Here is a 115,238-nt window from a genome sequence, read left to right on the forward strand (position 1 = left end):
TTTTGAGCAGAACGCCATAAAACTCCAAGATTTTCAGGAGTTTTTCCATTCTGAATTCCTATTCCAAAAAATCCCTGTTCAAGGTTATCTATCTTCATGCTTCAAAAATAAGCATCATCCAGGAATATAGGTAAATCACCTTTATTTTCTTAACATTCAACGAATAATACCCTAAATATCAAAAACTTATGATATTTTAGAAAGACTAATCAACCTATTAATTATGAATAAAATTCTATCAAACATCAATTTTCAGAGCCTGGGATTTTCCAGAAGGACAATGTATCTCCTCATAGCAGGAGTACTTCCACTTTTAATATCCTGTAATGATGGAAAATATGAGGATAAACCGGAAGAGAAGAAAATGAGCCTCAATGACAGTATTAAAAGAGGTGAATACCTGGTGAAAACCATTGGCTGCCACGATTGTCATTCCCCAAAAAGAATGGGACAAAGAGGGCCTGAGGAAATTCCGGAGCTTGCATTATCCGGCTTTAGTGCAGGAGACAGTCTTCCTCCTGTAAATACAGAAGCTCTTGGAAAAGGGTGGATGCTCATGAACGGGCAGTTAACCGCCTTCGTTGGCCCATGGGGTGTTTCCTATTCGGCAAACCTTACCTCTGATGATACTGGAATAGGAAACTGGACCGTTGCCCAATTTAAAACCGCAATGCGCGAAGGTAAACTGAAAGGCCAGAAAGACGGTAGAATGATCCTGCCTCCAATGCCATGGCAAAACTTTGCGAATCTTACAGATGAAGATCTGGAGTCCATGTTCAAATATTTGCAAAGTACCGAACCTGTGAATAATCCCGTACCGGCTCCAATACCTCCTACAAAACTTGACAGTTTAAAAGCAGCATAAAAAAGGCTGTCTAAAAAGTCAATCCAGGCGTCATTACGAACGAAGTGAAGTAATCTCAGCTTTGATTACCAATTATGTAAAGATTGCTTCGTTCCTCGCAATGACAGATAATAGACTTTTTAGACAGCCTTTATATTTATTTTACTTCAAATTCCTTGAGGAGATCTTTCTCCTGCTGATTAGGAACCTCAGATATAAGCACGTAATTGCCAGGTTGCAAATTAGCTTTAAAGTAACCGGAATTGCCACCAGGCATTTCCTGCATTCCCCCCACAAATTTGTAACCCTGAGGAGCAGGAGTCATAAATCCTTCTGGATTGGTCCATACCATCCACTCAGATAATACACTTAAATCTGATCCCGGTTCAACTCTTACCAGGTGCACATCATGACCGGCAAAATTCTCGTGCTGTTTTTGATCTGCATAATTTACCTTAAAAACATGCTCCCCGGCAGAAGGAGTTGCATCCATTTCAATTCCACTTTCACCACTAATGGAAATAGTGTAATCAGCAGCCGGCTCCTTTAACTCACTCTTTTCCTCTTTTACATAAAGTTCCTCTACCATACCTTCTGTAGAATGAAATCTACCGCCTGGCATTTTTATATAGCATTCTATAATGTATGTGCCTGGTTCGAGTTTTATGGTAGATTCAGTTGTAGTATTAGGAGACACCAAACCGGTTCCGCCTGAAAATACCACCTGGCTAAACCATTCGGGCATCTTTCCAAACTCCTCCATCGCAGCATCCATCTTGTCCTCTATTATCAGGTCCATTCCATTCTGAAACACAGGGACCAGGGAGTCTTCGGCATCTTCTAAACCTTTACCCTCCGGATATTTTTCAAAAACCACAAAGTGGGTCATATTGGAGTTATTCTTATATCTGATTGTATTCCACCCTGAGAGCAGGGTGTCTTTAGGGATGCTAAATTCCATAGATTTTGTGGTAATAGTAAAGACCCCACTATTAGATGAAGATTTTTTATCAGCTTCAGCTGTTTCCTCCATTACTTCCTCTTCACTTTTATCCTTATCATTTTTACATCCTGCAATAAGACTTAATCCCATCAGGCCCATAAAGAACAACCTGAAAAATTTCAATTTTAGAATAGACATAGTTTTTAATTTTTGATTGGTTATTAAAATGTGTTGATTATCAAAAGAGTAGGGCAAGAACTAAATTTCTTAAAATTTATTCAAAACACCAAAATAAAAAGATAAGCGCATTAAGAAGTACTGGTAGAAACCTTAATTAATTGTCAAAAAAACAAACAAGTTTGCTAATACGTACGATTTTCAGAATCAGTTTATTAAATTTAAGATTCAGCACATTTTTTAAAATATAAAAAACCAACCATTGCCATGCCGGAGAAGAGCAGAATTGTCATTGAAAATATTAAGCCTGCAGTAAATTGTGGTGAGTATGCCATTAAAAGAGTCACCGATGAATTAGTACATGTTCAGGCAGATATTTTTGGTGATGGTCATGATATAATTCAGGCCTCGGTATTCTATAAACATTCAAAACAGCGGAACTGGGATGAATCGCGAATGCATCCCACAATAAATGACAGCTGGGAAGGATTCTTTAAAGTAGAAAAACAGGGAGACTACGAATATTATATCCAGGGCTGGGAAGATCATGGATTAAACTGGCGACACGGGATCGTAAAAAAAATTGAAGATGGCCAGAAGGTAACTTCAGAATTACTGGAAGGTGCGGAGATCCTGAAACCGATCCTGAAAAAATGTACAAAACCAGAGGCCGTTCTTTTAAAAAGAGCTATTGCCGACTTCACAAATAAGGATCAGTATGAAGAATCAGTAAACATCTGTTTGGATAAAGGTCTGGAAAACATACTTTTAAAATATCCACACAAGGCAGTTCCTTATCAATCAAAGAAATTGCCGGTATATGTGGACAGGAAAAAAGCACGCTTCAGCACCTGGTATGAATTCTTTCCCCGCTCTGCTTCAAGAGAAGAAGGAAAACATGGAACTTTCAAGGATTGTGAAAACATCTTACCCCGAATTGCCGAAATGGGATTCGACACCCTATACTTTCCACCTATACACCCTATTGGAGAAGTAAACAGGAAGGGAAAGAACAATGCTACTAATGCAGGGGCAGATGATGTAGGTTCTCCATGGGGAATTGGTTCTGAAAAAGGCGGACATAAGGATATTCATCCGGATCTGGGAAATCTTGATGATTTTAAATCGCTGGTAAAAAAAGCCAGGGACCTGGGAATTGAAGTGGCCATGGATTTCGCATTGCAGGCCGCTCCTGATCATCCCTATGTAAATGAACATCCCAACTGGTTTAGGTGGAGGCCAGACGGAACCATTCAATATGCAGAAAATCCACCGAAGAAATACCAGGATATCCTGCCTATTTATTTTGAATCGGAAGAATGGAAGAAAATGTGGCAGGAATTCCTCGAAATAGTGCTATACTGGATAGAAGAAGCAGGGATAAGTATATTCAGGGTGGATAATCCGCATACCAAACCCTTCTATTTCTGGGGATGGCTTATTTCTGAAGTAAGGAAGAAACATCCTGATACATTGTTCCTTTCTGAAGCATTTACACGCCCAAAGATCATGGAACAGCTTGCGAAACAGGGATTCACCCAATCTTATACTTACTTCACCTGGCGAACCAGTAAACATGAGTTAACTGAGTATATGAACGAACTTACCAAAACTGACCTGAAAGAATATTTCAGACCGAATTTCTGGCCTAATACACCAGATATCAATCCATATCATCTTCAGGGCGCCAATGAAGCCATGTTCATGATACGCTATTTCCTGGCAGCCACATTAAGTTCAAATACGGGAATTTACGGGCCGGTATTCGAGTTCATGGTCTCAGATGCAGTTCCGGGAAGAGAAGAATATCTTGATTCAGAAAAATATCAGATAAGGCACTGGGACTGGAGTGCAGAGAATAAAATAATGAGGGTGATCGCCAAGATCAACGAGGCAAGACAAACCAACCCCTCATTACAGCAAACAAACAATATTCAGTTTTGTGACATCCATGATGACGGTCTTATGGCCTATTATAAATTTGACCAGGAAAGGGAAAACCACACTTTAATGGTGGTAAGCCTGGACCCATATTATCAAAAGAATGGCTCTGTAAAAGTACCCCGATACGAACTGGGACTACACGAGGGACAATCTATTAGGGTAGAAGACCTTATTACGGGTAATTCCTATAACTGGGACGAGGAATGGTGCTACGTCGAATTGCATCCTGCAATGCCATTCCACTTATTTCGAATTCATAAACATTAAAATAATGACTAAGAAGGCACCATCTGCTGTAAATACATCAGATTTTCAGTTCAAATGCAGCTGGGAAGAAGCATTTGAAGATTCAGAATTCATTAAAACCTTCAGTACTGAGATACTGGAAGATTATATTCTGAAAAAGCGATGGTATGCCGGAAAATCAAGTACCTTGAAATATATTGAGGTTGTAGACCACTGTAAGATTGCACCAGAAAAAAACATCTATTATGGGGTTCTCATAGAGATCAATTTTAGTGAGGCATTCTTTCAGGATTACTTTATTCCGTTAAGCTTTATTCCCGGCAGCAAGGAGAAGTTAGAGACAGGCACCATCATTGCTCCTGTAAGTTTTAAAGGCCATGAAGGCTACCTTATAGATGCAATTCATATTGAGGATTTCAGGAAACTGGTCTTTAATAAGATAATGGAGTCTTCAGCTGATCCACCTGAAAACAAGATTCTTTTTCACCGGTCAGAGACCGTTCAACCTACAAAGTATAAATCTTCGCGATTTATGGGTGGAGAACAAAGTAACACTTCCATTATTTACAATGACTGCTACGTCATGAAATTCTTCCGAAGGATCTATACCAGTAAAAATCCGGATTATGAGATCATCAGGTTCCTTACAGAAAAAAGTAAATTCCAGAATATCCCCGCCTATGTAGGAAGTATCAATCTGGCGCTGGATGGCGGCGACACCGTAACTCTGGGACTTATGCAGGATTTAATCGAAAATGAAGGAGATGCCTGGAAATATATGCTAAAGGAATTAAAACTGGTATTTGCTAATCTTGAAAAGAAAAGGATAAAAGTAAACCGGTTTCCTGATATCAAACTTTATCAAAGACAGCCAATAAATACGATCCCCCCTGAAATTATCGATTTTGCGGGGCTCAATCTATTCCTGAAAGTATCAAAACTGGCATTAAGAACCGCCGAAATGCATATTGCCCTGGGCAGCGATATGCAGGATACATCCTTTACACCAGCAAAATACAATGGAGATTACGCGGTCTGGTTAAAGAACAGGCTTATTTACATGTTCCAGAACCGGCTGAATACCATAGAAAACAATATGCATAAACTCGAGGGTGAAGCCCTGGACCTTGCCAAGGAGTTTCTGGACAGAAAAAAAGAGATCCGGGAACACTTCCTTAATTTCAACTGGACAAGGATGAAAAGCGAACGGATAAGGATACATGGAGATTATCACCTGGGGCAGGTACTGGTTCATGAAGATGATTTCTACTTACTTGATTTTGAAGGGGAACCCGAAAGCACTATTCAGGACAGGAAGGTCAAGCAACCCCCGCTTAAGGATGTTGCCGGTATGTTCAGATCCTTTCATTATGCGATCTATTCTACCATTTTCAATAGCGATGAAAGCTTCTCCACTTCCCAGGAAGAACTGTTCAAGGCGGGAGAAATACTTTATAAATACATGATAGGTGTCTTTATGGAAACTTACGTTCATAAAGTTCAGGAAGAGAATCTTAACATAGGTTATAAGCAGGAAATCGAATTTTTACTCGATTATTGCCTGTTGGAAAAGGCCGTTTATGAACTGGGCTACGAACTCAATTCCAGGCCACGCTGGACGATCATTCCTCTAAGGGGGATAGCCAGTATTTTAAAACACAAGAAAAACTAGCATTCAATTATGAAAAAAGAAGTACAGGTACACTCTTTATTTTCAGATTTCGATATTTCACTCTTCAGAGCAGGCAAGCATTTTCGGCTTTATGAAAAATTTGGCGCACACCTGATGGAAGTAAATGGCGAAAAAGGAGTCTATTTCGCAGTTTGGGCACCATCGGCAAAATCAATTTCTGTAATAGGAGATTTTAATTACTGGCTCGAAGGCGAACATCAGTTGAATGTGAGATGGGATGGCAGCGGAATCTGGGAAGGTTTTATTCCCGGAGTTGAAAAAGGAACGAAATACAAATACAAGATACAATCCCATCATAATGACATGGTGATCGAAAAGGCCGATCCCTATGCCCTGAGTTGTGAACACCCTCCTAATACGGCTTCCATCGTTTGGGACCTGGACTATAAATGGAAAGACAAAAAATATATGTCTACCAGAAAAGATAAAAATTCCCTGGATCAGCCATTTTCCATTTATGAGGTTCACCTGGGTTCATGGAGAAAGAACATGGACGAAAACCGTTCTCTTACTTATACCGAGATGGCCGATGAACTTGTAGGCTACGTCAAGGAAATGGGCTTTACTCATGTAGAGTTCATGCCTATTATGGAATATCCATATGATCCTTCATGGGGCTATCAGCTTACCGGATATTTTGCTCCGACTTCCCGCTTTGGTAATCCTCAGGAATTCATGCAGCTCATGGATGCATTTCATAAGGAAGGGATTGGAGTTATTCTTGACTGGGTGCCTTCTCATTTTCCCGAAGATAAACATGGTCTGGGACAGTTTGACGGTTCTCACCTTTATGAACATCCAGACCCAAGAAAGGGATATCATCCGGACTGGAAAAGTCTCATCTTTAACTATGGCAGAAATGAAGTAAGGTCTTTTTTAATAAGCAATGCTGTATTCTGGCTGGATAAATATCATGTGGACGGTTTGAGAGTAGATGCTGTTGCTTCTATGCTATACCTGGATTATTCCAGGGAAGATCACGAATGGGAACCTAATGAGCATGGAGGAAGAGAAAATCTTGATGCAATCAGTTTTCTTAGAGAGCTCAACAAGGAGGTGTATGGCAGCTTTGAAGGAGTGCAGACGATCGCTGAAGAATCCACCTCTTTTCCAATGGTCTCACGACCTGTAGACCTGGGAGGCTTAGGCTTCGGGATGAAATGGATGATGGGCTGGATGCATGATACACTGGAATATTTCAAAAAAGATCCCATTTACAGGCAATATCATCAAAACGACATCACCTTTAGTATGACCTATACCTTTACAGAGAATTTTGCTCTACCGTTAAGCCATGATGAAGTGGTTTATGGCAAGCATTCACTTCTGGGAAGGATGCCGGGTGATGAATGGCAGAGATTTGCCAATCTTCGTCTTTTATATTCTTATATGTTCACTCATCCTGGTGCAAAGCTTTTATTCATGGGAGCTGAAATTGGCCAGTACGAAGAATGGAACTATAATACAAGTCTCGACTGGCATCTATTGCAAGATGATTACCACAAAGGAGTAAAGGAGCTGCTTACCGATCTAAACAAATTATATAAGAAACAACCCGCTTTACATGAAAAACAGTTTAGTGCTGAAGGCTTTGAATGGATAGCATATGACGATAGTAAAAATTCGGTTTTAAGTTTTATCCGAAAAGGAAAAGACCCGAAAGATTCTCTTATCATTGTCTGCAATTTCACACCCAGTGTCCTTACAGACTATAGTGTAGGACTTCCTGCTTCAGGAAAACTTAAGGAGATATTCAATTCTGATGAAAAGAAATATGGAGGCTCCGGTACCAAAAATAAGAGTCTGAAAATTGAAAAGGAAGAGTTTCATGGCAGGGACCATTCAGCAGAAATAACCATACCTCCACTGGGTACGGTTGTTTTTAAAATTTTATGAACAAGCCTGTAATAATTCATCGGAAAAAGCTTCTTTTGTAGCTTTCATAAAAAGTTTGTAAGACTATGATTACCAATACAGAACTAGAACATAAGGGGAATCTATACCCCTCCGGCTTAATATCATTCGAACACGATCAGGACACCATAAATTTTATCACCAAAAACGGGGTACGCCTTCAAATAACTGTACTTCGCGATAATATGCTCAGGTTCCGTTATTCTACTAACGGGATCTTTGAAAATGATTTTTCATATGCGGTAGATGAGGAACATCCACATGGTTTTAACCAGCTAAAAATTGAAGATACAGAAACTCATGTATTAATTACTACTGAAAAATTCAAGTGTAAGATTGCAAAAGATGATCTTCGGGTAGGAATGTATGAACTTGATGGCCGGCCAATCCTTGAAGATGAACTTGGTTTCCACTGGGAGGAGAGTTTTGAATTCGGAGGAAACTTCGTAAAGATGAGCAAGACTTCCCGGGAGCAGGAAAACTTCTTCGGACTTGGAGATAAACCTACCAATTTTAACCTTAAGGGAAAAAGGATGAGCCTGTGGAATACTGATCAGTATGCCTACGGAAAGGACACCGTGGAATTATATAAAGCGGTGCCTTTTTATATGGGACTTCACAGCAACCTTTCCTACGGAATATTCTTTGATAACACTTTCAAGACCCATTTTGATTTTTGTCACGAAAGAAGAAACGTTACCAGTTTCTGGGCAGATGGCGGTGAAATGAACTATTATTTTATTTATGGCCCCCAAATGGCCGATGTACTGACTACTTACACCGACCTCACCGGAAAGCCGGAATTACCACCAATGTGGGCCCTCGGCTTTCACCAGTGTAAATGGAGCTATTACCCGGAAAGTAAAGTAAAGGAGATCACTTCTAAATTCAGGGAACTTGATTTTCCCTGCGATGCTATCTATCTTGATATTGACTATATGGATGGTTTTCGCTGTTTTACCTGGAACAAGGAATATTTTCCCGATCCAAAAAGAATGGTAAAAGAGCTGGAAAATGATGGTTTTAAAACAGTTGCCATTATAGATCCCGGTATAAAAATAGACCTGAATTACAGCATATTTAAAGAAGGACTGGAAAACGACTATTTCTGTCGAAGGGCAGACGGACCATACATGCGTGGAAAAGTCTGGCCTGGAGAATGCTATTTTCCCGATTTCACCAATCCCGAGGTTAGAGAATGGTGGAGCGGATTATACCGCGAACTCATTGGAGAAATTGGAGTAAAAGGTGTTTGGAACGATATGAACGAGCCGGCAGTGATGGAGGTTCCGGGAAAAACCTTCCCTTTTGATGTTCGCCATGATTATGACGGGCATCCCTGCAGCCATCGAAAAGCCCATAATGTCTATGGGATGCAAATGGCCAAAGCCACTTATGAAGGGGTTAAAAGATTCAATTTCCCAAAACGACCCTTTATCATCACCCGGGCCAATTATTCCGGTGGGCAACGTTATACCTCAACCTGGACCGGAGATAATATAGCAAGCTGGGAACACCTATGGCTGGCCAATGTACAGATCCAAAGACTTTGTATGAGCGGTATGAGCTTTGCCGGATCAGATATTGGTGGATTTGCCGAACAGCCTTCCGGCGAATTATATACCCGATGGTTACAACTAGGAGTGTTCCATCCTTTCTGCAGGGTCCATTCCTCTGGAGATCATGGAGAGCAGGAACCCTGGTTTTTTGGCGAGGAGGTGCTCGATATTTCCAGAAAATATGTAGAATTAAGGTATCAACTACTGCCTTACCTGTATACCACTTTCTATAAATATGTAGCTGAAGGAGTCCCAATTCTTAAGCCACTGGTATACCATGATCAGGAAGATGTGCAAACCCACTATAGGGCAGATGAGTTTATCTTTGGAAACCATATCCTGGTATGTCCCATACAGGAGCCAAATGTACAGGGCAGAAGAATGTATATTCCAAGAGGTAAGTGGTACAACTTCTGGAATGACAAACCGGTCTCTGGCGGACGTGAAATGTGGGTGGATGCTCCTCTGGATACGATTCCCGTTTTTATCAAGGAAGGGGCGATTATCCCTAAGTATCCGGTACAGCAATATGTTGATGAAAAAAAATTAGAGCAGATCAGTCTCGATATCTACTATAAATTAGGAAAAGAGAACTCTGAATTCTATGAAGATTCTCATGACGGCTATGAATACCGCCAGGGGATATTCAGCCTGAGGACTTTCAAATTAACCGGAAAGACAGATGAAATCATTCTGCAACAGCATAAAAGCGGAAAATACTCTGCTCCCTACACCACTTTCAAACTGAAGTTCCACGGACTTCCTTTTCAGATCAAAAAAGCATTCTTTGAAAATGAAGAAGTTCCGCTTAAAGAACTTCAATTTGATAAGGATGAAAATACGATGATCGTGAATAAGGATTTTAGTGAGATACACCTGGTAGGTTAAACACTCACCATGTTAAAACAATTAGCCTGGCTGAAAATACTCAACCAGGCTAATTTTCTTTAGGGCAAAAGATTATAGGGGTTTCTCAATAGAATCACTTAGATTATATCCATAGAACTTTTTGAAGGAGCTGTAAAAAAGTTTGGGGCTGGAAAAGCCTGATTTGTAGGCGACTTCCATGGGATTATACTCACCACTCTCCAGCATTTCTCTAGCATAATTAAGCCTTGTGAACTCCATGAAATCCTGAGGAGATAGATTGACCAGACTTTTTAGTTTCATAAAAAGGGCATTACTGCTTATCCCAATTTTTCCACTTAGATCATGCACACTAAAATTCTCATTATTTATATTCCCGATCACGATATCCGTAAGATTTGAAATAAATCTCTCATCGCTTCCATTCCTGAATTCAACTTTAGAATTATCAATATGCGACTGAATATAGGAGTTTCTTATTTCCTGCTGCCAGATAAGGATTTTGGTTAATTTGGATAACAACAGGTTTATTTCGAGTGGCTTTCTAATGATTTCAGTCATTTCATCCAGCTGCTCCCCGGCAAATTTCTGGCCTGCATCGGCGATAAGAATCAAGTTAATATGGTTCAGACCAATATTCCTTTTAAGCATCTTAGTCAGTTGAAAGAAATTCATATCTGCCAGCACCGTTGCCGAAATAATGATATCCGGAAATATCATACCCGCCTTTTCCAAGCCTTCTTCGGCAGTAGCCGCCTGATAAATCTGGCAGTATTTTCCAATATTGTTCACGAGTAAGTGCCGGGTATTGCTGTCCCCTTCTATGATCAGGATCTTAATTTCACTAAGATTCTTAAGTTCTGACGGAACACTGGTAGCAGGTTGATTTTTTGATTTTTCAGCCTTGAAGATCGCAGCAGCCCTTTCAGGCACTTTACGATAATCTTCTCTCCTGTTCTTAAGTATAGCTGTAAATGTTGAGCCTTCATTTTTTTCGGTCTCATAACTGAAGCTACCTCCAGATTTAGAGATCAGGTCTTTCGCCTTCAGAATATACCTAAGCCCGCTCCTGTCTCTTAATTTCATTTTTTGGTTTGGATATTTATTCTTCTCCAACACCTTGATATCATGGGTAGGCATTCCCCGCCCATTATCGGTAATCTGTAGTTTGAGGTCTCCCACACTGGTTTCAATAAGATTGATTATGATCTTGCCTCCTTTAAAGGAATAACCTGCACTCCCGGAAATAAGACTAAAGAAGATCTTATCCAGCATTTCCATATTATAATAGAATTCGGCATCGCCCCACTGATCATTCACGATCATTTCCAGATTTTTACTTTTATACACAGGCTCAATATCTTTTACCACCTGCGGAAAGTGCCTGTTAAGGTTGATCTTAGAGATCTCATATACAGATTCCTGATAATTGAAATTAAGTATCTGGTGGAAAAGATCATCAAACCTCGCTGCAAATCGCTGAAGTTCTTCAACACTTTCGGAATCGGCTGATGCTGAGATCTTGCTTAAAGACTGCACCGCGCTTTCAACCGGTTTTCTGAATTCTTTTTGAAGCCGGTTACGGAGTTCTACCTTAGCCAGCTGATCGGCGTTTTTTGACCTTCTGCTAAAGACAAAAATGAATATTGCCACCATCGCCAGAACACTAATCCCCATAAAGACGTAGACCGTACTTATGGTTGCCGGTGCCGCCTGAACATTAATACTTAACCGTTTTGGTTCTGTCCAGCCGGAATCCCTGAGCCTGGAACGCACCTTAAAGACAAAATTACCGGGGGGCAAATTTGAGTAACTTGCTTTATTTAATGTTGTAGGCCTGCTCCAGTCATCTTCCAGCCCCTCCATTTTCCAGGAATAGAGTATGCCCTCAGGATCCAAATGAGAAATTCCTTGAAAGTTTATATAAAACCCGGAACCTTCTTCTATCTCAAGATCATTTATTCCGGCAAGCTGAACCTCGTCCGTTTTTCCATTCTCATCAGGACTTACAAAATTTCTAAACTGCAAACGGGGTTTGAATTCCTGCTGTGCCAGCATAACTTTTGGCTTGAATATATTCACTCCTTTTGAACTTCCCAGGACAAAACTACCGTTATCCAATTTCATAAAATCAGTGGTAAGTTCATTTGTACTAAGTCCGTTGAGTTCTGAGAAAACCTTAATTTCATTTTCCACGCCATTATAATATGCCATGCCCTTGTCAGTCGCCAACCATATCTTTTCATCTGACAGCCATTCAATACCGGTGACGTTACTGGAAGGCAGTCCTTCCTCTGCTCCTAATCTCTGCAAGGTATCATCTTCAAAATCATAGATAAGTAATCCGGCTCCCTCTGTAGCAAAAAGGCCACGTCCCCCATGGGTAATCTTTAGATCCTTAACTGAATAATATAAAAGATCTTTCCCGGCATTAAGAGCTTCCAGATCGCTAATTCTTCCTGTAATGGGATTAAGAGAGTGAACCCTTGTGCGGGTCGCCACAATAAGTTGCTTTGGCCCCAGTTCGGCTATTGCCTGAACTTCCTTAACAGGATAATCCTTTATCTCATTATCGGGCCGTATAACGGTAAGATAGCCCTCCTCACCCCCGATCCAGACATTCCCGCCTGCATCTATAAAAAGTGTGTTGGCGGACTGTATCTTCGTTTTGTAAAGTGCATCTACCGAATAATGAGCTCTCAAAAGCGTGTTTATATTAATCTTATAAACACCGTCCTTTGCAGTAGCCACCCACATATGCTCATCTATAGCAGCCAGATCTGTGATATTATCTGGTGCATTCATACGCCGGTTGTAATTCAGGTTTTCAATATGTCTCCAGCGATTGGTTTCAGGATTCCAGATACTTAAGCCCTTACCTGTTCCAAACCAAAGATTCCCTTGTGAGTCCACTTCTCCAGTTGTGACAAAATCATTTGCCAGACTGGAATATCTTAACGGGTCGTTTTTAAGTTTTTCCACCGCAAATCCGGAATAATTCTGAATAAAAAGTCCCTCTTTAGCAACGACCCAAAGAAGGTTCTGATCGTTAAGCAGGACTGAATATATATTTTGAGGGTATATTTTATCTGGTCCCTGTATCATTTCCAGCTTTTTATTCAGACGAATTACACCGGCACCGTTTGTAGATATTATTATTTCATCGTTAAATTCCTGGAGTGCTGTTATCTCCTTTTGGGCCACGATATAAGGAAGTGAATATACCTTCTGAATATTCATAAAATCCCTGTCGGTTTTATATAATCCCTGATCTTTTGTTCCAAAAAGTATAAGATCGTCCATGGGCAGAACGCTGGTTATATGCAGATTCTGGTAATACCCCATATCTATCTTATTGAATTTTCCTGACCTGCGGTCTATAGTGAGTATCCCATTTGGCCCCGCAAAAATGACCGAATTCTCAAAGAGGGTCACATCGGCAGCTAGTGTATTTTCTGAAAGAAAGCGTGAGATGCCATAATCGGCTTTTGAGGAATCCACCTTTAGTTTAAAAATACCATTCTCGGCAGCTATCCAAAGTTGTTTACCAGAATCCTCCCGCAGAGCATAGATCCTTCCCGTAACATCACTTATAAATTCAAAGCTATCCTTTTCAGGATTGTAAATTGCAAGCCCCTGGTTACCGGCCAGCCAGGTTTGATCTTCAGAATCGGTATAGGTTGCAATGAATTCATCGCCAATATCCCGTGGAACACCTCGAAATTTATTATAATCTAATGCCCTGACTGAATTGTACTTTAAGACCTTAACGGGAGTAGTGATCCAAAGATTATCTTCAGAATCCTGTTGAATGTGTACTTCATCGGCCCTAATAAAAGGATCGATGGATTTTACTCTCTGAACTGAACCTGCATCCTGCCCGATAAGCCTACCGGTAATTCCCAAAACCAATAAAAGGGAATACAGAATTTTAAATTTAAAATGCCCCAAATCTCAAATTTTAAATAATGTAAACTGGGATAATTTAGGAAATATCGGCTTTATAAATCACTGTTTTTTAAAGTTTTGGAGGGTATTTATTAATAGGATATTAACAATTTTGTTATATTTAGGTCAATCCATCTAGTAAGCATTATGAAAAAAATATTCAGTGTTTTATCCATCCTTATATTATTCCCTTTAATTTCACCAGCCCAGAAAATTAATTCTGGTGTTATTACCGGATCAGGAGACCACAACAATAGATATCTTGATATGTTTCAAGATTTAAAAAAGAATATTAATACCGCAATACCCATAAGCGAACTCGAAGGAAGCCCTTATCTGAAAGAAGAATTTGTTCAGGGTCAGATTTTTGAAGCCGGTAATAGCTTAGGAAGTTTCTATATTCGCTATAATATTTATAATGAGGTTATGGAAATCCTTACCGAAAACGATAAGGTTATGGAACTTCGAAAATCCCCATCCCTAAATGTGTATTTAAATAATAGAAGATTCAGGGTTTTACCTTATTTAAACCCGGACAACAAAGTTGAACAGGTATATTTTGAAATTCTTGAAGATGGCAACAGAGTTAACTTTTTGAGAAAACATTATCGTAATTTCCATCCCGGTCAAAGAGCAAAAACAAGTTTTCACGTTGAAAAGAAACCAGAGTTAGAGGCATCAACATCTTATTATTTTCATTTTAATAATGAGAACCTACCAGTGGAGATTAAGAAACTGAATGAACGGAATATAATTAATTCCCTGAATATTAATAAAAAGGAAATTGTGGGTTTGATAGAAAAGAATGATCTGAACCTAAAAAGAATCGAAGATGTAAACAAATTAATAGCGCTTCTCAATCAGAGAGATTTAACTAATAAAAAAGGCTAATCGTTATACAAACGCATAGCCGACTAGCCTTCTGAGTTATCCTTTTACAGATAACAACCCTTAAATTTACGAAGTAAAATTTTTATATCCTATCCGTAGGTTTTTATTGACGAAAAATACGGGATTTCCCCTATTCCTGTCATTTATCTTTATCACTTTTACCGTTGTTAGTATTCTTTCCACTGTTAATCATATGATGCACTGTAAGCATAAGGCCAATACAAACCAGGCCGAAAAACATGATTATACCTGTGCCCAGATTCCAGTTTACGAGGGGTATTAGTAAATTTAATAGCATAATCTTCAACTTTAGTGTTTTATAATTTGATTTGACGCATGACATTCGTAGTTAGCAGAAATCTTTCCCCCCTTTTGTTTGGGAGAGAGATATGGTATTCCAAGACCTAGCCCTCTTATTATAAATAGTACCGCAATTACTCCAAGAAATACAGGTATCATGCGGCGGATGTATTTTCTCACATTTACCGATATGAAATTCCCGATCCAGATTGCCCCGGTCATTAAAGGGATCGTCCCAATGCCGAACAGCATCATGTAAATACTTCCATTAAAAGCATTTCCGCTCGCTATGGCTCCAAAAACAGCCATATAAACCAATCCGCAGGGTAGAAATCCATTCAAAAACCCAACAGTATAGAATGTATCAAGACGTTTCTTCTTTAATTCCTGACCCAGGGAATTTTTAAGTCTCCCTATCCATTTCATCCAGATCCCTGATATTTTATTTCCTGTTAATCTGCGGGAGGGAAGAAAAAGGACTATCAGCATAACCACCCCGATGATTATTGAAAGCTGTTGCTGAAGTCCAAAAAGTGAAAGGCTCTTACCTACCAGGCCAAAAGCCAATCCAGTTATAGCATAAGAAGTGATCCTGCCAAGATGATAAAGAAAGATCTGCAAATATTTACGGACATCATTTTTCCGGTCTACCGGTAACAGGAAAGCTATCGGGCCACACATGCCCACGCAATGAAAGCTTCCCAGTAATCCGAATATTAATGCAGATAAAAACATTTAAAAAACGATTTCTTTTTTGAATAAATATTCCTTGCCCTTAGTGTTCCAGTTCACACTCACATTCCATCTCCCATCAACCAGCTTTTCCCCTGGAATTAAAAACTCCCTGGTCTTAACCTCAGAAAGCGGGATTTGAAAATCAAGATTTTTATTGGAAGGACGGTACAGATAAATAGCCCCTTCCATCTCTTCAATTTTCATACTTTCCGGAAATACCAACACCAGTTTTCCGTTTTTTATTTCCAGGCGGATATTTTCTTCCAGGCTAAGCGCATTCTTTTCAGCATCAATATCCTCCTGATAGTGAAGTTCCGCCTTATAGTAATCTTCTACTACCAGGTCATGATCATATTCCGTACTACTCAGCATGGTCACCACGAAATACATGATAAAAGAAATAAAAGCCAGCATTCCTATAACCAGTCCTGTTCCCCAATTGATTTTCATATGATTATTTTTTTAATTCAACTTATTTTGTTGCCACGAAAGCACGAATAATCTTTTAAACTGATCTTCATTATTTTTAAAAGCAAATCAGTTCACTTCTAATTATAGCTTCTTGGTCCTAAAAATGTGGTGGTTGTGGTTTCGATCAGTTGTTCGCCGCTGTAGACGCCAATTTCTACCTTATCCTTTTCATTTTCCAGTCCCGATCTGTCTATTTCTATAAAAAGTGTTCCCTCAGCCAGTCCATTTCCCGGCACCAAAATCCCGTGATCTTTTACGGTACGTATCTTACCCTTATGAGATATCAGCTTAAAACTTACATCCTCAAAATCCCGGGTTGTTTTATTGATCAGCTTATAGGTATATACATTACTGATCATATTATTTTCCTTATGTTCATATAACTGCCCGGGCAACCTTAGTATATTAGCTTCCACATCGCTTCTTAAGAACAGCATTCCGGTTAATACAGATATCAGAATAAAAAGTACTGCTGAATAACCTTTTAAGCGAGGGGTGAATTTAAACTTCGCCTTCTTTTCAATATTCTCTTCACTTGCATACCGAATCAGGCCCTTAGGCAGGTCTACCGCTTCCATCATCTGGTTACAGGCATCAATACAAGCTGTACAGTTTACACATTCAAGCTGTGTACCATTACGAATATCAATACCTGTAGGACAAACCTGAACACATTGAAAACAGTCTATACAGTCACCTTTACCACTGGCTTCACGATCTTCATTCTTTTTGAATTTGGCCCGCCCTTTTTCCTTCTCTCCACGTTTGTGATCATAAGCCACTACAATGGATTTATTATCCAGAAGTACTCCCTGAAGCCGGCCATAGGGGCAGGCAATGATACAAACCTGTTCCCGAAACCATGCGAACACAAAATAGAATACCCCGGTAAAAATCAATAATGATATAAGCGTACTTAAATGAGCTTCAGGACCTTCCTGTATATAAAGCAACAACCTGTCACTACCAATAAGATAGGCCAGGAATATGTTTGCTATAAGGAAGGAAATGATAAAGAAAACAGTCCATTTAAATCCTTTTTTTCGAATCTTTTCAGCGTTCCATGGCTGCTTATTAAGTCTTATTTGTTTTCCTCTATCTCCTTCTATCCAGTATTCAATTCTGCGAAAGACCATTTCCATAAAAATGGTCTGCGGGCATACCCACCCACAAAAGATCCTTCCAAAGGCAACAGTGAACAGCAAAATGAACACCACGCCTATAAGCATTATGATCACAAAGAGATAGAAGTCCTGGGGCCAGAAAGTCGCTCCAAAAATATTGAACCTTCTTTCCAGAACATTAAACATGAGGAACTGGTTACCGTCAATTTTTATAAAGGGGGAGACGAACAGAAAGGCCAGCAGGATATAGCTTACATATTTACGGTATTCATAAAGTTTACCGGAAGGCTTCTTAGGATAGACCCAGGAGCGTTTCCCTTCATTGGTTACCGTACCTATGCTGTCTCTAAATCTTTCGTTCTCCACCTTTTTCTATTTATCTATTCTACCTTATTAATAGCCCGTCAACGAAAATCTCCTTTCAGGAAGATTGGAACTGATAAAATCAGTTCCGAAAGTGTTTATTCTTCCTCGTTATCCATTTCAATTTCTACCGAAGTAGAATCGGGCCTTGTAACCTCAACTTCTTCAACTCTGGCGTCGGGATCTACCCATAATTCACCTTCAGGTTCTTTAGCATCTGCAGGAGTGGTTCCGTGAAGACTCAGGACATAACTTGCTACCTGAGCGATCTCATCTGGTTTAAGATCGGTTTTCCAAGCAACCATTCCCTTACCGGCCCGGCCTCCTTCAGATATTGAATTGAATACGTTTTTGATTCCACCTCCCAGTATCCAGTATGAGTCGGTAAGATTAGGACCTATGCCCCCGCCACCATCTATCTTATGGCAGGCAGCACAATTCCCTTCAAAAATTGCCTTCCCGGCGTTGATATCCTCTTCACCAGTTAATAATTCAACCGTATTGGCATCAATAAGACCTTTTGCATTCTTCTTATATTCCTCCACTGCCGCTTTGGCTTCGGCCACTTCGATCAAATATTCCTCTCTTTGGGTTGTTCCGTCAAAAATGTGATACCTGGCGAGATATATCCCGGCAAAGATGATACTTGCGTAAAAACCGTAAAGCCACCATGGCGGAAGGTTATTATCAAGCTCCTTTATTCCATCATAATTATGATCCAGAATGATCTCATCCTCCTTTTCAATAGGCTTTTTATCCACTAGCTTTTCATAGGTTCTTCTCCACCAGGATTTCTCTGCCTTTTTACTTGCCATTGCAGCATCGTATTTTTCCCTGGCTTCAGGCTTAAGGGAATTATATAAGGTTCTTTCAAGTGCCGCAATTGAAACTTCTATGGCAAAAGCAATGATTACTACCACTGCCAGAATCAGCCATAAAACAGGATAGACTTCGAAACTGGTTTTATCTCCTGTTTCCAGAGTTACTTCGGCAATGACTACAGCAAGAATGGTCAGGCCCAGAATTCTTAATGCTGAAAAAACTTTTTTCATGATAAGTCTGTTTTTTGGTTGTTATGGCTTTCCTCATCGGTATCAAAATCAAGCGGCATCCTACTCACATATTTTATATAGTCTTTTTTCGCCGTAATCACCCACCAGAAAAGTGCAGTGAAAAAGATGAAAAAAATGAGCAGGGAGATGATGGGGTAGATCTCCACCCCATCTATACTTTCCAATGGACCTTTTACGAATTTCAACATGGTCTCTGGTTTTAATTATTAGTTACTTGTTCTTCTAAATCTTCAGCTTTGATATCTGTACCCAGCCTTTGCAGGTAGGCTATAAGTGCCACGATCTCACGATCCCGCATCTCGGTAAATTCCAGTCCGTTCTCTTCCGCATATTTCTTATCGGCTTCATAGCTCGTCACAAAATCGGGATCCGAATACAGGTTCTGCTCAATTTGAGTCCCCTGCTCATCCATCCACTCCTGAGCTCTGGCAATCTCTTCTTCGGTATAAGGAACTCCAAGTGTTTGCATGGCGCGCATCTTATCTTCAGTCTGGGATTTATCCAGTTCATCGGTTACTAACCATTTATAGGATGGCATTATGGAACCTGAAGAAGTACTTTGCGGATCGTACATGTGGTTAAGGTGCCAGTTATCTGAATATTTCTGGCCTATCCTGTGCAGATCGGGCCCGGTTCTCTTACTTCCCCATAGGAAAGGATAATCATACCGATATTCCCCTGCTTTCGAATACTCTCCATAGCGTTCCACTTCACTTCGGAAAGGCCTAATCATTTGTGAATGACAGGAAACACAGCCTTCACGTATATAAATATCCCGTCCTTCAAGTTCCAGAGGGGTATATGGTTTTACGCTTGAAATTACCGGAACATACTCATCTACCATCAACGATGGAATGATCTGCACCATTCCACCAATTAGAATGGCGATAGTAGCGAAAATGGTTAATTTGACAGGTCTTCTTTCCAGCCAGCTGTGATAAGCCTCCCCGGTAGTTCTCTTTTTGGTTACAGGTTGAAGGGCAGCTGCTTCAGCAAGCTCATCCTCTACTTTGCTACCCTGGCGAACAGTTTTTACAATGTTGTAGAGCATTACAAAGGCTCCAAGAATATAAAGACTTCCTCCAATTGCGCGCATCCAGTACATTGGGATGATCTCTGTAACCGTTTCAAGGAAGTTACCGTAAGTCAAAGTTCCATCAGGATTGAATTGCTTCCACATTGAAGCCTGAACGAATCCGGCAACATACATTGGTAACGCATAAATAATGATACCAAGAGTTCCAATCCAGAAATGGGTATTGGCAAGTTTTACAGACCAAAGTTTTGTCTTAAAAAGTCTGGGAACAAGCCAGTAAATCATACCGAAGGTCAGGAATCCGTTCCATGCCAGTGCTCCAACGTGAACGTGAGCAATGATCCAGTCACTAAAGTGTGCTATAGCATTCACGTTCTTTAGAGAAAGCATCGGTCCTTCAAAAGTGGCCATTCCGTAACCGGTGATCGCCACAACCATAAATTTAAGAACAGGATCTACCCTTACCTTATCCCAGGCACCGCGAAGTGTTAATAATCCGTTGATCATCCCTCCCCATGATGGGAATAGAAGCATTACAGAAAAAGCTACCCCAAGGTTCTGAGCCCAGTCTGGCAAGGCTGTATATAATAAGTGGTGTGGCCCAGCCCAGATATAGATAAAGATGAGCGACCAGAAATGTATGATAGAAAGGCGGTAAGAATATACCGGGCGGTTAGCGGCCTTCGGAACAAAGTAGTACATAAGTCCAAGGAAAGGCGTGGTCAAAAAGAATGCAACGGCATTATGACCATACCACCACTGAACCAGAGCATCCTGAACTCCCGAATAGAATGAATAACTTTTGAAGGCGCTTACTGGAATTTCGATATTGTTAAAAATATGGAGCACTGCAACCGTCACGAAGGTCGCCAGGTAGAACCAGATCGCCACGTACAAATGCCGTTGTCTTCTTTTGATCATTGTTCCTATAAGGTTGGCACCGAAAGCAACCCAGATGATCGCGATGGCAATATCAAAAGGCCATTCCAGTTCGGCATATTCCTTTGACGAGGTAAAACCTAGTGGCAGAGTGATAGCCGCACCTACGATAATCAGCTGCCAACCCCAGAAATTGATATTACTCAGGGCATCACTCCACATCCTGGCTTTAAGTAAACGCTGGGTAGAGTAATATACACCGGCAAAAATGGCATTCCCCACGAATGCGAAAATCACCGCATTGGTATGCAGGGGTCTTAGCCTTCCAAAGCTAAGCCATGAGATACCCTCGGTCACATTCGGAAAAATGAACATAAAGGCAAGCAATAATCCAACGCTCATACCTATAATGCCCCAAAACATAGTGGCAATAATAAATTTCTTTACGATTTTATTATCGTAATAAAATTGCTGTACTTCCATAATTAATTTGATTTCACTTTATTGACAGGTTGATTTTTTTCGTGATCATTTTTGACCAATTCATCATCGAAGAGCATCCTAACAGAAGGTGTGTATACATCGTCATACTGTCCCTTTTTCACAGAGACTATGAAAGCGATAAAAAATATAAGGGCCACAACCACACTGATAGCCAGCAACATGTAGATAATGCTCATATTAATTGAATATGGCTGTAAAAGTATTCTGAGAGTAGTGGCTAAAAAATGACAACGGTCAGCTTTGTTTTCATTTAATGCTTTAATCTTTTCCCAAGGATTTGAGTGGCCAGTGTGGTAAATCCAACTATGCTGATGGAACTCAAAGGCATAAGAATGGCGGCTACCACAGGCATAAGATTTCCTGAAACAGCAAAACCCAGTCCGATAAGATTATAACAAAGCGATAGAATGAAACTCCATTTTATAACTGAAATAGCTTTTGAGGACAGCTCAAAAAAGTCATGAAATTTACCAAAATTTCGCGCGTCCAGTATTCCGTCACAGGCCGGAGAAAAGACATTGATATCCTCTGAAATGACTATCCCTACATCGCTCTGGGCCAGAGCCCCGGCATCATTAAGACCGTCTCCTACCATCATTACTCTTTTGTTCTGCTTCTGCAGGTCTTTGATAAACTGAAGTTTATCTCCAGGTTTCTGGTTGAAGAACATTCTGATCCCGCCTGGAAGAAGCTGTTCCAGTCTTTCCTGTTCGCCATCGTTATCCCCTGAAAGTATGATAAGTTCTTTATTTTTCCCCAGGCTGGTGAAAAGCGACGAAAGTCCTTCTCGGTATGAGTTATGAAAGGTAAAACAGCCTTTATACTGATCGTTCGAGCTGATATGAACCGAAGTTTTTTCCAGTTCTTCTCTTTTTTGTACTGATGTACCGTTAATGAATTTCTCCTTTACGAAAGCAGCAGAGCCTATCTTTAAAGACAGATCTTTAGAAGAGGTTTCGAGCCCCTGCCCCACATGTTCGTGGAAGACTTCTGGGGTAGAGATGCTATTCTTCTGAAGTACCTTATACAGAGCACGGCTCAGGGGATGATTGGACGCCCTTAAGCTACCGGTTAAAAGTTCCTGTTCCTCTATACTAAGCTCTATGCCTTCATATTTAATGCTATCACGCTGATTGGTGGTAATAGTCCCGGTCTTATCAAAAACCACAGTATCAATTTTAGCGGCCTGCTCAATAACGGTAGTATCTTTCAAATAAAGATGGTTCCTTCCGAAGATGCGTAAAAGATTCCCCAGAGTGAAGGGTGCTGCCAGCGCAATGGCACATGGACAGGCTATAATGAGTACCGCCGTAAAAACGTTCCATGCCTTGCCCGGATCATACATCATCCAGAAGATGGCCGAAATAAATGCTATACTCAAGACAGCATACGTAAACCTTTTACTTATCTGATTTGTCAAGGTTTGAAAAGCACTGCTCTTATCTTTACTAAAAACCTCATCACTCCATAATTCGGTAAGATAACTTTGCTTAACTGGTTTCAGCGCTTCCACCTCAATAATGCTTCCCTGCTGCCTTCCTCCAGCATACAATCTGTCGCCACTGTACTTTTTCACTGGCTCAGCTTCTCCGGTCACAAAACTGTAATCAATTTTCGCATCACCTTTAATGAGAATGGCATCCATAGGAATAAGCTCCTCATTCCTGATAATTACCCTATCACCTTTCTTAATCTTATAAACCTGGACCTGTTCTTCTTTTTGCTGACCCTCTTCGGAAAAAATTCGAGTAACCGCAATGGGAAAATATGATTTATAATCCCTTTCAAAAGAAAGGAAAGAATAGGTCTTTTGCTGAAAGAATTTCCCCAATAAAAGGAAAAATACAAGTCCGCTAAGGCTGTCAAAGAAACCGGTTCCTGTGTCCATAATGATCTCGGCTGTACTTCTTAAAAATAAGACAGCGATCCCCAATGCAATGGGCACATCTATATTCAGCAATCCTGATCGAAGCCCTTTATAGGCAGAAACGAAATAATCCTTTCCGGAATAGAACACCACCGGTAGTGCAAAGCTGAACGTGAGCCAGCGAAAAAGATGTTTGAACTGCTCCAGCCAGAATTCTTTGATTTCGAAATATTCAGGAAATGAGAGAAACATAATATTGCCAAAGGCAAAGCCAGCGACACCTAATTTGTATATGAGGCTGCGGTCTATCCCCTTCTTCTCCTCTTCAAAATTCTCCAGGGATATATTGGGTTCATAACCTATTCTACCCAATAAAATAACAAGTTCTTTCAGGGATAATTCTTCTGCAGAAAAACTGATCCTCAGTTTTTTCTTTGGAAAATCTACCTGGGAACTTTTAACCGCTTTGTGAAGTTTGTTAAGATTCTCAAGGATCCAGATACAAGAACTACAATGTATAGAAGGAATTCTAAAGGAAACTATCTGGCTGTCACCATGATCAAATTCCAGGAGTTTTTCTATTATTTCTTCATTCTCAAGAAAATCGTATTTCTCTTCGCTGAGTTTGGGAGAATTACCCGGAGCATTCTCCAGATCGTAATAGTAAGAGAGGTCATTTGAATTCAAAATCTCAAATACCGTTTTGCATCCTGTACAGCAAAATGACTTTTCCGAATAGTTTATCGGCCCGTCCACACACTCTTCTCCACAATGAAAACAATTTACCCTATCCATCACAAAGATCACTTACATTCGTGAATCACCAGTATAGGAAGGGAATTGCTCAGGGTTGAAAGTAAACCATAGCGGGCGTGGAGAAAGTGGTCACAAACACTCAGATTCTTACCTATAATAATTATCATATCAAACCTGCCCTGTATCTCCTTCAGCAGATCTTCGCTAAAGATCTGAGATTCACCCATTTTTAAATACTTTGTCTTTACCTCACCATTTACGGTTGAAAGTTGGGGCCATTCAAATTCTTTGGTCATGCTTTCGTGGTGATCTTCGTCCAGTTCAATGACCGTAAGTCGGCCCTGACTTATAAAACCTGCCTGTTCAAGATGCTGAAACACCTTTTCCCTTGAGATCACTGAATAATCCACCGGCAGAACGAACTTCTCTGCCTTAATATAGGTGCTACCCCCGGGTACCGCCATGATATTACACCTTATCTTGCGTATTACCTCATAGGCATGATCCCCAAGTATAGGGTGCTGATGCACTTCCTGACTGGCCGCACCAATAAATATAAAATCGATCTTCTTTTCTGCCTGTGCCTTTCGCACAGCATTTATAAGGTTATCTGAAGATAATATAGTATTGAAGTTATGTTCAGGATTTTTAGTATGATTTTCCAGGTCTTGAACACTATTCTGAAGCTGTTCCAGGGTTGAAACCAGTTCATTTTCAAGGGACTTACTGGCCGATTTACTAAAATTAAAGTCATGTATATTGAGAAGAAAAAAGTTCGCAGCGATATTCTGCAGAAAATCTACAGCATAACGGCCGGCGTTATCAGAAACCTCCGAAAAATCGGTAAGGATTAATACATTCATAGGTCATCACTTATCAATAGCGAAATTAAGTGAAGCCTGCAACCGGAAAAATGATAAAAGTCAGTTCTTCCTGTTTAAATGTTTTTTTTGATGTTTAACTTATATTTTTTAACGCCTCGGAATCAACAAGTTTAATGTTACGCCCTTCGATCTCTATAAGGCCTTCTTTTTTAAATTCAGAAAGGGTTCGTATAAGGCTTTCCGGAGCCATACCGGCCACTCCCGCAAGATCGGCCCTCGAAATCCGGATGCTTTTAAGCGGATGTTTTTTGATCCTTTCTGCAAAAAGAAGGATGGTATTTGCAGTTTTTTTACGTACCGAGCCGTAGGCCATATCCATGAGCTGTTTTTTCAATTCTGAAAGGTTATTATTCAGAACTTCAACCAATTGCAACGTGATTCTCGGATTCCTGCCAAGGATCTTATGGAATTCCTCTCTTGAGACCACGTGTAGATGTGTGTCTTCCATCGCAGTGGCATAATCTTCATACGCCGACTGTGAATCGTTGGCATGATTTCCGAAGAAATCGTCATCCTTATAAAGCTCTGTGATGAGTTCCTTTCCCTGGTTATCCATCCTGTGGGCTTTCACCACACCTCTTTTTACCAGATAAAAGAAATTAGACTTTTTACCTTTCTCATAAATAGTATCGCCTTTTTTAAATTCTTCCAGAGGATAATCACTGAAAAGCTCTCTAAGGTCCTCAAGGTTTTTCAGGCCACCTTCTTTAACTTCTGAAACTTCATTTTTCTTTTGATGGGATTTCAGAATTTCAACTTTTGCAAGGCGACTTTCTATTGCACTCAGAAGATCTTCTTCCTCAAAGGGCTTGGTAAGATAATCGTCAGCCCCAAGGTCCATGCCTTTTCTTATATCCTTATGTTCGGTCTTAGCCGAAAGGAAAATAAAAGGAATATTTATGGTCTTGGGATCCTTACTTAATTCCTGCAACACTCCGTAGCCATCGGTCTCCGGCATCATGATGTCACAAACTATAATATCAGGAAGGTTTTGTTTTGCTTTTTCAATTCCATTTTTACCATTAGAAGCCGTAACCACATCATAACCGGACAACTCCAGCAATTCCGCCGTATTTTCACGAACCGTTACATCGTCTTCAATTAGCAATACTTTCTTCATAAGAATACTCTAATTAATTATTTTTCACTGGAACCTCAACAGTAAACTTTGTTCCCACATTTTCCTTACTTGTAAAATGTATGCTTCCATTAAGGTTTTCAAGGTGAGCCTTGGCAATATTGAGGCCAATTCCTGTACCCTGATCCAAAAGGGCATTTTCTGCCCTGAAATATCTTTCAAAAATATGCTTCTGATCCTTTTCCGGGATTCCCCTTCCCTGGTCTTCCACTTCAAAAATAATGTTCCCCTCTTTTATTTTCACATCAAATTTGATCACCGTATTTTCGGGTGAATACTTGATGGCATTCCCTAATAGATTAGAGAGTATCAGTTCCAGGATCTTTTCATCCTGATGCAGACTAATATCCTCCAGATCTCTGGGGTAAAGGATCTCCTGCCCGTCTTTAAGTGTGATATTGGCATTGTAGACCACTTCATTAATGAGTCTCTTTAGGCTGAAAGTAGTATACTTATACTGGCCTTTTCCGGAATCAAGTCTTTCTATTGAAAGAAAGTCATTAAGAATATTATTGAGATAATGAACCTTGTTCCTAATGGTGACAAGGTGTTTCTCCCTTTTCTCCTGCTGATCTTCCCTGGTATATTTTTCAGTAAGCGTTGCAGAAGTAAGTATCCCACTCAATGGGGTTTTAAATTCATGCGATACCAGCGAAAGAAATTTAGTCTTTAATTCGTTGAGTTCCTTTTCCTTTTGAAGGGCATCCTTGATCTTCCGCTCTGCCTCTTTCCTTCTCATTATTTCCTCTTCGAGGTTCTCAACGGTTTCTCTCAGCTCCTGGGTTCTTATTTTGATCTTATCTTCAAGTTGGGTGTTGAGTTCTTTGATCTGGCGCTGAGTCTCTTTCCTAACTGTAATATCTATCACCAAGGACATCACATAATCCTTGCCGTCCATTTTGAACGGGTTAAGTCCTGCTTCCACAGGAAAACGGGTGCCGTCTTTTTTCACTCCATAAAGATCCCTGCCGTGACCCATCTGGCGCTTTTCACTTTTATTCAGAAAATTATTGAAGTGATCGTGATGGCTGTGATGGTACTCTTTAGGAATAAGCACATCCAGGTGTTGATCTATGAGCTCACCTTCCCTGTATCCAAACATCTCCTGGGCCGCTTTATTGGCAGCAACCACGATCTGATCTGAATTTACAACGATGATGCCTTCAGAAGCAGCCTGAAATAGGACATTGAAAATATCTCTGTGATCCAGAAATTCCTGCAAACTATATACTTATTAAGTAGGTTTCCTGTTTAAATGCTTTAAAGTCCTTGAGGGGACTCTAAGCGATTTTAAAGGTAAAACTTTTTTACAAAGTTGACGATATTTAATAAGGATTTCAAATATGCAAATACAAAAAATTGTAAATTGTAACTATTCGTCCTTAACCGGGTGGTCTTCATAAAAATCGTCAAAGGTTTTTGTAGTGGTATACTTTTCGGTAAGGATCTTATAAACTGTAAATATCAGCAACAACTGGCCCGCGCACATCAAAAAATAAACAACAGGAAAAGAGAAACCCAGAGCCGAAAAAACAGCCAGCAAGACCAATATAAATGTGGTTAAAGCCAGTAATTTCAAACCAGTACTTTTCATGTAATTAATTTAATCATTCCCAGTTAAAGCTTCTCTTAAAAATTAGCTAAAACCCACTTCTACCCGGGAAAAAATGCAATACTGACAAGAGTCATATTTTTTGAAGAAAGTAAAGAGTAGCTTTGAGTAGAACTAAAATACACACAATTATGAGCACTCAAATTCAATTCGTGAAAATACCTACCAGCGAAGCCCTAACAACATATACCGAGAACAAACTGAACAAGCTAAGAGCCAGATTTGAAATTATAAAAGCAATAAATATCTATTTCAAATTAGAAAATGACCCAAAGGGAGAAGGAAAAATTTGCGAGATAGAATGCATCATTCCCGGAAGCAAGGTTTTTGCAGCTACCTCGCAACATTATTTTGAGCATTCCGTAAAAGTGGCCATTGCTGAAATAGAGAAACAGCTGGAAAAAAGAAAAGCTGTAATGATGGTTTATTAATCTTAAATCTTTTAGTTATGAATACGATTCTAGTCCCCGTTGATTTTTCAGAGCATTCCGAATATGCCCTTGAAGTAGCCGCTACCATCGCCAAAAAGCAAAATGCAGATATAGTTGTGGTGCATATGATGGGCCTTCCTGAATCTTTTCTGACTAATGATGAAAAACAGGAAGTCTTCAATGCTATTCATTTTATGAAACTCACAAAGCAGCGCTTTGAAAAATTCCTCGATAAGGACTATCTGGAAGGCATCGAGGTAGCCCAGGAGGTGAAAAACTTCAAGGTTTTCAGGGAAATAAATGAAGTAGCCAAGGAATATGAGGCCGATCTTATAGTGATGGGTTCTCATGGAGCCTCTGGTATTAAAGAGGTCTTTGCAGGATCCAATACTGAAAAAGTGGTGCGAACCTCAGAAACCCCGGTACTGGTAATTAAAAATCGTATCCCTGATTTTAAAATCGAAAATGCGGTATTTGTGACCGACTTTGAGCCGGAAACCATAGATACATTTATAAGATCAAGGCAGTTTTTTAAATTTTTTGAAGTTGAACCAAAACTGCTTTTCGTAAATGTTCCCGAAAAATTCATGAGCACTAAAGAAATGCTGTCTATTGCCAATAAATTTTTGGAAGATGCAGGTATGGATGCTCCCGAAGTAAAGGATCAGATTACTTATTATGATGATTATACGCTTGAAAAAGGAATTTATAATTACTGTAATTCTATTCATGCTGATATCATCGCAATATCCACTCATGGAAGAAAAGGTATCGCCCATTTCTTTTATGGCAGTATAGGTGAGGATCTTGCCAATCACGCAAATACTCCCGTTCTAACTTTCAGGCTCTGACAGACCATCTTCTTGAAGCTGGATAATCTTTGGGTATCATGAAGATCGTATTTATAGCATTACTGATTATTCATCTTCTTATCCATTTTATTGGATTTTTTAAGGCTTTTGATTTAGTTAAACTACCGGAATCAAGCAATGCCATTTCCATAACCCAGGGGATATTCTGGCTGTTCACTGCATTACTTTTTATACCGTCTGTTATTTTTTATATTCAGAGTAATCCTGTATGGGCAGTAATAGCTATTCCGGCTGCCATTGTTTCACAGGTATTGATCGTCCTGAACTGGAATGATGCAAAATTCGGCACTATAGTAAACCTGCTTATCATCCTGATCGCGATCATACATTTTGCAGGCTGGGAGTTTGAAAGAAGCTTTCAAAAAGAAGTGTCTGAAAGAATTGAAAATTACCCCGCAGATACACTCACTCAACAGGATCTTGCCGGTCTACCTGAAGTTGTAAAGAATTATCTCCTATTTGTAGGTGTAGTGGGAAAGCCGAAAGTAAAAAACATTAAAATCAGTTTTGAAGGAGAAATGCGTGAAAAGGATAAGGAATGGTTCAAATTTAGATCTGAACAATTCAATTTTACAGACTCTCCTGCACGTTTCTTTTTTATGAAAGCCAACTTTAAAGGACTACCAACCAGGGGTTTTCATTCCTTCAAAAGTTCCGGAGCCCGGATGCAGATAAAACCGCTTTCATTATTCAGCGTGGTAGATCTTTCGCCCCCAGAATTGTTCCCTACAGAAATGGTTACTTATTTAAACGACATTTGTCTTTTCGCACCGGCAGCTCTTATAGATAAGCGCATAGAATGGGAGGAGCTTGACGATCTTTCCGTTAAAGCGATTTTCAAACTGAACAACGAGAAAGTTTCAGCTGTCCTGGAATTCAATGAAGAAGGAGAACTTGCCAATTTTATTTCTGAAGACCGATATGCAATAGACATTATGAAAAAACTCAGGTTTTCCACTCCCGTGAAGAACTACAGACATATAAGGGGATATCGCCTTCCATCCTATGGTGAAGCTATATGGTGCTATCCCGAAGGAGAATTCACTTATGGAAGATTCAATTTGACAGATGTTCAATACAATATAACAAAGTTGAATAAAACCTAATTCATTAAAAAGAATGAAGGGCGATCTCCACCATTTCTACCAGTTTCTGTTCTCTTACCAAAGCACTTATTTCCTCACCGTTTACCAGGGAGTCTGATATGGTAAGGATGGCCAGAGCATCTACCCCGTATCTTGCCGCGACCGTATAGATTGCCGCAGCTTCCATTTCTACACAAAGTACTCCGTGATCTGCCCATTCCTTATAGGAATCCTTTTTATCTTCATAGAATTTATCTGAAGAAAGCACATTTCCGGCCTTAAAGGAAATACCATTGTCTTTGGCATAAGCAACAGCCTTCATTAACAAATCAAAACTGGCTGTCGGAGCAAAATCGGCATGTGGAAAATAAGACTTATTGATCGCTGAATTCGTTGAAGCAGCCATGGCAATCACAATATCCATAAGCTTAATTTCGGGCTGATAGGCACCTGCACTTCCTACCCGAATTAGCTTCTTCGCTCCATAATCCTTAATCAGCTCATTGCAATAGATAAGCGTGGAAGGAATTCCCATGCCCGTGCCCTGTACCGAAACCTTTTTTCCTTTATAGTTACCGGTATAACCAAGCATCCCTCTAATATTGTTATAACAAACAGCATCTTTCAGAAAGGTTTCTGCAATCCATTTTGCCCTGAGCGGATCTCCGGGAAGAAGTACAGACTCGGCTATCTCCCCCTTTTTAGCTTCAATGTGTAAACTCATAATCTTTCGGGGTTTTCAGAAACTATTTTAATACCGGAAGAAGTACCTATCCTGTCCACACCAAGTTCTACATATTCCATTGCTGTTCTGGCATCCCGAATTCCTCCGGAAGCCTTGATCTTCATTCTAACTCCCACTACTTCTCTCATGATCCTGATGTCTTCCAGGCTTGCTCCCCGACTCCCAAATCCGGTTGAAGTCTTTACAAAGTCGGCTCCGGCTTTAAGGGCCATCTCACAGGCAAGCCTTATCTCTTTTTCAGACAGGTAACAGGTTTCAATAATGACCTTAAGTACCTTATTTCCGATTGTATTTTTAATCGCGGTGATCTCCTCCTCTACCTCAGCTTTCTTCCCATCTTTTAAAAAACCTATATTGATCACCATATCAATTTCATCAGCACCCTCCAGCACCGCCTTCCTGGCTTCTTCAATCTTCGATACTGCCAATGCCGCCCCTAAGGGAAACCCTACAGTTGCCGCAAGTTTCACCTGTGATCCTTTCAAGTATGCCTTTGCTGTTTCTGTATAACTGCTATTTACACAAACCGCATAGAAATTATGAGTTACCGCTTCTTCACAAAGTTTTTTTATATCTGCCGAAGTTGCACTGGCCGAAAGTAAGGTGTGGTCAATAAACCGGTTAAGATCCATAAAATGATTTTTAGATTGGAATATCTACTTATAAAAGTAAGCTTTTTAAATTCCGGAATTGTCATCTGGTACTATTCCCAGAATATTTCTGCTAAAATATAGAGAGTCTCTCCTACTTAAAATGACATATATCATACTTCTTCACTGGCTGGGTTTTCAGGGCCTCGGATCAATAAAGGACCTTTTTATCCTAAATATGATAATAGTCATATTTTCCCTTCTCCTTCCGCACTAAATTTGAAAAGATTAATTAAATGTCAAAAAACTATGAAATACATTATTAAAAGCCTTTGGATACTTAGCATTATGGCACTTATCAGTTGCGGCGGAAAAGAAGAAAAAAAAGAATCAGATGAGATCGAATTAGGAGATTACTCCAAAAAAGAAGAAGTAAAAAAACCTGAAACCTCTACGTCTGAAGTTGCCATGATAGATATGGACAATAAAGGAATTGGCCCTGTTAAGAACCTTGAATTACCAGCTGAGATCGACCAGGCTATGGTGGCTAAAGGAAAGGCTATTTTCGATTCCAAATGTTTGGCCTGCCACAAACCAACAAAAAAATTCATCGGGCCGGCACCTGCTGGTGTTCTGGAAAGAAGATCTCCGGAGTGGGTAATGAACATGATCCTCAATCCTGAAGAGATGGTCATGAAAGATCCTATCGCAAAACAATTGCTTATTGAACACAATGGATCACCTATGGCAAACCAGAACCTTACAGAGGAGGAAGCAAGGCAGATCCTGGAATATTTCAGGACACTTGAATAGGGATTAAAATATGACCAACTAAAACCTATAAATATGAAAGCAACATTCAAAATTTTTCTATTAACAGTTCTCATTGTCGGTATTACCGCATGTAGAAATAACAACGGAGAAGGAGAAGAAGAAAACGTTTCCACTTCCACAGAGCAGGCCAGTACAGAAAGACAGGGGCAGGCCTTTGTTAAGGATGATGTATCTGAACCCACGGTTCTGGATATCGCCATCCAATCTGAAGATCACAAAACCCTGGTTGCTGCCGTTCAGGCTGCAGAGCTGGAAAATGCTTTGGTAAATGCAGGACCCCTAATGGTTTTTGCTCCAACCGATGAAGCATTTGCAGCCTTACCTGAAGGTACTGTGGAAGACCTTTTAAAGCCGGAAAATAAAAACAAACTATCACATATCCTTAAACACCACGTCACCCCCGGTAAGTATGACAAGGAGTTTTTGAAGAAATTCAAAAAACTTGGACAGGCGAGCGACCTTAATGTGCCGGTAGAAGTAAAAGGTGAAGACGTATATGTTGGCGGAGCAAAAATCATAGCCAGTGTACCAGCCGGAAATGGAATCGTGCACGTGGTGGACAAAGTAATCATACCCGAAAATTAATAAGCTTATAAATCAATCTCACAAATCATGAAAAAATCAATTTTATTTATACTATCACTGTTCGTTGCAGCAAGTTTTTTTAGCTGTGACAACAGTGAAAGTTCGAAAAATGGAGATCGTGGAGCATTAGCTTCCAGCGCTGCAGAAAAAGTATATGTGGCACCGGGAGAGCACGATGAATTCTATGCCTTCATCTCCGGAGGGTTCAGCGGACAATTATCAGTCTACGGTCTTCCCTCAGGAAGGCTGTTAAAGGTAATTCCGGTATTCTCTCAGGATCCTGAAAAAGCCTGGGGATATAACGAAGAGACAAAACCAATGTTGAACACTTCTCACGGTTTTGTACCATGGGATGACGCTCACCATCCGGACATCTCACAAACCGATGGAAAACTTGACGGTCGCTGGGTATTCATCAATGGTAACAATACCCCTAGAATTGCAAAAGTTGACCTTACTACTTTCGAGACCACTGAGATCATCGAGGTACCAAACTCTGCCGGTAACCACAGTTCTTCTTTTGTTACTGAAAATACCGAATATGTGGTAGCAGGAACAAGATTCTCTGTACCCGTACCTCAGCGTGACATGCCTATTAATGAATACAAAGGTAATTTCAAAGGCTCCCTCACTTTCATAAGCGTTGACCCCGAAGAAGGACATATGGATATCAAATTCCAGCTTATGATGCCTGGATTTGACTATGACCTTGCCCATCCTGGTAGAGGAAAATCTCACGGCTGGTTCTTCTTCTCAACTTATAATACTGAAGAGGCTAACTCTTTACTTGAAGTGAACGCTTCCCAAAATGACAAAGACTTTATTGCAGCGGTTAACTGGAAAAAGATCGAAGAATACGTTAATAATGGAGGCGGTAAGACAATGCCTGCCAACTACGCTCACAATATTTATGATGATGATACTCATACTGCTACCTCAACTATGAAAAAAGAGGTTCTTGTTGTAGATCCTTTAGAAGTTCCAGGCGCAGTATTCCTGTTACCTACCCCAAAATCCCCTCACGGTTGTGATGTAAACCCAACAGGAGAGTATATTGTTGGAAATGGTAAACTTTCAGCCGACCTTACCGTGCATTCCTATACTAAAATGATCGATGCCATCGAGAATGAAAAGTTTGATGGAGAGGCCTATGGAATCCCAATCCTTAAATTCGAAGATGTACTTGCCGGAACTGTAAAACAGGCTGGTCTTGGACCTCTGCATACCGAGTTCGACGGTGAAGGGAATGCCTATACCTCATTCTTTATCTCTTCTGAGGTTGTGAAATGGAATGTGGAAACACGTGAAGTGATAGACAGAAAACCATGTTACTACTCTGTAGGTCACGTGATGATCCCTGGTGGTAACTCTGCAGACCCATTCGGTAAATACGTACTGGCGATGAACAAGATCACCAAAGACCGTTATCTGCCTACCGGTCCGGAAGTGACCCAGTCTGCGCAGCTTTATGATATCACAGGTGAAAAAATGGAGTTGTTACTTGACTTCCCAACTATTGGAGAACCTCATTATGCAGCAGGTATCCCCGCAGATATTGTAAAAGCCAATTCCAGAAAAATTTTCAAACTGGATGAGAACAAGCATGAATATGCTACTCTTTCTAACGGAGACGCCCGTGTGGAAAGAGATGGAAATGAAGTACATGTTTATATGACCATGATAAGGAGCCACTTCACTCCAGATAATATTGAAGGTATAAAAGTGGGAGACAAAGTATACTTCCACGTTACCAACCACGAACAGGATTACGATGTACCACACGGAATAAGTATGATAGGTGCCAACACCTCTGAATTGCTGATCATGCCCGGACAGACCGAAACCTTTGTCTGGGAACCAAAACAGCCGGGAGTCTGGCCATTCTATTGTACCGATTTCTGTTCAGCTTTACACCAGGAAATGCAGGGATATGTTAGGGTTTCCCCTGCTAATTCTAACATAGAGTTAAGCTGGTCTCTAGGTGAAGATTGATGTTTAGTTAGATGGAATACATGAACTAAGGGCATGTATTTCTGAGAAGGCGGGGGTTGGTTGATTGCTCCCGCCTTTCTATTAAAAAATATTATGATGAAAAAAGCAGGAATAATAATGATAGTAGGTTCACTACTATTGCTGGGCCTCTTTAAATTCCCACTATGGAATATCATGCTGGGAGCTCCCCAGTATCCCGATCCAATGGGGATGAACATATACATCACCGGAATTGAAGGAGTTCAGGAATTCGATATCCAGAATATTGACGGCCTAAATCATTATATAGGAATGAAAAAAATTCCCAAGCCTGAAGAAATGTGGGAATTCGAAGTATTTCCAAAGGTAATTGCAGGAATGGCTATATTAGGAGTTTTAATAGGAATTCTGGGACTTTTAGGCAAAGTAAGCTATAAATGGTTTCTGGGTTGGCTCATTTTAATGACCATTCTGGGAATCATGGGAATGTATGACTTTAACACCTGGCTTACAGAATATGGTACAGACCTGGACCCCAACGCCATCATGAAGATGACACATCCCGATGGCACACCAATGACTTATAAACCGCCATTATTCGGTCACCAAAAAATGCTTAATTTCGATGTGGATTCCTATCCTCATACAGGAGCCTATATGCTCTTTGCCGGAATGCTTCTCACACTTATGGCATTCTTCGTTGGAAAAAAGGAATGGCGAACAAAATAATTAGAAAAAGATGAAACGCTTTATTTACACGCTCATATTTGCCTTCACGCTTATCTCCTGTGAGATTGGCCCCGAACCCATAAATTATGGTGAGGATGGTTGTGAATACTGCAAGATGACCATCGTAGACAAACAACATGCCTCAGAACTGGTTACAAGCAAAGGCAAGATCTATAAATTTGATGCTATTGAGTGTATGATCAATTTCAGAAAGGAACATAAAGACATTCAATATGCGATGTACCTGGTAAGCGATTTTAGCAAGCCGGGTGAACTGATAGATGCTACCATGGCCACATTCTTAATAAGCGAGAAAATTTCAAGTCCTATGGGGGCTAACCTTTCAGCCTTTTATACTGAAACTGCCGCAAATGAGATACAGGCCTCTTACGGAGGGGATATTTATAACTGGCATGAAATTCAGCCATACATCGGTAAAAATTAAGACTTGAAATTACCGATTTTCATATTGCTCTTTTTTGCTCTCTTCTTCAATCAGGGAAGAGCTAATACTATTGAAGTTTGTGAAAGCTGTAGTTATAAGAATATAAAAACTGCAATTGCTGAAGCTGCGGCCTTCGATACCATTAAAATAAAAAAGGGAGTCTACAGAGAATTCAATTTACATATCACCAAACCACTTACCATAATTGGAGAAGGATTTCCGGTTATTGATGGTGAAGACCAGGGTGAGATCCTTACCATAGAAGCTGATAATGTCACGATTGACGGTCTTAAGATCATAAATGTTGGTACTAGTTATACTACAGACTTTGCCGCAGTGAGAGTCGTGAAAAGTGAAAACTTCCTGATAAAGAATCTTCAACTGGAGCGTCTCTTTTTTGGGATCTATCTCGAAAAAGCCAGGAACGGAAAGGTGATAAACAACACCATTCTTGGGGATGCGGTTGAGGAGTTCAGTTCCGGGAATGGGATACAGCTCTGGTACTGCAATAATGTAGAGGTTATTGGAAATACCATCAAAAAAGTTCGGGATGGTATCTACCTTGAATTTTCAGATGATATTCTTATAAAAGATAATATTAGTCAAAACAACCTGAGATACGGGCTGCACTTCATGTTCTCAAATAACGATATTTACGAAAACAACATTTTTGAAAACAATGGTGCTGGCGTAGCTGTGATGTTCTCCAAATTCATAACCATGAAAGGAAACATTTTCAGAAAGAACTGGGGAACAGCCTCCTTCGGATTATTACTGAAAGAGATCAACGATTCAGAGATAAGCAATAATAAGTTTGTAGAGAATACGGTAGGTATCAATATCGAAGGTTCAAACCGTATCAATTATGTAGATAATGATTTCAGGAATAATGGCTGGGCTGTTAAGGTTAGAGGGGCCTGTTATTCCAATATTTTCAAAAAGAATAATTTTTTCAACAATTCATTCGATATTTCATATAACAGCAAATTGAATGATAACAGTTTCGACGGAAATTACTGGAGCAGCTATACGGGCTACGATCTCAATAAGGACGGGATTGGCGATGTACCATACAGGCCCGTAAAGCTGTTTTCCTACATCGTGAACCGGACACCCGAAACCATTATTCTTCTAAGGAGTCTTTTTATCGATATTATTGATTTTTCAGAAAAGGTTTCCCCCGTATTTACCCCAGATAACCTGTTGGATCAAAATCCGTTACTAAAACCTGTATCCCATGATATCCATTGAAAACCTACATAAGAAATTCGGAAAGAATCAGGTCTTAAAAGGCATTGACCTGGAAATAGACCAGGGAGGGATATTTGCAGTTCTGGGACCCAATGGTTCCGGAAAGACCACCCTTATAAAAAGCATCCTGGGAATGGTAGTTCCAAATTCAGGAAGCATCAAACTCAATGGGAAATCGGTCAAAAATGACTGGAAATACCGCAATAATATTGATTATCTGCCCCAGATCGCGAATTTTCCCGGAAACCTCACAGTCCGGGAACTTATTCGCATGATAAAAGATCTACGATCCTACAAAAAAGCGGAAGACGAAAGATTGATTCAATTATTCAAGCTGGAACCTTTTCTAAGCAAAAAACTGAGCAACCTTTCTGGAGGTACCAAACAAAAGGTAAACCTGGTGTTGACTTTCATGTTCGACAGTCCGCTTATCATCCTGGATGAACCTACTACCGGTCTCGATCCCATTTCGCATTTAAGGCTTAAAGAACTTATTACCGAAGAAAAGAAAAAAGGAAAAACCATTATTATCACTTCTCATATCATGAGTTTTGTAGAAGAGATAGCAGACGAGATTGTATTCCTGCTGGAAGGCAAGATCTATTTTAAAGGTGGTATTCCTGCCCTGAAGACCAAGACCAAGCAGCCCGATTTTGAGCATGCCATAGCATCAATTTTAACCACCAGTTATGTTTAAGATATTAAAATACAGTTTCTACGATCTTATGCGAAGCCGCTGGAGCTACGTATATTTCCTTTTCTATTTAATGCTGGGCTTCGTATTGCTTTTTCTTAATAATGATCTTTCCAAGGCGGTGATCACATTAATGAACGTCATCATTATCCTGGTACCACTTATCGGAACCATTTTTGGAGTGATGTATTATTATAATTCAAAGGAATTTACCGAATTGCTTCTCGCCCAGCCGGTAAAAAGAAGTTCGATCTTTTTGGGACAGTATTTTGGAGTAGCACTGTCTCTGGCCATGAGCCTGGTGATAGGCCTTGGTTTGCCATTTATCTTTTACGGCATCTTTAACAGTGATGCCATAGCTAATTTCTCATTACTCCTAATAACAGGAGTTTTCCTGACACTTATCTTTACTGCTCTGGCCTTTGTGATCGCACTCACGAACGACAATAAGATAAAGGGCTTTGGATATGCGATTTTGCTCTGGCTCTTTCTGGCCGTAATCTATGACGGAATATTCCTGATGTCACTCGTGTTCTTTGAGGATTATCCACTGGATAAATTCTCACTGATCGCCACCATGTTAAACCCTATAGATCTTTCCAGGGTACTTATTCTGCTGAAAATGGATATTTCAGCCCTACTGGGTTATACCGGAGCGGTTTTCCAAAAGTTCTTCGGAACCAATCAGGGTATCATATTATCATCAGCTATGCTCATTCTTTGGGTAAGCGTTCCTCTTTATTTCATCAGAAGAATTTCAAACAGAAAGGATTTCTGATAATATAATTGGCTAATATGAGAATGGTCATATATCCCTGAAGGTATAGTGCTTAATTTAGTGCCACCTAAATTTTTTGTCATGCGTGAACTACTGCTACAAAGCCTGAAAAATTCTTTCAGCTATCCGGACTATTTAAATCTTTTAGAAGACCTGGTAAAGTATAAAAGCACCACAGGAGAACCTAATGAAGACAGGGTAAATTTCACAGCCCTCAATTTCAAACGTATCCAACGCCTGAACAAGACCATTAAATTATCTCCTGAACAGGAAGACAGTTTCAAAAACCTAAGGCCCCAACAAACCTGGCTGGTGATCCTGGAATCCTGGTGTGCTGATGGCGCACAGACCATCCCGGTATTAAATAAGATTGCCGAAGCTTCCGAAAATATCAGTCTAAAGATCGTATTGAGGGACGAGCACCCGGAACTAATGGATAATTTTCTCACCAATGGTACCCGCTCGATTCCAAAACTTATCATTCTGCATAAGAATCTTGAGGTAATGACCACCTGGGGCCCGCGATCAGTTCCAGCCACCGAAATGGTAACCGATTATAAAACTGAATTTGGGAAAATAGATGCAGCCTTTAAGGCCAAGCTCCAGATATGGTACACTAAAGACCGTGGAATGAGTATTATCAATGAGCTGGCCGACACCGTAGATAAACTGAAATCTGATAGATTCACAACGGTTTAATCATTAGACAAAAGCTGACTGCCCAGAATCATGGCAATGGCTATTAGAATGATTATACTGGCAAGACTTATAAGCAAATGTAGCGATGGATAAGTGCCGGCATTCGTTATGATTGCCAGGCCCCTGGAAAAGATCAGGAGTTCAGTAAGGAAGAAACCCGCCAGGTAAATATAAAGCTGAGTCATGGATAGTTTCAGAAGTCTGAAATGCTTGAGAAATGCCAGCAAAAGCACACTTACAATGCCAAGAAATACCCAGTGAATATAACTGATGATCATATCTAGATTGGTAAAGATCGTTTGGGTTATCACCGGAAATGAGCCTAGGATCTGCGCAATCAGTTTTATGAATAACATGAATAAAACCAGCCTTATAGAAAAGCTGAGCAGCGGCGGGAAACCTTTAAAAACAGATATGGCTTTGGAGTATATAGCTTTGAAAAGCACACCAAAAGCAATAAGCTGTAAAATCCCGCCAATTAAAGCAATTAGATAAATAGACCAGTGCGGGTGCATCCATAACAGCGAAAGGAAAAAGGTGAGGATCACCCCTGCATTCAGCAGGTAATAAAAACGCTTAAAGATCATTTTGGGGAGAACAAAAGACTTTTTTTCAAAAATATATAGAAAAATACCACAGAGAGCGACTATGAACCAGCCGTTATACTGAAAATGAAGGTAGAAATATATTGCATTTCTGTATAGGGCTGAACCACTTCCAGCTGTATTCATAATTATCCCGAGGGCCCAGGGACCAAGGCTGGAGATGACCATATACCATAGGGAAATCCTTACAAGCTTATAGCTATTGGTTTTCCTGAAATTTTGAGGACAATATTTAAAAAAGAAAAAGACGAACCAGTATGACACGATAAGGAATAGGCTGGAAAAAATTATTGAAAAAAGGGCATAACCGGTAAATGGAAAAGTAACCAGCATGCCTATTATGGTTCCCTGTGTACACCAGAAAATAAGCCGGTATTTTTTTTGAACAGGCTGGGATCGCAGAAACGCAAAGTAAATAAGAGTGGTTAAAGCCGTATATACCCAGCCCAGTAAAGCGATATGAGAATGTGTATGAACGATGAACTTATAGGTGACCGGAATATCAAAAACAACAAAGAACCGCAGCATGACTCCCAGAATGGCAATTATCATGAAATAAATGATCGCAAGCGTGGTATGATGTTTCAACATTCGCATATAAAAAGGATAAAAACTGCTCTACGGTGAATTTAATAACTAAAAATTAAATGAAAATTTAAAAAAGGACAATTTTGTCTTTTTTTTAAATTATCTTCAATTTTATAAAAACTCTGGTGAATGTTTTCAAAAGCATGCGAATACGGAATAAGAGCAACTCTGTTCATAACACAGGAATCGAAAAACAAGAGACGTGCGAGCCTCAAAACAATAGCCAGGGAAATTAATTCTCCTGAAGCTTTCACAGCCAAGATCCTTCAAAAGCTGGTTCAGCAGGAAATTGTTGAATCAGCAAAAGGCCCACAGGGTGGTTTCTTTATTAGTCCGAAAAAACAGACAACTGTCATTGCCGAAATCGTAAAGGCCATAGATGGTGATTCTATCATGAACGGATGCGCATTAGGTCTTGAGAAATGTTCAGAAGAACATCCCTGTCCCTTGCACTACGATTTTACCGAAATCAGAAGCAATCTGAAACATATGCTTGAAAACACAACTATCCTTGAACTTACATCAAGGCTGGATTCCGGGTTAGGTTTTCTAAAGCTCTAAAAGCAAGAAGGCGTCTATAAAAGGTGAATTTAAGGTATGAGATTGTTTAGACGTTATAGACACCTTCTCTGCAGAGCTTTAAAGGAATTCTAAGTCCTTAATTTTTTCTCCAATTGCAGGGCTTTTGGATGCAGAATATTATTTTCCAGGTGGATATGCTGATGTAAATCCTGTTCAAATTCATCCAGCTTATCAAACAGCGCCCTGTAAGTATTACAAGCGTGTGCTGGAGGGGTATAACCATCGGTAAGGCGGGAAATTTCCTTAAAGATATCACCTGCATCTTCATGTTCTACCTCCATCATTTTAATAGGGTTCTCTACAGTATTGAATTGCGGAATATTTATTCCGGTCCTTTCTTTTGCTGCCTTTACCATTTTCTTGATAAAAGGGAAAAGGATCAATTCTTCTTTTTTGAGATGTGAGGCCAGTTCACCGGCTACTTTCTGAAAAAGCTGATGCACTTCAATAAGTTCCGGATTGTTACCACCGTGTACCCTGGCCACTTTATTGGTGTATTGAAGCAGCAGTGGAATATTCGCCTCGACATAGGTATGATGTTTTTCCACTATATGATCTATTAGTTCATCTAATGGAAGTTTATTGTAGTCGGTTTCCTTATCATTAAGGCTTCCTATGCTTTTAAGGTCTTCGACTACAAGGCTGTAATCAACGCCATTTTTTTCGCAGGCTTTTTGTATACTTATCCCTCCCCCGCAGCAAAAATCTATTCCATATTTCTTAAAGACATGAGAGGCTTTTATATTTTCTGTCACACAATCGGCAACGGTTCTTTCTGGTGTAAATTCCATAATATTAAATTTAAGTGTTTATTATACTGTCATTGAAAATAATTGTGTCTGAGGCTTATTTCTTTGCAGCCTCATATCGAAGGCCATACATATATTGCGTACGAATGGCCTCCCTTTTTCGGTAATCTCCAGATAATTGCTGTCAATTTCGATAAGACCATCCTTTTGCATTTCCTTTAAACGGATCAAAACATCTGGCAGTTCCTTAAAAAACTCCTTACGCGTATACCAGGAGGTCTTTAATTTGCACATGAGATTGAGAATATGCTTTCTTATAACCAGATCCTCATCGGTTAAAATATGACCTCTGTAAACGGGCAGAATATCCTTACTGACTAACTCCTGATATTCTTCAACGCTTTTTACATTTTGAGCAAAGCCATACCAGCTATCACTGATAGCAGAAACTCCGAGACCTATCATAGCCTGGGTCTTAGAATTGGTATATCCCATAAAATTTCGATGGATGGTTTTCTCTTCCACGGCTTTATAAAGGCTATCTGTTCTAAGGGCAAAGTGATCCATCCCTATCTCCACGTAACCTGCATCCAGTAACATTTGCTTGCCTGTTTCGTATTGCTCTCTTTTTTCCTTTGCCGTCGGGAGATCTTTTTCATTAAAACCCCGCTGTCCATTTCCCTTTATCCATGGAACATGGGCATAACTATAAAAAGCGATGCGGTCTGGCATCAGCTCTTTGGTTCTCTCTATGGTGTGAATAATGTGTTCCTTTGTCTGAAATGGAAGTCCGAAAATAATATCATGCCCTACCGAAGAAAATCCTGTTTCTCTGGCCTGTAGGGTAGCTCTTTTCACATTTTCAAAAGGCTGGATCCTGTGAATTGCCTTTTGAACAGTAGGATTATAATCCTGCACCCCATAGCTCACCCGGTTGAATCCGAGTGCTGCCAGAATTTCCAAATGTTCCTTTGTAGTATTGTTTGGATGACCTTCAAAACTCATTTCCGCTTCAGAAGATCTCTTCGCCTTTTTAAAAATTCCGTCGATAAGAAGTTTAAGATTTTCAGCAGAAAAGAAGGTAGGAGTACCTCCTCCAAGGTGTATTTCCTTTACTACCGGGTCTTCTTCCAGAAGCTCAGAATACATTTCCCATTCCCTTAAAACTGATTTTATATAGGGATCTTCCACTCCGTGATTCTTCGTGATCCTCTTATTACAACCACAAAAAGTACAAAGGCTTTCGCAAAAAGGAAGATGTATATAAAGGCTTATGCCTTCTGAAGAATTACTTTCATTAAAGCTCCTAATAATAGAAGACTTCCACTTCTCTGAATTAAAATCCTGTTCCTCCCAATAAGGAACGGTAGGATAACTCGTATATCGTGGTCCCGCAACGTTATATTTCTGTATTAAATCTGAAGCCACCTTAGGTTTTATTTGGCTCCAAAAATACTGGCAATCAGGCTAAAGAAATATGATATGCATCAGCTTTTGTCCAGATTAAAGCTTGATCTTTTCAATCTCTACCACTCCGTTGGCGCTAATATTTAAAGAAATCCAAAGATCATTCTCCCCGGCCATGAATTGCGATATTTCCAGATCATCAAGTGAACCTATAAGATGAATTCCCTCTTTTGCTTCAAGCTTATTTTCAAGTTTTTCGTTGAGTGCATCCATCTGCTCTTCGATGTGCGGCATAAAATTGAAATTCATTTTCTGCTTCAATTTTGAATACATCCATTTATTAATTACAGCCTCCAGTAACTGATTTGCGATCCAGTTACTGGTCTTACTATCTACTTCATAATCTTTCAATGAAATTTTCTGATTTTCTCTGTCAAGCTCCAGGGATGCATGACAAAGGAGCCTTACCTGTTTATTCTTAAAAAGGCTCGTGAGCGTTTGCAGATTAACATGGAGACATAGATCAAAATCTTCGAGTTCGCTTTTAGTTATGGAAACATCCAGGATCTGCGCATAATTGGAAGTTTTCCCCTCCTCATTTTCCTTGCTGATGATTTCGCCTACCAGCTTCTCCCTTAAATAATTATCAAGTACGGGATAGCCTATTTTAACAGGAATGGTCACATTAAAATTAGCTTCTGAAATTTTATCTAAATCATTCATTCTAAAAAAGTTTATATTTTACATAGAGCTTTTGAAGCCTGAAGAAAATATTTCAGAAAAAGGTACGCATTTCAGTATAGTCAACAGAAACGCGAAATGATAATTTTTTGCTAATTCCAGAAATTAAGAAAACCGGGAAACAGATTAGTATAACTGAACCAAACAAAAACCTTTCATTAGAATGAAAGGTTTTGTGACTGGCAATTCAACAGTAAAGTTCAGGTGTAACAATGCTATCTTTATACCCTACATATGAAATAAGCATCTAAACCATCCTAGCCTACTGGAAAATTTATCCTACCCCTAATATAGTGAGAAGAAGAACTCCAGAAAATACCTAAAAAGTGGTATTTTGTTTTCCAGCAATTCCTTAAGAATGCACAATCCGTCTACTAATTTTTCTGGTTTTAACCTATTTACACAATGAGAAAAATACATGACCTTAAATATTAATTTCAAAAATTTATAGTCATGAAATCTCTGATCAAAAAGGAATCAATTAAACTACTGCTCATTGTACCTCTTATGCTAATTTCATTGACGATAAACGCTCAGGACATTAGTTCTTATGAAAAGGCCAAAGCCGAAATTGAAGAAGAATTCGGGATGTTTCCTGAAATGTTTGAAGTATTCCCCGACCATGCCCTGGCCGGTGCCTGGGAAAATTTTAAAATGCTGAACAGCCCGGAAAGTAAGATTCCACCCAAATACCGGGAATTACTACAGCTCGCGGTGGCCTCACAGATCCCCTGCAACTACTGTATATATTATCACACTGCCGCCGCTAAGGCTCATGGTGCCACAGATGAAGAAATTCAGGAAGCAGTTGCCCAGGGAGCCCAAACCCGGCATTGGAGTATGATATTACAGGGAAATCAGGTGGATTTTGAGGAATTCAAGGATGAATTCAATGCAATGATGAAGCATATGGCTTCAAAGTCTAAATAGGGATCTCATCAAGAAAGGATCAGTTCTGCTGGTCCTTTTTCGTTCGATTCTATATAGCTCATTTGTTTTTAAAATGTTTAAATACAATCAACAATACTATAAGTGCTACCACCAGGATTGTAATAAGGCCTATCAATTCTAAATTTTCCATTATTGGGAATTTATCATGAATCTATTCCAAAAAAACACTGTCTAGAACAATTCACTATCAATTTATGAAAATAAGCTTTAAAAAATAAAAAAGGGCCGATGCCCTACACTATCGACCCTTCAAATCCTTAACCAAAGAAGGAATCAAATATATTTTTATTTGTGGTTGGTAGTTAGCTGTATAGCATTAAATATTAGCTCTATGAAACGATTCCTTTCCCAGGAGAATGTCTTAATTCCCCAAAAATCTTTTGATCCTCAAAACACCAGTTTAATCCGTTCGCATCCCTTCCCTTTTCTTTTCGGAAAGACTAAGACCATTAAATTTTAATAAATTTTAATAAAAACCAGTAAAGGCCATTATTTTAGTAATAATTTAGTCATATTGCTGACATATCAACAAAACATATCTTATGAAATCAGATGTTTTATCAGACTCACAGGTACTTTTTCAACCTGATCCTGAAGAATTAACAGATATAATCCTTGCTAATAATGAAGGCCAGCTGACCAATTCGGGAAGTATTGCCATTAATACCGGTAAATATACAGGAAGATCTCCAAAGGACAGGTTTATTGTTAAAGATGAGATCACTGATGAAAAAGTGGACTGGGGTAATATAAATCAACCTATTCAACCCGAATATTTTACCAAACTTAAAGATGATGTATTGCAATATCTCAAAGGGAAAAAGATCTTTAAAAGATATGCATATGCCGGAGCCCTTAATGAGTATCGCTTAAACCTGGAGGTAATTACCGAATATTCCTGGTCTAATCTGTTCGCATACAACATGTTTTTGAGGCCTGAAGCATCAGAACTTGAAAATTTCCAAAAGGAATGGACAGTTATTGATGCACCCGGATTTATGGCAGACCCTGAAGTCCACGGAACGAGGCAGTCTAATTTTGCCATTCTAAATTTTAAGGAGAAAACGGTTCTTATTGGAGGTACGGGATATACGGGGGAGATCAAAAAAGGAATTTTTTCAGCTCTTAATTTTATACTTCCCGTACAACACAATGTACTTCCCATGCACTGTTCAGCAAATGTAGGCGGAGATGGCGATACCGCGATTTTCTTCGGTCTCTCGGGAACGGGAAAGACCACTCTTTCTGCAGATCCCAATCGAAAATTGATTGGGGATGATGAACATGGCTGGACTCCAGATGATAAGATTTTCAATTTTGAAGGAGGCTGCTATGCAAAGGTCATCAACCTGAAAGAGGAATCGGAACCGGATATCTTTAAGGCGATCAAAAAAGGAGCCCTCCTTGAAAATGTGATCATTAAAAACGGGGAAGTAGATTATACTGACACTTCCATCACACAGAATACACGGGTTAGTTATCCCATAGATCATATAAAGAACATTCAGGTTCCTTCGATAGGCAGTAATCCGAAAAATATATTTTTCCTCACTGCTGATGCATTTGGAGTATTACCTCCTGTCTCCAAGCTTACTTCCAGCCAGGCAGCATATCATTTCATTTCCGGGTACACTTCAAAGATTGCGGGTACCGAAGCGGGAATTACGGAACCAGTTCCATCTTTTTCAGCCTGTTTTGGAGCACCATTCATGCCCTTACATCCAACGGTATATGCCGAGATGCTCAGTGAAAAGATTGATAAAAGCGGGGCGAATGTCTGGCTTATCAATACCGGCTGGACCGGAGGAGCATATGGAGTTGGAGAACGAATAAAGCTGAAATACACCAGGGCTATGGTAAATGCGATTTTAGAAGGAAAACTTGACACCCGGTATTCCTATGAAAAATACCACATACATTCAGTCTTTGGGGTGGCTCAACCAAGAACCTGCCCGGGTGTACCCGATAAGGTATTAAGTCCCAGGGCAACCTGGAATGACGATAAGGCCTACTATACAGAAGCTTTCAAACTTTCAAATGCTTTCAGGAAAAATTTTGAAAAATTCGAATCCTACGCAAATGAGGATATAAGAAGAGGCGGCCCCCAGCGATTCGACTTTTAACTTATCTGCAAATATTGTTGATATACTGATCGTCCAGTACGAAGATCTTTTCATAATCAACTAAAAATCTGCCGGTGGTGAACTGACATTTAAAACTCAGTTCATCACCTTCATCAATATAATGAAAGTCTGTATTAGGCACGTCAGTTGGCTGGCAGCTTATTGGTTTGGAGAAATCCTCAAGCCGGTTCTTTGCTATCGCGTTTATCTCACTCTTAAGTTCATCTATCAGTTTTTCTGAATCGATCTTTTTCAGAAGTGATTCTTCAGGCAGAAATTCAATATCCCTGCCAATAGCTTTCCCCTTCCTGTTTATCAAAGTACTGTCTATTGAGAATTCATTCCTGAAAAAGGTATGTACATAAGCGATCTTCACGAAGTTATCATCACTGGCAAAATCTGAATTATTATAAGATTCCCTGATCCTGGTTCTGTTATCGGCCATTAAAAATGAATCTATGGGAAACTCCCTCTTATCATACCATATTTCATGTAGCTGATACTCATAGCCCTCAAAATTTTTCCCATCATCACTACTTTCATCCATGCACCTGGCATACATCACAGCATCCTTCGCTACATAATGAAACCCGTTCCTTTCCCTGAAAAACGGGATCTTATATTCATTCTTTAAAGTCCACTTTCCCTGATATTTATAACATGGGTAATTACAGTCAGCCGGAAGTTCCTTAAGTTTTACATACGGCATGATATATTTATTCTCAAAACTCCATTTTAACATCTCATATCGGGGCGATTCCTTAGTGATCAGATTTTTACCGGTGTCTCTGGAATATAAGAATAACAAATAAGCCAGTAGAATAATAAATGCCAGCCCGAGAATATAAATAATCCAGTTTCTTTCAGCCCGGACACTGCCATTTTCCGGAGATCGATGTTCTTTTTGAAGCCTGTCTTCATTTAACAAACGGTTAACATTCCTTAAGGCTCTTTTAAATTCACCTTCAGAAGCAGTATTGTTGATCAACCTGGAAAATTGTGAATCACTATAACATAGGTCCCTTGCAATTCTTGAATTGCTGGTAGATTCAAACTTATTCTTCCCAGAATCAAACTGACCATACTTAGTCTCAAGCTTTGAAACAAATTCTTTATGATAAGGGGTAGTATTTTCCTGGTTCATTTTAGGCTTTAATCAATAAAATTCGGTAAAAATCATTAAAAATTATTAAAGTGACAATTATATGGTTATCATTTTATATAATTGCTAACAAACGTTACAGTTTTTTAAGGTTATAATAACAGATCCTAAAGGTACAATTAATTAACCAGTACTTTAAAAAAACCAATTCCAATGAAATATTTATTTACTAAATCTTTTTTGCTCTTACTCTTTTGCTTTTCTCAGGTTGCGTTTAGTCAGCAACAGGTTTCAGGAACTGTTAAAGATCAATATGGCATGCCACTCGCCGGAGTAACGGTTTTAGAAACCGATACCCAAAACGGAACAGCGACCGATTTTGATGGCAAATTTACGATATCGATTTCGAATGAAGATGCTTCGCTAACATTTAGCTATCTCGGCTTTAAAAGAAAAGTGGTTAGCGTTGGGGATGACACTAATATAGATGTTGTTCTGGAAGAAGATGTGGAGTCGCTGGAAAGCGTAGTGATCAACTCTCTTGGCTTTAAAGAAAAACGAGATGAGTTAGGTTATGCCAGTTCCACAGTAGATGGAGAAACCGTAAGCGAATCAGGTGAAAGCACCTTATTAAATGGGCTATCCGGTAAATCTTCCGGAGTAAGGATCTCCCGAAATTCAGGGGATCCCGGAGCTGGCGCCTATATTCAGATCAGAGGTTTATCCTCTATAACCCGAAACAGTCAGCCACTTATTGTAGTTGATGGAGTACCAATTAGTAATGATGTACGGGGAAATTCTGAAAGCAGCGGGGTTAGCCAGGAATCCAGGCTAAACGATATTAACCCGAACGATATTGCATCAATTTCAGTATTAAAAGGTGCTTCAGCGGCTGCCTTATGGGGTACACAGGCGCTTGGTGGAGTTGTGATCATTACCACTAAAGATGGTAGTTATAACCAGGGCCTTCAGATAAATTATTCCACTACTTTTTCTTATGATGTGATCAATCAGAAGTATCCATTACAGAATGAATACGGACAGGGTGATGGTGGAGTTTATGACCAGCGCGCGAGGGATTCATATGGAGACCTCATTGCCGATCGCCCCGGTGGCCAGGATGACTTTGACACTTCAGGAGAATTCTATGAAGACCAGGATGGGCGTATCTATTACCCTATCATAAACAAGAATTCACAGCAAACTTATGATGATTCAAATTTCGACCAGGTATTCGACAATGGTTATTTCTGGGAAAATAATATTAGCCTTAGTGGAGGAAGCGCAAAAAGTTCAGTTTTCTTCAGTATAAGTGATCTTGATCAACAGGGTATTATTAAAAATAATTCTGATTACAGAAGAACTACAACGCGTTTAAACGCGAAACATAAATTTAATGAGGTATTGAGTCTGGACTTTAGTTCAACTTATGCCCGAACAAACTCCAACAGAATTAGAAAAGGTGCAAGTTCTTCAGGCTTATATCTAGGACTGTTAAGGAACCCTACAGATTTTGATATATCCGGATATAGAGGAAATTACTATTCCGGGCCTGATGCCTCACCTGTTTCAGACAGACAAAGATCTTATCGTGAACCCTTGGGAGCCGATGGATCACCGACTTATAACAACCCATTATGGACCATAAATGAACAGGAAAATGAAGCAAAGGTAGACCGTTTTATCACAAATTTTGAGCTTACCGCTGAACCAATGAGTTGGCTTGACCTTATCGCTAGAGTTGGTCTTGATCATTACACTGAAGAACGAGATGAATTCTTTACCCCCGGATCTGCTGCTGGTGCCTTTCGTTCAGGCCTTATAGATAATTCTATCGCCAAGAATACCATCTTCAATATGGACTATATCGCCAAATCTCAGTTCAACGTAAGTGATAATTTTGGTGGTATTTTCCTTGCCGGATTCAACTATAATTCAAAATCAAGAAGTGTTGAGGGAGCATCCGCAAGAAATTTCATTCAGTTTGTAGATGTAGACAGCGGAATTCGCGATATAGACAATGCATTGCCTGAAAACAGATCGGTTACAAGTTCTGAAGGCCATGAAAGGACTGCCGCGGTCTATTCCTCATTGTCCCTGAACGCTCTTGAGATGTTATACTTCACAGGAACTATCAGGGTAGAATCAGCCTCTACCTTCGGGAATAATGTAGATAATACTTTCGCTTTTCCATCGGCCTCCCTGGCATGGCAGTTCACCAAGCTTCTGGACATCAATGACGATGTACTTTCATTCGGTAAATTAAGAGCTTCTTATGGTGAGGTTGGGGTGCAACCCTCTCGTTATAATACTTCCAATATATTTGTTTCACCTTCATTTGGCGATAGTCTTGGTGGTGACCTCGATTTGACCCTATTCGGAAATGGAGCGTTCATTCCAGCTGCTGGTAGAGGAAATACCGCACTAAGACCTGAAAGAAAAAAAGAAGTTGAATTTGGAGTAGATCTTAGATTCCTTCAGGATAAACTTCGATTTAGTGTTACTTATTTCGATAATAAAACTGAGGACGTCCTTTTAGATTTTCCTTTACCAAACTCAACCGGTTACAGTTCCATTTATGCTAACGGAGCAGAAATTGAGAATAAAGGGCTCGAGTTAGATTTAGGATATCAAATAATCCTGACAGATGATTTCTCATGGAGCATTAACTCAAATTTCACCACTGTAGAGAATAAAGTTACCGACCTAGTTGGTATAGAATCATTCGATTTAGGAGGCCTGGCAGCAGTTTCTTCTAGAGCGGTTAAAGGCGAGCCACTAGGTGTACTTTGGGGTTCGAGAGTTTTAAGGGATGAAGAAGGTAATTATGCTTTAGATGAAAATGGATTTCCTATACAAGATCAGGAAGTAGGTGTGATTGGGGATCCCAATCCAGATTGGCAGGGAGCATTGTCTACTTCTATTAAATACAAAAACTTTAGACTTTCAGCATTGCTGGAAACCTATCAGGGAGCCGATATTTTCGCTGGAACAAAATCTGTACTTCGTGATCTGGGTAGATGGTACGATACAGCTAACAGAGTTACTGCTGAACGAAATTATGTGACTTCAGCAGGTAATGTGATCAATATAGGTGAAACCTTCCGTGGAAATATTCAGGATTTTGGTGGAGGACCTGTAGCACTTACCGAATCATGGTATAATGGTGAAGGAGGATTTTTTGGTGGAGGGACTGATGAACTTTATATTGAAGATGGTTCCTGGACAAGGCTTCGTGAATTAAGTCTGGGTTATTTATGGGATTCCCAATGGCTGAAAAATACAACCAAATTACAGTCGATTGAATTTACAGTAACAGGAAGAAACCTGTTCTTATGGACACAGTTTGAAGGTAATGATCCAGATACCAACCTTTCCGGGATTAGTGCAGCTCGTGGTATTGACTATTTCAACAACCCGGCAACAAAATCATATCTGGTAAATCTTAACGTAAAATTTTAAAACTATCAACAACATGAAACGAATTATAATTTTAATACTTGTTGTAAGCTTTCAGCTCTCGTGTAGCGACCTGGTAGATGGCATTAATGACGACCCTAATAATATTACAGAAAGTACATTTGGTAGTATCCTAACAGGTGCTGAAGTTGGAAATCTTCTTGTGCAGAGTGGGGAAACAGCAAGAAGGTCTGCCCTTTTTGCCGGACAATACACAGGATTAGACCGCCAGCACCTGAGTTTAACACAATACAATGTAACTACCAGTACTTTTGATGCTTTATGGTATGATCTCTATGTAAATGCATATAGAAATGCAGTTGTTGCTGAAACTGTTGCGATAGATGATAATATTGGTCCTGTAAGCCTTGGAATTACCCAGGTTTTAAAGGCATATATTATTGGGACTGCAGCTTCACTTTATGGAGATGTTCCTTATGATGAAGCTGGCGATATTGAGAATACGAATCCTGCTTATGAAGATCAGCCTGCCGTATTTCAGAAAATCCAGGATCGCCTGGATGAAGCTATCTCAAATTTACAAATAGGTGGAGGGCGACCTGTTGGAGGATCTGATATTTATTATGATGGTGCCCCAAATAAGTGGATCGAATCCGCCTATACTCTAAAGGCAAGATTTTATTTAGTTACAAAACAATACGATTTAGCCTATCAGGCTGCACAAAATGGAATAAGTTCTATGGAGAACAGCATGTACGCTCCACACGGTACAGCGGTTCAAAATTCAAATTTAAATTATCAGTTATTTGCTGTCGCAGTTAGACAGGCCGATGTGGTAGTTTCTGATTTTATGACCAGTTTGGTGCAACCCGGATCGGAAAACCCAATGCCCGAAAATTATCGCGGAAATAGTAAAACCGACGAAACAGCGAGATTTAACTATCTCTTCAATATTACCAGCGTAGGAGTTCAGCCGAATACTGAAGATGGTTTTGCGGCGCAAACAGCTCCTGCCCCACTTGTAACCTATCAGGAAAATTTACTGATCCTGGCTGAAGCCGGATTACGTTCCCAGGGTTTTGATGCAGGATTGAATGCACTCAACAATTTCAGGGCATTTATGGATGCAGGAGGATATTTAATGAATATAGACGCTGCTAACCTTAATTATGAAGCTTATGCTGCTGCGGACTTCGCTCCGGGAGGTATTGAGAATCAAGATGGGTTATCTCAGGAAGATGCCTTGCTAAGAGAAATTCTGGAAGAAAGATATGTTACACTTTTCGGACTTATTGAACCATTCAATGACATGCGAAGAACTCTTAATGAAAGTAACGTAAGGGTTCCGGTAGAGCCTAATACAGGTAACCAGTTGCCTCAGCGTTTTCTAATCCCCCAAACTGAAATAGACAGGAATGAGAATGTTCCAAACCCAATTCCAGACTTTTTTGAACCTACAGATATCAATTCATGATAATGACAGAAATGAAGAGAAATAATGCCCGACGTTTACTGCGTCTATCTATCATATTACTTTTTCTTCCGGCTGTATTGTTCAGCCAGGAAGAGCAGGCAGAGAAAGTTCTGTTTGTTGGAAATAGTTTCACCTATTTCTGGAACATGCCCCAAATGGTAGAAGCTATGGCAAAAGATCAGGATGTAAAGCTGCAAACCTCACAATCCACTGTGGGGGGCAGCAACCTGGAACAGCACTGGAAAGAAGAAAAGGAAACGAATACCCGGATTATTCTTGAAGAAGAAAGCTGGGACTATGTGGTGCTTCAAGATCATAGTATGAGTACCATAGATGCACCTGAAAGGTTTACTACTTATGCCACCAAGCTCATTGAGCTTGTAAAGGAAAAAGATGCCACTCCCCTGCTTTCAATGACCTGGGCTTATGATTCCAATCCGTTAATGCAGGAAACTATTGGCACTTCCTATATAAAACTTGGAAAAGAGACCGGTGTGAACGTAGTTCCCGTGGGAACCATTTTCATGCAGGCTCAAAAAGCGAGGCCAGACCTTAAGATGTACTTTGATGATAAACATCCTTCATCCGACGGGTCTTACCTGATAGCTCTCATTTACTATAAATATCTCACAGGTAGATCTGTAAAAGATATTCCGAACCGATTAAAAACCACAGATTCTGATGGAGACCTATTGTATCTCAATTTCGTTCTCCCAGAAACCGGTGTTTTTCTAAGACAACTGGTGGAAGATTTTGATATGGAATCATTTAAAAAGGCACATTAATGAAGGCTCGGAAAAACATTTTTTTAGCACTCGGCCCGGTATTATTCATTGTATTACAAAGCATTGGAGGACCCGAAGGAATGCCAGATGCTGCTTATGATGTATTATCAGCAACCATCTGGATCGCATTATGGTGGGTGACAGAAGCAGTACCTATCGCCGTAACTGCATTACTCCCCATTGTTTTATTCCCGTTAACGGGAGCCCTTGATCTTTCTACGACAACCGCTTCCTACGGGCATAAATATATTTTTCTTTATATGGGAGGATTTATGCTTGCGATCGCGATTGAAAAATGGAATCTCCATAAGCGTATTGCATTGCATATCATAAATCTAATAGGCACTAATGTAAAGAATATCATTCTTGGCTTTATGGTGGCCACGGCATTCCTTTCCATGTGGATATCGAATACCGCGACATCTGTAATGATGCTTCCCATAGGGATGTCTATCGTTTCACAGCTTAAGGATAATCCGGCTACCAAAGAAGATGAGAACAGGGTCTTTGGAAAAGCTTTAATGCTGAGCATTGCATACAGTGCATCAATAGGAGGTGTTGCAACCCTCATAGGAACACCTCCAAACCTGGTCTTTGCCGGCTACATACAGGAGATATACAATATAGATATCACTTTTTTCCAGTGGTTAAAATTTGGGCTGCCCATATCTGTATTATTACTTATCATCTCCTGGTACTATATAACCCATATAGCATTCAGTTTTAAACAGAAGGAATTCCCCGGCGGGAAACAGGAAATTCAAAAATTTATTGCTGAATTGGGTCCAATGAAACGGGAAGAGAAGATCGTAATGAGCATTTTCATTATAACGGCATTCTGCTGGATCACCCGTTCATTTATCCTGGAAAAATTCCTTCCGGGAATAGACGACACCATTATAGCGATGATCGCAGGGATAAGCCTTTTCACCATAAGTTCTGGAGGGGAAGGAAAAAGGATCATTAAATGGAAGGAAGCCGTAAAAATGCCATGGGGGATTATTCTCCTGTTTGGCGGAGGTATGGCACTTGCTTCAGGATTTGAAGTTACAGGACTGGCCGAATGGTTTGGCCTACAGATGACATTACTCCAGACTTTACCGCTACTGCTCCTGGTATTGATCGTAATTTTCAGTGTTAATTTCATTACTGAGCTTACATCTAATCTGGCGACCACAGCAATGCTTTTGCCAATCCTGGCCCCTATCGCATTAAAACTAGACCTGAATCCATATATGTTACTGGTCGCAACAACGGTAGCAGCATCATGTGCTTTTATGTTACCGGTGGCCACCCCGCCAAATGCAGTGGTTTTTGGCTCGGGATATTTAAGAATCCCAGACATGGTGAGAACAGGTATCTGGATGAACCTGATCTCAATCCTTATACTAACGGCAATGGTCTACTTAATGCTACCAATCCTCTGGGATTTTGATCCTTTTGGATTCAGTGAAGAATTTGTACTAAAACAACCATAAAATAGAATAACTCTCTAAAACATTAAATAATGGAAACTATTATAAAATCTAAAACGAGAGCACTTTTGAGTTCATGTGTCTTTATCTTCATCTTGCTGGCTTTCTCAGCCTGTTCCAATGATGATGACATAGCTGTTAAAGATGACGGAGTTCTTAGGCTGCTAAAACAGAATATAGGAGAAGATGACCTCATGGATGGTGCTGAGAATATTCCCGTGGAATCTTCTTTAACCCTGGTATTCTCCCACAGTTTGAATACCGAAGCGCTGAGTTCAGCACTACAGGTGAACGCTGAAGGAGGAAACGCCGACTACAGCCTGGAATTTTCAAATTCTAATTCAACAATAAAAATTACTCCAAATACGAGATTTGATTATGAAACAAGTTATACTATAAACATTCCGGAAGGAGTATACGGGGCTGAAGGAGAAGCTCTAAAAGAACCGGTAAATATCAATTTCAGAACCGCAGCTTATGTACCTCCTGTTATTAAGCTTTCTTCTGACGCCGATAAAGTAAAGGAAAGTGCAGAGACCATAACGATCACTGCTGAACTTGATAAGGATACTGATGAAGATGTCACGGTAGACCTCGATTTCGCAGGAACAGCCACTTTGGATACAGATTATTCTGTAAGTAGTACGGAACTGGTGATCCCTGCGGGTGAACTTTCTGCCACTTTTGAGCTTACTACCACCCCAGATCAGGAAAATGATGACAACGAATCCGTGATCATAAGCGTAGCATCCATAGAGAATGCAACCGATAATGATAATACACAGGTTCAGATCAATATTACTGAAGAATTACCGCCGCTTTCACTTAAAGGTGTGATGGCACTTACCTGGGATGGTTCAGACACTAACGACGGTAAAGCAGTTCATGTGGTGGCCAATGCAGATATTGCAGATCTTAGTATCTACAGTATTGGAGTCGCGAATAATGGTCTTGGCACCGACGGACCTGAATATACCTTCCCGGCGATCTCACTTTCTGAAGGGGACAACGTTCTTGTTGCCCGTAATCCGGAAGCATTATCAGCGTATTTCGAAAATTGTACTGATGAATTTGCAGTAATACTTGAATCTAACAATTCAATTAGCCAGAACGGAGATGACGCGATAGAACTTTATAATGGGGATACCATCATTGAAGTATATGGAGATTCAGATGTTGACGGGACTGGTTTAGAATGGGAGTATTCAGGCTCATGGGCTTATAAGATAGGCAGAGAATGGACTTACGGTGGTGTTGACTGCAGCGTTGGAAGTACTCTTAACAGCCAGTCATCCTGTCCATATCCAATTTGTAAAGAAGCTCTTGAGCTTAAAGGAGTACTGGCCATTCTTTGGGATGGTAGTGGTACAAACGGTGGAAAAGCCGTCCATTTTAAAGCAAATAAGGATATTGAAGACCTTAGTATCTACGGTGTAGGTATCACCAACAATGGCGGTGGAACCGATGGAGTGGAATACGTATTCCCTCAAATGGCTGTAGAAGAAGGTGATGACATCCTGCTCGCCAGAGAGCCGGGTACCATAGCAGCCTATTTTGGCGGATGTATAGATGATTTTGAACATGTACTGGAGTCAGACTCCATGAATCAGAATGGAGATGACGGTGTTGAGCTTTTCAATGGCGAGGCCGTGGTTGAAACCTATGGTGATGCCAATGTTGACGGAACAGGTGAATTCTGGGAATACTCAGGATCCTGGGCCTATAAGATCAATGGTGAATGGACCGTTGGCGGGGTAGACTGCGCCGCTGGTTCTACCACCACTCAAAATTCCAGTTGCGTATATCCAATTTGTGAATAGAATTAGTCATGAGCGGGAGTAAAAAAGCTCCCGCTCTTAAAAACCATTATGAAAAAATTAAACATATCATTTCAGATACTGGGATCATTATTAATAGCCTTTCTTTTTACAGGCTGCGATACTGACTCAGATCCTCCTAAAACTGAATTAACAATTAGTTCAGTAAGGATCAATGGCTCAAATCTGGGTAATGATATGTCAAATGTTCCTCTGGATGGAAGTATAGAGATCGCCTTCTCCAGCACCCTGAATTCTGAAGGATTTACAGAAGCATTTTCATTTTCAGATTTCCAGGGAGAAGCGATTTATGATATTTCTTTGACTAGTGCCGGATCAAAAGCGGTCATATCGTATACAGGACTCAACCCTAATTCACCTTATACCCTTTCAATTAATACGATGGCAATGGGAAGCAATGGGGAAGCATTGTCCACTCAGTTCTCCAGAAGTTTTACCACTACCGAAGCTGAAGAAACAAAGACTCCGTGCACTTCGGCTACGGAAGAGTGTATCCAGCAACTGGAAATTACTGAAGGCCTTTCTTTTCAGTTTTACAGTACATTCGAAATAGTTTCAGACAATAACTACGTGTGGGAGGAAATTGAAGAAGTAATTTTTTCAGTTCACGGGCAAAACAGGGATGCTGATAACTATTTTGGTTACATGACCAATGCGGTTGGTGCTACCGGGAAACTGGAAAACTCACTTGTTATTTCCCCTAATTTTAAAGAGGAAGCCAATGCCTCGTCTGGTGAATTATTCTGGGGGAGCAGCTGGAGAACAGGTGCCGATTCAGGAAATAGTGGAAACAACATTAGCTCATTTTCGGTTCTGGATATAATAATAGATTATCTAAGTGACCAGGAAAAATTTCCTAATCTGAAGAAGATCACTATTGCCGGGCATAGTTCCGGAGCAGCATTTGCTCAGCATTATGCCATAGTGAATACTTCAGAATCTAATCATCCCGATTATGAATTCCGGTATGTTGTGGCAAACAACCAGTATTTCTATTATCCCGACGGAAAGCGATATAATGAAAGCACCAGTGAATTCTATACCCCTACAGATTGTACGGGCTATAATTACTGGCCTTACGGATTTGAGTTCGCGCCGGCCTATGTAGACGGAATAACACAGGAAGATCTCCTGCAACTGCAAATATCCAGAAACACTGTTTATTTACTGGGAGCAAACGACACCCAAACCGAAGGAACCCTGAATACCACCGATTGTGCAGCAATTCTTTTAGGTTCAAACAGACTTGAACGTGGAAGGAATATCTTCACTTATTTTGAGACTTTCTATTCTGCTGAGAACAATCATCACAAGATCGAAGTTGAAGGTGTTGGCCATGATGCCAGCGCCATGTTCAGTTCGGATGAATTCAAACAATTTATCAGTTCTGATTAATATTTCAGACTTAGCTTTTTTAAAAGAGGTGTTCAGAATATGAATGCCTCTTTTAATTTCGCCAATATTAACTGCAGCCGGCGAATGAATCTTCCCTAAGTTAGGGTCCTGTAGATTTTTCTAATCCAGCCTGGGCTATGCATAAAAACAGCCGGGAAAACCCCATTATTTTAAATCGATTAACATAAATAAAACATTAGTTAACAGCTATTTATGAGGTAAAAACTGATTCACATCTTATCTTTATCACAGAAGATCTGATGTTTTTACAGAAAAAAGCACCACCTCCCGCTAAAATTATATACATCCATTAAACCCTACAAAAATGGAATTAATCACAATTAAAGAGTTCAACCTTCTTCCCGAGAACGAAAAAAAGGAGATCATTATTTATCATGGCGATATCATTGAATACAGAAGCGGATGGCAAAAAAATTTTGCTTTATATGCCGTTGAAAGATTCTTTGTGGAAGTGGAAATATCTGATGATGATGATATAATGAATTTTAAAGCCTTTCAAACCGGAGAGCTTCTCGATAAATATACCTTAGAACCAGGAATTTTAAAGTCTATTTTGCTTTCATAGTTATTATAATTCTAATTTAAATAATTATAAGAGTTGTAGTAAAAAAAGGGTATCCAGAAACTGAGTGCCCTGCATCTGGATGCTGTAATTTCAAGGATTAACAGTCTCTCACTTCAAACCCATTAATCTCGTTGTGAAATAAATGTGAATAAGAATTATCTTCACTACGATGCAAACAAGCCATTCCGTAGACACCTGGATTAAGATCCAAATCCAGTTTCTTAGAATCAGATGATTCATCCTCATCAAAGGAGACATAGTAGACTGGAGTTGGGTTTTCCATTTCCAAACCCTCATTTTCTCTTCTCTTGCCACCTTCTGTTCTTTTGAAAATTTTATTAAGTCACATGCCATCTTCCACCCTGTAAATCATACAATTATGATCTTCTAAAAATTTTAATTTTTGAAAAACACATTATTTTTTTATAACTTTTGATACTCCCTACTCGATTTATTTTCCTAATTATCAACTTAAAAATTATTAAAATGAAGAGATTATTTTTATTCCTATCCATTTCATTTTTCTGTTTTTCAGTGCTCAGTGCACAGGAGAATACTCAGCCGGAGAATGGCTATATTTTAACAGAGATATGGAAAGCGAAACCAGAATGGTACAAATTAACCACCGAGCAGAGAACAGATTTTTTTGAAAACAAGATCAATCCGGTGCTCATGCAAACACTTGAGAGTGGAGCCCAGATTATCGGGACCGCGATAAATAATAATACGGGTGGGGAACGAATGGATTACCAGTTTATGGCCGTCTGGAAATTTCCCAACAAAAAAAGTTCAGACCAACTGGAAAAGGCCGCAAAAGAGGCTGGGTTTCTCAAGTATTTTGACCAGGTAAATTTTAGCGGTAATATTATTCCTCCTCCTGCCCTGAATGAGCATATGGTTAAAATATCCAAATAGCAACCAGCTTAGATCCGGAAGGATAGAAGCTATCTAAACAAAAAAGCCACTCAGTTGAGTGGCTTTACTTTTAAAAACTGGACGTCAGACTATTTTATTATTAGTAGTCCGTGACCATTCATTTGAATTTCTGACTCCATTCTACAAAACCAGGTTCAATTTTTTCCAGTCTCATTACAAGCTCTTCATTATTATCGAGAGATTCTTTTCCTGCCGGAAATTCATTTTTAAGTAATCTTAAAAAATTCTCCCCCCTTTTATCAAATAAATCATTTGCCCGGCTTTCAAACATGGATTGATACCAGGCATAATCAGGAACGCCAACTCCGGCATATTTTTCATTAAAGGTATCTAAACCAGTATGAGTTGGATCATAGGCTTCCAGGATCACCCGGTTAGAAATATCCCAAACCTCTGCCAGGTGAGGATTGGTACGTCGTAAAAATGCATATGAAAAATAGTTGGCAACAAATTCATTTAACCAGTGATTGGTGTTATTGATGCCATAGGCGATCATGTAAGCATGACCTATTTCGTGAAAGCCGATAAGGTCCAGCATTTTAGCTGAAAAATTCTCATAGGAATAACCTAATTCAGAAATTTGAGACATTAATTCAGGAGACACCTCATCCTTTATTTCAAGCATAAAGTCATATACGGCTCCATCTGCCACAGAAGGAATAATGGCAATAGAGGGATTCCCGGCAGAATAAAACGGAAGCCCGTAGGGAACATCGGTATCCAAAGTCTCCCAGGCTTTTTGATCCAGTAAAGCAAGTCTGAAGTTGAGATCGGTTCCAAAGCTTTCTTTATAATATTCAAGGGCATCGGCCATTATGGGACCTAATTCTTTAGCTTTCTTCTCGGCATTCTCGGGATGATAGACCATTATTTCATACCTGGATGAATCAAGGTCTAAAGATCTGATCTTTTTTATAGGTTCGGTTCTTTTTTGAGCATTAGTGGTAAAAAATGATAGTACAAGAACACTTACAAGAAATGAGGTTTTTATTTTAAAATTCATATCGCACTGATTTGATTGGTCTTCAATCAATATATCGAATTTCAAATTTTGCTCCTAAAAGCCTCGGTGTAATAAGAGTTTTATCGATTAATTGTTAATTAAGAAATAAGAAAATTAAACTGAAAACCTGAGAATCATGGGATTAATTCTAAAAGGAAAGCCATATTATAAGAAAAAAAGCCACTCGTTTGAGTGGCTTTGCTTTTAGTAGCGAGTAAAATTGAAATATCGAACCAATTCTTCGAGGATTTAGCATCTATTTCGAAATTATAGAAATACACCTTACCCAATAAAAGAATTTACAACCTAACCAACCTAATGTAGGATGTGGATTCTGGGTCCTCACTCCTTATTATAAACTCTGTTTGTTCTACAGAATCAACCTGAAAGTAACTTACATTAGAGGTATAATAGTTATTAGTTAGGCGCAATGTTTTATTACTGGAATTGTAGAGTAAATAATAAGTAATATGATAATCTACCCATTCATTCCAACTGAAGTCATTAGGATTTCTATTCCTATATTCTGACGATACACTTTTTCCCGAAGCATCCATGATAAATTTAATTTCAGTACGACATTCTCCATCCCAACAACTATATTGATACAACCATGTACCTTCGTAATCAAATACTTCCTCAGAAACCTTAAGATTATATTCAACTTCATCTATAACTTCACCTCCTTCTCCTCTCACTGAAGCATGAATAACCTGTTTCTCTTCCTCTCCTGCAACAAATGTAACTTCAGCCATTCCATCTGAACTTACATTGGTAATTTCTGAATCAAGTGTTCCATCACCCTCGATTACTTCCCAATGTATTTTAGCCCCAACGGGGTATGTCTCTTCCTCTGGAGTAATATTTAACTCTGTACTTACATCTATTTTAAATTGCTCATCTTTTGCCAGAACCGTATCATCGATATCTGGATTTTCTACTAATTTGAAGCAGGGATATATTTCTCCATCGAGAACCTGGCGACAGATATCGATATTGTTGAGTAATGCCATGTCACCAAATTTCTTTCCCAATTTGTATGAAATTTCTACTTTTGAATAAGCATCCAAGAATCTAAGAGCATGACCAAGATATTTTTCTTTGTTGCTTGTCACAGCATCTGACATCCCACTAAAATACTCAGAGCACCTCGATAGCTCTAAAAGAGATGATTTTGAAAATTCATATAATTCAAATAAGAAAAATTTTACCGTCAATTCATCTTCTTGAAGTGCATTGATGTATATATCTATCAAACCACCAAATATATTTCCATCACAACTTTCTATGCTGGGTGCATATTGGTCTGATTTCACTCCGAATGCTGTAAATATATCATTGATTGATGTATAGAAGTTATAGAACGCAGCATCTATAGATAAAGAAGAGCTACCACGCATTGGTCCACCAAATTTCATTCGATATTTACCTTCATATCCTAAAGGTATTTCTAAATCCTCTGCTTTTTTAAATACCATACTGGTAGCAGAGCCATCATTCCAGAAATAATCCCAAACACTCTCTATAGATGGAAAACTTACTTGATTTCCGACCAACATAAGATTCCCAGTCAATGAGGTATTATCTTCATAGTCAAGAACCTCCAACCCCCAGGCAGCCGTAGTAGTTCCATCATTATTTACTAATAGATTACTATTTTCATAATTAATCTTTGGTTCAACTAAATAATCAACTTCCTGCACACGCATCATAGATTGTTGTTCATTTGCAGAAGAACTCGATAATAAACTCTTGAAAGAGGAAAGTACGGTTTCGTCTGTTAAAGGAGATTGATTATTTTTGGCAGCTACTTCTATAGCCTCAACAAGAGCTATAAATTGTTCCTTCTCTTTAACTTCATCCAATATTTTAGATAAATCACTAAAGCTGGTGTTCGCAGTCCATGGCATCATCCCAAAAATTACTTTGGCAGTAGTTTCTGCATTTATAGCTTGATTTTCATCTTCAACAAAAGAAGCGTAAAGCATATCTCCATTGTTGTTTTCAACGAACAGAACCTTCTTATCCATTGAAGTAACCCCTGCAATATAGTCTCCGTTTTCAGCAACCTCGTAATCATCAGCTACTCCAACTACTTTTAATTCCTCACCTTTAAGGTTTTCTCCTAAATCTACAGTACCAGTTATTTCGACAAGGTCATAATCAATATTAGGATTTTCAGAGGAACCAGGATTTTCGGTAGGGTCGGTTGGTGTATTATCTTCAGGTGAGTCCTTTGAGCAGCTGAGATTAAAAAGCAAAATCACAACTAACAACACTTTTAGCGAACGAAACATATTATAACTTTAGGTTAAGACGCCTCAAATATAAATGCTTACGCTTTTCAATGCCATACCCCTAAAAGGGTATTTGGTTCGATAATGGACTGAAAATAAAAAAGCCAATTATCTAATTAATAGATAATTGGCTTTGAAGTAGCGGGAACTGGACTCGAACCAGTGACCTTCGGGTTATGAGCCCGACGAGCTACCTACTGCTCTATCCCGCGATATTGGACGGCAAATATAAGACAGAAAAAAGGATTCTTCCAAACTTTTTTGAAATAAATTATTCAGTCACCCACCGAATGGCTTCAAGCCTGTCCTTTAACTCAAAAGACCTAACTTCTGTAGACACAAAAAAGTTGTCTATATCCATGAACCTACGCACCCATGCCAGGTCTGTTACCATAGCCAGCTTCTTAATCTGATTAGAATGGTCGAACTTGAACTTGATGTTTTCCAGGAGTAATTTCAACGGCACCTTATTATCTGGCATAATCTCACAGAAAAGATTGATGTAATTATGCTCCTTCAATTTTTCTTCAATAACTGCATGGATCTCCTCCAGATATTCACTGGTTATATTCCTGTCAACCATTATCCCTACCACGTGACCTGCTAATTCAAAACTAATTGCCATAACTAAACTAAAACTTTAAATTAGCAATTATTCATAAGTAATAATACGCGGAACCGAAAAATATTATTGTTCTATATCCCTGGCTTCAAATCCAACCAGTTCAGAATTTTCAAAGTTCACATGAAATTCGATAGGCCTGCAGCATACCTCGCAGTCTTCTATATAGGTCTGACTCGAAATCGAAGGGTCAAGAAGAACCGAGATCTCTTCCCAGCAATAAGGACATTGAAAAAAATGTTCATACATAATTACAACTCAACATTCAGTAACTGACCGGTTAACTGAAGCACTTGCAATTCTGCAAGCTTTGCATCATACTTTGCAAGATTAAGACTGGTCCTGGCATCAAGAAGGTTTATCTGTGCCTGCCTGAACTCTATGGAGGTGATCCTTCCCAGTTTATACTGTTCTTCAGACCGGTTAAAATTATCAAGGTTGGTTTCTACATTTTCCTGCTGAACATTCAAAATATAAAGTTTATTGCGGTAATTCCCCAGGGCATTTGCTATATCCCTGCTAACTTCACTTATCAACCGGCTTTTAATGATCTCCTGATTCTGATATCTGATCTTAGAGTTCTTAACCTGTACGCTGGTCCTCCCGCCATCAAAAATATCCCATCTAAGGCTCAGACCAGCCGCAAGGCCATCTGTTGTGGTAGTTGAACCGGGAAAGAATGCTGTAGCAGCACTTTGATTCCGGTTCCAGCCATAGGAACCGGTAAGCCCTAAAGTAGGCAGATAACCTGATTTACTAATCTTGATATCGTAATCGCTTATTTCAAGATCTTTTTCTATCTGAAGCAAGGAGACGTTGTTAAGTTCAGCCTGATCAACAAAACTCTCCAGCTCAAGTTCAGAGATAAAACTCACTGTAGTGTCTACCTGAAATTCATTCGCATTCACATCCCGGTTAAGCAACACGTTAAGATCTCTCTTGGTATTTCGAAATAACTGTTCGGCCTCTATAAGCGCAATACTATCGTTATTCACGTCTACCCTCGCATTCAATACAACCAGATTATTGGCCTGGCCATACTGAAACTGATATTTAGCTCTTGTAACCCTGTTCTGCGAGATCTCCAGGCTTTCTTCCAGCACACCTATATTTTCTGATAAACGGGCGACCTCATAATATACGCTCATGATCTGCAGGATTGTATTCTCAATGGTTTCCCTGGCTTGGAGCTGAGAAAGATCATATTGTTCCTTTAGACTTTGGTAATTATATAATCTTCCAAGACCATCAAATAGGGTGTAGTCCAGATTTATAGAAGCGTTATAACGAGTGTTCTCAATATCCTGCTGATCCACTACTTCTCTCCCATCTGGCTCTGTAAGCCGGTCGTTGATATCATAATTTGCACCTGCAATTCCACTAAGGCTGGGTAGATATCCGGAATTCCAGATGCTTTGATTATTTTCTGCTATTTCCACATCATTCCTCGCAAGCCTTATCCCGAAGTTTTCCTCCAGAGCCCTGGCAATGACTTCATCCTTGGTTAAGACCGGCTGCTGAGACCAGGAAGGACAGGAATAAAAAAGGCTAAAAACAAGAATTATTAGACTATGTAATACTTTCATGCGATGCTGATTCTTTTTTCTCTTTAATAGCTCTTTCCATTTCTTCTTTTGCAGGCTTTTCTCCCGTTCGTAACCAATATCCGCCAACTTTTATGCTATTGCTTATAGAAAGTAATAAAGGCAGCAGAAGTAAGGTTAGGATGGTAGCAACAGCAATTCCATACGATATGGATATTGCCATTGGTTTAAGGAATTGTGCCTGCCTGCTTTTTTCCAGTAATAATGGTGCTAACCCAGCTATAGTGGTAAGCGATGTAAGAAATATCGCCCTGAATCTTGACCTGCCTGCCTCATAAAGTGCTTTTTTGAAATCCATTCCTTCCCGTAGGAAGCTATTATATTTTCCAATAAGCACAAGACCATCATTCACCATAATTCCCACGAGAGCTATGATTCCAAGGGCTGAAAGCACATTAATTGGAAAATCATGAAGCCAGTGACCCCAGGCTACTCCAATAATACTAAAAGGGATCATGATCATTAGCAGGAACGGCTGACTATAACTTCTGAATGTAAAGGCAATAGTTGCATAGATCAGGAACAGAATAATAGGTATAACCTTGGCCGCAGAGCTGGATAGCTTGGAGGCTTCCCTGTTCTGCCCTTCATAGGAAACCGTTATACTCGGATATTTTTCAAGGAGTGGCGGAATCACATTTGCCCGCATATCTTCCAGTATCTCGGTAGAGCTCCCGTTTGGATCTTCCATATCTGCCGAAACACGAATCTCCCTCATCCCGTCCAGGTGACTGATGGATTCGGTTCCACGCACGATCTCATAATTGGCTATCTCATCAAAAGGCACTCTCTGGCCGGTAGGTGTAACGATTCGGAAATCGTCAAGATCATTGATAGAAGACCTGTTCTCCCTGTTATATCTTACCCAGACCCTGATCTCGTCCTGCCCACGCTGAAAACGTTGTGCCTGGGCTCCAAAGAATCCATTCCGGATCTGCCTCATAACCTCTCCAAGATCAAGACCCAGCGCATAGGCATTGTCTTTTAGCTGAACGTTGATCTCCTTGATCCCTTTTGGATCATTGTCGGTCACATCCTTTAACAGGGAATTATTCTCAAGATTTTGTTTTAACTCTTCCTTGGCAGCCTCAAGTTCTGCCATATTATTTCCTAAGAGGGATACCGAGATCGGGGAACCTCCAAAATTTCCTCCCGAGCCAAAAGTAAGGCTCTCCACACCATAAACGGGACCTACTTCATCTCTAATCGCATTGGTGATCTCAGGAGAACCGAAATCTCTTTCTTCCCCGGGTAGTAAGTTTACCTGTAAGGAAGCCTTATTATTTCCGGGGCCAACTCTTTTTATTATATTTTCAACTACCTGTTTATTGCCGGTTTGTTTTTCCGTATATTCTTCATTTACCCTCCATGCAGCTGCTTCCACCATAGTGATAATGGAATCTGTCCTTTCGGGATTCACCCCTTCCGGCATCAACAGGTCTATGCTCACCCTGTCACTTGCAATACTGGGAAAGAGAGTAACCCTTATCCAGTTACCACCAATGGCTCCGATGGTAAGAATAAGTACTGCAGCAAGTATAGCAAACGCCATTACCTGTTGGGTAAGAATAAATCTTAATACCGGACTATATATCCTGTCCCTCATAAAGACCATTACCCGGTCTCCCAGAGCGTTTATTTTGCGCATATGCTGGAAGAATCTGGCCAGCCCTTTTTTAGGGCTACCATTCTCTTCCCTTTTTCTTAAGGCTTTTGAATGTGCTATGTGTGCGGGTAAAATAATAAGCGCCTCGACTAATGAGATGACCAGGGTTAAAATTACTACCGTAGAAACCTCTCCAAAAAATTCACCTATCCGGCTATCCAGGAAAAGGAAGGTCGCAAATGCGAGAACCGTGGTGATAATTGCCGAAAGGATGGGGGGCACTACTTCCATAGTACCATCAAGGGCCGCCTTTATCGGGCTTTTTCCCATTTCAGAATGCTGATAGATATTTTCAGAGATCACGATCCCGTCATCTACCAAAATTCCTATCACGATTATCATCCCGAATAAGGAAAGGACATTAATGGTCACTCCAAGCGAACCTGCGAAAATGAACATTCCAAGAAAAGCTACCGGAAGTCCGAATGCCACCCAGAAAGCCAGCCGTAAATTCAAAAAGAGAGAAAGAAAGAACAATACCAGCAAGATCCCCACAAATCCATTCTCCACCAGCAACTGTGTCCGTTGCCCCAGTGTAATGGAAGCATCGCTCACAACATTCAGCTGAACATTGCTGTTCTTCTGATTGAATTCCTCTATGTATTCATTTATCTTTTCAGCAGTGGAAAGAAGATCTTCGCTGTTAGTATTACTAATGGAAACATTCACTGCAACATTACCATTAAAATAAAGTGCATTTGGAGTCTCTGAGAACTGATCCCTTACCATGGCCACATCTCCCAGTTTTACGATCTCTCCTGCAGGATTCGATTTGAGCACGATATCATTCAAAGCATCGGCATAATATGCCCTGTTATTGGCACGAATAAGATAATCTTCCGCATCGGTCTTAATAGTCCCTCCTGTAGAAAGAATGTTGGAATTCCTTACGGCCTGTGCCACCTGTTCAAAAGTAAGGTTATAGGCCAAAAGGTCGTTCTGGCTTACAGCTATCTCTATCTCTTCCTGCGGAAAACCGGAAATTTCTATCTGGGAAACTCCGTCTAGTAACCTTAGGTCGTTCTCTATTTGCTGACTTATTCGCTTAAGAGTAGCAAGGGGAACATTCTCCCCGCTAACGGCAAAACTTATGGTCTCCCTTACAAATTCCTGTTTTGAAACCACAAGTGGCTCCATACCTCCCGGGAATGTAGGAACGCGGTCTACCGCATTCTTCACTTCGGTAAGCATGGCGTCTATATTCTCTCCTCTTTCAATCTCCACCGTAATGGAACCTCCGCTCTCTCTCGCTACTGAAGTCACCCGATCTATTCCTTCAAGCCCCTTCAGGTTATCCTCTATTTTAAGGATTATCCCTTCTTCTATTTCTTCAGGCGCTGAACCAGGATAGGCAATGCTGATATTGATGATTCTGGATTCCTGTAAAGGGAAAAATGAAGATTTCATATTCATCACCCCTATGACCCCAAAGATCACAAAGGCAATGATCACGACATTTACCGCGACCCCGAACTTTATAAAGTAATTGATAAGATTTCTCAAGATTGTTCCTTTTTAAGAAGGTCTTTCTGACCTTCAACCTTCACCAGCATTCCAGAATATGCTCCCGGCACATTTGCCGAAAGTATTCTTGTTCCATCTTCAAGACCCTTTATTACTACCGTATTGTTAGTGAAATACACCGGGTTCACATCTACCAGGTTAAGTGTACTGTCCTGAACCACAAAAACCCGGGATCTTTCTACCAGCAACTCCCTTGGGATCTCTATGGCGTTTTCTTCATCTTTGGCATCCAGTTTCGCCTCCAGATACATTCCTTCACTCAACTCAGGATTTTCTACACGAATGAACACCCGGATACTTTGAGTTTCCGGATTCACTTTTCCGTTGATCCTGCTTACAGTCCCTTCATAGGTTTCAGTGCCTTCCAGGTTTGCAAGTTCCACTTTCTTTCCTATTTCAAGAACATCACTGAATTTTTTTGCGATAGAAACCTCCAGCTCATAAACACTGGGATCTATATATTCTCCCAGTTTCTGTCCCGGTCTTATAAGAGTTCCCCTATTCACCAGGGCTTCAGTAAGTATACCATCATAGGGTGCAATTATACTATATTTTGAAAGTCGCTCTTCCAGATTTTTCACATTGTAGTATGCTGAAATTATTCCGCGGCCAGTAATGAAATACTGTTCCTGCTCCGTATCTGTCTCAGGAAGTGCAGGAACCGGTTTTGAGATATCAAAATTATTGAGATACTTCTCCCATTTCTGAAATGCATCAGGATAATCCAGTCTTAGATCTGGCATTAGAGAGGTTATATTATTATAAAGATCACTCTTCGCCGCCTGCACACTGGCGCGGTATTCTTCTGAATCTATACTCAGCAACACCTGGCCTTTGCGATATTCTTGCCCCGGACGGAAATCCTTACTGCTATATCTAAAAATGCCCTGTACTTCTGAATATAGTTCCATTCTGTGAAGGGCCGTAATATTCCCATTTGCGGGAACTACAATAGGTACGGTCCGATTCCTTACCGTATCTATAAATACACTCTTCACAGTTTTCGTGACGGGAGGTTTCTCCTTCACGTTACTGTCTATAATAAGTTTTGCGCCAAAAATGGCAACAATAATGAGCACAATGCCCAAAGCAGATAGAATGATCTTGCGTTTATCCATAATATCTATTAAGACTGAAATTTGTCCATATGGTTTAATTGTAAATTGAAATTCGATACATTTTTAACTCAATCCCTCCAGATCGAGCTGGAGTTCCTCCCACTCTTCCATGAGTTTCTCAAGTTTCTTTTTGGAAGCATTATAGTTATTGAGAAAATCGGGTTTAGTTACCGTATTCTCATAATTCTCTGCCAACTGTTTGTCTTTCGCCTTCAAATCTTTTTCGAGCTTTGTTATTTTGGCTTCCGTTTTACTCAGTCGGTTTTTTAATTTTTTTATTTCTTTTTGATCGGAAAAAGATCTTTTCTCGGCACTCTCATTTCGTGGCTTTGACGCTTTTACTTTCTCGCTCTTTTCCACTGCCCTCATATCCTGAAGTTTTCTCTGCTCCAGGTAATAATCTATATCGCCAAGATACTCTTTGATCTTATGATTCCTGAACTCATAGATCCTGCTTGTTAGATTCTGAAGAAAGTCCCGGTCGTGAGAAACGAGGATCAGGGTGCCTTCAAAATTCTTTAAAGCTTCCTTTAAGACGTTCTTTGATTTGATGTCTAAATGATTCGTGGGCTCATCCATTACCAGCACATTGAAGGGTTCCAGTAACATCTTGCATAATGCAAGTCTGTTCCTTTCACCTCCAGATAACACCTTCACTTTCTTTTCCACTTCATCTCCGCGGAAAAGGAAAGCTCCCAGCATATCCCTAACCTTTGTCCTGTTTCTTTCGTTCGCTGCATCTTCCATAGTTTCCAGTACGGTTTTCTTACCATCAAGATACTCAGCCTGATTTTGTGCGAAATATCCCAGCTGAACATTATGTCCAAGTTTCAATTTTCCCTGATGCTGAATTTCTCCAATGATGATCTTAGCCAGCGTGGTTTTCCCCTGCCCGTTCTGACCTACAAAAGCGATTTTGCTTTGCCTTTCGATCAGGAAGTTTACATCCCTGAGCACCTTCTTATCTCCATACGATTTTTCCAGGTGCTCCGCCTCAATCACCACCTTTCCCGGATTTAGGGATACAGGAAAGTTGACCGCCATCACCGCATTATCATCTTCATCCACCTCAATACGATCTATCTTCTCAAGTTTTTTAATGAGGGACTGAGCCATCGAAGCCTTGCTGGCCTTAGCGCGGAACTTATCTATAAGTTTCTCTGTGTTCTCGATCTCCTTTTGCTGATTTTTCTGTGCTGCCAACTGTTGGTCACGCAGTTCCTTTCTGAATTCAATAAATTCAGAATAAGGTTTACGGTAATCGTAGATACTTCCCAGGGAGATCTCTATACTGCGATTGGTAACATTATTGAGAAACATCTTATCATGCGATACCAGCATCACCGAACCGGGATAATTGTTAAGAAAACCTTCAAGCCAGATGATACTTTCAATATCAAGGTGATTAGTAGGCTCATCCAGCAGCAGAATATCATTGTTCTGGAGCAGTAATTTAGCAAGCTCTATCCTCATTCTCCATCCGCCGGAAAAGGTGTCTGTAGGCTTATCAAAATCTTCCCGTTCAAAACCAAGACCCTGAAGAACTTTTTCAGTCTCTCCCTCATAATTATAGCCGCCAATGATCTCATACTGATGAGTGATCTCACTAAGATCCTGAATCAACTGGTTATAAGATTCGCTTTCATAATCTGTACGGGTCGCCAGTTGCTCATTGATATGAGCCATCTTTTCTTCCAGCACCTTGATCTCTTCAAAGGCCTGGTGAGCTTCATCCACTACGGTCCTTCCTCTTTCAAAATCCAGATCTTGCTTTAAAAAGCCTATTTTAAGCTCTTTATCCTTGGCGATCTGTCCCGAATCATATTCCTGTTCCCCGGAAATAATCTTAAGTAAGGTGGATTTTCCGGCACCATTTTTTCCGATCAATCCCACTCTGTCCCCGGCTCCCAACCTAAAACTGATCTCATGGAAAAGATATTCTCCACCGAATGAAACTGAAAGATTATGAATATTAAGCATCTGTAACTTATATAACTTTATAATTCCTGCAAAGATGCTTAAATTTGCTATGCAAAAAAAATTAGATGAGCCTTCTTAAAGGAACCAAAATTTACAGCATTCTTACCGGCACCTGTCCCGTCTGTCACGAAGAAAGTATGTATATAGAATCAAACCCATACAAACTCAACCGGGTATATAAAATGCATGAACGCTGCTCGAACTGCGGCACTAAATATAAGATTGAACCTTCCTTTTTTTATGGGGCTATGTATGTAAGCTATGCTGTGGGAATAGCATTTGCAGTGGCCGCTTTCGTGATCTCATATGTATTCCTTGGCGCCAGTCTTATGGGTGCTTTTTTGTCCATTGTTGGCACTTTAATAGTGTTCATGCCGGTGATCATGCGTTTATCTAGAAATATCTGGATCAACATTTTTTTTAAATACAATAAAAACTCGGGAAAGAATTAATTCTTAGAATAATATTTTTGGGTAAACCGCTGAAGGTCGATTTCCAAATCCAGGGGCTTGCCATTTTCTATGTTTTCGATAAGCTCTACAGCCATATTAGGAGCTATAAGTACTCCCCGGCTTCCAAAGCCATTACAGCAATAAAGATTGGATATTTCGGGATGTTCTCCCACAAGGGGCCGACGATCAGCCACAGCCGGGCGAATCCCAGCTACCTGATCTACTACTTCAAAATCACATTTTATCAGTTCTTTCAACTGACCTATAAGGCGCTCTTTTGCCTTGGTAGTCGTTTCAGGAGTTTTATCACTATGGTCGTAGGTAGCACCCACCTTGTAAAGGTTATTTCCCAGTGGAAGCAAAAACACCGAAGACTTCACCGCGAAGTCGAGATTAAGATCTTCCGAGTAAATAGTGATATACTCGCCTTTATTTCCATTTAGAGGCAGGTAGTCAAAATACGGGTTTTTCTTTAGGCCATAGCCTTCACAAAAGACAATATTAGTAGTTTTAAGGCCTTTATAATCAAAATGATCCTTCTCTATCTTAAGAGCGGAATAGTCAAACCTTTCATCTTTAAATGTGCCTTTATCCTTAAGATAAGCACTATAACTATCCAGGAGATTTTCCGTATCGATATTCCCGGTATTCAATACCTTTCCCAGAGAATGATCAGCGATTAAGTTGGGGTTGGAATTCTTTTTTAAGTCGGGATCCAAAAAAGGGGATAAAGAGGATCTGTCTGCCGCCACAAACCATTCATTCCGTTCTTCAACCGAATGAAATCTTCGGTAAATATTCCAGTTATGAATAAGTCTTACATGAAGTTTCTGTTCCAGCTGCTCATAAAAAGGAATGGCTGATTTAATCTGTTCAGCGGCCTTCCAGGCTGGAGTGAATCTTTTCAGAATTACAGGATTGAAAATTCCTCCTGCCACATAGGAAGAGTTTTGAGAATTATCTTCATAAACAACAAACTTCTTATTCCTTTTCTCCAGTTCTTCTGAAATAGCGACACCGCTGAGTCCGAGACCAACAACTATATAATCCAACATGGGTTAAAGATATTAAGCCTGTTAGCTAATATCAAGAAATAGGAATAAAAAAAAGCGCTCGGAAAGGAGCGCCTTATATTTTATTAAAGCAAGTGGATTAATAACTCCACATATCCTGTTCAAAATTCCTGATCTGTTCTTTGATTCGTTGTGACTCGAGTAGCTGCATAAATGCATTATCCGCAATGTACTCGTCAATAGCACGGTCTCCCTGCACGTTATCTTCTTTATAGATGACACCGTCAAACCTTCTGGAATTCAACAAATGATCAAATGAAATGGTCTGCGAAGTATTACCTCCGGTGAATACCTTAGCATCGTGCAAAACCTCTCTGGCATCCGGATACCATACCCAGAACAATTCAACAAGATCGGTTTGCCCGGAATCTATAAAGTTAACATCGGGAGCTACCGGGGCAATCCCCAGCAAACGATATTTCAACTCAGCCAGACGCTTGTCGAAATACCAAAGGCCACGAATATGATATTCCGCAATATCAGCTGAACCAAGATCACGACGATCTATAAACTGTTCATCAACTTCTTCACCGGCATTGTATTGTTCAATACCAAGATCGGTTGTATCTACTTTGGAAAGTGTTGCTCTGATATCCTTCAAGGTTCTTTTTTCAGTGAAATAAGAATCAGCATAAATATTCTCGATCTTACCTTGTTTAATCGCGCTTACAAGAACATCATAAAGCGACCTCCTGTTTGTGCCTATATTATTGGTATCGATAGGATAATAAAGAGGGAAATTCACCCTTTCATCAAGATCGATGATCTCCCACACCCCTTTAGACCATAAGATATCGCGGTCACCCACATATCCATACTCCAAAGGCTTATCTTCTTTATCTACCAAGGCCTGAGCTTCCGATTTTTTCCCAATATCCTCAGGTTTATCGGCGTTCAGGATGTTTGCCTGACCGAAAGAAGACACACCTATCATCATCACAAATCCATATACGAAAAATTCTTTCAAGCTCATTTCTTTAAAATTTTAGTTTGTAAGCTCTATCACTACAGGGGCAACCTTCTTAAGCTTATAGCTTGAGTTCCCAGCAAGAGAAGCTTCAATATCATATATCTGAACAGACTCTCCACGACCAGCACGTCTAAGTGCAGCCTTAGCCCTGTCATCTAATCTACTACCATTCACAATGATGGTTGGCTGTCCCGGAACCTTGAACTTAAACCCGGTAACATTCAGATTGAGGTCAAAATCAAAATCCGGAAGGGAGGCTCCAACGCTGGCGATCTCAAGACTGTTTCTCTGCATAGACACCGCGCCGTCTTCTCCACGAATGGTTCCTACAGGTCGTGGAATATCTTTTACTCTAAAGGTCTTTCTGTCTGAAACAGTTTTTCCTCCAGGAAGATTACCACTAACACTAATGGTCACTTCTCTCGCCTGTAATGTAGTTACGTCCATCAAATAATTTCCGGTACCTCCCGCAGATCGTAAACCAGGAGCATTAGCACTTACATTGCTCACACCGGGAATAGAAATCGTCATAGGGTTTTGAACCCCGCGATAAACTACATTCATCTTATCTGCAGAAATAACTGCTGAATTCGGCAACGGTATCACGTTATAGGAATCAGAAATCGAAATACTTTTCAGGGAATCGTTCTCCATATACTGAAGCTCACCCGAAATCTTTTGCTCTCCAACATTCCCAGCAGGAAATTCAAGCATTACCTGACCGGCCTGAGTATTTTCAACTTTTTTGCCGTTTATCACCACATTTTCAAATTGAAGTGTGTTATCAAAACGTCCTAAAACCACTTTCCCTGTGAAGTTCTCTCCACTAAAGAAAGCAGGTTTACTCGGAATTACAATTGCTTCATAATTTTTTAAAGAAACATCACTTTGCAGCTGACCTGAAAGCATAGATGACAGGATTTCACTCTCTGTATTCTTAATATCAGCCTGTAACTGAGTAAGCTGAGTAATAGAAGCAACTAAAGGGAAACCTTCGAATCTGTATTTTAACCAAGGCACCTGGGCTCCTTCAACATTTTCAGGCTCTGTAGCAAATGTTTTATCGATGTTTACCTTACTCGCAATAGCAGGATAACTACTGCTAAGAATTTCAGAAACACTTTCTCTATACTGCTGAATATTGTTCAGGAATTCTTCACCTTTTGGCGAAATTCTACCGGATTGAAAGAACATTTCGTCCATTGCGGTAGATTGATCCATAGTCTCATAATCTTTTGGGTCATCTACGGAATTTTTCAATTCTGATTTGATACCTTCAATATACTCACTAAGATTCGTAGAAAGTTCATGAATTCTATCAGCATCTTCTTTTATAGAAGTATATTTTGCAGGTTGCTCTTCTACCTTGGTAGCCAGCCCTGCCATTAATGCGTTATTTCTTTCAGCATAATTTGCTGTAGACGCAGTCAATTTTTCATTCATAAGTCCAAAAGCGGTAAGTACCTCCTTGGACATATTTAATGCCATCATGGCGATGAAAACCAGATACATCAGGTTTATCATCTTCTGCCTTGGCGATTGTTTTCCGGATGCCATGTCTAATTAGTCTTTTTAATTAATAAAAACAGCTTAATTGATAGATTCAATTAGACTCTTGCTTTTCCGTTCATTGCAGTTAACATGCCACCATACACATTGTTCAGTGAAGCCATGTTATTTGCGAGTGAATCCATTTGTGCTTTAAGTTTACCCGCATTCTCGGCAACCTCCTGGTTAACCTCAGCCTGTCTGGCAGCAGATTCTACCTGGGCTTTATAGATATTGTTCAAAGTCTCCATTTGTGCAGCGGCAACGCTAAGTTCTTCACTGTATTTCTTTTGAGAGGCCATGGAATCTACAGTAGGGGCTATTCCTTTAGCGGCTCCTTCAAAATTTCTAATACTTTCTCCCAGAGAAGTCATCAGACTTGCATCAACCTTAGCCTCTTTCAGCATTTCATCCAGCTTTTTGGATAGCATTCCTTCTGCTTCTTTCTCTTCAGCAAGGGCCGTGCTTCGCCCCCTTGTTTCACCTCCCGCAAGTTCGGGGTATACAAGTGACCAGTCCACTTCATCATCTACAGGTTCAAATGCCGAATAAGCAAATACCAGGGCCTCTACGATTAGTCCTAATATTAACATTGGATTACCTCCTGGCCAGTGCATGATTTTAAAAAGGGCACCTAAAATAACTACAGATGCTCCCAAACCATACACCATATTGGTAAGTTTCTTTGTGGATCTTGAATTTGCCATAACTCTTAATGTTTAGATTTCTTGGTATAAATAGGTTTAAGTATACTAAAATAAATTAACGATTATCCTGGTTCAGGGTAACATCAGTTCCGAGATAGTCCTGGACAGTTCTAAAGCCAATATAACTTCTGGCTGAATCCATATATTCATAATCTCTGGAACTTACCTGAAGGAAATATGCAACATCCTTCCAGGAACCTCCTCTAACCACTTTTCTACGATCTTGTGGATTGTTAACGGTAGGGTTCATCGTAGACATATATTCATAGGAACCGGGATCGTATGAAGAATCGACCCATTCTGAAACGTTTCCGGCCATATTATACAGCCCGTAATCATTTGGATCATATGATTTAGCTTCCACAGTATAAAGTGCCTGATCAGCAGCATAATCACCCCGCAGAGGCTTAAAGTTTGCCATAAAACAACCACGGTCGTTCAGTGTATAAGGCCCTCCCCATGGATAAGAAGCTCCTTCCAGACCTCCTCTTGCAGCATATTCCCACTCACCTTCGGTTGGTAATCTATATGAGGGAACATTTGCATCACCCTTAACACGACGGAAGTCATTATGATATTTGGTTCTCCACTGTGTAAAGGCCCTTGCCTGTTTCCAGGAAACCCCCACAACGGGATAGTCGTCGAAAGCGCTATGCCAGAAATAATCGTTGTGCATAGGCTCATTATAAGAATAGTTAAAATCTTTGATCCACACGGTGGTATCGGGATAGACCGCTACTTCCTCATGTTTTATGAAATTGCTTCTATCGCCCTGAGTACGGGCCGCTGCCTGAATATCCATCCAGGAATATTTGAATTTAAGCTTTTTTACGTCGATGGTGCGCTGACCGTTATACACCTCATCCAAGGGAATGTACATCGAGTCCATCACTTCTGCATAATAAACATCAGGATAATCTTCTGTATCCCAAATAATATCTATGTCCTTATTAAGTTTTCTGGTTTCATAATCATCGGTTGGACCTCCCTGCCCGTATGTATTGAGCATATATTCCTGATACGGTGTAAGATTTTCAGGATCGGCATCTGCAAAAGCGAACTCCCCAATACCATCATCACCGGGGACAGCCCCCTGCATTTCGGCCATAATAGCCAGGTTAACCCTTACAATAGAGTCCCGAACATAATTAACAAACTGTCTGTATTCTGAATTTGTAATCTCCGTCTCATCCATATAGAATGAACGCACCGTCACCGTTTTTGGAGGCGCATTCTTCTGGCCGGCTATATCATCATCAGATTTACCCATGATGAAAGAACCACCGGGAATCAATGTCATACCATAAGGTTTCTCCGGATTCCACTTCTTCCCCTCCGCACCTACAAGCTGTCCACGATCGCCACCACCACAGCTCGAAAGCAAGGCCAGAACAGCAATGAGCGAAATATACTTCTTCATAATTATCTTAGGTTAAGACATTTTGATTTACGGCAGTAAACCTATCTAATTATTTTTTAAAAAACAATATTTCAGGTAAAAATACAGTAAATCAAGTTAATGCCTGAATACATTTTTAGACTTCGTTTTTTCTTTTGGCTTTATACCATCTTTCGGGAATTACCTGATTACAAGCTTCGAGATAATCCTCCTCGCTGCAAGGTAATAACGTATGCTTTTTTAATTTAGTATTTACATTTAACAAAAACGGAATTTCTATCCACCAGCGCCCACTCACAGGACTCTTAAAAAATACCAGCACCTCGTCATCTATAGGTACCTGATATCTTATAAACTCTTTTTTTGCCGAAATAGTATTTTCATTGGTACGATAATTTACGCCCTCTATAAAATACCATATAATTTGGGAAATAAGCGTATTTGCGAGGTTTCCCAGCATATCATTGAATTCGTAGATCCCAAATGAAGAGACCTTGTCGCTAATTCCGGCATACCTGGCAAGAGCACAAATCTCCCTTCCGTTAAAACCATTTGGAGACCTAAAATAATCTGTATTAGCCGAAGCCGAATCAATAGATCCCAGATCAAGTCCTACCAGATTCGCACTCCTGAATATAGGCTCCATCAACGAAAGATCTGAAGTAACTTCACCCAGTCTATAAGCTTCAAAAAACAGTCTTTCTACCAGCTCAATTTCTTCCTGGGAGTTGAAATAAGTTTGATAACCAACTGTAGTATAATTAAATAAATTATAAGGCTTATCGATTACGATTTTTCCTACATAAGATTCATTGCTGATCATCTTTTCGGCATCCCCGAGATCAAATTTTCTATCAATATTCACGAGGTTAACCATCTGATCCAGTTTATCATACGCCCTGTATTGTGCATAAACAAGATCCTGACTTCCCCCAAGAATAATTGGTATTACATCGTGTTTTATTAAACTTTCAACCAGATTCTGAACAGCAAAATAAGTATCTTCTACTGTTGCACCAGCCTCAATATCTCCAAGATCGGCCAGTTTTAGTCCCCAGTTACCGGGATACAACCTGTATAACTGACTTCTTAATTGATAAAAAACCGGAGCCTCGGTTTTACGCAGAGCTCTCCTGGTTTCTCTTATTCCAAAAATTGCAACGTTCACACCTTCCATATCAGGAAAGCCGGATCTCTCCGTATGAAGTCTCATCCGGGGCCCGATACACTGAGCATTTAAATGACTGATCTCCTCCAGCAGTTCATCGTCTACCGGACTAAGAAAATCAAACTCCATATATTATTTCTTTTTCGTAGTTTTTTTCTTTTTGGTACTTCTTTTGGCCGTGGTCTTCTTTTTAGTTTTGCTTTTCTTCTCAAGGATTTCCTTTACTTCCTCAAGGGTAAGCTCCTCAGCTTTTGTGGTCTTTGGCAGCTCTACTTTGGTTCTTCCTTTTATCACATTGAATCTTCCCCATCGTGCCTTCTCGACCCTGATACCTTCATCTTCCCAGTGATGTATAAGCTTATCACGTTCCTTTTTCAGTTTATCTTCAATGAGCTCTTCTATATCTTCTGCGGAAAGGTTATCAAAATCGTATTTTTTGTTTACGTTGATAAATATATTGTTCCACTTAAGATACGGGCCAAACCTTCCCACTCCTTTCTGAACGGGCATATTTTTATATTCGTATATAGGAGCATCTGCTTTTTCCTTCTCTTTTATAAGTTCCATAGCCCTGTCAAAATCAACGTTCAATGGATCCTCCCCTTTTTCCAGCGAAACAAATTTCTTACCGAAACGCACATAGGGGCCATAACGTCCATTATTCACCTCAACGGCCTCTCCCTTGTATTCTCCTAACTTTTTAGGCAGTTCGAACAAAGCCATTGCCTCATCATAAGTAAGGGTTTCCATATTCTGGTCGGGGCTTAGACTTGCAAATTTTGGTTTTTCATCATCCTCCACGGTTCCTATCTGTACCATAGGTCCGAATTTTCCAAGCCGGACACTTACTGGCTTCCCGCTTTCAGGATCTTCACCCAGCACTCTCTCTCCTACTTCCCTATCAGCATTCTTGGCAACATCCTGTACATGAGGGTGGAAATCCTTATAGAATTCCTTCATCATAGCCTTCCACTCCTTGTTACCCTCCGCAATATTATCAAAGCTTTCTTCAACCTTTGCCGTGAAATTATAATCCAGGATATTGGAGAAATGATTCACCAGAAAATCGTTCACCACCATCCCGGTTGCGGTAGGCACCAGCTTACCTTTGTCACTACCAACGGTTTCGGTTAATGTTTTCTCTGAAAGCTTATCATTTTTCAGCCTGAACTGAACATAATCCCTTTCAGTTCCATCTACCGAACCTTTTTCGATATAATTCCTGGTCTGTATAGTTGAAATGGTAGGCGCATATGTTGAAGGACGGCCAATACCAAGCTCTTCCAGTTTTTTCACCAGAGAAGCTTCGGTATAACGATAAGGAGGCCTGGTAAACCTCTCGGTTGCAGTTATATATTCATTATTCAGAGGCTGATTCTCCTTTAATGCCGGAAGCATTCCGCTTTGTTCTTCATCTTCCTCATCACTGCTTTCCAGATAAACTTTCAGGAATCCATCAAATTTGAGTACCTCACCATTGGCAGTGAAATGGCTGTTATGTTTATCAGCTTCTATCTTAACATTTGTTCTTTCCAGCTGGGCGTCGCTCATTTGTGAAGCGATCGCTCTTTTCCAGATAAGTTCATAAAGACGCTGCTGATCACGCTCTCCCGAAATGCTGTGCTTTTGGAAGCTGGTAGGCCTGATGGCCTCGTGAGCTTCCTGTGCGCCTTTGGATTTACCCTTGAACTGACGCGATTTTGAGTATTTCTCTCCGTAAGCCTTTAATATCTCATTTTTAGCACCCTTCCTGGCGTCTTCAGAAAGGTTTACACTATCGGTTCTCATATAAGTGATATGACCAGCCTCATAAAGACGCTGTGCCATCGTCATTGTCTTACTTACCGAAAAATAAAGTTTTCTGGCTGCTTCCTGCTGAAGCGTAGAAGTGGTAAATGGCGGTGCCGGATTCTTCTTCGCAGGTTTGGTAGTTAATTCGGCAACCTTAAAGTTGGCACCTATATTATCTTTCAGAAATTTTTCAGCCTCTTCTTTAGTTTCGAAATTCTTCGGAATCCTGGCCTTGAAGCTTTTTCCGTCTTCAGTAGAGAACTCTGCATCTATCCTGTAGGACGCCTGAGGGTTAAATTCCTGGATCTCACGCTCACGTTCCACAATAAGTCTTACCGCAACTGACTGTACGCGACCAGCAGAAAGTCCGCCCTTAACTTTTCTCCAAAGTACAGGTGAAAGCTCATATCCTACCAACCTATCGAGGACCCGTCTTGCCTGCTGGGCATTTACCAGGTTATAATCTATTCCACGTGGATTCTCAATCGCATTAAGGATCGCAGATTTTGTGATCTCATGGAACACAATACGTTTTGTTTTGTCATCCTTAAGCTTGAGTTCCTCGGCCAGATGCCATGCAATGGCTTCTCCTTCCCGGTCCTCATCACTCGCAAGCCATACTGTCTCGGCTTCTTTCGCGAGACCTTTCAGCTTTCTTACTACATCTTTTTTGTCTTTGGAGACAATATATTTAGGTGTAAAATCTCCTTCGGTATCCACACCAATCTCTTTAGTGGGCAAATCGGCAATATGCCCAAAGCTGGAAGCGACTTTAAAGTCCTTTCCAAGAAATTTTTCTATGGTTTTAGCCTTCGCGGGAGACTCAACAATCACTAAATTCTTAGCCATAAATCTGTTGGTTTATAACTGCAAAAGTATATCAAATTTTTCTTCCTCCCGTTAAACTTGAATTAAAACCGGGGGTCAGCTTCTTTGAAACGCCTGAATTTACAGCAGTTTTAGAGAATTAAAATTTCCTTTTTGGAGAAGTATTAAAAATTAATTCCTGCACTTATTCGGTATGAAAGAAAAGGGACGAAACACCCTGAAGGCCATATTTAAGATCTGGAGAAATATTTCCATCAATGGAAGTCGCATCGTTAAAAGCCAGGATTCGACCGCCTCCATTCAGTGTTTCGGCAACGAAGATCACATTGTAATTAGAGTCGTAGATCACATTCACAGGATTACCGAGCAAGGTATTATTCCCTGCAATCCTTAACTGGTCTTCAGCTTTCACAAACCCACCACCGGAAGCTCCATTAAATTTAGCTTCAAAATCCTGAATAACATGCAGGGCTCCATCGCTATTCGACTCAGCCTCCCCGATATCTGAAAGCACCATAGTGCCATCTTCGTGATGAAGTCCGTGTGAGCGAACGAGCCCCTGGAAAGCGACGATCTTATCTGCAGTAACTATTCTATTGAGGGCGTGCATAGAAAGAAAATTGCGAAAGACCGCAATCTTATTGGTCTCATCCACGGCCGCATAGAGGTCGCCCCCTATAAACTCAATACCCCATACCCTGAATTTGGTGATAACCACATTTCTCAGTGTAAAGCCTGTACTTCCCTTTGTGTAGATAAAAAGCCTTCCTTCTGAAGTCTGTTCATCCTCGTCAAGATCTGTATCGTCTGAAACGATATAAAAATTACCACTTACTGCCAGATCCCTGGGACTTTCAAGATCGGTACTACTAATGAATTCCGGTTCAAGGTCAACAGAAATACCCGACTGAAAATCACCCAGCCCTGTATAGCTCTCCAGGATGGAACCCGATCTCGAAACCAAGGTAAAAGAATCTTCTTCGGGAGAAAAGTAGATGCCTTCCGCATCAGAAGACGTGGTGTTAAAGGTTGTGACATCTCCGGTATTGATATCATATCTCTTAACCTGCCCGCTATGAGTGGTAGCATACAAATGAGCAGTTCCTGAGGTTCTTACATCCCTGTTTAAATTATCATCATTATTGCATGACCAGAAACTCAAAGCTGCACACACTCCCATAAACAGACCCGATCGTTTGAATCTCATACTTTTTTATTTGCGAATATATTGTTTTAACGAATAAAACTCCAGCATAGTTTATATGAGTTAAATATCTGTTATTTGGAATTATCTTAACGCATTTTTCCTTTTGATTTTTCATATTAAGTAAAAGAGAAGAAATAATCAAAAAAAGATAAAAATATGAATCTCGCGCATGTATTAAAATTAGCAGGAAAGTTTGTAGTAAGAGGCTTCGTCTTCAAGGCAGGGAAAAAGGCTGCAGTGAAAGGCGGAAACGTAGGGATTGCTGCCGGCGCCCTGCTGGCAGGAGGATTCTTAGCTTATCAGTTAATGCAGGAACGAAAAAAAGATAAAAAGGCAAAAAACAGGATCACCACCAGCGATGATAAGATAGTGGTATAAAACCGGGACCAAAACATATACCCGGATCGTATATCTAGGCTTCATATCACAATTTACCCGGATTAAACCCAAATACCTATATTGAAGAATAATCCACACAATCCCTATTAATATGAGGCATTTACTGCTACTTATCTTCGTCGCAATTCCATATCTCGGAATTTCCCAGGATGATTGTTCCTGCTGTACCCCTCCACATGATCAGTTTGATTTCTGGGTGGGGGACTGGGAAGTTTTCAATGAAAAAGGTGAAAAGATCGGTGAAAATCTGGTAGAAAAACTGGAAGACAATTGCATTCTCAGTGAAAACTGGGAAGGAAAGGAAGGGGGTTCCGGTAAGAGTTTTAATTATTACGATCCTGCAGATTCTACCTGGAACCAATTATGGTTAAGTAATTCAGGAAATATTCTGAAATTAAAAGGAAAAGCTCAAACCAGTAAAATGATTCTCAAAAGCAAGCCTGTAAAAGGTGAAAAAGGCGATTACTACAATCAGATCACCTGGACAAAGAATCCTGATGGCAGTATCACTCAACTCTGGGAGCTTTACGACCTCCAGGGAAATCTTTTAAACGAAACCTTTAAAGGCGTCTACCGAAAAAAGGAGAAAGATTATTGAAAAACGCTTTCGGAATCTTTATTCAGACTTTCCACACTTCCGGGATTCTCATTCTTAAAGCTGTTAATACCTTGCTGTAGCCAGTCATAAAACTCGTCAGCATCAGGTTCGTAAGCAGAAGGAGCTATCAGTTTCTCTTCATTATGATCCAGTAACACGTAATAGGGCTGGGCATTGGCCTTATATCTACTGATCTGAAAATCGCTCCATTTATTACCTATAGTCTCAATTTCTTTTCCTGTAGTTTCAGACACATATTGTTCAGATTCAGGTAGCTTTCTTTGATCATCTACATACAGGGAAACAAGTACCACCTCATTTTTCAAGATTTCTAAGACCTGAGGTTCTCCCCACACCCGTTCTTCCATTTTCCTGCAATTCACACAGGCATGCCCGGTAAAGTCTATAAGAAGCGGCAGGTCCTTTTTCTTCGCATAAGCCAGTCCTTCTTCATAATCATAAAAAGATAAAATATTATAAGGTCCATAATGGGCTCCTTCAGGAAGTTCATTAGAAACCGATCCAGAAACATTATCCCTGGAATTCCCAACTCCGTATGGTGATTCACTGTACTGAAGAGGTGGCGGAAAACCACTTATGATCTTAAGTGGTGCACCCCAAAGGCCGGGAATCAGATATATGGTAAAAATAAGTACAATAATCCCTGATATAAGCCTGCCCACAGAAATATGATCTTCTTTAGAATCATGCGGTAGCCTGATCTTCCCGAATAAATAAAAACCCAGGACTCCAAAGATTACTATCCAGATGGCAAGAAAGATCTCCCTTTCAAGAAGATGAAGCTGCAAAACCAGATCGGCATTGGACAAAAATTTAAATGCAAGTGCAAGTTCCAGGAATCCTAAGGTCACTTTTACCGTATTTAACCAGCCACCGGAACGTGGCAAGGTATTTAGCCACCCAGGGAATGCCGCGAACAATCCGAATGGCAGTGCAATGGCAAGGGAAAAACCCAGCATCCCTATTATAGGTGCAATCCCGCCTTTTGATGCGGCTTCTACGAGTAAAGTACCAACTATAGGACCTGTACAGGAGAAAGAAACTATCGCTAGAGCCAGCGCCATAAAGAAAATACCAATCAAACCACCTTTATCGGCCTTTGAATCTATAGCTGTACCCCAACTGCTGGGAAGTACAATTTCAAAAGCTCCCATAAATGAAATGGCAAATATTACAAGCAGCACAAAGAAAGCCAGGTTAAACCAAACATTGGTAGATAAAGCATTCAAAGAATCAGCGCCAAAAATGAGGGTAACCAGAGAACCTAAAAGCACATAAATAACCACAATGGAAACCCCATAAAAAACCGCATTCCTTATCCCGGCAGCCCTCGATTTACTTTGTTTGGTAAAAAAGCTGACCGTCATGGGTATCATTGGGAAAACGCAGGGGGTAAGCAAAGCGGCAAAACCTGATAGGAATGCAACTATAAATATTCCCCAGAAGGAGCGTTTTTCTTCCGGGTCATTGACCTCCACTTCTTCAGATGCATCTTCCGTAAGACTTTCATCTGATTGTGAACTGGGCTCCCCTTCCTTTAAAACAAATTCGAATTTCTCTTCTTCAAAAATACAGGCCTTATCATCACAAACCTGATATTCTACCTTTGCATTTATTATGCTCAATGAAGAATCCAGAACCTTAATATTCTGGGTGAAAGTAGCCTGGTAGGCAAAATAGGAAAGTTCCATCTCGAAGACCTTGTCGTATTCGGTAACCGATTCACTTTCTTTGGTATCTCCTATGAGCTCATATTGTTCCCCGGCCTTTTCAAAAATAAAAACCGTGGGAAGAGCACCTCCCTCAGGCAGCTCCTGGGAATACAAATGCCAGTTCTCTTCTATAAAAGCATTGAAGACAAGCTGGTATTCCTGGTCTGATACTTTCTTTACTTCCGTATCCCATTCAACGGGTTCGTATATCTGAGCCTGGGTGAAAAATCCGGTAAGTAATAATAAAATTGGAAGACTTCTTCTTAGCAGGTATTTTACCATTTCTTTGTTATCGATGATAATTTAAATTTTTTCGAAACGGCCTAAAATTAAGTAAATTAACCCAGATTAATTTTTTGCCAGTACAAAAGTACCGATTCTGAGATAAAATCTAAACTGGAGTAGCACAGAAAGTAATTTTTTATCAATTCTATCTTGATTTTAATTCACAACTCCGGAAAGTTATAAGTTTTAAAATCCAGACGGAGAACTTGTTTGATTAATTCTGAAAACAGTATTGCAAAACATCAGTGACATCATAATGCCCCTATCCATTGCCATTATTATGTTTGGTATTGGACTTGAGCTTAAATTCAAAGATTTTAAAAGGGTTTTTTATTATCCAAAATCGATAATTACGGGGCTCTCCTGCCAGATGTTTCTGCTGCCTTTCATCGCACTTACGCTGATATATTTCTGGCCGATGAAACCCATTTATAAAATAGGTGTAATGCTCCTGGCGGCCTGCCCGGGGGGAACCGCATCTAACCTGGTCACCAAAATGCTAAAAGGCAGAGTAGCGCTATCGGTTTCCCTTACTGCATTCAACAGTTTTTTAATCCTTTTCACAATACCACTAATCATTGAGTTGAGCTATAGCTTATTTGGCAATGAAAGCAAAAGCGTGGACCTAAGCTTCTGGCGAACAATGAAAGAAGTTATGCTAAGTGTCGTTCTGCCTGTACTTGGCGGTATTACCATTGGCAACCTACTCAGCGAAGAACAAAGGGAGAGGATTCACAAACCCCTGAAGTATATATTACCTTCACTTCTACTACTGGCAGTGGTGACCGTGATATTCATAGACGAGTCCAGCAAGGACATTCATTTTCTGGATTACATTCCACTTTTCATCCCTCTTGTATTATTAAATATTCTCACCATGATAGCGGGTTTTATTACTTCCAGAAAAATGAAACTGCAACATGAATCGGCCTTTACCATTTCCATAGAAATGGGCTTACAGAATAGCGTTCTGGCACTTTATATTGCCAACCAGTTGTTGAAGGACAAGGATCTTAGCCTGATCGCAATTTTATATGGAAGCTTTTCCCTTATCACCACTTTTGGTATCGCCTATTTACTAAAGAGATTTTTTAAATAGAAAGGAGAACAAAAAAAGCTTAAATTTCTGCATCCTTTTCATCCTGTTTTTAGTTTTGCTTTAAATAGAATTTAAACAGAATTTTATAAGAAGTTAGATATGGAGTTAAACAAGTATAAAGATATTTCAGAACAATGGCTTGAGTATAAGGATGCGCTAAATAATTATATTCTTAAGATCACGAAAGATCCTGATGTAGCCAATAGTCTTTCTCATGAAGTTCTGATGAAAGTATATTCTTCCTGTTGTTCGGGTAGGGAGATCCGTAATATAAGATCCTGGCTTTTCCAGATAGCCTATAATACATGTATGGACCATTTTAAAAAAGAGAATAAGAATGTAGATCTTCAAGCGGAGATAAGAGAATCTGAGAAAGACCCAGTTTATTATGAGGCAGGAGAATTCGTTGAACCTTTATTAGGCCTGCTGCCTTCAAAATATTCCGAACCGTTAAAACTTTCCGATATACAGGGCTTAAAACAGCAGGATGTAGCAGATAAGCTAGACCTTAGTCTTACTGCAGCAAAAAGCAGGATTCAGCGCGCGAGGCAAATGTTGAAAGAAAAGATCATGGAATGTGTTCATGTAGAAGTTGATGGCCAGGGTAATCTTATGGCATTTGACATAAAAGGCACCTGTGGGCCTTTACAGGAGCATTTAAAAAAATGCAAATAATTCTGCATCTTTTTGGAGTCATAAAAGTCTTGACAGTAATAGAATAATTATAAAACCATACTGTTATGAACACTTCAAAAAACAATGTGCAAAAATGTTGCAGAGAGATCAACCAGGATAATAAAGCTAAAGCCAAAAGAATTGGCCGGTTCCTGATCCCGAAAGCAAATGAAAACTGGCTTTTATATAAATAACATTGATAAAAAAAAGCACCTCTCTAGGTGCTTTTTCCTTTTACGATATTCTAATCTACACCGAACAACTGCCATCACATTCTGCTGCCTCATTGGAACTCCAATTCTCCATAGCCTCAGGAGCCTTTTTGGCATTGCGCCCTTCACCGTAAACGGTAGCCGCCCCGTAAGTATAAAAAGCTTCCCAGTCCACTCCCTGGGGATCTGTGATCCAGGACTTTTCACTTTTTGAATAACAGCAGGAACAATCCCCTTCTTCAAAGATCTCACCTTTTGCCTTTTCCAGATTTCTATAAACTTCCAGAAGCTCTTCCTGACTTTCGGTTTGTATTCCCAGATGCTCAATCCCGTTTTCGGAATGACCATTTGAAATCGCAAAATTCACTTTTGGATCCTGCAGCATCCATTTAGCATAATCTTTCTTCTGGATGGTAGGCTGAGCTGCAAACAGCGCATTGTAGAAATTTATACTCTCTTCTAAATTCTTTACTCTTACGTGTACATGGAATGTTTTCATAATGATAGTTTTTAATTTTTGATGTTCACTTTCTATCAGGACTGAAAACGATGCAAAAAGATGCAAAAAAATTTCATTTATTGATGAATTGGTAAAAAAAATAAAGCTCTTTCCAGGGAAAGAGCTTTAGCTAATTAAATTAAATAATGAATCTATAATCACCTATCCATTGAATGCAGCTGGCCATAATAATAATTCCTTAGACATTAAATGATAATTGCCTTATTTAGTTTTGGCTTCCTAAACTTACGAATTAATCGGATATAAAGCATATTTATTCGATGATCTGCATTTTCGAAAATAAAAAACCCCCAGTTCTTCACTGAGGGTCCTTCAACAATCTTAAATCTTTTACTGAAATAAGTACACACTGACCATAACAGCGATACCAGTACTGATGACTATGAATCTTCCGATATTGTAGGTCCTTTCAATACGGCTATACACTTCAGTAAACTCAAGGTCATTTGAGTTGGTTAAGTGCTCCATAATAAATGATTTAGGTCCAGTAAATATGGAATACCTCTTAATACAAATCAAATTTTTAACACTTTTATCCCGTTTAATTCATTCATTCCAAATGCCTTACAAAAATAGTCAATCCCAGGATTCACCGGCTGTTTGAGAGTTAATATCATAGAATAGAAGGAATATCATTTCAATATTAAATTGTAGGAAATGCCCTTATTTATTTAATTAATTATACCGCCAAATTCTGACAAACCGGCATTTACATCCAATTATTATAGCTCTTTTATCCAGATATTCCGGAACTGCACAAGACTGGAGGCTCCCATTAGTTTTCCTGTTTCCGGATTAATTCCTCCGTGATGCTGTAACCCAATTGGACCCGATTCGAGCATTGAAGGGTATAAAGCATTATCAATTACCGTGATTCCATTCAGAATCACCGTGATCCTTTTTCCTCTAAGGATAATATCATAGGAATTCCATTCACCCACAGGCTGATCTGCCTTTTCAGAAGGTACTGCTGCTGCCCGAACTTCTGGTGATAAGGACTTATTATTTCTTACTGTCCATAATTCACCTGATCCTACAGACCAGCACCACATTTGCACCTGGCCGGCGCCTTTTATCAATATCCCGGAATCGGAGTTCGGGCCTAAAGGTTCTATAATATCACCATTCTCATCACGCAAGTAGTCTCCATTTGGTAAAATGGTAGGCAAAGGAAAAAGATGATCACCGTAACCCTTAAACCGCCATTCTACATGTAGTTTAAAATCTTTATACTTACTCTCGGTCCAGAGATTCTTGTCCCCTGTGGCTTCAGAGCGGGCATCATAATCTATCACCCCGTCTATCACATTCCAGTGACCTCCATCGCCCTCGGGAATTTTCCATCCGCTAAGATCTTTTCCATTGAACAGGCTAACATAACCTTCATTTTCATAAACCGAGTTTTCCTGAGCGGATAAGCAGTTCGATAAAATAAATAAGATCCCTAAGATTTGAAGTTTTTTCATAATTCTAATTTTAAAAGTTGGTTTTCGTTAAAGCTCCCATCCCGGTCTGTAATCCCGGGAAACATACTGATTCGCTTCCTCATTATTGGTCACCCGCATATTATCGATATCCCATTCCAGACGATCGTCCATACGAATGGCAAGGTTCCCCAGGCAAATAGTTTCAGCAACATTCTGTACCTTATCTATACTTCCCCTTGAGGCTTTTACGCCTTTAAATGCATCGATCATTTCTGAAGTTTCATCTCTAAGATCGGCTCCCTCTAAACTAAACTCAGGAATTTTCTGAATATTCCCCTTTGCATCAAACAGAACAGGTTCTTCATATGCATAACCCGAAATAATACTTCCATTTTCTCCTATGAACATTACTCCGTCACCACCAATCTTTTTATCATTTTTAATAAGAGCCTTAGGGGTTCTTGGCCTTATTCCACCCTCATACCAGAAAACGTCCATGGTTCTATCTTCACCCAGAACGGGTATCTCCCAGTTAGCCCTGCCGGCGTGAGGGTAACTCACATTATTTTCAACCCACATACTTCTGAAGTCTTTAACCTGAGAGATTTTGCTATGATTTCCTTCGGCATTATCCGGTTTTCCCAAATTCAAAATCCGCCAGTCTTTCCAAAATCCATAATAGCCCATATCCGCCATGCAGCCAGCTCCAAATTCATACCAGCCCCTGAATACAGTATGAGTATAGGCAGGCGAGTATGGTCGATCTATGGATGGGCCCAGCCATAATTGCCAGTCAAAACCTTCAGGCACAGGCTCAGGTACCGGTAAATGAGGTGAACCCTGCGGCCACATGGGACGATTAGTCCATCGATGGAATTCTTTCACTTCACCAATAACTCCACTTTTTAACAGGTTTTGCATCCCATAAAATCCCCTGGGATTTTGAAAGGCAAAACAATGAGACGCAAGACCGGTTTTTCTTGCCATATCACATGTTAGCCGGGTCTCATTCATAAAATTAGAAATCGGCTTATGAGTGGCCACATAAAGACCTTTTTCCATCGCTGCCAGGGCAATAGTAGCATGCAAATGATCTGGCGTCAATATAAATACGGCATCCAGATCTTTTTCCTTTTCCAAAAGTTCCCGAAAATCGGCATAGGTTGAAACACCATCATAGGAAGATTTTTCTAACTTCTTCGCATAGAAGTCATTTATAAATCTTCGTCCAACTTCTCTTCCTCCCGCAGCTCCATGGGTTTCTCCCTGAGGAGAGCCCCATTGCGGGTAATCCCAACTTTCACGATTGGGATCACAAACGCTTACGAATTGAAGTTCGTCCCGTTCCAACCAGCCAGGCAACATTTTCATAGCCTGAGTCCCGGCACCAATTAAAGCAACATTAATTTTATCATTTGGAGAGGTTACGGCAGTACCTCCCAGCACCTGGGAAGGAACAATACTCAAACCCATTCCTGTTAATGTGGTTCGGGAAATAAAGGTTCTTCTGTTTAATTTACTCATAAAGAAGGTTTAGTAGGTTAATAAGAATAACTCCTGAAAATTGAAGTATTCGTTTTTTTAGGAGCATTAAAATATTAAAATTGAAAATATTAATGGGACTATTAACTAAAGCTTTTTTTACTTCATAAATCAAAATATGGATAATTTACAGTTAAATCTATAGCCTTCTGTTCTTTACATCTTTATCCCAGACCTCAACACCATATTTCTGAATTCCTATATTAAATTGCGCAGGAAATCAAATATATAATAATCGGTAAAGCCTAAGTGAATGCCGCCCCTCATCCTCTAAGGCTGGAATACTTTTAGACTAACTTTCAAAAGGATTTTGGTAAAAGAAGAATATCTATAAATCTTTTACAGCATTATTCTTTCGATACAACACCATCACTATGATTACTCCGTAAACAAATGTGGAAGATGCAGTTTCTATCATATGGCTTAACCTGACACTGGCTAGTGGCATTAATGGATTCGAAAGAATATGCCCAAAGTGAGGAGCAGCCAGAAACAGGCCTATCAGTAATGCTGTAATCCATCTACTTACATTGGAATTGCGAATAATACTGAAAGCTATTAAAGTGAATAGGGAACCCCGCATTATCTGAAGAATGAATAAACCCGGATCATTAATCATAGTAGAGAATGTATGCTTCCAAAATGGTACAATTTCCCCGGGACTGCCATAAAATTCACGGAGTTGAGGATTTTGCCATGCGATAAAGTATCCCGCCAGCCAGTATATTAGCACATAAACAACTGCCAAGATGAATATCTTCAGAATTAGCTCACTCATATGAAGGTTAAGACTGTCGTTACTAATAATATTTTTCTGAGCTTTCCATCTACCACATAAAAATACCGCCAGGGGAATAAACAGAAAAGGAACCGGGAGTCCCATAAGCAATAATTCAAATAGAAGTTCTTTTGAAACATTTAATTCACCCAGAAAGTACCATGTTTCGATTTGTGTAAGAAAAGTAAATACTCCGTAGTAAGCAATGCCTAATAAAAGTGCCAAACGAAACCCTCTAAGATTTGAGGAAACAATTAAACCAACGATTAAAAGAGTATTTATAATACTAAGGATAAAAACACCCATTCCAGTATCAACAAGACCAGGTTCTGAAGGAAAATCCGGATCCAGGTGGGTGATAACCAAAGTACCCGAAACCCATATAGGCACATATAGAATAATTAGCAAAACTATTCTTAAGAGCCAACCTGACTTTTTTTGTGCCTTCATATAAATTTACTTCAAAAGGTATTTCCTCTTAAAGAAGATTTGGGAAACCATTTTTTAAATACTCGAAATCCAGTCTTTTCTAATTACCCAATGATAGTTCATATCTTACTCAGCCTTCTCTCCTGAATTACTAACAAAAGCAAAATGTTTACTATCAGGGGCCCAGGAAGGCACATTAATAGTTCCCTGGCCTCCATACAGATAAGCTATAACCTTTGGAGCTCCTCCAGAAGCAGGTATAATATTAAGAGTTACTCTTTTATAAGAAGGATGATCATTTACAGGAATTTCCGGAGGAAAGGAAATATAGGCGATCCAATTACCATCCGGAGAAATATGGGGAAACCAGTCATTATTAGCATCAAAGGTAATTTGTTCTTTTTCGCTACCGTCCGGTTTCATCCTCCAGATTTGCATGGTTCCTGATGAACTCCCATTATAATAAATATATTTACCATCCGGAGAATATTCGCATCCATCTACATGTTCACCTTTCTTTGTATCTGTTAACATGATCTCTTCACCACCATGGATTGATTTTTTATAAATATCGTAAGTTGGATTTCCCTCCCGGGTGGCGACGTAAACTACTTCTTCGTTATTAGATGCCCATCCGTGCCAGTAGGACGGAGTCTTTTCAGTCACTCTTTGCGGTGTACCTCCCTCTAACGGAAGAACATATACTGCAGAACCTTCATTCTCCGGGCTATGACTTATCGCCAATAATTCCCCATTGAAGGAAATGCCATGATCATTATTAAGATTATCGGCAAATCCAGTATCTAATTTTGAAATTTCTCCTCCATTTACAGGAATGGTATATAAAGAACCTTCCATGTTAAACAACAGTTCATTACCATCAGGCATCCAGTTAGGCGCTTCAAACCTGTCATTTTTGGAATAAATAACTTTTCTCTTGCCGTCTTCTATACTGATGGTTTCCAGTCTGCATCCTAACCAACCCTCTTCTCCGGGATTATATTTTTCAGAAACCGGTTTATCTAATCTAACATTCCAGGCTTTGGCTTTTTCAATAGTAGCCGGATCATGGGAATTAATGAATAAACCTACTAACACCTTCCCGTCCAGACTTTCTATCTCTTTTGATCCAATAACCTGTAAAGGTTCACCCCAATGAGCGGCTCTCATAATAATCTCCCTTCCTCTCCTTTCCAGTTGAAGAATTTCGTAATGGTTTTTTGGTGACCGGATCTCATTATTTTCAACCTGCATCTCATCTCCCTCAGATCTCCTCCATTGCATTGTAGTAAGTCCGTCACCATGCAACACTGCACTCGCATGTGATGCATCTTCAGCTTCAGACTCCCTAATCATAAGTCCTGTTTTCCTGTGAGGATCAACTCCTTTTCCGAGGAATTCGAAATTGGCAGTAATAATAAAATCACCCTCCACTTCATTATACAAGTAATTAAATTCATCCCTTTCAAACCATATATTATAACCGGATCCATTTAAAGTATAAACCTGGCCATTACTATCATAGCTTACCGAACCTTTATGATCAGGATCTCCTATATCCCTGTTAAACTTGAAAATCCCCAGGTCGTTTTGGGAATAAGAGCCCGTACAAAATAATAGGATGATTAGAAGGGTTAAGATTCGCATCAGACTGAATTTAATTGGACTATATTCTTATTTAAAGGGACATTGCCTTCCCGTTACCAAGCTCCTCAACCGGGCCGCATGGAATATATTCACCGGGAATGGGGTCATACCACAAAACATTCTCCCCTATTTCTTCACTGGTCTTCCATGCCCAAATGCCCATATCCCTGACATTTTTCAAATAAGAAAAAGCTAATGCATCGGCCTCTTCAGGTGAAAATAATTCTTCATCCGTATCAGGGCTTTTATCCATTGGGTCCTGAGTCTCCCCATTTCTTTTGATGAAATTTTCTTTTTCTGCTGGTGTAGCCTTAAGGAATTTAGCCACTACGTTTTCAAAATCTACGGACTCGCCTTTTTCTGCTTCCTTTTCGGTTGCATTCTTAAAAGCCTGAGAGAATGCCCGGGCTGCTCTTTGAAATTCTTCCCGATCTTCCGGAGAAGGGACTTCGTTCATATAGGCATCTATAAACTGAGCAACATTAACATCATTAGCTCCCGGAGTATCTGTAGTGGGTAATATTACATCCAGTATTTTTTTCAATACCAGACCATGACCTGCTGTTAAGAAGACTGGTTGCCAGTCATATTCAGGATCATTTTTACAACTTTGTAAAAGGCTTAAAGTAGTAGGTCCTATTACTATAATTCCTGCTCCAAAACCTATATTTCTTAATGCCTGTCTTCTATTCATAATTAAATTATTTCAATTCTAATTAGTGAGAGTCTTTCCAATCTATGAATTAAGAAGGTCGCTCTTAATATACCTGTAACTTTGAGAGAGACTTTTATAGGGATCCATTTCAAAGTTCTCCTGCTCAATAATAAAGTGTTTTCCACCGGCTTCCTTAGCCATATCGAATATCTTCTTAAAATCGATTGTTCCGGAGCCTATTTCGGTGTTCAATTCATTATTGGTTTTACTCATATCTTTAACATGCCATAATTGGAACCTTCCAGGATGATCTCGAAATAATTGGACCGGATCTTTTTCAGCTCTTACCACCCAATAAATATCCATCTCAAAAGCCACAAGGTCTTTTTCCGTATTATTTAAAAAGACATCATAACCATTCTCCCCATTATAATTATCAAATTCAAAAGCATGATTATGATATGCCAGTTTCAATCCGGCATCTTTACACATCTCACCAGCCTCATTTAATTTTTCAGCCATTCGTTTATAATCATCTATGGATGTTCTAAGCTTATCAGAAATATGAGGAATAATCACATATTGCTGATCCAGGCCATTTGCAACATCCAGGGTATAGGCGAAATCACTTTTTGAACCTTCTTTACTCAGGTATTTATCCAGCCCGTAATGACCACTTGGGGAGTTTAAGCCGTTGTCGGTCAAAAGTTTTTTAAATTCTGAAACGCTTAATCCCCAGAATCCGTTCTCTGAAGAATAGCCATAGGTTTCAACTTCTTTAAAACCTACTCCGGCAACTTTTTCAACAGTCCCATTAACATCATCTCCTATGGTCTCTCTTAAGGAATAAAGCTGAAGACCTAAAGGATAATCTCTATCACAACTGTATAAAACGCTTGGTAATACAGCGGCGGCAGCAAATGCCAAACCTGATTGTTTAATAAATGTTCTTCTTTTAATCATTGTGATAGTTTTTTAGTTAATAATTGATCACCATTGGGCTGTAAAGCCTTCTATTAAGCCTGTTCCTTTTCCTTAGTCTTAAATTTCCCGGCCTTGAATTCTTTAATCGCGTGATTAGCAGCTCTTGCTGTAATAGCCATATAAGTTAGGGAAGGGTTCTGTGAAGCTGAAGAAGCCATGCATGAACCATCTGTAACATATACATTCGGGACCGTATGAATTTGATTATTCTTATTTAAAACAGAGGTTTTAGGATCTCTTCCCATCCTTGCTGTTCCCATTTCATGAATTCCGTTTCCGGGAAAACACGGATCTTCATAACCTTCCACGTCTCTAAATCCAGCTGCCTTAAGCATGGCAACTGCCTGTTCTTTGGCATCCCTTCTCATTGCCATTTCATTTTCCTTATACTCACAATCGAAGGTCACCGTAGGTAAACCCCACTGATCAAGCTTATCATAGTCCAAAGACATTTTATTTTCATGGTATGGCAAGCACTCTCCAAAACAATTAATTCCAATTTGCCAGTCCCCGGGTTTAAGCAACTCTTCTTTTAGCTCCTTACCATAACTCATTTCTCCTACGGCCTCTGTCCAGTCAGTTCTACTGGCTCCTCCCTGCATTCCATAACCTCTTATAAAAGTGTCCACGGTACTTTTTTCATCTATATTACGAAAACGAGGAACAAAAAATCCTGCAGGTTTTCTTCCTTTATAATAATCTTCTTCATGATTATCTGATACTCCACTGGCACCTACTTTAAAATGATGATCCATTAAATTATGACCCAGCTCGCCACTGTCATTCCCCAAACCATTTGGAAATCTTTCAGATTTTGACTGCATTAGAATCGATGTTGACGGAACGGTTCCCGCACAGCAGAAAATAACATCTGCATAGAACTCCAGCTTTTCTTTTGTTTCAGAATCTATAAGTTTTACACCTATCGCCTTGCCCTGTTCCTGATCATATATGATTTCGTAAACAATGGAATGTGGTCTAAGGGTTATATTTCCTGTTCGCTCGGCAGCAGGAAGGGTGGAAGAATTACTACTAAAATAAGCTCCATATGGACAGCCCCGAATACATCTATTACGATATTGACAAGGTCCTCTACCCTCACGGCCTTCAGGATCGGTCAGGTTTGCTGCTCTCGAATTAATTACGGTCCTGTCATCAAAATTTGCATCAACGCCCTCCTTAAAATCCTGTTCCACACAATTGAGTGGCATCTCAGGAGTAAATATACTATCCGGCAATTGAGGTAAACCCTCTGCCTTTCCACTAATACCAACAAATTTTTCCACCTTTTCATACCAGGGCTTCAAATCATTATATCTAATTGGCCAGTCTACACCATGCCCATCCTTTTTATTGGCCTCAAAATCCATTTCACTCCACCGAAAAGACATCCTGGCCCACATAAGAGATTTTCCTCCTACATGATAGCCGCGAATCCAGTCAAACCTTTTCTCTTCATTATATGGATGTTCAATATCATCCACAAACCAGTGTTTACTGGCTTCCCCAGTGGTATAACCCGTTCTCGCCTGTTTTAGTTGTCTTTGCCTGTCTTCATAAGTTGCCTGTCCGCGAAATTCAAAATCCCAGGGATCCATATTCATGGTAGGGTAATCTTCCACATGTTTTACCATTCTACCTCGTTCCAGAACCAGTGTATCCAGGCCACCTTCAGATAACTCTTTGGATGCCCAGCCTCCTGTAATTCCGGTACCAATAACAATGGCGTCATACTTTTTCTTTAAATCAGAGGTTTTCATAATTCTTATATTTTTTCTGAAACAGGCTTAATTGGCTGTAGCTATTTCCTTGTAATTAGATTCTGTATTTTTCAGTTTTACCAATTGCAGATAATCGTTATTCTTCGCGAAGACTATATATTCACCTTCAGGGGTTGAAATTTTAGCCATATCCTTTACATCGCCCGTTACAAATAATCCACTTTCCCTTGCTTTTACGGGGTTAAACCCTCCTTTTCCATTACCTTCAAGCAGCAGTCCTATCCCTGCATCAGCACGAGGAGTTTCCACTTCTGATGAATACAGGTTTCCGGCTATCAGTGCGTCCAGATTTCCGTCCTTATTAAAATCTTCTACAAGGATCTGATTGATATTGGATATTTGAGCTTCCACGGGCAGGGAATGTATTTTAAAGCCATCTTCTGTGTTTTCGATATACACACTTGCAAAAGACTTCACCTGGTAATGCAGCGCATTTTCCAAATAGTCTTCGGTATATATATCTTCCAGATTTGCATTGGCAAAAGAATTATAATCTTCAAATTTCTTCTTTATTCCTGGCATTTGCTGGGAGGAACACTCTCTACCTCTTACCGGAAATTTTTCACCATCATTAAAATAACTCAGCACAATATCCTTAACATTATTACCGTCAAAATCGTAGTAATAAATATCAAAGCTGGCATCCTGACTTGCCTGATATTTATAATTGAGACCCAGGTTTCCTGCAATGAAGTCCATATCCCCATCATTATCAAAATCACCTTCTTTGAGACTGAACCACCAACCGGTAGTATCATCAAGGCCTAATTGTTTGGAAACATCAATAAAATTGCCGTGGTCATTTTTAAAAACCTTTATAGGCATCCACTCACCGGCTATAACCAGATCGGTCCACCCATCCTTATTAAAATCGGTCCAGCTTGCACTCGTTACAAGACCCAGTTTTTCAAAATCAGGAGCAATTTCAGGTGTGACATTTACAAATTTTGGTTTGCCATTTTCAGATTGATTCTCTAAAAGGTAACTATTAGCGGGCGCAGGATAATTCCCCGGAACTAATCTCCCGCCTACAAAAAGATCTAAATCACCATCTTTATCATAATCGTTCGCATAAACTCTTGAACCACTTGTGATCATAGGAGGCAATGCAGAGGTATATTTTTTGAAGTTTCCATTTTCATTTACATATAATCTATCCTGCAGCATTTCAGAATCCTGGCTATATTCATTTCCGCCACTAACGACATAGAGATCGTTATCCCCATCCTTATCGGCATCGAATATCAGGGCGCCAAGGTCTTCATATTTGTTGTCGTTATGAATATTTTCAAATTCCTTCTTTTCGAAACCGTTTTGAGTTTGAAAATAAATTCCCGGACGATATTGAGCGGCTGCACCAACAAAAAGATCTTCCAGACCATCACCATTTAGATCACCCACTGCCATACCCGGGCCGAACATTGAAGTCTTATGAGGAAGCAGTATTTCCTTCTCAAAATCATTATAGCTGTTTTCCGTATGCTTATACTCCAGATTCAGTGAATCTGCCGCTACGGTTAAAAATAATTCTTGTTCTGGATTTTCCAGTTTAGAAGGAACGGGCTTTTCTGAATTTGCATAATCAACCACTAAGAGCTGATTGGCTGAAACGTCTTTTAGAACCTGAACTTTCTTATCCGGCCAAACGACCTTTACCTCTTCTAATTTATCTTTCTCTCCAACACCAAAATGTAATCTGGGAGCAACTGATGATTGAAAACCACGAGTAAGATTAAGCTCCTGCATTTGAGATCTCCCGGCATTCCTTATATATACTCTCGTTCCTATCCCAAACTTATTTTTATCAGGCCCATTAAAACCAATCGTCAGGTAATTATTATTTCCCGTATTATTATTTTGAAAAACTGTTGCTTTATCATCAATATTATTAGTTATGATTTCCAGATCACCATCATTATCCAAATCAACATAGACTGCCCCATTTGAAAAACCTTTATAACTTAAGCCCCATTGCTCATTAGACCTTTCAAAGGTCATATCCCCATTATTCTTATAAACAAAATTATCTACCTTTTCAGAAGGTATCTCAAGGGATTTCTCTAATAGGCTATCAGTTTGTGTAGGTCTCTTCTTAAGCTCATTGAAATAATCTTTATTATTAATCTCTCTCCTAGTCCCATTGGAGATATAAATATCTTTCCAGCCATCATTATCCAGATCAACGAAGAGAGGAGCCCAGCTCCAATCGGTTGCCTGAACGCCTGCTAAATTCGCTGTATTGCTAAAATGCGGAGTGTTTCCATGTAGATTACCCGCATTGGTCTGAAGAGAGTTATACATATACTGATAATGAAAACCAGCATTCACTGTACTCCAGAAAATTGAGGGATTCATACTTGCCATATTTGCTTTCGCACGGCGATTGTTCTTTGCTGCCATATCCATTTGGAGGATATCAAGCAGTCCGTCGTTATTATAATCAGCAATATCTACTCCCATCCCGTAAAATGAAGTTTGCTGGGTAGCTTCTTTTAATACATTTGTGAATGTCCCATCCTGATTATTCAAATACATATAATCAGGCGTACTAAAGTCATTGGAAACATAAATATCTGGCCATCCATCTTCATTCAGATCTCCCACGGTCGCACTTAAGGAAAGACCAAAAGACCTCACTCCAGCTTCATTGGTGACCTTAGTAAAATGTCCCTGATCGTTTCGATATAGATTATCCGTCTCTACATCACTAACGTTCTGCATTTTAAAAAGATAGTAGTTATTAGGTGCGTCAAAACGGGTTGGAGGATAGTTAGCTACATAAAGATCCAAATCACCATCCATATCATAATCGAAAAAAGTAGCCTGAACGCTATGACCTTTATCTGCTATACCATATTCTTCAGCCTTCTCAGTAAAGGTACCATCACCGTTATTCACATACAGTAAGTTATCCCGAGGTTCAAATTTTCCAGAAGCCGAAACATAAATATCCAGGTATCCGTCTTCGTTAATATCAACCATGGTAACTCCTGTAAACCACCTGTTATCACCACTAACCCCGGCTTCCTGAGTGATATCTTTAAATTTTAAATCTCCCTGATTAAGATAAAGGCGATTAGGCTCCATATTACCGGTAAAAAACAGATCGGTTAAACCATCATTATCAACATCACCAGCAGCAATCCCTCCCCCCATATAGAGGTAAGAATAACTGAAATAATTAATGCTGTCATTTTCCTTTAAATTATTCTGAAAATCAATTCCCGTATCTTCTGAAGATAATTGGGTAAAATTATTAATATTCTTTTCTGTTTCATCAGGATCGGATGAACACGAACTAAGGAAAGAAATTGTGCAACCCAAAAGCAACACAAATAAATTCGCTGTTTTCATTTTCGACATTTGCCTTTTCATAAAATCTGGTAAGGGGATTGATTCTTAAAAGTGTTTGGCATGAAGTTTAAGAGCTCGCCTTAATAAGTCTTCACCTATTTTAGACAAGCCCTTAAACATCTTATTATTCTATTTATTTCTATAAAATATACAAGCTTATGTTGTATAGCTTATTTGATTCAAGTAATTCTAGTATTGTGGGTTTTGCTCTAAAATATTCCCCGAAAGATCTATTGCCGTAGTTGGTATAGGCATTATAACCATATACTCCTTGAACGGGGATACTTTAGGACCAAAATTAGGTATTGTTTGAGTTTCATTGGCAATATACTCCTCAATAACATTTTTCATGAAAGTTGGTCCCCAACGAGCCAGATCAAAATACCTATGACCTTCCATGGCCAGTTCCAGTCTCCTCTCAAATCTAACTGCTTTTATAGCAAATTCTTTATCAGGGAATGAAGCATAAGTTTCAATATTATAGTTGGCAGCCGGCGAACCATCTTCAGCCTGCACGTAAGTTGAATTTTTAGCTCTCTCTCTCACCTGGTTAACATAATCAAGCGCAGTATCCAGATCGTCCAGTTCTGCGGCAGCTTCCGCAGCCATTAGTAAGACGCCGGAAAATCTCATCACATTATAATTTACACCTGAATGCTGCTGACCCCAGGAACCTGTTCCCATATTTACGTCATCTCCTGCGTAATAGACATTCTTTTTAGGCAGATAAGGTCCGGAAATGTCAGAAAAACTGTTACGCACCCATTCTTTACCTGGGTTGATTCCATATCCATTATACTGTATACCACGTCTTCCAACTGTATAATCCAAACGCGGATCAAGTGGTCCGGATTCCGGAGTAAAAGCTTCATCACTTTCAATTCCATAATCGTTAGCCACATCGGTGTCACTATAATTATCCAATAGTGGCAATCCATCTGCTCCCGTTTTATATGCATTCACTAAATCCTGAGTGGGCACATAAAAACCGCAGCACCAACCAAGGGCATTAGGAAAATTCAAGGTACCACCTACGTTTCCATTATATGAAAGTCCATCATCTGCAGCAAACTGTATCGCAAAAACAGATTCTTCACTGTTTTCACCTCCAGCTCTAAAGTTAGCTACAAATTCATCATTTAAACCATAAGGTCCATTTTGAACTACATCCTGTAACAAATCAAATGCCTTCTGCCAATCCTTCTGAAATAAGTGTGTCTTACCTAAAAAAGCTTTGGCAGTCCAGGAAGTTGGTCTTCCAGGCTCTGATTGTATATCTGGTAAATTATCAATGGCAAACTGCTGATCAGCTTCAATTTGGTCCCAGATCGGGCCCGGATTGGGTTGATTAAATTCACTATTAACGTAATTTTCGGCTGAAATAAAGGCAGGGTTTCCAAAAATCTTTTGCAATTCAAAATTAAAGTAGCCTCTTAAAAACCTTGCTTCAGCTAACTTTTCAGAAAAATCTTCGCCTTCAATACTTTCAATCACAGATATCACAGCATTCGCACGATTTACACCACCATACAGCGCCTCCCATCTTCCTAAGATATAAGGATTAGCAGGAGTGAAGGTATAAGTTTCAAGATTATACAAATCTGCCTGGTCCCCATCGGTACTTCCTTTATGAGCGTCGTCTGACATTACATCAAACCACCAGTTATCAGGGCTAACGGCAAAACCGTTACCTCCATTATTATTGACTACTCCATCGAGAGCCGAATAGGCTCCTGTAAGTAAAAGATCCACTCCCTGTGCATTCTGCAGGGCCTCGTCACTTAATGCTCCTATAGCAGGATTTTCGGTAAATTCCTCATTACAAGCTATGAAAGCAAAAATAGGAAGGATATAATAGAATATTTTCTTTCTCATCATTACTATAGTTTAATATTAACACCTAATGTATATAATTGTGATACAGGATAGACAGTTAAAAGACCTCCGCCTGCAACATTCCCATCTACTCCCAGAGTAAGACTGTCAAAGGATCCTATTTCAGGATCAAGACCATCATAACCAGTAATAGTGAACAAGTTAGTTCCCTGTACATAAATACGCAAATCCTGAATTCTTAGTTTATCTACTATATTATCTGCAAAATTATAACCTATTTGCAGGTTTTTTAATCTTAAATAAGAACCATCTTCAACAAAATAAGAGTTAGGGTTCGTTTCATTATTACGAATTGTTGCACTTAAAGCCGGTAAGGCCGCATTAGGATTATCCGGAGTAAAGGAATCTAAGACTCTCGCACTTCTGTTCGCATCGAAGAAAAGAGGAAAATCTGTAAACACCTTTTGATAGTTATAAATGTCATTACCCTGTGAACCTGAGAAAAAGGCAGACATATCAAATCCTTTGTACTCTGCGGTCAGGTTTAAGCCGTAAGTAAAATCAGGATGAGGAGACCCGATATCAGTTCTGTCCTCATCATTGATCACACCATCATTATTTATATCGGCATACTGAAAACGCCCTACTCCATCAGCCGGAGTGGTAAAGCCCTGATCGGCCGCCGCAGAAACTTCTGCTTCGGAAGCAAAAATCCCTACTACTTCTCTTCCATAGAAATAAGAGAGCGGTTTCCCTACCGAAGTTCTGGTGATGGCACCACCTCTAAATCCGGTATTTCCAGTTTGAAACTCACTTATAAGGTCTGTAACTTCATTCTTATAATGGGATACATTAAGATTTATACCATAACTGAAATCAGAACTTGCCTGGCTCTGGTAACCAATGCTAAAATCAACACCGGTGTTTTTAATAGATCCAAGGTTAACCAGAGGCGCCTGGGCATCTATAGCCGTAGTACTAATTAAGCTATTGTCCCTTGTAATAAGGTCTTTTGTGGTAATCTCATAAACTTCAACACTGGCATCCAATCTATCATCAAACATCCCAACATTTAAACCAATATTTTTCGTTACACTGGTTTCCCATCTAAGATTAGGATTTCCCACCTGGCTCAAAATAGCTCCTGTTGTAGGAGTGCCACTACCACTAAAGGCATAATTGGCATACTGATTATTTAAATTAGATATATTAATGGTTGGGTTATCAGATGGTAAGGTCTGGTTACCTAATTCTCCCCAGGATCCTTTTAATTTTAATCTGTTCACCAAGGCATCCACGGGGTAAAAGTCTTCATTACTAATTACCCATCCAGCACTGAAGGACGGAAAAACATCACTCTTATTATCGCCACGGAATCTTGAAGACTCATCCCTTCTAACAGTTGCTGACAAATAATATTTACCCGCAAAATTATAATTCGCGGTACCAAATATCGAAAACAGTGTTGAAGTCCCATCATAAGCATAATCAATAATAGGTGCCCCAGCACCATTGCTTAAAAGATAGAAATCAGGGCTTTCAAATAAATAGTCGTTTCTACTTATTCCTTTCCCTTTTCCACGCTGGGAAAGAGCTTCCATACCTGCAACAGCATTAATACTATGTTCTCCAAAATTATTATTGTAGTTTATGGTGTTCGTCCAGATCCACTCATAATTATTGGAATCCTGTTCGGTTAGTGTATTTGTTGAACGGGGCTCCGAATGCTCTGGATTCTTTGGAAGGAAAAACCTTCCATCATATGACTGAATATCTGCTCCAATAGAAGTTTTAATATTCAAAGACTCTAATATTTCAAGTGAAGCATAAACATCTCCAAACAAGCGAAGGGACTTGCTGTAATTATCTGATGCCCTTTCAAGAATCGCAACAGGGTTTTCCGGGTTACTCAAACCAGCAGAAGCCGCATAGGTTCCCGTATAATTTCCATTATCGTCATAAACCGGCAATAGAGGTGAAGCTCTCAATGCAAAATTGACCTGGTTATTGGAACGGGTATTGCTGAATGAAACATTAAGATGCTCACCCACTCTTACTTTATCACCTATTTTAAATTCTGAATTTAATCTGGTAGTAGCTCTTTCATATCCGGTCTCCAATTGTATACCTTCTCTTTTTAAATAATTAAGCGACAATAGGTATTTCCCATGTTCATTCCCATTTTCCATACTAAGGGATGTGTTATAGGTAGCAGCATTACGAAATATCTCATCTAACCAATCAGTTCCACCCTGAGGAACGGTAACATCTACCGGTACACCCTGGATCATGTCCGGCACGACAGGATTTGCTCCACTCCCATATTGCGGGTGAGTAACTGTGGCACCATCATTTCTAAGACTCTGGAATATCATTTCTCCATGTTGCTGTGGATTTAACAGGTCAGGAAGATTCGCAGCTCTTGCAAACCCAACATATCCATCCACAGAAATAGAGGGTCCAGCCATGTTATAGCCTCCACCTTTTGTAGTTATAATTACAACTCCATTTGATGCTCTTGCACCATAAATAGCGGCAGCTCCATCCTTCAGAACGTTCATCTGCGCAATATCATTAGAGTTTATACTGTTAAGAATAGACGGATCATCTGTTTGAACCCCATCTATTATATAAAGTGGATTATTATTGTTACTGGTTCCGAATCCACGAATTCTTACTATAGGAGAAGAACCGGGCGAACCATCGTTTTGCACAGTCACCCCGGTAACCCGACCCTGAAGGGCTTCTGCTGCGTTTACAATGGGAGCCTTAGTTGCCTCCGAAATATCTACTGAGGCCACAGACCCAGTCACGTCACCTCGAGTTTGCTGAGTATATCCCATTACCACAATTTCATCCAGTTGACTTGCATCTTCCTGCATTGTAACATCAACAACATCCTGATCACCCAAAACCATTTCCTGAGTTTTGTAACCCACATAACTAAAGACAAGGGTTTGCCCGGCGGAAGCATCTAAGCTGTAATTTCCATCAAAATCGGTTTGTGTCCCAACCGTTGTTCCTTTAATGAAAACATTTACACCTGGCAAGGGCACACCATTTTGGTCAGTAACCATTCCCGAAATTGTTTCTTGTGTATAACTTTCCTCTACAGTAGCCGCATAAAGAGATTGACTACCTCCCAGGGTATAAAAAAGGAAAATCATGGAAAAATATAAAAGCATATTTTTCACATAACCCGGAGAAAAATCTACACGAGTAGTAGTAATTTTTACATTCATAATTGAATTAATTTAGTTAGTTTTTAAATATATAGATAAAACTTAGAAAAGACTTATCCTTTCAATAAAAATTGAAAAAAAGCAATCTTATATTGAAAAAATAATATTTTTAAAGACAAATTTTTAATGATTTAAAATATTATGTTTTTCAAACTTTGATGTATACTGATCTTTTATCCATCCACAAACCAATCAACCACAGAATAAACATATAACTCAAAGCGAATAGCAAAGAGGCTGTATAAGGACCTAAGCCCGCGAGAAAAATATCCTGATAAATAATGGTCTTTAAACTGAGCTCGCCGAAAGAAATGAGACTGACAATTTGTATTATTACCCCCGAAAGGATATATATAAATAAAGGATTCCTTCCAAATACCTCGAAGAAGTAGACTCCCTTTTTAAATCGTAAAATGTCGGTTATCAATATTAAGAATGCCAATATTAATAAATCCCAGGCAATGGTATGAAGGACATATGAACTGGTCCATATTGGTTTATTTATCGGGAAGGAACTATCCCAAACCAGAGAAGTCCCCAATAAAAGCAGTCCTATTAAAGCCAGTTTCCCAACAGTAGAAATATTACCTCCGGATCTTTGGATAAAGATCCCCGCTACATAGCCTCCTATTACATTAACTATAGCCGGGATATTACTGAGCAAGCCTTCAGGATCAAAAGGAATTCCGTAACCCATATACAAATTCTCAGAAGAAAAAATTAACAAATCAAATTTAAGAGCCGCATTCCCTTCCAGAGTATAAGCAGCTCCAGGATCACCAAAATAATACAACAACCCCCAATAAAGCAGCAGGAGAAAAGCTCCAATGCCTAGTAAATATTTCATATTTAGATACCTAATCAATAGGCCGGCAGCCAGATAGCATATTGCTATACGCTGCAACACTCCCATTATCCTTATATTGGAAAAATTCACAAACTGCCATTCACCGGAAACATCTTGCTGAACAAATGGAAAAGCATTTAGAAGCAATCCAATAAAAAATATAATCAGGCTTCTTTTAAAAAGTTTTGTTAAAAACGCTTTTTCGCCTTTGGATTCATATTTCTTAAGGCTAAAACTCATCGCATTCCCAATTACAAAAAGGAAAGTCGGAAAAACAAGATCGGTAATAGTAAAACCATGCCATGCTGAATGCTTAAAGGGGGCATAGATGGTTTCCCAACTTCCGGGAGTATTCACCACAATCATCAAGGCAATAGTTAAACCTCTCAAAATATCAAGTGCTAAATACCTTTCTTTTATACCTTTTATTTCCATTATTTTTTAACAGTAATTTTACAAATAAACAATTTTTAATTATAAAAACTAAACTTATAGTTATTTTTTTTATTTATTATAAACTTTATTAAATTTTTTTGTAAAGTTCATTCTTAAATTTAAAGTGCTAAATTTTGCCACAATGCTTTCATGTAATAAAACCTATTTAGGCTCTCTAACAGAAAAAGCAACAATTAAGGAAGGAATTAAATATATAATAGAAGTTCAATCAAAAGGCTTTCAACTACCTACAGGCCAAAACTTCCGGTCCTTTCTTAAGCTTATAAATGAAGTTTATAAGAATCATGGGGGTCACATAGTTTAGTTAGGTGTTAAAAAACTGTATTACGGCCTGTAAAGAAGAAACTTTCTTTACAGGTCTAAGTAACTCTCTAATTATAATCAAAATCAGCAGGCCGAATCATCATCGAATAAGGCTGCGGGACCTAATAGGGAAACATCGGAAACAATAGAAGGAACTATTTTAACTTTTTCAGTAATTCGTTTAAAAGGAAATGAATTTATACGTTCCTGAAGTGACCCTTCAAAAAACCTGAAGGCTTTACTCACTGAGCCTCCTAGAATAATGGCTTCCGGAGCCAGTACGTAGAGAATTAATTTAAAACTCTCTCCAAGATGCTTTCCAAAATCGTCAAATGCCTTTAGCGCTTCCCGATCACCTTCTTCAGCTCTTTTATATAATACAGATCCCTCTTCTCCATAATGAGATCTGAAGAATTTCCCACTACAGTAATCTTCGATGGTTTTATCCAAATAAGGGATATTAGCCAGTTCCCCGGCCCCGGAAAGAGTCCCTGAATAAAGTTCATTATTTATAATAATACCCGTACCATAGCCGGTTCCTAAAGAAACACCCACAAAATTGCTATAATCCTTTCCAATTCCATACTTTTTTTCTCCCATGGCAAAGGAATTAGCATCATTTATGATCTTCACAGGTTTATTAAAATAGCGCTCCAAATGATCTTTTAAGAATACTTCTTTCCAGGAAGGAATATTCCATAGATCATAGATAATTCCTTTCTCTACATTCACAAGTCCGGGAACGCCTATTCCAATTCCCTTAAAATCATCATTCGCCAACTTCTCAATTCCCTCAATTATTTCCTGAATAATTTGTTCTTTAGATGCCTTTGCAGATGTGGGAATCACATGATCTTTGATAACCCGGGACGCATTAACTATCCCCATATGAATTTTTGTAGCCCCAATGTCTATACCTATTACAGTGTCTCTCATAATTGATGATTGCTAGCCGCTATTTAAAATTTGTATTTAAGCGCCTATTCCGGAATCTTTTTTATTTCAATATTACGCCAGTAAACCTTTATCCCTCCACCTGAATGAATCTGGAGTGCTATTTTTCCCGTAGCCATTCCAATTTTATCATCTTTCAATTCTACCATTTGAACTCCGTTTAACCAGGTAGTTACGGAATCTCCTACCACCCTGATTTTCATCTTATTCCATTCACCAAATTTCAGCACTTCATCTTTGGAAGAATCAGGCTTTATCAACCAATCCCGACCATAGGATTCATAAATACCACCGGTATCATGGCCCGGAGGTGCTACCTCTACCTGCCAGCCGGTAATTTTTGTCCCTTCGATATGGGAACGGAAAAACACTCCGCTATTTCCATTTTGCTCCTGCAAGAACTCCAGTTCCAGTTCAAAATTTTTATAGTTATCGGTTGTTGCAAGATATCCGTACTCTTCATCAGACCCGCTTTCTGCAACCAGTAAATCATTTTCAACATACCATTTCTCGGTACCATAAATCTGCCATCCCTCAAGATCTCTTTGATTAAAAAGTTCTTTTGGAGAATTGCATCCAAACTGAAAAAAGACAAGCATTACAACTAAAATCCGTATTATATATCGCATAATTTAAAAACTTTGAATTCTAATATTCGGTGAGGAGAAAAACGGGTCTCCCCAGAAATAATATAATTTCTGTTAAGAGGCTGCGACAGGTTAGCTTCATTCGCAAAAAACCGAAAGCATTATAGAAGTAGCTATACCCTCCAGGCCAAATTTTTTTTAAAAAATAAACATCTATTTTTCCCTTTTCAGGAAATTAATCTAGCGTAATGTACAAAACTTTCTTTATTTTTTATATTAAATGTAATACTTCTATAAATTTATATAAAAAGAAGTGGCAGTTAAATTAAATGAATTTATTTTTAAGTATGAAGCTTTTAATTCAGGTCAAGGATTCCGGAATAATCTGACTTATACTCACTTAGCATATTTTGAGCAGCCCCCACATCAGCTACAGGATACTTACATGTTTTATTCTCACAAACATAAATAAGAGTAGATCCCGTAATCAATTTACCCTTCAGTAGCGGAAGGCTTTCTGATTTCCCACCCATAAAAATGGCTGTGGGGTAATATTTCTTTTGAAACATAATATTTTTTTCAAAGGCATCCTCCCCAACAATAGCTACTTCATTAACGCCAAAAGCTTTATAACCTAATAGCCTGCTCCAGTTTGCATAATTGGAAGGGTATTTCTTTAGTTGATTCAAAACTCTCTGCATCATTTCTTCACTACGAGCAGAGTATTCTTTACTAGCCTTTAATTCACCCAAGACAAATAGATTAATTGCCATTACAGAATTAGAAGAAGGCAATACGTTGTCATCCATTTCAAACTGCCTGGTAATAAGTTCATTTATATTATTAGGAGCATAATAAAACATACCCGTCTGGTTATCCCCAAAATGTGTTATGGCATATTGAACAATACTGTCTGCCTGCTTCAGCCATCTATCCTTAAAATTAATCTGATAAAGCTTAATCAAAGCATTACTTAGATAACTATAGTCGTCTAAAAAACCCGGGGTCCTGCTCTTGCCTTCCATATAACTTCTCATCACGCTATAATCGGCCCCCGTCATTTTTTCGGTTAAAAAATCTGCAGTCTCTTCGGCTCTTTCCAGATATTGATTATCACCCAAAGCGGTAAACGCATCCAGATAGGCCTTTAACATAAGGGCATTCCATGAAGTAATCACCTTTCTATCTACCGTTGGTTTTGTTCTATTTTCTCTGACTAACCTAAGTTTATTCCTGGACTCTGTAAGTATTTTTTTTACCTCAGAATATTCAAGATTTTCTTCTTTCGCATATTCTTTCTCTGAATAATTGCGATAGAGGATGTTCTTTCCTGCTTCCCAATTTCCATATGATTCAATATTATAGAAATCCTTAAATAATCTGGCTTCCTCAGAATTCAAAACTTTATTTATCTCCTGGGCACTCCACACATAATATTTACCTTCTTCTCCATTACTATCGGCATTGATAGAGGAATAATACCCCCCTTTTCCGTTATACAGCTCCCGCTCCACAAATTCAATGCTCTCTCTTACGATCCTGGCATATTCCCTATTTTCTGTAAGCTTATATGCTTGAGAATACAAACTAATTAATTGAGCATTATCATAGAGCATTTTTTCAAAATGAGGTACCAGCCAGTTTGAGTCAGTTGTATACCTGGAAAAGCCACCTCCTAATTGATCATAAATTGCTCCTTTTCCCATATTGGTTAAAGTAGTATTTACGATTTCAAGAATTTCTTCATCTCCAGTCAAATAATGATACTGAAGAAGGGCCTCCCAGGACAACGGCAGCGGGAATTTTTGATCTCCTTTATACCCTCCTTTATAGGGATCCAATTTCTCCTTCCATGAATTTCTTAAAGCCAAATAATTCTCCTTACTTGTCAATTCCGTATTTTCAGCTTTAAGGCTGTCCAGGGAATTACCTTTGCGTATCCCTTTGGTAAGAGCATCAGCCGTTCTTACTATTCCCTCCTTGTCTTGTTTATAGGTTTCTGCCACTTGTTTCAGTAACTTTTTCCATTGCTCCTTAGGATAGTAAGTCCCGGCAAAAAAAGGTCTGCCGTCCGGAAGAGCTATTACATTCAGAGGCCAGCCCCCACTTCCATTTAATAATACAGCCGCATCCATATATACTTTATCTATATCGGGCCTTTCTTCCCTATCTACCTTAATAGAAATAAATTCTTTGTTCATAATAGCGGCCACTGCCGTATCCATAAAACTTTCTTCCTCCATTACATGACACCAGTGACAGGCTGCATATCCAACACTAATTACAATTGGCTTCTTCTCCCTTTTAGCCTTTTCCAGGGCTTCAGGACCCCATTCATACCAATCTATGGGATTATCGGAATGCTCCTGTAAATAAGGACTACTGGCTTTTGCAAGTCGGTTTCCCGGATTTTTTGAAGATTCAGATTGTTCTTTGGAATCACATGCAATAAAAAGAAGGAAACAGAGAAAGATAATTGGCCATTTCAATGACATAGAAAGTTGTAATTTATTTAACCTACAATATACAGTTTAATACATCTTATGAAATGCTTATTTGATAAGTATGCATTCTAAAAAGAGGAACAGGCTTTGACACCGAATAACCAGGATGACCCATATATAGGTCGAAACTCCCTTCACAAAGTTTCTCCTGAAGAATTAAAATAGCCTAATAAGGCTTTTAAATTAGAAGCTTTTTGCCTTCTTTGGAATGTACTCCTGGTTTCCTACTTTTACTGGATAATACAGAAATACGGCTTTCCCCAATCAAACATTAAGCAGAATTTATGGAATAAAGAGATTTTGAGACACCCCCTGGAATCTTCAATCTGCTCTTACAATTTTGTCCCTTAATTCACGCCAGGTTACCATAATTATATTATTTTTTTCAATTAACTCCTGAGCTTTATCGCTTGTAAAAAAATCAAGGTCTTCCTGTCTCCATACATTTCCCCAATTAGGATGATCAATAGTAACGGCTTTCATTTCTTCATTATTTTCAGCTAAATGAATAATAATGGTGGACAATCCAGGCTTAAGATTATTAAGAATTTCTTCATAATATGATTCCATACCTTTGGCGAATATTTCCGGATCAGCCTGGTAATAATGGTCAACCACTATATCTTTTGCAGTTAATTTCATCGTTTTTCTAACTGTCTCAAGAGATGACATATCTTCGCTTAAAAGGACTGGTAAATTATATTCCCGACCTTTCTTAATATAAACTTCCATCAGCTCCGGCGTGGTTCTTATAGCCCCCATATGAGCGTCCAAATGAGTTATATCAATTCCATAAGACAGGGCTTTTTCGATCTGAGCCGTAATTTCTCTTTCAACATCTCCCAGGTCTGCTTTCAAACGTATACTATCTTCTAAATGAAAAAAATAACCATTTTCGTTAACCAGGCTGGGTACCATATTTTTTGAGCTTGTGGGCCCCCATTTGTAATTCTTCCACTCACTGGTAACCGTAAGATGAAGGCCAAAGTCTTTTTCTTCAGAATGCAGGCGGGCATATTCCGCAATTTCAGGGAACCACGGACAGGGTACCATAATGCTCACAGAATTTACGCCCCCCTCCTCCAGGGCTTTTATGGTTGCTATATTTTCTGAATGGCTAATCCCGGCGTCATCAGCATGAATAATAAGCAATTTTGCGTCAGCCGGATACCCCAGTTTCTCGGAAAGGGTCTGATTACTGTTCTGAGCAAGAACCGGATAGCTCATAAAGCTCAGAATCATTAATAATATTTTAAAAGATTGAATATTCATAAATTTTTTATTTAATTATTGAAAGATACTAAAATATTTAGTCAAGTCATACGCAATTCCCATACTTGGCTTCTTACTCCCGTAACTAGTTTAAAACTTATCCTTAAAAAACACCCTGCTAAAGGTTTATTCAAAAATTGAACTTATGAATATAAAAGCAGGATCACCAGAAACCGATTTTTTTAAAAACAGGGAATCATTAAACTTTATCAGAGTAACCGTAGGATATTCGAAATAATTTGGCACTCAGCAACTTATAAAAAAGAGCCAGGTCTTTTTATAAGGAAAATATGTATATTTAAGATTATATAAAAGGTTCTTTACAACCAGTAGATCAAAAAGTTATGTTCAAAACAATCTATACACTTATACTGGTTAGTTTTTTTTCAGGATTCAGCTTATTGCATTTAGAAACCATAATTAAGAAAAGATACTTTTTCCATCTGCTTTTTTTCAGCCTGTTCTTAAATGCTTCCCTTGCCCAAACAGATTCCATTAACACCTACAGCCTAAATACATTCAAAGAGATTCCTGTAAATATTTCCCTTGAATGGCTAAATAATAACTATGTTGAAAATCCTGAAAATTTTCATGAAAAAGCTTTGCAGACCTTAGACCGGGCTTATCGCTTAGAAGACGAAAAACTTAAAGCGGAAGCACACCTTCTTTTAATGCGCTGGCATGCCTTTCACGTACCCTTTACGATTGATTCGATACTTCCTCACGGTGAAAAAGCAATTGCATTATTCAAGAAAGTGAATGATATGGCCAAGGTAGCTATTACCAGTGTCGAATTGGCCTATGAATACATTGAAGGAAATGACACAGAACGTTCTGAACAATTGATCTTCGATGCCATTGAAATTTACGAAGCTTCAGGGAATGAGAAAGGCTTGGGCTCAGCTTTTAGTGCACTAGCGAGTATTTTTCTTTCACAAAAAGAGCCGCAATTGTCAATAAAATATGGTTTAAAAGCTTTGGAGCTAACACAAAAAGTGGAAGACCATCATACTACCGCTCAAACCTGGCTAGCACTCGTTCTGGCTTATGATGATGCCGGAGAACCAGAAAAGGCGATACACGCTGCGGACATGTGTATTGAAACGATTAATCGCTACAATATAGATGATGATTTCAATCTGGCCCGGGCATATGGCTATCGCGGAGATGTATGGGCAGAGCTTGAAGAGTATCAAAAATCTCTGGAAGATAATGTGAAATCTTATGCAATAGTTGAGGCCAAGATTGGAGCTGAACGGCCAGCTGCTAAAACCTATAGACGGGGAATTGGCAAGGCATATTATATGAAGGGAGATTACAAGGAAGCCCTTCCACATCTTGAAGCTAGTAAAGACGGATATGTTGCCCTGGGTCAGGGTAGCCAGCCAAAAATGCAGATATTATATAATGAAATAGCAGACAGCTATTCTAAAATCGGGGATTTTCAAAAGGCGTATTTAAATCAGCAACTAGCACATGAGGTATACGAGACTCTTATGCAGAATAAAGTTTCTAATCTGGAATCTGAAGCTTTATTTAAATATGAAAGTGGAAAAAAAGATGAAACTCTGGCATCCCAGGCCGCTTTAATAGATCAAAAAAGTAAGACCCAGACCCTTATTATCGTGATCGCTTCTCTATTGTTTATATTCCTGCTCTCGCTCTTATATTTCTTTTTGAAAAGCAAAAAAGCCACCAGAATTATCAGGGCCAAAAATGCCGAAAACGAATTATTGCTTAAAGAGATACATCACCGGGTTAAGAACAATCTGGAAATGGTAAAAAGTCTTATTGCCCTGCAATCGGCTCAAATAGAAGATCCGGCTACTAAAGACGCTATGATCGCCAGTCAGAACCGGGTCCAGTCTATGGGAATAATCCATCAAAAACTATATCAGGGCGAAAACCTGGGAAGTATTGAAATGAAA

At 39.5% G+C, this 115,238-nt stretch carries 93 protein-coding genes and 1 tRNA gene (1 of these 94 cut by a window edge); 36 read left to right on the forward strand and 58 right to left on the reverse strand.

Translation table 11 applies throughout. The features are described from left to right. Positions 1-98 carry the start of an RNA methyltransferase gene (locus LU635_RS09600; RefSeq protein ID WP_240098549.1) on the reverse strand. It extends 367 nt beyond the left edge of the window, so 98 of the gene's 465 nt are visible here — the first part of the coding sequence; the start codon lies at positions 96-98; its stop codon lies off the left edge, out of view. Between the two features lie 125 nt (positions 99-223). Between LU635_RS09600 and LU635_RS09605 the strand changes: the two genes are divergently transcribed. Further along, a complete protein-coding gene (locus LU635_RS09605; protein WP_240098551.1) occupies positions 224-865 on the forward strand; it encodes a c-type cytochrome in 642 nt (213 codons plus the stop codon). A 136-nt stretch (positions 866-1,001) separates the two neighbouring features. Here the strand turns inward: LU635_RS09605 and LU635_RS09610 are convergent, their stop codons facing one another. Continuing rightward, positions 1,002-1,985, reverse strand: a complete 984-nt coding sequence (locus tag LU635_RS09610; protein WP_240098553.1) for a hypothetical protein — start codon at positions 1,983-1,985, stop codon at positions 1,002-1,004. Positions 1,986-2,231: 246 nt separating this feature from the next. Between LU635_RS09610 and LU635_RS09615 the strand changes: the two genes are divergently transcribed. The 4 genes from LU635_RS09615 (at position 2,232) to LU635_RS09630 (ending at position 10,208) form a co-directional block, all read left to right on the forward strand. After that, entirely contained in the window at positions 2,232-4,175 is a 1,944-nt protein-coding gene (locus LU635_RS09615; protein ID WP_240098555.1) for an alpha-1,4-glucan--maltose-1-phosphate maltosyltransferase, read from the forward strand. Positions 4,176-4,179: 4 nt separating this feature from the next. Further along, positions 4,180-5,826, forward strand: coding sequence for a trehalose synthase (locus tag LU635_RS09620; RefSeq protein WP_240098558.1), 1,647 nt, complete (start codon positions 4,180-4,182; stop codon positions 5,824-5,826). Positions 5,827-5,835: 9 nt separating this feature from the next. Continuing rightward, a complete protein-coding gene (gene glgB / locus LU635_RS09625; RefSeq protein WP_240098560.1) occupies positions 5,836-7,743 on the forward strand; it encodes a 1,4-alpha-glucan branching protein GlgB in 1,908 nt (635 codons plus the stop codon). 65 nt (positions 7,744-7,808) lie between these two features. After that, complete coding sequence (locus LU635_RS09630) at positions 7,809-10,208, forward strand: glycoside hydrolase family 31 protein (RefSeq protein ID WP_240098562.1); 2,400 nt, start codon at positions 7,809-7,811, stop codon at positions 10,206-10,208. A 72-nt stretch (positions 10,209-10,280) separates the two neighbouring features. Here LU635_RS09630 and LU635_RS09635 read toward each other — a convergent pair whose 3' ends face one another. Next, positions 10,281-14,138, reverse strand: a complete 3,858-nt coding sequence (locus LU635_RS09635) for a hybrid sensor histidine kinase/response regulator transcription factor (RefSeq protein WP_240098565.1) — start codon at positions 14,136-14,138, stop codon at positions 10,281-10,283. Between the two features lie 144 nt (positions 14,139-14,282). On the opposite strand from LU635_RS09635, the gene LU635_RS09640 reads away from it, so the two are divergent. Further along, complete coding sequence (locus LU635_RS09640) at positions 14,283-15,026, forward strand: hypothetical protein (protein WP_240098567.1); 744 nt, start codon at positions 14,283-14,285, stop codon at positions 15,024-15,026. 309 nt (positions 15,027-15,335) lie between these two features. On the opposite strand, the gene LU635_RS09645 is transcribed toward LU635_RS09640, so the two are convergent. From LU635_RS09645 to LU635_RS09700, 12 genes are all read right to left on the reverse strand, one after another. Beyond that, positions 15,336-16,061, reverse strand: coding sequence for a sulfite exporter TauE/SafE family protein (locus LU635_RS09645; protein WP_240098569.1), 726 nt, complete (start codon positions 16,059-16,061; stop codon positions 15,336-15,338). Next, on the reverse strand, positions 16,062-16,511 hold the full coding sequence (locus tag LU635_RS09650; RefSeq protein WP_240098571.1) for a FixH family protein: 450 nt from the start codon (positions 16,509-16,511) through the stop codon (positions 16,062-16,064). Positions 16,512-16,609: 98 nt separating this feature from the next. Beyond that, entirely contained in the window at positions 16,610-18,022 is a 1,413-nt protein-coding gene (gene ccoG / locus LU635_RS09655) for a cytochrome c oxidase accessory protein CcoG (RefSeq protein ID WP_240098573.1), read from the reverse strand. Positions 18,023-18,117: 95 nt separating this feature from the next. Beyond that, positions 18,118-19,071 (reverse strand): cbb3-type cytochrome c oxidase N-terminal domain-containing protein, encoded by a 954-nt coding sequence (locus tag LU635_RS09660; protein ID WP_240098575.1) that lies wholly within the window; start codon positions 19,069-19,071, stop codon positions 18,118-18,120. Continuing rightward, entirely contained in the window at positions 19,068-19,280 is a 213-nt protein-coding gene (locus tag LU635_RS09665) for a CcoQ/FixQ family Cbb3-type cytochrome c oxidase assembly chaperone (RefSeq protein ID WP_240098577.1), read from the reverse strand. The genes LU635_RS09660 and LU635_RS09665 overlap by 4 nt, the downstream gene beginning before the upstream one ends. 11 nt (positions 19,281-19,291) lie before the next feature. Continuing rightward, entirely contained in the window at positions 19,292-21,490 is a 2,199-nt protein-coding gene (gene ccoN / locus LU635_RS09670; protein ID WP_240098579.1) for a cytochrome-c oxidase, cbb3-type subunit I, read from the reverse strand. Between the two features lie 2 nt (positions 21,491-21,492). Next, positions 21,493-21,687 carry a cbb3-type cytochrome oxidase assembly protein CcoS gene (gene ccoS / locus LU635_RS09675; RefSeq protein WP_240098581.1) on the reverse strand — a complete coding sequence of 65 codons (195 nt, stop codon included), beginning with the start codon at positions 21,685-21,687 and terminating at the stop codon, positions 21,493-21,495. 74 nt (positions 21,688-21,761) lie between these two features. Next, positions 21,762-24,173, reverse strand: a complete 2,412-nt coding sequence (locus tag LU635_RS09680) for a heavy metal translocating P-type ATPase (protein WP_240098583.1) — start codon at positions 24,171-24,173, stop codon at positions 21,762-21,764. 8 nt (positions 24,174-24,181) lie between these two features. Further along, positions 24,182-24,997, reverse strand: a complete 816-nt coding sequence (locus LU635_RS09685; RefSeq protein ID WP_240098585.1) for a universal stress protein — start codon at positions 24,995-24,997, stop codon at positions 24,182-24,184. A 94-nt stretch (positions 24,998-25,091) separates the two neighbouring features. After that, on the reverse strand, positions 25,092-26,138 hold the full coding sequence (locus LU635_RS09690; RefSeq protein WP_240098587.1) for a response regulator: 1,047 nt from the start codon (positions 26,136-26,138) through the stop codon (positions 25,092-25,094). Between the two features lie 13 nt (positions 26,139-26,151). Further along, a complete protein-coding gene (locus LU635_RS09695) occupies positions 26,152-27,378 on the reverse strand; it encodes a PAS domain-containing sensor histidine kinase (RefSeq protein ID WP_240098589.1) in 1,227 nt (408 codons plus the stop codon). 150 nt (positions 27,379-27,528) lie between these two features. Further along, positions 27,529-27,750: a hypothetical protein gene (locus tag LU635_RS09700; protein ID WP_240098591.1), complete on the reverse strand. Its 222-nt coding sequence runs from the start codon at positions 27,748-27,750 to the stop codon at positions 27,529-27,531. A 149-nt stretch (positions 27,751-27,899) separates the two neighbouring features. On the opposite strand from LU635_RS09700, the gene LU635_RS09705 reads away from it, so the two are divergent. From LU635_RS09705 to LU635_RS09715, 3 genes are read left to right on the forward strand one after another with little or no spacing between them, the layout of a single operon-like run. Continuing rightward, positions 27,900-28,199 (forward strand): HPF/RaiA family ribosome-associated protein, encoded by a 300-nt coding sequence (locus tag LU635_RS09705; protein ID WP_240098593.1) that lies wholly within the window; start codon positions 27,900-27,902, stop codon positions 28,197-28,199. Between the two features lie 17 nt (positions 28,200-28,216). Beyond that, entirely contained in the window at positions 28,217-29,050 is an 834-nt protein-coding gene (locus LU635_RS09710; RefSeq protein WP_240098595.1) for a universal stress protein, read from the forward strand. A 38-nt stretch (positions 29,051-29,088) separates the two neighbouring features. Beyond that, complete coding sequence (locus LU635_RS09715) at positions 29,089-30,177, forward strand: DUF6544 family protein (protein ID WP_240098597.1); 1,089 nt, start codon at positions 29,089-29,091, stop codon at positions 30,175-30,177. A 4-nt stretch (positions 30,178-30,181) separates the two neighbouring features. On the opposite strand, the gene deoD is transcribed toward LU635_RS09715, so the two are convergent. Both deoD and deoC read right to left on the reverse strand, forming a co-directional pair. Beyond that, complete coding sequence (gene deoD / locus LU635_RS09720; protein ID WP_240098599.1) at positions 30,182-30,880, reverse strand: purine-nucleoside phosphorylase; 699 nt, start codon at positions 30,878-30,880, stop codon at positions 30,182-30,184. Then, positions 30,877-31,533 carry a deoxyribose-phosphate aldolase gene (deoC, locus tag LU635_RS09725; protein WP_240098601.1) on the reverse strand — a complete coding sequence of 219 codons (657 nt, stop codon included), beginning with the start codon at positions 31,531-31,533 and terminating at the stop codon, positions 30,877-30,879. Before deoC ends, deoD begins: the two co-directional genes overlap by 4 nt. 267 nt (positions 31,534-31,800) lie before the next feature. Here deoC and LU635_RS09730 point away from each other — a divergent pair, with 267 nt between their 5' ends. The 9 genes from LU635_RS09730 to LU635_RS09770 all read left to right on the forward strand — a co-directional run bounded on the left by LU635_RS09730 (position 31,801) and on the right by LU635_RS09770 (position 39,477). Next, positions 31,801-32,304, forward strand: coding sequence for a c-type cytochrome (locus LU635_RS09730; RefSeq protein WP_240098603.1), 504 nt, complete (start codon positions 31,801-31,803; stop codon positions 32,302-32,304). A gap of 33 nt (positions 32,305-32,337) precedes the next feature. Further along, entirely contained in the window at positions 32,338-32,910 is a 573-nt protein-coding gene (locus LU635_RS09735) for a fasciclin domain-containing protein (RefSeq protein ID WP_240098605.1), read from the forward strand. A gap of 27 nt (positions 32,911-32,937) precedes the next feature. After that, a complete protein-coding gene (gene nosZ, locus LU635_RS09740) occupies positions 32,938-34,902 on the forward strand; it encodes a Sec-dependent nitrous-oxide reductase (protein ID WP_240098607.1) in 1,965 nt (654 codons plus the stop codon). Positions 34,903-34,998: 96 nt separating this feature from the next. Next, positions 34,999-35,610 (forward strand): hypothetical protein, encoded by a 612-nt coding sequence (locus LU635_RS09745; protein WP_240098739.1) that lies wholly within the window; start codon positions 34,999-35,001, stop codon positions 35,608-35,610. A 10-nt stretch (positions 35,611-35,620) separates the two neighbouring features. After that, a complete protein-coding gene (locus LU635_RS09750) occupies positions 35,621-36,055 on the forward strand; it encodes a nitrous oxide reductase accessory protein NosL (protein WP_240098609.1) in 435 nt (144 codons plus the stop codon). 3 nt (positions 36,056-36,058) lie between these two features. After that, positions 36,059-37,306: a nitrous oxide reductase family maturation protein NosD gene (locus LU635_RS09755; protein ID WP_240098612.1), complete on the forward strand. Its 1,248-nt coding sequence runs from the start codon at positions 36,059-36,061 to the stop codon at positions 37,304-37,306. Next, positions 37,293-38,003 carry an ABC transporter ATP-binding protein gene (locus LU635_RS09760; RefSeq protein ID WP_240098614.1) on the forward strand — a complete coding sequence of 237 codons (711 nt, stop codon included), beginning with the start codon at positions 37,293-37,295 and terminating at the stop codon, positions 38,001-38,003. The genes LU635_RS09755 and LU635_RS09760 overlap by 14 nt, the downstream gene beginning before the upstream one ends. Continuing rightward, a complete protein-coding gene (locus tag LU635_RS09765; protein ID WP_240098616.1) occupies positions 37,996-38,778 on the forward strand; it encodes an ABC transporter permease in 783 nt (260 codons plus the stop codon). The genes LU635_RS09760 and LU635_RS09765 overlap by 8 nt, the downstream gene beginning before the upstream one ends. An 81-nt stretch (positions 38,779-38,859) precedes the next feature. Continuing rightward, complete coding sequence (locus tag LU635_RS09770) at positions 38,860-39,477, forward strand: thioredoxin family protein (RefSeq protein ID WP_240098618.1); 618 nt, start codon at positions 38,860-38,862, stop codon at positions 39,475-39,477. Here LU635_RS09770 and LU635_RS09775 read toward each other — a convergent pair. Beyond that, entirely contained in the window at positions 39,474-40,679 is a 1,206-nt protein-coding gene (locus LU635_RS09775) for a hypothetical protein (protein WP_240098620.1), read from the reverse strand. The genes LU635_RS09770 and LU635_RS09775 overlap by 4 nt on opposite strands. A gap of 120 nt (positions 40,680-40,799) precedes the next feature. Here LU635_RS09775 and LU635_RS09780 point away from each other — a divergent pair, with 120 nt between their 5' ends. Further along, positions 40,800-41,231, forward strand: coding sequence for an RrF2 family transcriptional regulator (locus LU635_RS09780; RefSeq protein ID WP_240098622.1), 432 nt, complete (start codon positions 40,800-40,802; stop codon positions 41,229-41,231). Between the two features lie 89 nt (positions 41,232-41,320). Here LU635_RS09780 and ric read toward each other — a convergent pair whose 3' ends face one another. The 3 genes from ric to LU635_RS09795 all read right to left on the reverse strand — a co-directional run bounded on the left by ric (position 41,321) and on the right by LU635_RS09795 (position 44,131). After that, on the reverse strand, positions 41,321-42,043 hold the full coding sequence (gene ric, locus LU635_RS09785; protein ID WP_240098624.1) for an iron-sulfur cluster repair di-iron protein: 723 nt from the start codon (positions 42,041-42,043) through the stop codon (positions 41,321-41,323). Between the two features lie 21 nt (positions 42,044-42,064). Further along, positions 42,065-43,429, reverse strand: coding sequence for an oxygen-independent coproporphyrinogen III oxidase (gene hemN / locus LU635_RS09790; protein ID WP_240098626.1), 1,365 nt, complete (start codon positions 43,427-43,429; stop codon positions 42,065-42,067). A gap of 75 nt (positions 43,430-43,504) precedes the next feature. Then, positions 43,505-44,131, reverse strand: a complete 627-nt coding sequence (locus tag LU635_RS09795; protein WP_240098629.1) for a DUF4403 family protein — start codon at positions 44,129-44,131, stop codon at positions 43,505-43,507. 471 nt (positions 44,132-44,602) lie between these two features. On the opposite strand from LU635_RS09795, the gene LU635_RS09800 reads away from it, so the two are divergent. Together LU635_RS09800 and pckA are read left to right on the forward strand one after the other, a co-directional pair. Further along, complete coding sequence (locus LU635_RS09800; protein WP_240098631.1) at positions 44,603-45,079, forward strand: carboxymuconolactone decarboxylase family protein; 477 nt, start codon at positions 44,603-44,605, stop codon at positions 45,077-45,079. Positions 45,080-45,642: 563 nt separating this feature from the next. Then, positions 45,643-47,223 (forward strand): phosphoenolpyruvate carboxykinase (ATP), encoded by a 1,581-nt coding sequence (gene pckA, locus LU635_RS09805; RefSeq protein WP_240098633.1) that lies wholly within the window; start codon positions 45,643-45,645, stop codon positions 47,221-47,223. Between the two features lies 1 nt (position 47,224). Here the strand turns inward: pckA and LU635_RS09810 are convergent, their stop codons facing one another. Continuing rightward, a complete protein-coding gene (locus LU635_RS09810; RefSeq protein ID WP_240098635.1) occupies positions 47,225-48,367 on the reverse strand; it encodes a hypothetical protein in 1,143 nt (380 codons plus the stop codon). 171 nt (positions 48,368-48,538) lie between these two features. Here LU635_RS09810 and LU635_RS09815 point away from each other — a divergent pair, with 171 nt between their 5' ends. From LU635_RS09815 to LU635_RS09845, 7 genes are all read left to right on the forward strand, one after another. After that, positions 48,539-51,787, forward strand: coding sequence for a SusC/RagA family TonB-linked outer membrane protein (locus tag LU635_RS09815; protein ID WP_240098637.1), 3,249 nt, complete (start codon positions 48,539-48,541; stop codon positions 51,785-51,787). Positions 51,788-51,800: 13 nt separating this feature from the next. Continuing rightward, on the forward strand, positions 51,801-53,219 hold the full coding sequence (locus tag LU635_RS09820) for a SusD/RagB family nutrient-binding outer membrane lipoprotein (protein ID WP_240098639.1): 1,419 nt from the start codon (positions 51,801-51,803) through the stop codon (positions 53,217-53,219). A 2-nt stretch (positions 53,220-53,221) separates the two neighbouring features. Continuing rightward, positions 53,222-54,004, forward strand: a complete 783-nt coding sequence (locus LU635_RS09825) for an SGNH/GDSL hydrolase family protein (protein WP_240098641.1) — start codon at positions 53,222-53,224, stop codon at positions 54,002-54,004. After that, the gene (locus LU635_RS09830) at positions 54,004-55,482 is read left to right on the forward strand and encodes an SLC13 family permease (RefSeq protein WP_240098643.1); all 1,479 of its coding nucleotides are present in this window, start codon (positions 54,004-54,006) and stop codon (positions 55,480-55,482) included. Before LU635_RS09825 ends, LU635_RS09830 begins: the two co-directional genes overlap by 1 nt. Before the next feature lie 29 nt (positions 55,483-55,511). Then, complete coding sequence (locus LU635_RS09835; RefSeq protein ID WP_240098645.1) at positions 55,512-57,299, forward strand: Ig-like domain-containing protein; 1,788 nt, start codon at positions 55,512-55,514, stop codon at positions 57,297-57,299. 48 nt (positions 57,300-57,347) lie between these two features. Beyond that, positions 57,348-58,712: an Ig-like domain-containing domain gene (locus LU635_RS09840; protein WP_240098647.1), complete on the forward strand. Its 1,365-nt coding sequence runs from the start codon at positions 57,348-57,350 to the stop codon at positions 58,710-58,712. Positions 58,713-59,037: 325 nt separating this feature from the next. Further along, positions 59,038-59,298 carry a hypothetical protein gene (locus LU635_RS09845; RefSeq protein WP_240098649.1) on the forward strand — a complete coding sequence of 87 codons (261 nt, stop codon included), beginning with the start codon at positions 59,038-59,040 and terminating at the stop codon, positions 59,296-59,298. Positions 59,299-59,395: 97 nt separating this feature from the next. Here LU635_RS09845 and LU635_RS09850 read toward each other — a convergent pair whose 3' ends face one another. Next, positions 59,396-59,581: a hypothetical protein gene (locus LU635_RS09850; protein ID WP_240098651.1), complete on the reverse strand. Its 186-nt coding sequence runs from the start codon at positions 59,579-59,581 to the stop codon at positions 59,396-59,398. Between the two features lie 203 nt (positions 59,582-59,784). Here LU635_RS09850 and LU635_RS09855 point away from each other — a divergent pair, with 203 nt between their 5' ends. Then, complete coding sequence (locus tag LU635_RS09855) at positions 59,785-60,213, forward strand: DUF6616 family protein (protein ID WP_240098653.1); 429 nt, start codon at positions 59,785-59,787, stop codon at positions 60,211-60,213. Between the two features lie 118 nt (positions 60,214-60,331). Here the strand turns inward: LU635_RS09855 and LU635_RS09860 are convergent, their stop codons facing one another. From LU635_RS09860 to LU635_RS09900, 9 genes are all read right to left on the reverse strand, one after another. Further along, positions 60,332-61,237 (reverse strand): hypothetical protein, encoded by a 906-nt coding sequence (locus LU635_RS09860; RefSeq protein WP_240098655.1) that lies wholly within the window; start codon positions 61,235-61,237, stop codon positions 60,332-60,334. 299 nt (positions 61,238-61,536) lie between these two features. Beyond that, complete coding sequence (locus LU635_RS09865; RefSeq protein ID WP_240098657.1) at positions 61,537-63,534, reverse strand: hypothetical protein; 1,998 nt, start codon at positions 63,532-63,534, stop codon at positions 61,537-61,539. Between the two features lie 139 nt (positions 63,535-63,673). Further along, a tRNA-Met gene (locus LU635_RS09870) sits at positions 63,674-63,746 on the reverse strand. A gap of 59 nt (positions 63,747-63,805) precedes the next feature. Then, entirely contained in the window at positions 63,806-64,159 is a 354-nt protein-coding gene (locus LU635_RS09875; protein ID WP_240098658.1) for a SpoIIAA family protein, read from the reverse strand. 63 nt (positions 64,160-64,222) lie between these two features. Beyond that, on the reverse strand, positions 64,223-64,405 hold the full coding sequence (locus LU635_RS09880; protein WP_240098661.1) for a CPXCG motif-containing cysteine-rich protein: 183 nt from the start codon (positions 64,403-64,405) through the stop codon (positions 64,223-64,225). Positions 64,406-64,407: 2 nt separating this feature from the next. Next, the gene (locus LU635_RS09885; RefSeq protein ID WP_240098663.1) at positions 64,408-65,742 is read right to left on the reverse strand and encodes a TolC family protein; all 1,335 of its coding nucleotides are present in this window, start codon (positions 65,740-65,742) and stop codon (positions 64,408-64,410) included. Then, on the reverse strand, positions 65,726-68,929 hold the full coding sequence (locus tag LU635_RS09890; RefSeq protein WP_240098665.1) for an efflux RND transporter permease subunit: 3,204 nt from the start codon (positions 68,927-68,929) through the stop codon (positions 65,726-65,728). Before LU635_RS09890 ends, LU635_RS09885 begins: the two co-directional genes overlap by 17 nt. Next, positions 68,926-70,068: an efflux RND transporter periplasmic adaptor subunit gene (locus LU635_RS09895; protein WP_240098667.1), complete on the reverse strand. Its 1,143-nt coding sequence runs from the start codon at positions 70,066-70,068 to the stop codon at positions 68,926-68,928. Before LU635_RS09895 ends, LU635_RS09890 begins: the two co-directional genes overlap by 4 nt. Positions 70,069-70,131: 63 nt before the next feature. After that, positions 70,132-72,048 (reverse strand): ABC-F family ATP-binding cassette domain-containing protein, encoded by a 1,917-nt coding sequence (locus LU635_RS09900; RefSeq protein ID WP_240098669.1) that lies wholly within the window; start codon positions 72,046-72,048, stop codon positions 70,132-70,134. A 65-nt stretch (positions 72,049-72,113) separates the two neighbouring features. On the opposite strand from LU635_RS09900, the gene LU635_RS09905 reads away from it, so the two are divergent. Continuing rightward, positions 72,114-72,500 carry a DUF983 domain-containing protein gene (locus LU635_RS09905; RefSeq protein ID WP_240098672.1) on the forward strand — a complete coding sequence of 129 codons (387 nt, stop codon included), beginning with the start codon at positions 72,114-72,116 and terminating at the stop codon, positions 72,498-72,500. On the opposite strand, the gene LU635_RS09910 is transcribed toward LU635_RS09905, so the two are convergent. From LU635_RS09910 to LU635_RS09945, 8 genes are all read right to left on the reverse strand, one after another. Further along, complete coding sequence (locus LU635_RS09910; RefSeq protein ID WP_240098673.1) at positions 72,497-73,555, reverse strand: NAD(P)/FAD-dependent oxidoreductase; 1,059 nt, start codon at positions 73,553-73,555, stop codon at positions 72,497-72,499. The genes LU635_RS09905 and LU635_RS09910 overlap by 4 nt on opposite strands. 97 nt (positions 73,556-73,652) lie before the next feature. Beyond that, the gene (gene porN, locus LU635_RS09915; protein WP_240098675.1) at positions 73,653-74,546 is read right to left on the reverse strand and encodes a type IX secretion system ring subunit PorN/GldN; all 894 of its coding nucleotides are present in this window, start codon (positions 74,544-74,546) and stop codon (positions 73,653-73,655) included. A gap of 12 nt (positions 74,547-74,558) precedes the next feature. Continuing rightward, positions 74,559-76,100, reverse strand: coding sequence for a type IX secretion system motor protein PorM/GldM (gene porM, locus LU635_RS09920; RefSeq protein WP_240098677.1), 1,542 nt, complete (start codon positions 76,098-76,100; stop codon positions 74,559-74,561). Between the two features lie 50 nt (positions 76,101-76,150). Beyond that, entirely contained in the window at positions 76,151-76,798 is a 648-nt protein-coding gene (porL, locus tag LU635_RS09925; RefSeq protein ID WP_240098679.1) for a type IX secretion system motor protein PorL/GldL, read from the reverse strand. A gap of 55 nt (positions 76,799-76,853) precedes the next feature. Beyond that, positions 76,854-78,218 (reverse strand): T9SS ring complex lipoprotein PorK/GldK, encoded by a 1,365-nt coding sequence (gene porK / locus LU635_RS09930; RefSeq protein ID WP_240098681.1) that lies wholly within the window; start codon positions 78,216-78,218, stop codon positions 76,854-76,856. 115 nt (positions 78,219-78,333) lie between these two features. Continuing rightward, positions 78,334-79,494 carry a formimidoylglutamase gene (locus LU635_RS09935; RefSeq protein ID WP_240098683.1) on the reverse strand — a complete coding sequence of 387 codons (1,161 nt, stop codon included), beginning with the start codon at positions 79,492-79,494 and terminating at the stop codon, positions 78,334-78,336. Between the two features lie 3 nt (positions 79,495-79,497). Continuing rightward, positions 79,498-82,005 carry a type I DNA topoisomerase gene (topA, locus tag LU635_RS09940; protein ID WP_240098685.1) on the reverse strand — a complete coding sequence of 836 codons (2,508 nt, stop codon included), beginning with the start codon at positions 82,003-82,005 and terminating at the stop codon, positions 79,498-79,500. A 163-nt stretch (positions 82,006-82,168) separates the two neighbouring features. Beyond that, positions 82,169-83,191, reverse strand: a complete 1,023-nt coding sequence (locus LU635_RS09945; protein ID WP_240098687.1) for a hypothetical protein — start codon at positions 83,189-83,191, stop codon at positions 82,169-82,171. 156 nt (positions 83,192-83,347) lie between these two features. Here LU635_RS09945 and LU635_RS09950 point away from each other — a divergent pair, with 156 nt between their 5' ends. Together LU635_RS09950 and LU635_RS09955 are read left to right on the forward strand one after the other, a co-directional pair. Beyond that, the gene (locus LU635_RS09950) at positions 83,348-83,569 is read left to right on the forward strand and encodes a hypothetical protein (protein ID WP_240098689.1); all 222 of its coding nucleotides are present in this window, start codon (positions 83,348-83,350) and stop codon (positions 83,567-83,569) included. A gap of 112 nt (positions 83,570-83,681) precedes the next feature. Next, the gene (locus LU635_RS09955) at positions 83,682-84,188 is read left to right on the forward strand and encodes a hypothetical protein (RefSeq protein ID WP_240098691.1); all 507 of its coding nucleotides are present in this window, start codon (positions 83,682-83,684) and stop codon (positions 84,186-84,188) included. Here LU635_RS09955 and LU635_RS09960 read toward each other — a convergent pair. After that, on the reverse strand, positions 84,182-86,203 hold the full coding sequence (locus tag LU635_RS09960; protein WP_240098693.1) for a protein-disulfide reductase DsbD family protein: 2,022 nt from the start codon (positions 86,201-86,203) through the stop codon (positions 84,182-84,184). The two genes, LU635_RS09955 and LU635_RS09960, sit on opposite strands and share 7 nt — an antisense overlap. Positions 86,204-86,462: 259 nt before the next feature. On the opposite strand from LU635_RS09960, the gene LU635_RS09965 reads away from it, so the two are divergent. From LU635_RS09965 to LU635_RS17225, 3 genes are all read left to right on the forward strand, one after another. Further along, positions 86,463-87,305, forward strand: coding sequence for a bile acid:sodium symporter family protein (locus LU635_RS09965; RefSeq protein ID WP_240098696.1), 843 nt, complete (start codon positions 86,463-86,465; stop codon positions 87,303-87,305). A 99-nt stretch (positions 87,306-87,404) separates the two neighbouring features. Continuing rightward, positions 87,405-87,980 (forward strand): sigma-70 family RNA polymerase sigma factor, encoded by a 576-nt coding sequence (locus LU635_RS09970; protein WP_240098698.1) that lies wholly within the window; start codon positions 87,405-87,407, stop codon positions 87,978-87,980. A gap of 65 nt (positions 87,981-88,045) precedes the next feature. Further along, entirely contained in the window at positions 88,046-88,174 is a 129-nt protein-coding gene (locus LU635_RS17225; RefSeq protein WP_255749791.1) for a hypothetical protein, read from the forward strand. A 55-nt stretch (positions 88,175-88,229) separates the two neighbouring features. On the opposite strand, the gene LU635_RS09975 is transcribed toward LU635_RS17225, so the two are convergent. The 17 genes from LU635_RS09975 to LU635_RS10055 all read right to left on the reverse strand — a co-directional run bounded on the left by LU635_RS09975 (position 88,230) and on the right by LU635_RS10055 (position 113,280). Then, positions 88,230-88,691, reverse strand: a complete 462-nt coding sequence (locus tag LU635_RS09975; RefSeq protein WP_240098700.1) for an ArsI/CadI family heavy metal resistance metalloenzyme — start codon at positions 88,689-88,691, stop codon at positions 88,230-88,232. Positions 88,692-89,042: 351 nt separating this feature from the next. Next, positions 89,043-89,180, reverse strand: a complete 138-nt coding sequence (locus LU635_RS09980; protein ID WP_240098702.1) for a hypothetical protein — start codon at positions 89,178-89,180, stop codon at positions 89,043-89,045. 254 nt (positions 89,181-89,434) lie between these two features. Then, the gene (locus tag LU635_RS09985; protein WP_240098704.1) at positions 89,435-90,178 is read right to left on the reverse strand and encodes a 3-keto-disaccharide hydrolase; all 744 of its coding nucleotides are present in this window, start codon (positions 90,176-90,178) and stop codon (positions 89,435-89,437) included. 27 nt (positions 90,179-90,205) lie between these two features. Then, on the reverse strand, positions 90,206-91,663 hold the full coding sequence (locus LU635_RS09990; protein ID WP_240098706.1) for a Gfo/Idh/MocA family oxidoreductase: 1,458 nt from the start codon (positions 91,661-91,663) through the stop codon (positions 90,206-90,208). A gap of 346 nt (positions 91,664-92,009) precedes the next feature. After that, a complete protein-coding gene (locus LU635_RS09995) occupies positions 92,010-92,909 on the reverse strand; it encodes a hypothetical protein (RefSeq protein ID WP_240098708.1) in 900 nt (299 codons plus the stop codon). A gap of 105 nt (positions 92,910-93,014) precedes the next feature. Further along, entirely contained in the window at positions 93,015-94,535 is a 1,521-nt protein-coding gene (locus LU635_RS10000; RefSeq protein ID WP_240098710.1) for a TolB family protein, read from the reverse strand. Positions 94,536-94,566: 31 nt separating this feature from the next. Further along, positions 94,567-95,229: a gluconate 2-dehydrogenase subunit 3 family protein gene (locus LU635_RS10005; RefSeq protein ID WP_240098711.1), complete on the reverse strand. Its 663-nt coding sequence runs from the start codon at positions 95,227-95,229 to the stop codon at positions 94,567-94,569. Positions 95,230-95,271: 42 nt separating this feature from the next. Continuing rightward, entirely contained in the window at positions 95,272-96,153 is an 882-nt protein-coding gene (locus LU635_RS10010) for a sugar phosphate isomerase/epimerase family protein (protein ID WP_240098713.1), read from the reverse strand. Between the two features lie 53 nt (positions 96,154-96,206). Continuing rightward, the gene (locus LU635_RS10015; RefSeq protein WP_240098715.1) at positions 96,207-97,934 is read right to left on the reverse strand and encodes a GMC oxidoreductase; all 1,728 of its coding nucleotides are present in this window, start codon (positions 97,932-97,934) and stop codon (positions 96,207-96,209) included. A 27-nt stretch (positions 97,935-97,961) separates the two neighbouring features. Continuing rightward, positions 97,962-101,309 carry a CRTAC1 family protein gene (locus LU635_RS10020; RefSeq protein WP_240098717.1) on the reverse strand — a complete coding sequence of 1,116 codons (3,348 nt, stop codon included), beginning with the start codon at positions 101,307-101,309 and terminating at the stop codon, positions 97,962-97,964. Positions 101,310-101,498: 189 nt separating this feature from the next. Next, a complete protein-coding gene (locus LU635_RS10025; RefSeq protein ID WP_240098719.1) occupies positions 101,499-103,187 on the reverse strand; it encodes a RagB/SusD family nutrient uptake outer membrane protein in 1,689 nt (562 codons plus the stop codon). Positions 103,188-103,189: 2 nt separating this feature from the next. After that, complete coding sequence (locus tag LU635_RS10030; protein WP_240098721.1) at positions 103,190-106,387, reverse strand: SusC/RagA family TonB-linked outer membrane protein; 3,198 nt, start codon at positions 106,385-106,387, stop codon at positions 103,190-103,192. 148 nt (positions 106,388-106,535) lie between these two features. Beyond that, positions 106,536-107,669, reverse strand: coding sequence for an acyltransferase family protein (locus tag LU635_RS10035; protein WP_240098723.1), 1,134 nt, complete (start codon positions 107,667-107,669; stop codon positions 106,536-106,538). A gap of 408 nt (positions 107,670-108,077) precedes the next feature. Further along, positions 108,078-108,929, reverse strand: coding sequence for an ROK family protein (locus tag LU635_RS10040; protein ID WP_240098725.1), 852 nt, complete (start codon positions 108,927-108,929; stop codon positions 108,078-108,080). A gap of 44 nt (positions 108,930-108,973) precedes the next feature. Then, a complete protein-coding gene (locus tag LU635_RS10045; protein WP_240098727.1) occupies positions 108,974-109,576 on the reverse strand; it encodes a 3-keto-disaccharide hydrolase in 603 nt (200 codons plus the stop codon). 314 nt (positions 109,577-109,890) lie between these two features. Further along, positions 109,891-112,029, reverse strand: a complete 2,139-nt coding sequence (locus tag LU635_RS10050; RefSeq protein WP_240098729.1) for a thioredoxin domain-containing protein — start codon at positions 112,027-112,029, stop codon at positions 109,891-109,893. Between the two features lie 330 nt (positions 112,030-112,359). Next, positions 112,360-113,280, reverse strand: a complete 921-nt coding sequence (locus LU635_RS10055; RefSeq protein ID WP_240098731.1) for a polysaccharide deacetylase family protein — start codon at positions 113,278-113,280, stop codon at positions 112,360-112,362. Positions 113,281-113,654: 374 nt separating this feature from the next. Between LU635_RS10055 and LU635_RS10060 the strand changes: the two genes are divergently transcribed. After that, positions 113,655-115,238 (forward strand): histidine kinase dimerization/phosphoacceptor domain -containing protein (locus LU635_RS10060; protein ID WP_240098733.1); only part of this gene is annotated, 1,584 nt, incomplete at its 3' end.

The sequence above is a fragment of the Christiangramia crocea genome, from assembly GCF_022410465.1.
GTDB lineage: Bacteria > Bacteroidota > Bacteroidia > Flavobacteriales > Flavobacteriaceae > Christiangramia > Christiangramia crocea.

Coding starts and splice junctions, on each gene's coding strand:
- LU635_RS09690 (WP_240098587.1), bottom strand. CDS start 26,138: ATGAAGAAAGTATTGCTAATTGAAGACGATGTAACGGTTCGTGAAAAT.
- LU635_RS09815 (WP_240098637.1), top strand. CDS start 48,539: ATGAAATATTTATTTACTAAATCTTTTTTGCTCTTACTCTTTTGCTTT.
- LU635_RS09835 (WP_240098645.1), top strand. CDS start 55,512: ATGGAAACTATTATAAAATCTAAAACGAGAGCACTTTTGAGTTCATGT.
- LU635_RS09800 (WP_240098631.1), top strand. CDS start 44,603: ATGAAATCTCTGATCAAAAAGGAATCAATTAAACTACTGCTCATTGTA.
- LU635_RS09825 (WP_240098641.1), top strand. CDS start 53,222: ATGACAGAAATGAAGAGAAATAATGCCCGACGTTTACTGCGTCTATCT.
- LU635_RS10035 (WP_240098723.1), bottom strand. CDS start 107,669: ATGGAAATAAAAGGTATAAAAGAAAGGTATTTAGCACTTGATATTTTG.
- porL (WP_240098679.1), bottom strand. CDS start 76,798: ATGGCAAATTCAAGATCCACAAAGAAACTTACCAATATGGTGTATGGT.
- LU635_RS09630 (WP_240098562.1), top strand. CDS start 7,809: ATGATTACCAATACAGAACTAGAACATAAGGGGAATCTATACCCCTCC.
- LU635_RS09965 (WP_240098696.1), top strand. CDS start 86,463: ATGCCCCTATCCATTGCCATTATTATGTTTGGTATTGGACTTGAGCTT.
- LU635_RS10045 (WP_240098727.1), bottom strand. CDS start 109,576: ATGCGATATATAATACGGATTTTAGTTGTAATGCTTGTCTTTTTTCAG.
- LU635_RS09880 (WP_240098661.1), bottom strand. CDS start 64,405: ATGTATGAACATTTTTTTCAATGTCCTTATTGCTGGGAAGAGATCTCG.
- LU635_RS10050 (WP_240098729.1), bottom strand. CDS start 112,029: ATGTCATTGAAATGGCCAATTATCTTTCTCTGTTTCCTTCTTTTTATT.
- LU635_RS09985 (WP_240098704.1), bottom strand. CDS start 90,178: ATGAAAAAACTTCAAATCTTAGGGATCTTATTTATTTTATCGAACTGC.
- LU635_RS09730 (WP_240098603.1), top strand. CDS start 31,801: ATGAAATACATTATTAAAAGCCTTTGGATACTTAGCATTATGGCACTT.
- nosZ (WP_240098607.1), top strand. CDS start 32,938: ATGAAAAAATCAATTTTATTTATACTATCACTGTTCGTTGCAGCAAGT.
- LU635_RS09910 (WP_240098673.1), bottom strand. CDS start 73,555: ATGTTGGATTATATAGTTGTTGGTCTCGGACTCAGCGGTGTCGCTATT.
- LU635_RS09865 (WP_240098657.1), bottom strand. CDS start 63,534: ATGTTTCGTTCGCTAAAAGTGTTGTTAGTTGTGATTTTGCTTTTTAAT.
- LU635_RS09900 (WP_240098669.1), bottom strand. CDS start 72,048: ATGCTTAATATTCATAATCTTTCAGTTTCATTCGGTGGAGAATATCTT.
- LU635_RS09615 (WP_240098555.1), top strand. CDS start 2,232: ATGCCGGAGAAGAGCAGAATTGTCATTGAAAATATTAAGCCTGCAGTA.
- LU635_RS09875 (WP_240098658.1), bottom strand. CDS start 64,159: ATGGCAATTAGTTTTGAATTAGCAGGTCACGTGGTAGGGATAATGGTT.
- LU635_RS09750 (WP_240098609.1), top strand. CDS start 35,621: ATGAAACGCTTTATTTACACGCTCATATTTGCCTTCACGCTTATCTCC.
- glgB (WP_240098560.1), top strand. CDS start 5,836: ATGAAAAAAGAAGTACAGGTACACTCTTTATTTTCAGATTTCGATATT.
- LU635_RS09640 (WP_240098567.1), top strand. CDS start 14,283: ATGAAAAAAATATTCAGTGTTTTATCCATCCTTATATTATTCCCTTTA.
- LU635_RS09885 (WP_240098663.1), bottom strand. CDS start 65,742: ATGAAAGTATTACATAGTCTAATAATTCTTGTTTTTAGCCTTTTTTAT.
- LU635_RS10040 (WP_240098725.1), bottom strand. CDS start 108,929: ATGAGAGACACTGTAATAGGTATAGACATTGGGGCTACAAAAATTCAT.
- LU635_RS10015 (WP_240098715.1), bottom strand. CDS start 97,934: ATGAAAACCTCTGATTTAAAGAAAAAGTATGACGCCATTGTTATTGGT.
- LU635_RS09795 (WP_240098629.1), bottom strand. CDS start 44,131: ATGAATGATTTAGATAAAATTTCAGAAGCTAATTTTAATGTGACCATT.
- LU635_RS09745 (WP_240098739.1), top strand. CDS start 34,999: ATGAAAAAAGCAGGAATAATAATGATAGTAGGTTCACTACTATTGCTG.
- LU635_RS09710 (WP_240098595.1), top strand. CDS start 28,217: ATGAATACGATTCTAGTCCCCGTTGATTTTTCAGAGCATTCCGAATAT.
- LU635_RS09685 (WP_240098585.1), bottom strand. CDS start 24,997: ATGAATGTATTAATCCTTACCGATTTTTCGGAGGTTTCTGATAACGCC.
- ccoS (WP_240098581.1), bottom strand. CDS start 21,687: ATGAGCATTATCTACATGTTGCTGGCTATCAGTGTGGTTGTGGCCCTT.
- LU635_RS09840 (WP_240098647.1), top strand. CDS start 57,348: ATGAAAAAATTAAACATATCATTTCAGATACTGGGATCATTATTAATA.
- LU635_RS09665 (WP_240098577.1), bottom strand. CDS start 19,280: ATGTTGAAATTCGTAAAAGGTCCATTGGAAAGTATAGATGGGGTGGAG.
- porN (WP_240098675.1), bottom strand. CDS start 74,546: ATGAGCTTGAAAGAATTTTTCGTATATGGATTTGTGATGATGATAGGT.
- LU635_RS09860 (WP_240098655.1), bottom strand. CDS start 61,237: ATGAATTTTAAAATAAAAACCTCATTTCTTGTAAGTGTTCTTGTACTA.
- LU635_RS09645 (WP_240098569.1), bottom strand. CDS start 16,061: ATGTTTTTATCTGCATTAATATTCGGATTACTGGGAAGCTTTCATTGC.
- LU635_RS09970 (WP_240098698.1), top strand. CDS start 87,405: ATGGAGTTAAACAAGTATAAAGATATTTCAGAACAATGGCTTGAGTAT.
- LU635_RS10005 (WP_240098711.1), bottom strand. CDS start 95,229: ATGAATAGAAGACAGGCATTAAGAAATATAGGTTTTGGAGCAGGAATT.
- LU635_RS10055 (WP_240098731.1), bottom strand. CDS start 113,280: ATGATTCTGAGCTTTATGAGCTATCCGGTTCTTGCTCAGAACAGTAAT.
- LU635_RS09810 (WP_240098635.1), bottom strand. CDS start 48,367: ATGAACCAGGAAAATACTACCCCTTATCATAAAGAATTTGTTTCAAAG.
- pckA (WP_240098633.1), top strand. CDS start 45,643: ATGAAATCAGATGTTTTATCAGACTCACAGGTACTTTTTCAACCTGAT.
- LU635_RS09765 (WP_240098616.1), top strand. CDS start 37,996: ATGTTTAAGATATTAAAATACAGTTTCTACGATCTTATGCGAAGCCGC.
- LU635_RS09620 (WP_240098558.1), top strand. CDS start 4,180: ATGACTAAGAAGGCACCATCTGCTGTAAATACATCAGATTTTCAGTTC.
- LU635_RS09950 (WP_240098689.1), top strand. CDS start 83,348: ATGAATCTCGCGCATGTATTAAAATTAGCAGGAAAGTTTGTAGTAAGA.
- LU635_RS09945 (WP_240098687.1), bottom strand. CDS start 83,191: ATGAGATTCAAACGATCGGGTCTGTTTATGGGAGTGTGTGCAGCTTTG.
- LU635_RS09990 (WP_240098706.1), bottom strand. CDS start 91,663: ATGAGTAAATTAAACAGAAGAACCTTTATTTCCCGAACCACATTAACA.
- LU635_RS09960 (WP_240098693.1), bottom strand. CDS start 86,203: ATGGTAAAATACCTGCTAAGAAGAAGTCTTCCAATTTTATTATTACTT.
- LU635_RS09650 (WP_240098571.1), bottom strand. CDS start 16,511: ATGAAAATCAATTGGGGAACAGGACTGGTTATAGGAATGCTGGCTTTT.
- porK (WP_240098681.1), bottom strand. CDS start 78,218: ATGAAGAAGTATATTTCGCTCATTGCTGTTCTGGCCTTGCTTTCGAGC.
- LU635_RS09820 (WP_240098639.1), top strand. CDS start 51,801: ATGAAACGAATTATAATTTTAATACTTGTTGTAAGCTTTCAGCTCTCG.
- LU635_RS09855 (WP_240098653.1), top strand. CDS start 59,785: ATGAAGAGATTATTTTTATTCCTATCCATTTCATTTTTCTGTTTTTCA.
- LU635_RS09955 (WP_240098691.1), top strand. CDS start 83,682: ATGAGGCATTTACTGCTACTTATCTTCGTCGCAATTCCATATCTCGGA.
- LU635_RS10010 (WP_240098713.1), bottom strand. CDS start 96,153: ATGATTAAAAGAAGAACATTTATTAAACAATCAGGTTTGGCATTTGCT.
- LU635_RS09775 (WP_240098620.1), bottom strand. CDS start 40,679: ATGCGAATGTTGAAACATCATACCACGCTTGCGATCATTTATTTCATG.
- topA (WP_240098685.1), bottom strand. CDS start 82,005: ATGGCTAAGAATTTAGTGATTGTTGAGTCTCCCGCGAAGGCTAAAACC.
- LU635_RS09830 (WP_240098643.1), top strand. CDS start 54,004: ATGAAGGCTCGGAAAAACATTTTTTTAGCACTCGGCCCGGTATTATTC.
- ric (WP_240098624.1), bottom strand. CDS start 42,043: ATGGAATTTACACCAGAAAGAACCGTTGCCGATTGTGTGACAGAAAAT.
- LU635_RS10020 (WP_240098717.1), bottom strand. CDS start 101,309: ATGAAAACAGCGAATTTATTTGTGTTGCTTTTGGGTTGCACAATTTCT.
- LU635_RS09605 (WP_240098551.1), top strand. CDS start 224: ATGAATAAAATTCTATCAAACATCAATTTTCAGAGCCTGGGATTTTCC.
- LU635_RS09700 (WP_240098591.1), bottom strand. CDS start 27,750: ATGAAAAGTACTGGTTTGAAATTACTGGCTTTAACCACATTTATATTG.
- LU635_RS09610 (WP_240098553.1), bottom strand. CDS start 1,985: ATGTCTATTCTAAAATTGAAATTTTTCAGGTTGTTCTTTATGGGCCTG.
- porM (WP_240098677.1), bottom strand. CDS start 76,100: ATGGCATCCGGAAAACAATCGCCAAGGCAGAAGATGATAAACCTGATG.
- LU635_RS09735 (WP_240098605.1), top strand. CDS start 32,338: ATGAAAGCAACATTCAAAATTTTTCTATTAACAGTTCTCATTGTCGGT.
- LU635_RS17225 (WP_255749791.1), top strand. CDS start 88,046: ATGAACACTTCAAAAAACAATGTGCAAAAATGTTGCAGAGAGATCAAC.
- ccoN (WP_240098579.1), bottom strand. CDS start 21,490: ATGGAAGTACAGCAATTTTATTACGATAATAAAATCGTAAAGAAATTT.
- LU635_RS09780 (WP_240098622.1), top strand. CDS start 40,800: ATGTTTTCAAAAGCATGCGAATACGGAATAAGAGCAACTCTGTTCATA.
- LU635_RS09845 (WP_240098649.1), top strand. CDS start 59,038: ATGGAATTAATCACAATTAAAGAGTTCAACCTTCTTCCCGAGAACGAA.
- LU635_RS09760 (WP_240098614.1), top strand. CDS start 37,293: ATGATATCCATTGAAAACCTACATAAGAAATTCGGAAAGAATCAGGTC.
- LU635_RS09660 (WP_240098575.1), bottom strand. CDS start 19,071: ATGAAAAAAGTTTTTTCAGCATTAAGAATTCTGGGCCTGACCATTCTT.
- LU635_RS09770 (WP_240098618.1), top strand. CDS start 38,860: ATGCGTGAACTACTGCTACAAAGCCTGAAAAATTCTTTCAGCTATCCG.
- LU635_RS10030 (WP_240098721.1), bottom strand. CDS start 106,387: ATGAATGTAAAAATTACTACTACTCGTGTAGATTTTTCTCCGGGTTAT.
- LU635_RS09850 (WP_240098651.1), bottom strand. CDS start 59,581: ATGGAAAACCCAACTCCAGTCTACTATGTCTCCTTTGATGAGGATGAA.
- LU635_RS09895 (WP_240098667.1), bottom strand. CDS start 70,068: ATGGATAAACGCAAGATCATTCTATCTGCTTTGGGCATTGTGCTCATT.
- LU635_RS10000 (WP_240098710.1), bottom strand. CDS start 94,535: ATGCGAATCTTAACCCTTCTAATCATCCTATTATTTTGTACGGGCTCT.
- LU635_RS09715 (WP_240098597.1), top strand. CDS start 29,089: ATGAAGATCGTATTTATAGCATTACTGATTATTCATCTTCTTATCCAT.
- LU635_RS09980 (WP_240098702.1), bottom strand. CDS start 89,180: ATGGAGCACTTAACCAACTCAAATGACCTTGAGTTTACTGAAGTGTAT.
- deoC (WP_240098601.1), bottom strand. CDS start 31,533: ATGGATCTTAACCGGTTTATTGACCACACCTTACTTTCGGCCAGTGCA.
- LU635_RS10025 (WP_240098719.1), bottom strand. CDS start 103,187: ATGATGAGAAAGAAAATATTCTATTATATCCTTCCTATTTTTGCTTTC.
- LU635_RS09680 (WP_240098583.1), bottom strand. CDS start 24,173: ATGGATAGGGTAAATTGTTTTCATTGTGGAGAAGAGTGTGTGGACGGG.
- deoD (WP_240098599.1), bottom strand. CDS start 30,880: ATGAGTTTACACATTGAAGCTAAAAAGGGGGAGATAGCCGAGTCTGTA.
- LU635_RS09905 (WP_240098672.1), top strand. CDS start 72,114: ATGAGCCTTCTTAAAGGAACCAAAATTTACAGCATTCTTACCGGCACC.
- LU635_RS09705 (WP_240098593.1), top strand. CDS start 27,900: ATGAGCACTCAAATTCAATTCGTGAAAATACCTACCAGCGAAGCCCTA.
- LU635_RS09935 (WP_240098683.1), bottom strand. CDS start 79,494: ATGGAGTTTGATTTTCTTAGTCCGGTAGACGATGAACTGCTGGAGGAG.
- LU635_RS09975 (WP_240098700.1), bottom strand. CDS start 88,691: ATGAAAACATTCCATGTACACGTAAGAGTAAAGAATTTAGAAGAGAGT.
- LU635_RS09995 (WP_240098708.1), bottom strand. CDS start 92,909: ATGAAGGCACAAAAAAAGTCAGGTTGGCTCTTAAGAATAGTTTTGCTA.